The 115,343-nt window shown below is 60.7% G+C and carries 97 protein-coding genes, 1 tRNA gene and 7 pseudogenes (2 of these 105 cut by a window edge); 52 read left to right on the top strand and 53 right to left on the bottom strand.

What is annotated here, in order from left to right:
* From X744_RS151115 to X744_RS1000000176025, 6 genes and pseudogenes are all read left to right on the top strand, one after another.
* Positions 1–517 carry the 3' portion of a methyltransferase domain-containing protein gene (locus tag X744_RS151115; protein ID WP_084025512.1) on the top strand. It extends 293 nt beyond the left edge of the window, so 517 of the gene's 810 nt are visible here — the last part of the coding sequence; its start codon lies beyond the left edge, outside the window; the stop codon is at positions 515–517.
* Complete coding sequence (locus X744_RS151120; RefSeq protein ID WP_023760572.1) at positions 495–1,652, top strand: glycosyltransferase; 1,158 nt, start codon at positions 495–497, stop codon at positions 1,650–1,652. Before X744_RS151115 ends, X744_RS151120 begins: the two co-directional genes overlap by 23 nt.
* Positions 1,649–2,794 (top strand): glycosyltransferase family 4 protein, encoded by a 1,146-nt coding sequence (locus X744_RS151125; RefSeq protein ID WP_198032254.1) that lies wholly within the window; start codon positions 1,649–1,651, stop codon positions 2,792–2,794. The genes X744_RS151120 and X744_RS151125 overlap by 4 nt, the downstream gene beginning before the upstream one ends.
* A 1,067-nt stretch (positions 2,795–3,861) precedes the next feature.
* Complete coding sequence (locus tag X744_RS0137515; RefSeq protein WP_031260649.1) at positions 3,862–4,182, top strand: hypothetical protein; 321 nt, start codon at positions 3,862–3,864, stop codon at positions 4,180–4,182.
* Positions 4,163–5,200, top strand: a complete 1,038-nt coding sequence (locus X744_RS0137510; RefSeq protein ID WP_245266741.1) for a polysaccharide biosynthesis/export family protein — start codon at positions 4,163–4,165, stop codon at positions 5,198–5,200. Before X744_RS0137515 ends, X744_RS0137510 begins: the two co-directional genes overlap by 20 nt.
* Positions 5,151–5,615, top strand: a pseudogene (locus X744_RS1000000176025) (Wzz/FepE/Etk N-terminal domain-containing protein); the annotation flags it as partial. The gene X744_RS0137510 and the pseudogene X744_RS1000000176025, both read left to right, overlap by 50 nt.
* Positions 5,616–5,633: 18 nt before the next feature.
* On the opposite strand, the gene X744_RS1000000175350 reads toward X744_RS1000000176025, so the two are convergent.
* Positions 5,634–5,981: a hypothetical protein gene (locus X744_RS1000000175350; RefSeq protein WP_245266758.1), complete on the bottom strand. Its 348-nt coding sequence runs from the start codon at positions 5,979–5,981 to the stop codon at positions 5,634–5,636.
* On the opposite strand from X744_RS1000000175350, the gene X744_RS151130 reads away from it, so the two are divergent.
* The 10 genes from X744_RS151130 (at position 5,973) to X744_RS0137495 (ending at position 20,205) form a co-directional block, all read left to right on the top strand.
* On the top strand, positions 5,973–7,613 hold the full coding sequence (locus X744_RS151130; RefSeq protein ID WP_245266756.1) for a polysaccharide biosynthesis tyrosine autokinase: 1,641 nt from the start codon (positions 5,973–5,975) through the stop codon (positions 7,611–7,613). The genes X744_RS1000000175350 and X744_RS151130 overlap by 9 nt on opposite strands.
* Positions 7,501–8,760, top strand: a complete 1,260-nt coding sequence (locus tag X744_RS151135; RefSeq protein ID WP_032907711.1) for a tetratricopeptide repeat protein — start codon at positions 7,501–7,503, stop codon at positions 8,758–8,760. Before X744_RS151130 ends, X744_RS151135 begins: the two co-directional genes overlap by 113 nt.
* Positions 8,761–9,023: 263 nt before the next feature.
* Complete coding sequence (locus X744_RS151140) at positions 9,024–10,088, top strand: O-antigen ligase family protein (RefSeq protein ID WP_245266740.1); 1,065 nt, start codon at positions 9,024–9,026, stop codon at positions 10,086–10,088.
* A gap of 135 nt (positions 10,089–10,223) precedes the next feature.
* Complete coding sequence (rfbA, locus tag X744_RS151145) at positions 10,224–11,105, top strand: glucose-1-phosphate thymidylyltransferase RfbA (protein ID WP_023760564.1); 882 nt, start codon at positions 10,224–10,226, stop codon at positions 11,103–11,105.
* Complete coding sequence (gene rfbC / locus X744_RS151150; RefSeq protein ID WP_023760563.1) at positions 11,106–11,660, top strand: dTDP-4-dehydrorhamnose 3,5-epimerase; 555 nt, start codon at positions 11,106–11,108, stop codon at positions 11,658–11,660.
* Between the two features lie 27 nt (positions 11,661–11,687).
* The gene (rfbB, locus tag X744_RS151155; RefSeq protein ID WP_023760562.1) at positions 11,688–12,758 is read left to right on the top strand and encodes a dTDP-glucose 4,6-dehydratase; all 1,071 of its coding nucleotides are present in this window, start codon (positions 11,688–11,690) and stop codon (positions 12,756–12,758) included.
* A complete protein-coding gene (rfbD, locus tag X744_RS151160; RefSeq protein ID WP_023760561.1) occupies positions 12,755–13,642 on the top strand; it encodes a dTDP-4-dehydrorhamnose reductase in 888 nt (295 codons plus the stop codon). Before rfbB ends, rfbD begins: the two co-directional genes overlap by 4 nt.
* An 11-nt stretch (positions 13,643–13,653) precedes the next feature.
* Entirely contained in the window at positions 13,654–18,207 is a 4,554-nt protein-coding gene (locus X744_RS0137500) for a glycoside hydrolase family 99-like domain-containing protein (RefSeq protein WP_050589563.1), read from the top strand.
* 54 nt (positions 18,208–18,261) lie between these two features.
* Positions 18,262–19,464 carry a polysaccharide pyruvyl transferase family protein gene (locus X744_RS151165; protein ID WP_023760559.1) on the top strand — a complete coding sequence of 401 codons (1,203 nt, stop codon included), beginning with the start codon at positions 18,262–18,264 and terminating at the stop codon, positions 19,462–19,464.
* A gap of 243 nt (positions 19,465–19,707) precedes the next feature.
* Positions 19,708–20,205 carry a class I SAM-dependent methyltransferase gene (locus X744_RS0137495; RefSeq protein WP_023760558.1) on the top strand — a complete coding sequence of 166 codons (498 nt, stop codon included), beginning with the start codon at positions 19,708–19,710 and terminating at the stop codon, positions 20,203–20,205.
* 110 nt (positions 20,206–20,315) lie between these two features.
* Here the strand turns inward: X744_RS0137495 and X744_RS1000000172290 are convergent.
* From X744_RS1000000172290 to X744_RS151210, 10 genes and pseudogenes are all read right to left on the bottom strand, one after another.
* Positions 20,316–20,426: pseudogene (locus X744_RS1000000172290) on the bottom strand (IS5/IS1182 family transposase); the annotation flags it as partial.
* Between the two features lie 31 nt (positions 20,427–20,457).
* Complete coding sequence (locus tag X744_RS151170; protein ID WP_023760557.1) at positions 20,458–20,928, bottom strand: acyltransferase; 471 nt, start codon at positions 20,926–20,928, stop codon at positions 20,458–20,460.
* Positions 20,929–21,525 (bottom strand): acyltransferase family protein, encoded by a 597-nt coding sequence (locus tag X744_RS151175; RefSeq protein ID WP_198032252.1) that lies wholly within the window; start codon positions 21,523–21,525, stop codon positions 20,929–20,931.
* A gap of 122 nt (positions 21,526–21,647) precedes the next feature.
* Positions 21,648–23,159 (bottom strand): glucosyltransferase domain-containing protein, encoded by a 1,512-nt coding sequence (locus tag X744_RS151180; protein WP_023760555.1) that lies wholly within the window; start codon positions 23,157–23,159, stop codon positions 21,648–21,650.
* Positions 23,153–23,533, bottom strand: coding sequence for a GtrA family protein (locus tag X744_RS151185; RefSeq protein WP_023760554.1), 381 nt, complete (start codon positions 23,531–23,533; stop codon positions 23,153–23,155). Before X744_RS151185 ends, X744_RS151180 begins: the two co-directional genes overlap by 7 nt.
* The gene (locus X744_RS1000000176020) at positions 23,523–24,317 is read right to left on the bottom strand and encodes a WxcM-like domain-containing protein (RefSeq protein WP_280948956.1); all 795 of its coding nucleotides are present in this window, start codon (positions 24,315–24,317) and stop codon (positions 23,523–23,525) included. The genes X744_RS151185 and X744_RS1000000176020 overlap by 11 nt, the downstream gene beginning before the upstream one ends.
* Positions 24,318–24,469: 152 nt before the next feature.
* Positions 24,470–25,408: a glycosyltransferase family 2 protein gene (locus tag X744_RS151195; protein ID WP_198032250.1), complete on the bottom strand. Its 939-nt coding sequence runs from the start codon at positions 25,406–25,408 to the stop codon at positions 24,470–24,472.
* The gene (locus X744_RS151200; RefSeq protein ID WP_050589562.1) at positions 25,405–26,511 is read right to left on the bottom strand and encodes a DegT/DnrJ/EryC1/StrS family aminotransferase; all 1,107 of its coding nucleotides are present in this window, start codon (positions 26,509–26,511) and stop codon (positions 25,405–25,407) included. The genes X744_RS151195 and X744_RS151200 overlap by 4 nt, the downstream gene beginning before the upstream one ends.
* A gap of 158 nt (positions 26,512–26,669) precedes the next feature.
* The gene (locus tag X744_RS151205; protein ID WP_023760550.1) at positions 26,670–27,410 is read right to left on the bottom strand and encodes an ABC transporter ATP-binding protein; all 741 of its coding nucleotides are present in this window, start codon (positions 27,408–27,410) and stop codon (positions 26,670–26,672) included.
* Between the two features lie 7 nt (positions 27,411–27,417).
* The gene (locus tag X744_RS151210; RefSeq protein WP_023760549.1) at positions 27,418–28,209 is read right to left on the bottom strand and encodes an ABC transporter permease; all 792 of its coding nucleotides are present in this window, start codon (positions 28,207–28,209) and stop codon (positions 27,418–27,420) included.
* Positions 28,210–28,657: 448 nt separating this feature from the next.
* Here X744_RS151210 and X744_RS151215 point away from each other — a divergent pair, with 448 nt between their 5' ends.
* From X744_RS151215 to X744_RS151225, 3 genes are all read left to right on the top strand, one after another.
* Positions 28,658–30,604, top strand: coding sequence for a nucleoside-diphosphate sugar epimerase/dehydratase (locus X744_RS151215; RefSeq protein WP_023760548.1), 1,947 nt, complete (start codon positions 28,658–28,660; stop codon positions 30,602–30,604).
* A 72-nt stretch (positions 30,605–30,676) separates the two neighbouring features.
* Positions 30,677–31,609 carry a glycosyltransferase family 2 protein gene (locus tag X744_RS151220; protein ID WP_023760547.1) on the top strand — a complete coding sequence of 311 codons (933 nt, stop codon included), beginning with the start codon at positions 30,677–30,679 and terminating at the stop codon, positions 31,607–31,609.
* A gap of 121 nt (positions 31,610–31,730) precedes the next feature.
* Positions 31,731–32,270: a sugar transferase gene (locus tag X744_RS151225; RefSeq protein WP_023760546.1), complete on the top strand. Its 540-nt coding sequence runs from the start codon at positions 31,731–31,733 to the stop codon at positions 32,268–32,270.
* Between the two features lie 16 nt (positions 32,271–32,286).
* Here the strand turns inward: X744_RS151225 and X744_RS151230 are convergent, their stop codons facing one another.
* Positions 32,287–33,234 carry an NAD-dependent epimerase/dehydratase family protein gene (locus tag X744_RS151230; protein WP_023760545.1) on the bottom strand — a complete coding sequence of 316 codons (948 nt, stop codon included), beginning with the start codon at positions 33,232–33,234 and terminating at the stop codon, positions 32,287–32,289.
* Positions 33,231–34,556 (bottom strand): O-antigen ligase, encoded by a 1,326-nt coding sequence (locus X744_RS151235; protein ID WP_023760544.1) that lies wholly within the window; start codon positions 34,554–34,556, stop codon positions 33,231–33,233. The genes X744_RS151230 and X744_RS151235 overlap by 4 nt, the downstream gene beginning before the upstream one ends.
* A 486-nt stretch (positions 34,557–35,042) precedes the next feature.
* On the opposite strand from X744_RS151235, the gene cysD reads away from it, so the two are divergent.
* The 3 genes from cysD to cysQ all read left to right on the top strand — a co-directional run bounded on the left by cysD (position 35,043) and on the right by cysQ (position 37,817).
* Positions 35,043–35,948 carry a sulfate adenylyltransferase subunit CysD gene (cysD, locus tag X744_RS151240; RefSeq protein ID WP_023760543.1) on the top strand — a complete coding sequence of 302 codons (906 nt, stop codon included), beginning with the start codon at positions 35,043–35,045 and terminating at the stop codon, positions 35,946–35,948.
* Positions 35,949–36,209: 261 nt separating this feature from the next.
* Positions 36,210–36,947, top strand: coding sequence for an adenylyl-sulfate kinase (locus X744_RS01000000169970; protein ID WP_023760541.1), 738 nt, complete (start codon positions 36,210–36,212; stop codon positions 36,945–36,947).
* A gap of 81 nt (positions 36,948–37,028) precedes the next feature.
* On the top strand, positions 37,029–37,817 hold the full coding sequence (cysQ, locus tag X744_RS151245) for a 3'(2'),5'-bisphosphate nucleotidase CysQ (protein WP_031260640.1): 789 nt from the start codon (positions 37,029–37,031) through the stop codon (positions 37,815–37,817).
* Positions 37,818–37,831: 14 nt separating this feature from the next.
* Here the strand turns inward: cysQ and X744_RS151250 are convergent, their stop codons facing one another.
* From X744_RS151250 to X744_RS151265, 4 genes are all read right to left on the bottom strand, one after another.
* A complete protein-coding gene (locus X744_RS151250; protein WP_023760539.1) occupies positions 37,832–38,974 on the bottom strand; it encodes a DegT/DnrJ/EryC1/StrS aminotransferase family protein in 1,143 nt (380 codons plus the stop codon).
* A gap of 257 nt (positions 38,975–39,231) precedes the next feature.
* A complete protein-coding gene (locus X744_RS151255) occupies positions 39,232–40,155 on the bottom strand; it encodes a carbohydrate kinase (RefSeq protein ID WP_023760538.1) in 924 nt (307 codons plus the stop codon).
* On the bottom strand, positions 40,152–40,598 hold the full coding sequence (locus X744_RS151260) for an RbsD/FucU domain-containing protein (protein WP_023760537.1): 447 nt from the start codon (positions 40,596–40,598) through the stop codon (positions 40,152–40,154). The genes X744_RS151255 and X744_RS151260 overlap by 4 nt, the downstream gene beginning before the upstream one ends.
* Positions 40,598–41,824 carry an ROK family transcriptional regulator gene (locus X744_RS151265; protein ID WP_023760536.1) on the bottom strand — a complete coding sequence of 409 codons (1,227 nt, stop codon included), beginning with the start codon at positions 41,822–41,824 and terminating at the stop codon, positions 40,598–40,600. The genes X744_RS151260 and X744_RS151265 overlap by 1 nt, the downstream gene beginning before the upstream one ends.
* 230 nt (positions 41,825–42,054) lie before the next feature.
* On the opposite strand from X744_RS151265, the gene X744_RS151270 reads away from it, so the two are divergent.
* The 10 genes from X744_RS151270 (at position 42,055) to X744_RS151315 (ending at position 58,319) form a co-directional block, all read left to right on the top strand.
* Entirely contained in the window at positions 42,055–43,071 is a 1,017-nt protein-coding gene (locus X744_RS151270; RefSeq protein ID WP_023760535.1) for a sugar ABC transporter substrate-binding protein, read from the top strand.
* A 159-nt stretch (positions 43,072–43,230) separates the two neighbouring features.
* Positions 43,231–44,292: an ABC transporter permease gene (locus X744_RS151275; RefSeq protein ID WP_023760534.1), complete on the top strand. Its 1,062-nt coding sequence runs from the start codon at positions 43,231–43,233 to the stop codon at positions 44,290–44,292.
* Between the two features lie 2 nt (positions 44,293–44,294).
* Entirely contained in the window at positions 44,295–45,077 is a 783-nt protein-coding gene (locus tag X744_RS151280) for an ATP-binding cassette domain-containing protein (protein WP_023760533.1), read from the top strand.
* A gap of 229 nt (positions 45,078–45,306) precedes the next feature.
* The gene (locus tag X744_RS151285; RefSeq protein ID WP_023760532.1) at positions 45,307–47,775 is read left to right on the top strand and encodes a glycogen/starch/alpha-glucan phosphorylase; all 2,469 of its coding nucleotides are present in this window, start codon (positions 45,307–45,309) and stop codon (positions 47,773–47,775) included.
* 103 nt (positions 47,776–47,878) lie between these two features.
* Positions 47,879–50,092: a 1,4-alpha-glucan branching protein GlgB gene (gene glgB / locus X744_RS151290; protein ID WP_023760531.1), complete on the top strand. Its 2,214-nt coding sequence runs from the start codon at positions 47,879–47,881 to the stop codon at positions 50,090–50,092.
* A 50-nt stretch (positions 50,093–50,142) separates the two neighbouring features.
* A complete protein-coding gene (gene glgC, locus X744_RS151295; RefSeq protein ID WP_023760530.1) occupies positions 50,143–51,408 on the top strand; it encodes a glucose-1-phosphate adenylyltransferase in 1,266 nt (421 codons plus the stop codon).
* Between the two features lie 3 nt (positions 51,409–51,411).
* Positions 51,412–52,857: a glycogen synthase GlgA gene (gene glgA, locus X744_RS1000000173895; RefSeq protein WP_023760529.1), complete on the top strand. Its 1,446-nt coding sequence runs from the start codon at positions 51,412–51,414 to the stop codon at positions 52,855–52,857.
* Positions 52,858–52,860: 3 nt separating this feature from the next.
* On the top strand, positions 52,861–54,489 hold the full coding sequence (locus tag X744_RS1000000173890) for an alpha-D-glucose phosphate-specific phosphoglucomutase (RefSeq protein WP_023760528.1): 1,629 nt from the start codon (positions 52,861–52,863) through the stop codon (positions 54,487–54,489).
* A gap of 211 nt (positions 54,490–54,700) precedes the next feature.
* Positions 54,701–56,707, top strand: coding sequence for a glycogen debranching protein GlgX (gene glgX, locus X744_RS151310; protein WP_023760527.1), 2,007 nt, complete (start codon positions 54,701–54,703; stop codon positions 56,705–56,707).
* The gene (locus tag X744_RS151315) at positions 56,694–58,319 is read left to right on the top strand and encodes an alpha-glucosidase family protein (protein ID WP_023760526.1); all 1,626 of its coding nucleotides are present in this window, start codon (positions 56,694–56,696) and stop codon (positions 58,317–58,319) included. Before glgX ends, X744_RS151315 begins: the two co-directional genes overlap by 14 nt.
* Positions 58,320–58,328: 9 nt before the next feature.
* Here the strand turns inward: X744_RS151315 and X744_RS151320 are convergent, their stop codons facing one another.
* Positions 58,329–60,095, bottom strand: a complete 1,767-nt coding sequence (locus X744_RS151320; protein WP_023760525.1) for a TadG family pilus assembly protein — start codon at positions 60,093–60,095, stop codon at positions 58,329–58,331.
* Complete coding sequence (locus tag X744_RS01000000169965; RefSeq protein WP_023760524.1) at positions 60,096–60,542, bottom strand: TadE/TadG family type IV pilus assembly protein; 447 nt, start codon at positions 60,540–60,542, stop codon at positions 60,096–60,098. It lies immediately after the preceding gene.
* Between the two features lie 283 nt (positions 60,543–60,825).
* On the opposite strand from X744_RS01000000169965, the pseudogene X744_RS01000000169960 reads away from it, so the two are divergent.
* The 4 genes and pseudogenes from X744_RS01000000169960 to X744_RS151330 all read left to right on the top strand — a co-directional run bounded on the left by X744_RS01000000169960 (position 60,826) and on the right by X744_RS151330 (position 66,138).
* Positions 60,826–62,327: pseudogene (locus tag X744_RS01000000169960) on the top strand (peptide ABC transporter substrate-binding protein).
* Positions 62,328–62,491: 164 nt separating this feature from the next.
* Positions 62,492–63,303: pseudogene (locus X744_RS01000000169955) on the top strand (ABC transporter permease subunit); the annotation flags it as partial.
* A gap of 61 nt (positions 63,304–63,364) precedes the next feature.
* Positions 63,365–64,486, top strand: coding sequence for an ABC transporter permease subunit (locus tag X744_RS151325; RefSeq protein ID WP_023760523.1), 1,122 nt, complete (start codon positions 63,365–63,367; stop codon positions 64,484–64,486).
* A gap of 32 nt (positions 64,487–64,518) precedes the next feature.
* A complete protein-coding gene (locus X744_RS151330) occupies positions 64,519–66,138 on the top strand; it encodes an ABC transporter ATP-binding protein (RefSeq protein ID WP_023760522.1) in 1,620 nt (539 codons plus the stop codon).
* A 47-nt stretch (positions 66,139–66,185) separates the two neighbouring features.
* Here X744_RS151330 and X744_RS151335 read toward each other — a convergent pair whose 3' ends face one another.
* The 5 genes from X744_RS151335 to X744_RS151355 all read right to left on the bottom strand — a co-directional run bounded on the left by X744_RS151335 (position 66,186) and on the right by X744_RS151355 (position 69,444).
* Positions 66,186–66,530: a hypothetical protein gene (locus X744_RS151335; protein ID WP_023760521.1), complete on the bottom strand. Its 345-nt coding sequence runs from the start codon at positions 66,528–66,530 to the stop codon at positions 66,186–66,188.
* 264 nt (positions 66,531–66,794) lie between these two features.
* The gene (locus tag X744_RS1000000175330; protein ID WP_245266736.1) at positions 66,795–66,992 is read right to left on the bottom strand and encodes a hypothetical protein; all 198 of its coding nucleotides are present in this window, start codon (positions 66,990–66,992) and stop codon (positions 66,795–66,797) included.
* Positions 66,993–67,240: 248 nt separating this feature from the next.
* Positions 67,241–67,462: a hypothetical protein gene (locus X744_RS151345; protein ID WP_245266735.1), complete on the bottom strand. Its 222-nt coding sequence runs from the start codon at positions 67,460–67,462 to the stop codon at positions 67,241–67,243.
* 61 nt (positions 67,463–67,523) lie between these two features.
* Positions 67,524–67,823, bottom strand: a complete 300-nt coding sequence (locus X744_RS151350) for a DUF1236 domain-containing protein (protein WP_023760518.1) — start codon at positions 67,821–67,823, stop codon at positions 67,524–67,526.
* Positions 67,824–68,457: 634 nt separating this feature from the next.
* A complete protein-coding gene (locus X744_RS151355) occupies positions 68,458–69,444 on the bottom strand; it encodes a TerC family protein (RefSeq protein ID WP_023760516.1) in 987 nt (328 codons plus the stop codon).
* A gap of 437 nt (positions 69,445–69,881) precedes the next feature.
* Here X744_RS151355 and X744_RS1000000171075 point away from each other — a divergent pair, with 437 nt between their 5' ends.
* Complete coding sequence (locus X744_RS1000000171075) at positions 69,882–70,523, top strand: hypothetical protein (RefSeq protein WP_023760515.1); 642 nt, start codon at positions 69,882–69,884, stop codon at positions 70,521–70,523.
* 174 nt (positions 70,524–70,697) lie between these two features.
* On the opposite strand, the gene X744_RS151360 is transcribed toward X744_RS1000000171075, so the two are convergent.
* Positions 70,698–70,774: transfer RNA gene (locus tag X744_RS151360), tRNA-Pro, on the bottom strand.
* A 199-nt stretch (positions 70,775–70,973) separates the two neighbouring features.
* Here X744_RS151360 and X744_RS1000000175325 point away from each other — a divergent pair.
* Positions 70,974–71,270, top strand: a pseudogene (locus X744_RS1000000175325) (phosphomannomutase/phosphoglucomutase); the annotation flags it as partial.
* Between the two features lie 16 nt (positions 71,271–71,286).
* Positions 71,287–71,625, top strand: a pseudogene (locus tag X744_RS1000000172275) (AGE family epimerase/isomerase); the annotation flags it as partial.
* On the opposite strand, the gene betB reads toward X744_RS1000000172275, so the two are convergent.
* The 5 genes and pseudogenes from betB to betI all read right to left on the bottom strand — a co-directional run bounded on the left by betB (position 71,519) and on the right by betI (position 77,695).
* Positions 71,519–72,982 carry a betaine-aldehyde dehydrogenase gene (betB, locus tag X744_RS151365; RefSeq protein ID WP_023760512.1) on the bottom strand — a complete coding sequence of 488 codons (1,464 nt, stop codon included), beginning with the start codon at positions 72,980–72,982 and terminating at the stop codon, positions 71,519–71,521. The pseudogene X744_RS1000000172275 and the gene betB sit on opposite strands and share 107 nt — an antisense overlap.
* An 81-nt stretch (positions 72,983–73,063) precedes the next feature.
* A complete protein-coding gene (betA, locus tag X744_RS151370; RefSeq protein ID WP_023760511.1) occupies positions 73,064–74,716 on the bottom strand; it encodes a choline dehydrogenase in 1,653 nt (550 codons plus the stop codon).
* Positions 74,709–75,710 carry a threonine/serine dehydratase gene (locus X744_RS151375; protein ID WP_023760510.1) on the bottom strand — a complete coding sequence of 334 codons (1,002 nt, stop codon included), beginning with the start codon at positions 75,708–75,710 and terminating at the stop codon, positions 74,709–74,711. Before X744_RS151375 ends, betA begins: the two co-directional genes overlap by 8 nt.
* Positions 75,710–77,075 (bottom strand): annotated as a pseudogene (gene betC / locus X744_RS01000000169950) (choline-sulfatase). The gene X744_RS151375 and the pseudogene betC overlap by 1 nt, the downstream one beginning before the upstream one ends.
* Positions 77,076–77,104: 29 nt before the next feature.
* Complete coding sequence (gene betI / locus X744_RS151380) at positions 77,105–77,695, bottom strand: transcriptional regulator BetI (protein WP_023760509.1); 591 nt, start codon at positions 77,693–77,695, stop codon at positions 77,105–77,107.
* Between the two features lie 200 nt (positions 77,696–77,895).
* Between betI and X744_RS151385 the strand changes: the two genes are divergently transcribed.
* Together X744_RS151385 and X744_RS151390 are read left to right on the top strand one after the other, a co-directional pair.
* Positions 77,896–79,062: an acetyl-CoA acetyltransferase gene (locus X744_RS151385; RefSeq protein ID WP_023760508.1), complete on the top strand. Its 1,167-nt coding sequence runs from the start codon at positions 77,896–77,898 to the stop codon at positions 79,060–79,062.
* A gap of 28 nt (positions 79,063–79,090) precedes the next feature.
* Positions 79,091–80,095, top strand: a complete 1,005-nt coding sequence (locus X744_RS151390) for an asparaginase (RefSeq protein WP_023760507.1) — start codon at positions 79,091–79,093, stop codon at positions 80,093–80,095.
* A gap of 8 nt (positions 80,096–80,103) precedes the next feature.
* Here the strand turns inward: X744_RS151390 and X744_RS151395 are convergent, their stop codons facing one another.
* A complete protein-coding gene (locus tag X744_RS151395; protein ID WP_023760506.1) occupies positions 80,104–81,480 on the bottom strand; it encodes a TIGR03808 family TAT-translocated repetitive protein in 1,377 nt (458 codons plus the stop codon).
* A gap of 120 nt (positions 81,481–81,600) precedes the next feature.
* Between X744_RS151395 and greA the strand changes: the two genes are divergently transcribed.
* On the top strand, positions 81,601–82,074 hold the full coding sequence (greA, locus tag X744_RS151400; protein WP_023760505.1) for a transcription elongation factor GreA: 474 nt from the start codon (positions 81,601–81,603) through the stop codon (positions 82,072–82,074).
* Positions 82,075–82,249: 175 nt separating this feature from the next.
* Here greA and X744_RS151405 read toward each other — a convergent pair whose 3' ends face one another.
* The 4 genes from X744_RS151405 to X744_RS151420 form a co-directional block, all read right to left on the bottom strand.
* The gene (locus tag X744_RS151405; protein ID WP_023760504.1) at positions 82,250–82,636 is read right to left on the bottom strand and encodes a type II toxin-antitoxin system death-on-curing family toxin; all 387 of its coding nucleotides are present in this window, start codon (positions 82,634–82,636) and stop codon (positions 82,250–82,252) included.
* A complete protein-coding gene (locus X744_RS151410; RefSeq protein ID WP_023760503.1) occupies positions 82,633–82,863 on the bottom strand; it encodes an AbrB/MazE/SpoVT family DNA-binding domain-containing protein in 231 nt (76 codons plus the stop codon). The genes X744_RS151405 and X744_RS151410 overlap by 4 nt, the downstream gene beginning before the upstream one ends.
* Before the next feature lie 73 nt (positions 82,864–82,936).
* Positions 82,937–85,057 (bottom strand): methylmalonyl-CoA mutase, encoded by a 2,121-nt coding sequence (gene scpA / locus X744_RS151415; protein ID WP_023760502.1) that lies wholly within the window; start codon positions 85,055–85,057, stop codon positions 82,937–82,939.
* Positions 85,054–86,496 carry a methylmalonyl-CoA mutase subunit beta gene (locus X744_RS151420; RefSeq protein WP_023760501.1) on the bottom strand — a complete coding sequence of 481 codons (1,443 nt, stop codon included), beginning with the start codon at positions 86,494–86,496 and terminating at the stop codon, positions 85,054–85,056. The genes scpA and X744_RS151420 overlap by 4 nt, the downstream gene beginning before the upstream one ends.
* Positions 86,497–86,830: 334 nt before the next feature.
* Between X744_RS151420 and X744_RS151425 the strand changes: the two genes are divergently transcribed.
* A complete protein-coding gene (locus X744_RS151425) occupies positions 86,831–88,378 on the top strand; it encodes a helicase HerA-like C-terminal domain-containing protein (RefSeq protein ID WP_023760499.1) in 1,548 nt (515 codons plus the stop codon).
* Positions 88,379–88,413: 35 nt separating this feature from the next.
* Here X744_RS151425 and X744_RS151430 read toward each other — a convergent pair whose 3' ends face one another.
* Positions 88,414–89,238, bottom strand: coding sequence for a L,D-transpeptidase (locus tag X744_RS151430; RefSeq protein WP_023760498.1), 825 nt, complete (start codon positions 89,236–89,238; stop codon positions 88,414–88,416).
* Positions 89,239–89,410: 172 nt separating this feature from the next.
* Positions 89,411–90,073: a haloacid dehalogenase type II gene (locus tag X744_RS151435; protein WP_023760497.1), complete on the bottom strand. Its 663-nt coding sequence runs from the start codon at positions 90,071–90,073 to the stop codon at positions 89,411–89,413.
* 155 nt (positions 90,074–90,228) lie between these two features.
* Between X744_RS151435 and X744_RS151440 the strand changes: the two genes are divergently transcribed.
* From X744_RS151440 to X744_RS151455, 4 genes are all read left to right on the top strand, one after another.
* The gene (locus tag X744_RS151440) at positions 90,229–91,107 is read left to right on the top strand and encodes a branched-chain amino acid aminotransferase (RefSeq protein ID WP_023760496.1); all 879 of its coding nucleotides are present in this window, start codon (positions 90,229–90,231) and stop codon (positions 91,105–91,107) included.
* Positions 91,108–91,214: 107 nt separating this feature from the next.
* Entirely contained in the window at positions 91,215–91,817 is a 603-nt protein-coding gene (locus X744_RS151445; protein WP_023760495.1) for a superoxide dismutase, read from the top strand.
* A 308-nt stretch (positions 91,818–92,125) separates the two neighbouring features.
* Positions 92,126–92,563, top strand: a complete 438-nt coding sequence (locus X744_RS151450; protein WP_023760494.1) for a cytochrome c — start codon at positions 92,126–92,128, stop codon at positions 92,561–92,563.
* Positions 92,564–92,572: 9 nt separating this feature from the next.
* Complete coding sequence (locus tag X744_RS151455; RefSeq protein ID WP_023760493.1) at positions 92,573–93,523, top strand: cytochrome c; 951 nt, start codon at positions 92,573–92,575, stop codon at positions 93,521–93,523.
* A 98-nt stretch (positions 93,524–93,621) separates the two neighbouring features.
* On the opposite strand, the gene X744_RS151460 is transcribed toward X744_RS151455, so the two are convergent.
* The 3 genes from X744_RS151460 to X744_RS151470 all read right to left on the bottom strand — a co-directional run bounded on the left by X744_RS151460 (position 93,622) and on the right by X744_RS151470 (position 96,910).
* Positions 93,622–94,023 carry an SET domain-containing protein-lysine N-methyltransferase gene (locus tag X744_RS151460; protein WP_023760492.1) on the bottom strand — a complete coding sequence of 134 codons (402 nt, stop codon included), beginning with the start codon at positions 94,021–94,023 and terminating at the stop codon, positions 93,622–93,624.
* A gap of 140 nt (positions 94,024–94,163) precedes the next feature.
* On the bottom strand, positions 94,164–94,790 hold the full coding sequence (locus X744_RS151465) for a LysE family translocator (RefSeq protein WP_023760491.1): 627 nt from the start codon (positions 94,788–94,790) through the stop codon (positions 94,164–94,166).
* Positions 94,787–96,910 carry a S9 family peptidase gene (locus tag X744_RS151470; protein WP_023760490.1) on the bottom strand — a complete coding sequence of 708 codons (2,124 nt, stop codon included), beginning with the start codon at positions 96,908–96,910 and terminating at the stop codon, positions 94,787–94,789. Before X744_RS151470 ends, X744_RS151465 begins: the two co-directional genes overlap by 4 nt.
* A gap of 621 nt (positions 96,911–97,531) precedes the next feature.
* Here X744_RS151470 and X744_RS151475 point away from each other — a divergent pair.
* A complete protein-coding gene (locus X744_RS151475; protein WP_023760489.1) occupies positions 97,532–97,957 on the top strand; it encodes a MucR family transcriptional regulator in 426 nt (141 codons plus the stop codon).
* Positions 97,958–98,067: 110 nt separating this feature from the next.
* On the opposite strand, the gene X744_RS151480 is transcribed toward X744_RS151475, so the two are convergent.
* Both X744_RS151480 and X744_RS151485 read right to left on the bottom strand, forming a co-directional pair.
* Positions 98,068–98,496, bottom strand: coding sequence for a SufE family protein (locus tag X744_RS151480; protein ID WP_023760488.1), 429 nt, complete (start codon positions 98,494–98,496; stop codon positions 98,068–98,070).
* A 101-nt stretch (positions 98,497–98,597) separates the two neighbouring features.
* Complete coding sequence (locus X744_RS151485) at positions 98,598–98,951, bottom strand: DUF5330 domain-containing protein (protein ID WP_023760487.1); 354 nt, start codon at positions 98,949–98,951, stop codon at positions 98,598–98,600.
* A 536-nt stretch (positions 98,952–99,487) separates the two neighbouring features.
* Here X744_RS151485 and X744_RS151490 point away from each other — a divergent pair.
* The 3 genes from X744_RS151490 to X744_RS151500 all read left to right on the top strand — a co-directional run bounded on the left by X744_RS151490 (position 99,488) and on the right by X744_RS151500 (position 102,489).
* Entirely contained in the window at positions 99,488–101,236 is a 1,749-nt protein-coding gene (locus tag X744_RS151490; protein ID WP_023760486.1) for an ATP-binding protein, read from the top strand.
* Positions 101,211–102,023: a peptidoglycan-binding protein gene (locus X744_RS151495; protein WP_023760485.1), complete on the top strand. Its 813-nt coding sequence runs from the start codon at positions 101,211–101,213 to the stop codon at positions 102,021–102,023. The genes X744_RS151490 and X744_RS151495 overlap by 26 nt, the downstream gene beginning before the upstream one ends.
* A 118-nt stretch (positions 102,024–102,141) precedes the next feature.
* Positions 102,142–102,489 carry a DUF1491 family protein gene (locus tag X744_RS151500; RefSeq protein WP_023760484.1) on the top strand — a complete coding sequence of 116 codons (348 nt, stop codon included), beginning with the start codon at positions 102,142–102,144 and terminating at the stop codon, positions 102,487–102,489.
* On the opposite strand, the gene X744_RS151505 is transcribed toward X744_RS151500, so the two are convergent.
* On the bottom strand, positions 102,467–103,504 hold the full coding sequence (locus tag X744_RS151505) for a hypothetical protein (protein ID WP_023760483.1): 1,038 nt from the start codon (positions 103,502–103,504) through the stop codon (positions 102,467–102,469). The genes X744_RS151500 and X744_RS151505 overlap by 23 nt on opposite strands.
* A gap of 210 nt (positions 103,505–103,714) precedes the next feature.
* Between X744_RS151505 and X744_RS0137460 the strand changes: the two genes are divergently transcribed.
* Positions 103,715–103,903 carry a hypothetical protein gene (locus X744_RS0137460; protein WP_023760482.1) on the top strand — a complete coding sequence of 63 codons (189 nt, stop codon included), beginning with the start codon at positions 103,715–103,717 and terminating at the stop codon, positions 103,901–103,903.
* Between the two features lie 98 nt (positions 103,904–104,001).
* On the opposite strand, the gene X744_RS151510 is transcribed toward X744_RS0137460, so the two are convergent.
* The 10 genes from X744_RS151510 to X744_RS151560 all read right to left on the bottom strand — a co-directional run.
* Positions 104,002–104,571, bottom strand: a complete 570-nt coding sequence (locus tag X744_RS151510) for a DUF1254 domain-containing protein (RefSeq protein ID WP_023760481.1) — start codon at positions 104,569–104,571, stop codon at positions 104,002–104,004.
* Positions 104,564–105,148: a DUF1214 domain-containing protein gene (locus tag X744_RS151515; protein ID WP_023760480.1), complete on the bottom strand. Its 585-nt coding sequence runs from the start codon at positions 105,146–105,148 to the stop codon at positions 104,564–104,566. Before X744_RS151515 ends, X744_RS151510 begins: the two co-directional genes overlap by 8 nt.
* Positions 105,149–105,556: 408 nt before the next feature.
* Positions 105,557–107,710 (bottom strand): penicillin-binding protein 1A, encoded by a 2,154-nt coding sequence (locus X744_RS151520; protein WP_023760479.1) that lies wholly within the window; start codon positions 107,708–107,710, stop codon positions 105,557–105,559.
* Positions 107,711–107,959: 249 nt separating this feature from the next.
* Positions 107,960–109,204, bottom strand: coding sequence for a Zn-dependent hydrolase (locus X744_RS151525; RefSeq protein ID WP_023760478.1), 1,245 nt, complete (start codon positions 109,202–109,204; stop codon positions 107,960–107,962).
* On the bottom strand, positions 109,201–110,043 hold the full coding sequence (locus X744_RS151530; protein WP_023760477.1) for a BtpA/SgcQ family protein: 843 nt from the start codon (positions 110,041–110,043) through the stop codon (positions 109,201–109,203). The genes X744_RS151525 and X744_RS151530 overlap by 4 nt, the downstream gene beginning before the upstream one ends.
* Positions 110,040–110,951 (bottom strand): ribokinase, encoded by a 912-nt coding sequence (locus tag X744_RS151535; RefSeq protein ID WP_023760476.1) that lies wholly within the window; start codon positions 110,949–110,951, stop codon positions 110,040–110,042. Before X744_RS151535 ends, X744_RS151530 begins: the two co-directional genes overlap by 4 nt.
* Before the next feature lie 2 nt (positions 110,952–110,953).
* Positions 110,954–111,724 (bottom strand): glutamine amidotransferase, encoded by a 771-nt coding sequence (locus X744_RS151540; RefSeq protein ID WP_023760475.1) that lies wholly within the window; start codon positions 111,722–111,724, stop codon positions 110,954–110,956.
* Between the two features lie 30 nt (positions 111,725–111,754).
* Complete coding sequence (locus X744_RS151545) at positions 111,755–112,843, bottom strand: phosphotriesterase (protein ID WP_023760474.1); 1,089 nt, start codon at positions 112,841–112,843, stop codon at positions 111,755–111,757.
* Between the two features lies 1 nt (position 112,844).
* Positions 112,845–113,864: an ABC transporter permease gene (locus tag X744_RS151550; RefSeq protein WP_023760473.1), complete on the bottom strand. Its 1,020-nt coding sequence runs from the start codon at positions 113,862–113,864 to the stop codon at positions 112,845–112,847.
* Between the two features lie 896 nt (positions 113,865–114,760).
* Positions 114,761–115,343 carry the 3' portion of a substrate-binding domain-containing protein gene (locus X744_RS151560; RefSeq protein WP_023760471.1) on the bottom strand. It continues 359 nt past the right edge of the window, so 583 of the gene's 942 nt are visible here — the last part of the coding sequence; its start codon lies beyond the right edge, outside the window — the gene reads right to left on this strand; its stop codon occupies positions 114,761–114,763.

Genomic DNA, 115,343 nt, shown 5'->3' with positions numbered 1-115,343 from the left:
ATTGTCGAAAGCGCCGCGCGGAATATACGACGAGGAGATTGAAGCGGACCTTACCTCGTTTGAGGGCAGGGGCGATGCTGATGTGGTGATCTGTCAGGCGACGCTCGAACACGTCCGCGATGCTGAAGGTGCTTTGCGTGGCATTGCCAGTTGCGCGAAGCCGGGAGGCGTGGTCGCCATTTTCTCGCCCTCGCGCAACGCTGTTTTCGCAAGGTTAAATCGGGTCCTGCCAGAGGGGGTGAAGCGACGGTTGCTTTTTGCGATCTTTCCCGAAAAGGGCAAGGGTCATGACGGGTTTCCGGCTTTTTACGACAAGTGCCTGCCCAGTGAGGTCGAAACAATCGCAAAACGGAACGGCCTGGAACTCATCGAGCGTCGTCTGTTCTGGAAGAGCTCCTATTTCTATTTCTTCGTGCCGGCCTTTCTCGCCTGGCGCATCTGGTTAGGCGTTTCGGCGCTTTTTCTCGGCAAGGATGCTGCCGAAACCTACGCCTATGTCTTTCGGCGAAAACAGTGAATCCCTGCAGCTCATGAAAAGGAAGCTCGCGCTGGTCGCCATTCCGCTCGACATCAGAGGTGGAGCTGAAACCATCCTGAAACTGGTTGCGCAGGCACTTGCGCGCCGTCCCGACTGGTACGTCGAAATCGGCTTTCTGGGCGGCCAGGCGGCGGGGGATGCCGTTGGGCCACTCCAGGATGAAATTCGGCGCAGTTACGGCTTCGGCGGCGGCAAAGCGATGAGCGAGCTTTTGCTTGCCCCGCGGCTGATCCGGCATCGGTACGATTTGGTATTCTCAAGCCACACGCGGGTGAATTCGTTCCTGGCCGCTGCCCGAAGCGTCGGGGTTCTCAAGAGCCGCAGGTTGGTCGCTCGCGAATCCACGGTACTTCTGGATCGCTTCAATGGCCCTCGCGCACTGACTTACAGGGCGCTCTACGCTGCCTATGGCAGCCAGGACATGGTTGTCGCGCAAACGAGCTACATGAATGAACGCCTGCGTGACGTGTTGCCCCGGCGAGCCATCGATAAACTGTGTACGTTGCCCAACCCGGTTGACGAAGATCTCATCGTCAAAATGTCCACCGAAATGTTGGCGGAGGACGACGCGAAGATGATTTCCCGTCGTCCGCAGATTGTCTGGTGCGGCCGGCTGATCGAGGTAAAGCGGCCAACGATCGCGATTGACGTGCTCGCCGAGATCAGGCGAAGAACCGGCGAAGATTATGAGCTTAGCATGGTTGGGGCGGGACCCATGGAAGCGGAGCTAAGAGCCTACGCCGGCAAGTTCGATCTGGACTCTCGAATAAATATGCTCGGCCAGAGAGACAATCCATTTCCGCTGTTTCGTGCATCGCGCGCCGGCCTGCTCACCTCGGCGATGGAAGGATTTCCAAACGTCCTTCTGGAAATGATGGCTTGCCGGATTCCCGGCATCGTCACCACGCCCTGTGCGGGAGATCTGGACACGCTGTCCGGCCTCGAGATTTCAGCCGGATTTGGCGTGTTGGAAATCGCGGATGCACTGCTGAAGGTCATGCACGCCGGCGATCGGTCGGCCTTATATGGGGAGACCCTGTCGGAAAGGTCGCCTGGGCGATTTGCGGATATGCTGTTAGGAGCGCCTTCGCCATATCCGGGCGGGAGCCAATGATGCCGGCTGCTCGCAGCAAGATAATCATTTCGATAAACACGTCCTGGAATGTCGTCAATTTCCGCAAGGGGCTGATCGAGGGCTTGCGGAGCCATGGCTATGACATCGTCATCGCGGCGCCGAGAGACGAATACTCTTCGCTGATATCGGCCATGGGCTGCCGCTACGTCGAACTCGAAATGGACAATTCCGGCATGTCGCCTTTGCGGGACATGGCACTTCTGTGGCGCTTCTGGCTTCTCTTGCGGCATGAGAGGCCGTTGGCGTTTGTCGGGTTTACGATCAAGCCCAACGTGTTCGGCTCCATCGCCGCCAATCTGAACGGCGTTCCGGTCATAAATAACATTTCCGGACTGGGGACAGCATTCGTCCGCGGTGGCCTCCTGCTCAGAATTGCCAAGGCCTTGTATCGGGTGGCGCTGGCCCGTTCCAAAATGGTTTTCTTTCAGAATGACGATGACAGGACGCTGTTCGTCATTGGGAATTTGGTTCGCAAGGAGCAGACCGGGCTTTTGCCCGGCTCCGGCATCGACCTCGTGCGTTTTACTCCGTCGTCCGAAGCACGCACCGGGCCTGGTGCGATTGTGTTTCTTCTGGTGGCCCGGCTTCTCTGGGACAAGGGTGTCGGCGAGTTTATCGAGGCGGCCCGTCTGGTTCGCCAGAAGATGCCCGGTGTGCGTTTCCAGCTGCTCGGCTTTCTCGATGTAGAGAACCGGACCGCCGTGAGCCGGCAGCAAGTCGAGCAATGGGTCAGTGAGGGATTGATCGAATATCTTGGCACCACCGACGATGTGCGGCCTTTCCTGCGTGCCGCCGATTGTGTCGTCTTGCCTTCCTACCGGGAAGGAACGCCGCGTTCGCTGCTCGAGGCGGCCGCAATGGGCAAGCCGCTGATCACCACCGACGTGCCCGGGTGCAGGGAGGTGGTGGACCACGCCGTCAACGGCTTCCTGTGCAAGGTGAAGGACCATGATGATCTGGCAAGCAAGATGATCGAGTTTGCGATGATGGATGATGCCTCCAGGGGCCGGATGGGAGTGGAGGGCAGAAACAAGGTCGAGCGGCAATTTTCGGAGACTATCGTCATCGCGAAGTACATGCAGCAAATAGAAGAGCTGGATGGCCTCGTGGCGAAAGAATGAAAGGGCTTGACGGACAGTTGGGCTGGATGGAGGACGGCCCTCGGAGCGGCGCGCCGGGACTATCAGGGGATGGTCCTGACCTGCAAACCCGTTGCTACCGGAACGCCTTGCGATGGCAAGATCGCTTCGAAGGTTGGCGATATCCTGTTTGTGCAGTGCTCGACAGCCAAGGGGAAGACCTGGCTACCATATTTACGCAGGGTCGAATTCTCTGCGGCGAGTCGGTTCAAGCCGGTCCAATGTGCAAGTCTTGCCGAACGGCCGCGGATTGGATGCTCTTGCGGCGAAATGAATGGATCTGTCCTGACCCCGGCAGACGGTTTTCCTGCATTTGAGTATTTGTGGTCTTCTGCTGGGTAACGTCGCTTTCCGAGATTCTTGGTCGAAACTGTTCATTCGATATAGCTAAAGTACTGTGCTAGGACAGTTACGAATCAGCCTAAATTGCCGCCAACGCGAAATGTGTTGGAATTGTGATCGGAAAACTGCTACGTGCTGATCTGCTTTCTTTGAGTTGGTGCGTCCGAAGGTGGATGCAGAGGGGATCAAAGACGGATGAATCTGTGAGCAAAACTGCGCCTGCCGTATTTGCGCGTCATTGGGGATCGGCGGCTGCAATCTGGGTGTGCCGGGCAATTCGCGTCTCGAAGTCTTTCGCCTCGACGATAACGTTTGCCTCAATCTTGTTGGCTCTGAACAGACGGTCGGCCATTCAGCCGTCCGGTGGTGGGCGGTGGGGTTGACCTGCCGGATTCGATTTTGGCGGCGCGGTTCTGACCGCTGGCGTGCTCGCGGCGACGCAGTGCGACGTTAGCTACTGACGGAGATTGCCGGGGGTGAAGCAGGTGTGATTCGTCCCAAAAGGGTGAGTTGCAGGTTTGGGTGGGGTGAAAATGAGGATTCGTAGTGGGCTGGGGGCTGCTTTCGTTTTTGTTGTATTCGCCGCAGAGGGCATTCTGTTTGCAACGCCCGATGCTTTCGCCCAGGAGGCCTGTTCCTGTCTTGCGACCGTGCCGGCGTCCGCCGGTGCGATAGGTCGCCTTACACAGGTCCATGGAAACGTTCAGATGTCCCAGTCCGGCGGTTATGCTGGCGTCGGTCCCGAAGCGCCAGTGTATTCGGGCGCGCGCATCATGACCGGGGCAGAGGCGTCCGCTTTGCTGGCGGTGGGTGCCAACTGCGCATTCGATATTCCTGGCAACACCACGATCAAGGTCGATCCTGTCGAAGGTGGCATGTGCGTTTCGCTCGATACGCCAGTTGCGACGGTTGTGCCTGCCAGCTCGGAGCCTCTCATGTTGCCAGCTCTCTTGGGCGCCGCCGCGGTTGGTGGCGCCGCCGCTCTTATTACCGGGCTGCAGGACGACGATGACGCTGTCAGCCGATAGCCGAGGTCCGACACCCGCTGTTTTGCGCAATTTTGTCGAATGCGTCATTCGCCTTCGTGCGGGTGGCGCATTTGTGTTTTGTCGTGGCGAGGCTTCTGGCGGTCAACCGTCCGGACGCGATATTACGGGATCGGGCGCTCGTGCCCATTGGAAAGCGGAATGCGAAAAGGTCGGGTGCCAGCAGCGTAAGTCGTTTCGGCGGATTTGGCCGGCTGTTCAAGAGCGGGACCCACTGATCGGCATCTTCGATTCTGCAAGGCGTAATGCAGGCACCGTGACAGCGTTGCTCGCATCGCTGGCGATATCTGCTTGCGCCAGCACCCCGTCGACATCGACGTCATCCACAAATCCTGTCAGCGCCCTTCAGCCGGCTGCGTCCTCCACGGCTCTTTCAGGCGGCGGCACACTGCAGGTGGTGAAGGACCTGCCGCCGCCGCAGAATACGCAGAATGGCGGCGAGCAACCCCTATCTGCCAATGATGTGCTGGAGGTTAGCGTGTTCCAGGTCGACAATTTGAACAGGACTGTTCAGGTCGACGCAGGCGGGCAGATTTCGCTTCCGCTGATCGGAACGATGACTGCGGCCGGCAGAACCTTGCGTCAGCTCGAGAAGGAAATCGAGACTGCCTACGGTGAAAAATACCTGCAAGCGCCTGATGTGACGATTTTCGTCAAGGAATCGATTGGCCGGCGCATCACGGTCGATGGTGAAGTCAACAAGGCCGGTATCTATCCTGTGTCCAGCGGTGCTTATTTGCTGGACGCGATCGCCCTTGCCGGGGGCTTCAATCCGGTCGGTGATGCCGGCAAGGTCTTCGTCTATCGGAATATCGGCCAAAACAAGCTCGTGGCAAACTACAATGTCGAGGAAATCCGGGCCGGCAAAAATCGCAACCCACGCATCTATGGTGGCGATGTGATCGTCGTTTTTGCTTCCAAGTCGAAAATCGCGATGAACAATTTGAAGGATGCCCTGGGCCTCGCGTCCAGCGCGGCCCGCATTGCGGTCATTCCTTAGGACAGGGCACGATACGGACAACCCCAGGGTCACCTCGCACATGCTCGATCGTAACAGGCAGTCCCAACTTGCCGGATCCCGACAGGCCCTGTCTGCGGACCTCCCCTATGACGTGCCGCAAAACTACGGTCCTTATGGTCGTGACCATGGCGGTCGGGATGACGGGTTCAACCCGCTCAAGCTGTTGTTTTACATTGTCCAGTACCGTTGGTTGATCGTCATGATGGCCGCTGCCGGGCTTGTCGCCGGCGTCATCGTGACAATGATGCAGACACCAAAATATCTGGCAACGACGCAACTCGAAGTGCTGGTCCCCTCGGCGAAAGTCTTTCAGGACATCGAAGTTGTTTCCGAAAACAGCGACGTCAGGGCCTTCCTGACCGCCCGTGAAAAGCTGAAGAGCCGCGCGCTGGCTCAGCGCGTGGCCTTCCAGCTAGGGCTTGGCGAAAAGCCGGACTTCCTGTTTCCGACGCCGAGCTTTTCGCTGAGCAACATTGTCTACCGGGCGTTCGGACTTTCGAAGTCGCCTTCCATTGAGGAGAAAACGCCCGAGGAGCGCGAGGCAATCGCCATCAAGCGAATCCTGGACGACCTGACGGTCAATCTGGTCACCAATACAAGCCTGCTGTCGATCACCTTTGTCGATCAGAAGCCGAAATATGCAAGCGACGTAGCCAATCAGGTCGCACAGAGTTTTATCGATCAGCGACTGGACCAGACCAGCGAGACCTCTGATCTGGCAAGGCAATTCATCCAGGAACAGGTTCTGCAGGTGAAGCAAAAGCTGCAAAAATCCGAGGAGGAATTGGTCACCTACGCAAAAGACGCCGGCATCACGGTCACTGGCGACGACAAATCGCTGATCGACTCTAACATCGAAGCCCTGAACACCGCGCTGGCCATGGCGATCCAGGAGCGCCTGGATGCGGGGCGGGTCGTGAGTCAGATAGAAAAGGGACGCGGATCAAGCCTCGGCCCGGTTCTGGAAAGCGAAGGTCTGCAGAAGCTCAGCGAAAAGCTGGCGGATCTGTCCAGCCAGTATCAGCAGAAACTGGGCATCCTGAAGCCTGGTTATCCGGAAATGCAGCAATTGCAATCGCAGATCAAGGAACTGCAGCGGCTCTATGACAATGGCGTTCTTGCGATAACGGATTCGTTGCGACTGAAATACCAGGAAGCGCAAGGCAAGGAGGCCGACCTAAAATCCAAGCTCGCGGAAATGGAGAGACAGCAGGCCGTCTTCAACGACAAAAATATCAAATACACGATCCTGAAGCGTGAGGTCGATTCCAATCGGTCGCAGTACGACAGCCTTATCACCAAGCTGAATGAAGTTGGGGTTAGCTCGGAACTCAAGACGCAAAGCGCCGCGATCGTCGACTTCGCTTCGCTGCCCGTAGCCCCCTATTCTCCACGCCTGAGCATCAATCTTGCAATCGCGCTGGCGCTTTTCATGGCTTTGACTGCATCGATCATCTACATCATCGAGCTCTTGAACAACACCTTCACCAATCCGGAGCAGGTCGAGAAAGAGCTGGGACTGGCGATGCTCGGCATCCTGCCGCTTGTCGACGACCGCGAACTCATAGCCAGCATCGCCGATCAAAAATCCGGGCTCTCGGAGGCCTATCGTTCGTTGCGAACATCGCTGCAGTTCTCCGGTGCGGAGGGTGCGCCGCGATCGCTGCTGGTGACCAGTTCGGAACCTTCGGAAGGCAAGTCGACCACCTCGTTCAAGCTCGGCCAGGATTTCGCGGCGCTCGGCGCAAGGGTTCTGCTGGTCGATGGCGATCTTCGCAAACCGAACCTGCATCGGCTGTTCGGTCTCGACAACGCGATCGGGTTGAGCAACCTTCTGACGAATACCGTTCGCAAGGATGATCTGGCGGGCATTTTCAGGACGACGAAATACCCTAACGTGACTGTACTGACGTCCGGGACCATTCCGCCGAACCCGGCCGACCTTCTCTCTTCGCAGAAGATGGCGCTGATCTTGACGAATCTCGGCAAACGCTTCGATCTGGTCATCATCGATGCTCCACCGGTCGTCGGCCTTTCCGACGGCCCAATCCTCAGCCGGCTGGCGGAAGGCACGTTGATGGTCGTTTCCACCAACCAGGTCACGCGCAAATCAGCCAAGACGGCGCTCAGGCGTCTGCGGGCGGCCGGTGCGAATGTGATCGGAGGGGCGATGTCGAAGTTTGCAGTGAACAAGTTCGACTACAACTATGCCTACAAATATATGAACTACCAGTACTACGACTACGGCGCGAGCACCCCGAAAATCGAAGGCAAAGTCGATGATGGAGCAGGCCAGCCCGCTCACGCGAAATCTCCTGCGGTCAGGCGTTTGGTTCGTCGCCTCCGTTCTAGTGTTGGCCGCTTCGTCGATCGGGCTAAGTCGGCTCCTTGAGGCCGGGACGCCAGCCGTCTCGCTTGCGATCGATCCGCTGAACATAAATGCGTTGATAGGTGACATCACCGGTGACCTGAACGAAACAGGCAGTGGTCCTGATCTGGATGCTTTGGCTGCCAAGGCGAGGGGTGCGCTTCGCTTCAATGTCGCGGATGCCCGGCTCTACAGCCTATTGGGCGAGATCAAGTACCGGCAAGGCGAGAAGGACGAAGCCTTTGAATTCTTCGACCAGGCTCGAAAACTGTCCAAGACGGAAATCCATGCACTTCAGAGATCGATCGACCGTTCGATCGAGTTAGGTGATCTGTCACGCGCGGTCGCCGAGATCGACACATTGCTACGCCGGTGGCCGGACCGCTTTCCAATCATCGCGGCGGGCATGCCGGCGATTCTTTCAAATCCGGACGGATACCGGGCTGTCCTGGCAGCCATAAAGATAAAGGCTCCGTGGAGGTCCAATCTTTTTTCTGCCCTTGGTCAGGATCCGCAAGGCCTGCGCGCGGCAAGTCAACTGTTGCTCGACCTTACCGGATCGAGTTCACCACCGACATCGAAGGAACTGTCTGCGGTGATCAACGGCTACATCAGGCAAAAGGACTACGAGCCAGCCTATCGGCTGTTCCTTTTCAGCCTGTCCGATCAGGAGCGGACGCTGGGTGGCTATATTTTCAACGGCGGCTTTGAACCCGTCCGCAGCGGCAAGCCCTTCGATTGGCAGGTTCACGATCGCTCCGGTCTGGAAATTACCTTTGCCGGGTCGCGCGATGTCGGCGAAAGCGACAGCGGAGCCACCGTTCGATTTTTGAACACGCCGGTGAAGAACGCCGCGCTCCAGCAATATGTCGAATTGCCTCCCGGCTCCTACAGGATTTCCCTGATTGCCTCCGGGAGAAACCTGAAGTTGCCAAAGGGGCTGTTCTGGTCCATCCGCTGCGCAGATCCGGCAAGCGAAATAGCCCGATTCAACATTCCGGCAGGCACATTCAACCGGCAGTATCTGAGCCTTGATTTTGCGATCGGACCGAGCGCGTGTCCGATGCAATTGTTGCGGCTGGAAACAGCCGCCATCGCCGAAAGCTGGCGATTTCGATACGTCGGCACGTTGGTCATGCACAAGCTGAGCATCGAAAGAGTTTCATTGTGAGAGCGCGCTCGAGCCGGTCCACGGAATGGGAAAAGTATCTGCTTGGGTCGGTTCTTTTCCTGTCGATGCTGATTGGCGGCGGCACGGCGAGTGGCCTCTACACCGAAACGCTGATCGAAATTGCAGCGATCGTCTCGGCCGCGGCCATCTTTTCAAGGCCATCGGGGCAGAGCATCCCTCGTCCGGTCTTGTGGCTGCTTGCCCTGACCCTTGTCGTGTTCTGCCTTCAGATCGTGCTGCTGCCTGCGGCCCTGTTGAGCGGATTGCGGCCGGAGCCGCTGCTCGCCACTCCGTGGCTCGCCGGCGAAACCCGGCTGCGCTTCGTCAGTGTCGGCGTCGGGCGCACGATCGAGTGCTTTCTGTATTTTTCGGCGGGGGCAGCATTCTTTCTGAGCGTTATCCGCTTGCGTACGGATCAGGTCTACGGCCTTCTGCCGTTCTTTTTCATGGGTGTCATCTGTAACGGATTGGCTGCCGCGATCCAGTATTCACTCTCCGATACGGTTGCCATAGAAGGGTTGTTGCCGTTCACGATCAATGCGGGACTGTTTGCCAACCAGAACCACTTTTCGGCGTTGCTGTTCGTTTCCATCCCTTTCGTTGTCTGCCACGGCCTTTTCCGCGGGCACCTTCTGTCTGGATCGCTCGGATTGATAATGCTGTTGCTGCTGCTTCTGGCCGCCGGTTCGCGCGCCGGTATCCTGATAGGATTGGCGATCACCATAATATCGGTTGTCTTTCTGTCCGCTCGCTCCAGGCTAAGTCGGTATGGCGTCCTTGCGGTCTTCATCGGCCTTTCGCTCTACACGATAGGCGCGTGGACGAAGATCGATGCGGAGGTGGTTGATCCGGAATTTGGCCGAGCCGAATTCGCCCGCACCACGATTGCGGGGATTGAAGAGAATTGGGCGACAGGTGTGGGTTTCGGCAGCTTTCAGAAGGTCTACCAGATTTACGAAAAGGGCGAGATGATCTTCAAGCCCTACGTCAATCACGCTCATAACGACTATCTGGAGCTGGCACTCGAGGGTGGCGCGCCCGTCGTTCTTCTGATCGCGGCTTACCTGACATTGCTTTTTGCGTCGTCTGTCGGGGTTCGGCGGGAGCCGCTGCAGAAAGCCGCGTTCCTTTCGGTGTCTTTTCTTCTCGTTCATTCGCTGGTTGATTATCCCTTGCGCACAGCGGCGCTTGCGATGGTTTTTGCCTACATGAATGGCATCATCTTTCACAAAGGCTTTGCTGTGCGGTTGAGCCAAAGGGGCGGGTCGACCGAGACCCATCATGACGATTTGCTTGTTCCCGCCAGGCCGTTGACGTTGGCGAAATGAGAGCAGGTGGATTTGCCGGGATTGCCGCCGGACGCGGTCCGGTCGTTTGTCGATTGCCGAGATTGACAAGCCATTGCGTGGAACCTAAGCACAAGCAGCAAGGCCAGGGGGCTTTGGCATGTCAAGGAGAGCTTCTTGAAAGGAATTATCCTTGCCGGGGGCAGTGGAACGCGCCTTTATCCGCTAACATTAGCAATCTCTAAGCAGATTCTGCCGATATACGACAAGCCGATGATCTATTATCCGCTAAGCGTTTTGATGCTCGCGGGTATCCGAGAGATTCTGGTCATTTCAACACCGCGTGACCTGCCGGTCTTTCGCGATCTGCTTGGCGATGGATCGGAGTTCGGGCTCGATCTGTCCTATGCCGAGCAACCGCAACCCAACGGTCTGGCGGAAGCCTTCATCATCGGCCGGGATTTCATCGGCAAGGACAGCGTGTCGATGATCCTTGGCGACAACATCTATTTCGGCGATGGGCTGTCGCAGCTTTGTCGCGCCGCGGCCTCGCGCGAAAAGGGTGCTTCGGTGTTCGCCTATCATGTCGAGGATCCCCAGCGTTATGGTGTCGTATCCTTCGACAAGGCCACCGGGACGGCGCTGACGATTGAAGAAAAGCCGCAGAACCCGAAATCCAACTGGGCTGTCACCGGTCTCTATTTCTACGACAATGATGTCGTCGACATCGCCCCCTCCATAAGGCCCTCGGCGCGCGGCGAGCTTGAGATCACGGCGGTCAACAATGTTTATCTCGAGCGCGGCCAGTTGCATGTGCACCGGCTGGGGCGTGGCTATGCCTGGCTCGACACCGGTACGCAAGACAGCCTGCACGAAGCGTCTTCCTTCGTGCGCACCATCGAGCATCGCCAAGGCATCAAGGTCGCCTGTCCGGAAGAGATTGCCCTTGAACAGGATTGGCTGACGGCGGACCAGGTTCTGCGTCGCGCCGACCGCCTAGGCAAGAACGAATATGCCGCCTATCTGCGCCGGCGCGTCGTGGACCTGTCGGAGGGCTAGATGCTGGAAGTCAGGTCCCTTGGCATCGATGGCGTGCTGGAAATCGTGCCGAAGCGGCATGGCGACGCGCGCGGGTTCTTCGTCGAAACCTACAATGCCGAACGCTTTGCGCAGGCTGGGATAGATCTGCTTTTCGTGCAGGACAATCATTCCTATTCTGCCGCGGCAGGCGTTTTGCGAGGGCTTCACTACCAGCTCGCGCCGCGGGCGCAGGACAAGCTGCTGCGCGTCATCCGCGGCAGTATTCTCGACGTTGCGGTGGACATTCGCCGCGGCTCGAAAACCTTTGGAAAATGGGTCGCGCTCGAAGTGTCGGCCGAAAAGGGCAACCAGATTCTGGTGCCGAAAGGCTTCGCGCACGGCTTCGTGACGCTCGTCGCCGACACCGAGGTCCTGTATAAGGTCACCGACACCTATTCGCAGGCGCATGACCGGTCAATTCGTTTCGACGATCCCGCCATCGGCATCGAATGGCCGTCATTGTCCGGCGGGTTCCAGCTTTCGGACAAGGACCTGAAGGCGCCGCTATTGGCCGCCGCCGAGGTGTTTGCCTGATGATTGCCAAAGGATGAGGACAGTGGCATGAATTTTCTGGTGACAGGCGGTGCTGGCTTCATAGGCTCGGCGGTATGCCGGCATCTGTGCGCCAACCCGGCCTATCGCGTGACCAATCTCGACAAGCTCACCTATGCGGGCAATTTGGCCTCGCTGCGGCCGATCGAGAACGCGCACAATTACCGCTTTGCGCAGGCCGATATCTGTGACGAGAAGGCAGTGCTCGACATCCTGCGCCGGGACGATATCGACATCGTCATGAACCTCGCCGCCGAGAGCCATGTCGACCGCTCGATCGACGGGCCGGGCACGTTTATCGAGACCAACATCGTCGGCACCTACAAGATCCTCAATTCCGCGCTGGAATACTGGCGCGGCCTGCCCGAGGACAGGAAGAGCCGCTTCCGCTTCCATCATGTCTCGACCGACGAGGTGTTCGGCGATCTGCCTTTCGATGGCGGCATGTTCGTCGAGGAAACGCCTTATGCGCCGTCCTCGCCCTATTCCGCCTCCAAGGCGGCGTCGGACCATCTGGTGCGAGCCTGGCACGAAACCTATGGCCTGCCGGTCGTGCTTTCCAACTGCTCGAACAATTACGGACCCTATCACTTTCCCGAAAAGCTGATCCCGCTGGTCATCCTCAATGCGCTCGACGAAAAGCCGCTGCCGGTCTATGGCGCCGGCGCCAATGTGCGCGACTGGCTGTTCGTCGAGGATCACGCGCGCGCGTTGGAACTCGTCGCCACGAAAGGGCAGCCGGGCGAAAGCTACAATGTCGGCGGCAATTCCGAGCGGACGAACCTGGGCGTCGTCGAGACGATCTGCGATCTGCTCGACACCAGGCGTCCCCGGGCCGGTGGCAAGAGCTATCGCGACCTGATTTCCTTCGTCACCGATCGTCCCGGCCATGATCGCCGCTACGCCATCGACGCATCGAAGATCGGCCGTGATCTCGGCTGGGCGCCCAACGAGAACTTCGACAGCGGCCTGGCCAGAACCGTGGACTGGTTTCTCGACAACAAATGGTGGTGGGGGCCGATCCGCGAAAAGCACTATGCCGGTGAAAGACTGGGCGAAGCGCGCAAGGGGGCCGCGTGAGGCTCGTCGTCACCGGACGCGAGGGCCAGGTCGCGGCAAGCCTTCTGGAGGCCGGCCGGCGACGCGCCGGCGTGGAGGTCATTGCCATTGGCCGGCCGGAACTCGATTTGGCAAGACCCGACATGGTGATCGAAGCCATTGCGGCCGCCAAGCCCGACATCGTCGTGTCGGCCGCCGCCTACACGGCGGTGGATCAGGCCGAGGATGAGCCCGATCTGGCATTCGCGGTGAACGCCGTTGGCGCCGGCAAGGTGGCGGAAGCGGCAAGCCGGCTTGGCGTTCCCGTCATCCATCTTTCGACCGACTATGTCTTCGACGGTTCGAAGGACAGCGCCTATGTCGAGACCGACGCGACCGCGCCAGCCAGCGCCTATGGCGCCTCCAAGCTAGCCGGCGAGCAGGCGGTGGCGGCAGCCAGCCCGCATCACCTGATCCTGCGCACGGCATGGGTCTACAGCCCGTTCGGCAAGAATTTCGTCAAGACCATGCTGCGGCTTGCCGCCGACCGCGACGAGATCGCCGTGGTGGCCGATCAATGGGGAAATCCCACATCCGCGCTTGATGTCGCCGACGCAATCCTGCATGCAGCAGCACAGCTCAATGACGGCAAGAGCTTCGCCGGCATCTATCACCTGGCCGGAACCGGCGAAGCCAACTGGAGCGGCTTTGCCCGTCATATCCTGGACACAAGCCGCGTGTCTGGTGGCCCTTGGGCGCGGGTACGGGACATTGCTACAATAGACTATCCAACCAAGGCGCGCCGCCCCGCCAACTCCCGGCTATCGAGCGCGAAATTCGCCTCCGCGTTCGGCTGGGATGCGCCGGACTGGCGGAAGTCGACGGAGACGGTGGTGCGGCGGCTTCTCATCGATGGGACGAAATAGGCATTGATGGCATGAGCAAGCATCCGTCACTCGAAAATATGCGCGATGGTATACCGGCCGGCGAGGTGGCGCCGAAGGCGCGCGCCAAGGCGAAAGCCGCGCGGCCTGGAAAACACGACGGTTCACTTCGTGACCTGTACAACGCGCATCGTGGCAAAGTGTCGGATAAATGGTCAATCTATCTGAGCACATACGACCATATTTTTTCAGAGTATCGAAACAAGCCGGTTCGGATTCTGGAAATTGGAGTTCAGAACGGCGGTTCCTTGGAGATATGGCAAAAATATTTTCCGAATGCGGAAATTATTGTCGGTTGCGACATCAATCTGGCCTGCGGCAATCTGGTTTTTGATAACAAGAAGATTGAAATATCGGTAGGTAATGCCAATACAGATGAAGTAGAGCGCGATATCGTTGCGAGGTCGGAGAAGTATGATATTATAATTGATGACGGATCGCATTTGTCATCGGATATAATCTGCTCGTTCGCTCGATACTTCCCCCATCTTTCTGAAGGGGGGATCTACATAGCGGAAGATCTGCATTGCAGTTACTGGCAGGAATTCGACGGCGGTCTCTATGATCCTCTTTCCTCGATGTCGTTCTTCAAGCGCCTGCTTGACGTGGTCAACCATGAGCATTGGGGACTGGATCGTCGTCGGGTCGATGCCCTGGCCACTTTCGCGGGCAGGCACCAAGCCGCATTCGATGAAGCTTCTCTCGCGTCGGTTCATTCGGTTGAGTTCTTGAACTCGCTTTGCGTTGTTACGAAGCGGCCGATTCCGGAAAATATCCTGGGCGCGCGCAGCGTGCACGGCCTGGCTGCGCTCGCCGACGGGAGCGTGGTGCCTCTCGACGACACGGAGAGCAAGGCGACCGATCAAACCGGAAATCCGTGGTCGTTACGGTCGACGACTATGGAAGAGGAGATCGAAACCAACAGGCAACTGGTAAAACACCATGGAGTGCAGATCGAGGCCTTCTCTAGTGAGATAGTCGAAATGCGCGAACAGCTCCGGAATCGCGAAGACGAAATCGCGCGGGCAAGGGCGCTGGCCATCGCCAGGGCCGAAGAGATCGAAGTCCTGCGAAAAGAACTGTCGGTTGCGCACGTGGCGGCGAGCACGTTGCTTGCGGATCGCGACAATGCATACTCCGAGGAAACCCGTTTGCATGGTGTTCTCGATGCCGTCTATGCCAGTACCTCCTGGCGACTGACCAAGCCTGTGCGCGGGATTGGGAGTGGCATTCGCGCGATCGGCAATACGCCCATGATGGCTCGCCGCTTAGTGGCTCGCGGCGCTTACGCCTGCTGGCACAATCTGCCGCTGCCTATCGACGTCAAGCGAAAGATGAAGAGAGCGATGTTTTCGACCTTCCCTTCGCTGTTTGGCGTTACGAATGCCTACCGCGCCTGGAGAAACATGGAGGCGCCCGACGCGCCCGTGGGCAACAACGAGATGGTCCTGCGCGGGGCGCTCGCCAGTTCTGGCCCGATCTTTGCGCCCGAACCCGTCTATATGCCACGTCTCGAGGCACCGCCGCTGCTCCAGAGGCCGGTGCGCATCATTGCGTTCTATCTGCCGCAATTCCACCCGATCCCCGAAAACGATGAATGGTGGGGACAGGGCTTCACCGAATGGACCAATGTCAGGCCCACAGAGCCGCAATTTGCCGGCCACCAACAGCCGCACGTGCCAGATGCGCTCGGCTATTATGATCTGCGCGATACCGCCGTGCAGCACCGCCAGATCGAACTGGCAAGGCTCTATGGCGTGGAAGCCTTCTGCTTCTATTTTTATTGGTTCGCGGGCAAGCGGCTCTTGGAAAAGCCGCTTGAGAACTGGCTTGAGGACAAGAGCCTCGACATGCCGTTCTGCGTCTGCTGGGCCAATGAGAACTGGTCGCGCCGTTGGGACGGGATGGACCAGGAGATCCTCATCGCCCAGGACCATTCCCCCCAGGACGATCTCGCCTTCATCGCCGAGGTCGCGCCTTATCTTCGCGACCCTCGCTATATCCGCGTCGGTGGCAAGCCGCTGCTGCTCGTCTATCGGCCAAGCCTGCTGCCGGCGGCAATCGAGACAGCGCGGCGCTGGCGGACTTGGTGCCGGGAGAACGGCATCGGCGAGATTTTCCTGGCCTACACCCAATCGTTCGAATCTGTGCCGCCGGACCGATACGGGTTCGATGCCGCTGTGGAATTTCCGCCTAACAATTCCGCACCGCCAAACGTCACGCATACAGTGACGCCGCTGCATGAGGATTTTGCCACGACCGTCTATGACTGGTCGGTTTTCCCGCAGCGCAGCGAGACCTATTCATCCCGCAAATACAAGCTCTTCCGTTCGGTTTGCCCTGGCTGGGACAATACGGCACGCCGCAAGCGCGGCGGCACCGTGTTTATTAACAACACTCCTGCGCTCTACCGCAAATGGCTGGACAATGCCATTGAGGACACCTTGGCCCATGTCAGCGAGCCATCCGAGCGGCTGGTTTTCGTCAATGCCTGGAACGAGTGGGCGGAAGGCGCCCATCTGGAGCCCGATAGCGCCAACGGCCACGCTTACCTGCAAGCGACCCGCGACGCGTTGGAGGCGGCCAACACGAAATCCAAGTCCCGGATCGTAATCGTTTCGCACGACGCCCATCCCCATGGAGCGCAATTGCTGGCTCTCAATATGGCCAAGGGATTCAAGCTACTTGGCTTTGACACCGATCTCATTGCGCTGGGTGATGGACCGTTACTCGGCCGTTTCGCCCACGCCGCGACCGTGCACAGGATCAACTTACCTGAGCAAGGCGATGCCGATGTGTTGAAACGCTTGGCCACCATCAGAAACAACGGCGCCGAAGTGGCCGTTGTCAACACCACCGTATCGGGTAGGCTCGTGCCGCTGTTGAAGCGGGCGGGGTTCCGCACCGTTAGCCTCGTCCACGAACTGCCCGGAATATTGGCGTCCTATGGTCTTGCTGACGCAGCCGCAGCCATTGTCGAGAGCGCCGACACGGTCGTTTTCCCAGCCGAGATCGTCAAAGTCGGATTCGAAGAGTTCGTTGGCGGGCCGGTCAGCCAGTCGGTAGTCAGGCCGCAAGGACTCTATCTGCGTACGCCCTACCACATCGATGATCGCCAGGGGGTTCGCGAGGCGGTCCGCGCGAAATTACAGCTCTCGACCAACGCCAGCATCATCTTGTGCGCGGGCTATGCCGACCATCGCAAGGGCCTCGATCTTTTCGTTGATGCTTGCCTCAAGGTTATGGCATCCAGATCGGATGCGGTTGCAGTCTGGGTCGGCCATGTCGATACTGTCTTCCACGCCAAGCAAATGCGTCGGGTGAAGGAAGCGGGACTCGAGAACCGCTTCCGCTTTGTCGGATTGGTGGAAAATCCGCAGGAGTACTATTTCGCGGCAGACATCTACGCCTTGACCTCGCGTGAAGATCCGTTCCCCTCGGTGGTGCTCGAGGCGCTTGATGCCACAGTGCCGGTCGTTGCCTTCGAAGGCGCTGGCGGCTTCCAGGATCTGCTGAAGCGTGATTGCGGAATCCTTGTGCAGGCCTTCGACACTGATGAGATGGCCAAAGCTATCGGCAATCTGCTCGACAATCAGGGCGAAGCACGGCGTCTGGGGGGCGTCGGACGTGATATTGTCCGCCAGGAATTCAGCTTCAATCACTACCTGCATGACCTGCTGATTTATTCCGAAAAGCCGTCGCCGCGGGTGTCGGTCATCGTGCCGAACTACAACTACGCCCGATATCTTGGTGCGCGCCTGAGCTCGATCGTCGATCAGACGATAAGACCCTACGAGTTGATCGTGCTTGACGATGCTTCAATCGACGAAAGCGTCGATGTCATTGAGCAGTTTCTGGCCGACTGCGATATTCCGTGCAGGTTGGTCGTGAATGCCGAAAATTCGGGCTCGGTGTTCCGCCAGTGGATGCGTGGGGTCGAAATGGCGCGCGGCGATTACGTCTGGATCGCCGAAGCCGACGATCTTGCCGATCCCGATTTTTTGGCCGAGCTTTTGCCCGCCTTCGAGCGCAAGGAAGTGGTGATGAGCTATTGCCAGTCGCGCCAGATAGACGGCACCGGCCGCGTTCTGTCCGAGCACTATCTCGACTATGTGGCCGATATCGATCGGTCCCGTTGGACGAAGCCCTACATCGTGGACGGCCGCCAGGAAATCGCCGAGGCGCTCTACCTCAAGAACACCATTCCAAACGTCAGCGGCGTTTTGTTTCGGAGGGAGGCGCTCAGGAATGCGTTGGCCAGACACAGCGAAGAGATCATGTCGCTGCGCAACGCAGGGGATTGGGTGACATATTTGCGTCTACTCGAGAATGGCTCGATCGCGTTTTCGCCGCGTTCGCTCAATTCTCACCGCCGGCATCAGTCGAGCGTGACCGTAGGAAATTTCGATCTCAGGCATCTACAGGAGATTAGACAGGTACAGGCCGAGACGATACGGAGCCATGACCTTGGGCCTGTTGCGCTCAAGCGGGCAAGCATCTACGAACGTGAGCTCAGTGAACGATTTGGCATCCCAATTCATGAATGACGACGCTGGCGACCTTCGAAAATCGCATGTCCGTATAGCGTCGAGGAGTATTTAGTGAGAGTTCTTTTTCTCGGAGCGCCAATAGCTCCGCATCTCGACCCGCAGATTGCCTTTGAAAAAAAATTCGAAGTCATTGGATATAACACCGGAAACCTTCTGATAGGGCAGTCCTTATTCGAGGAGCTCCGTTTTGAAGAATTCGGGCAGGGGTTGGGCTATTCCCCACAAGAGGCAAACGAACGTTTCGATATCATCGCCATCTCCGCAGCAAATTTTATCTATAAAGATTTTGATTTATCCTACCTTGCTGATTTTATTGAACCAACAAAACTGCCATGTGTGGTCGCTGGCCTCGGTGCCCAAGCATCGTCCATTGGTAAAAAAGTCACAGATATTCCCGATGGCAGTAAGCGTTTCCTTCGTATCGTATCTGAGCGCAGCAAGACCGTGGGCGTGCGTGGCCATTTTACGGCTGAGGTCATGAATGATTTTGGGATAAAAAACGTCACAGAGGTAGGATGCCCAAGTCTGTTTCGCAAATTGCGTCGCAGCTTGAAGATAAAGAGGCCGAGACGAGGCGCTAGGCTGAGAGTTGCAGTGAACGGATCACGCAATGTATTTTTGCATTCGGCCGATCCCGAACCTGCCCGGCGCGTTGAAGCTGATCTTTTGAAGCTATCTGTCCAAAAACAATATCCGTATGTTCTTCAAAACGAAGAACCGGAAATGAAAATGTTGCTTTCCAGAGATGGGCGAGAAAATGATTTGGAGGTCGCCCAGGCAGTGCTCGGGCAGATGGGCATGGACATGGATCCATCGATCTATGTAAAGCATATCATAGAGAACGCAAAAATGTTCTTCGATTTGGCGGAGTGGGATGCGTTCATATCAAAGTTTGACTATTCGGTAGGGACGCGCTTTCACGGAAACCTGATCGCGTTAACCAACGGAGTTCCGGCGACCATAATTTCCCACGACTCAAGGACGACGGAAATGGCGGAACTTATGAGCATCCCGCACGTCCCGGTTGGGAAAGTAGGACAATTAGACGTGGAAGACCTTCTTCATGGTGGTGACTATGATGCCTTTCAGCGCATGTACACCGTCCTGTATGATCGTTTTGCCCAGTTCCTTTCCGAGAACGGGATCAGCCACAGGCTGGAGCAGCAGCACCATGAAGATGGTGCTGCTTCGCCGTTGTCCGACGTCGTAACTAGAGCTGCGTCCTTTTTGCGGCTTCGTTTTGGAAAATCCTAAGGGTGCTCTATGAATTCTGAGTCTCGTCCAGTTTACCGTCGGGCCGGTTACTGTCCGATCTGTGAAGCTAATGTCGAGTTTGCTTCCAACTATGATTGGTATCGCGATCACCTGCTCTGTTCCAGATGTGGATCGATCCCGCGTGAGCGCGCATTGGCTCTTATGCTCACGCGATATATCCCTCATTGGCGTCACCTCGCTATTCATGAATCGTCTCCCACCCCTCGGGGAATTTCTCCGAAGTTGAAGCGCCAATGTGCCGGGTATGTCGAATCACAGTACTTTCCTGGAGAACGCCTGGGCTCGTCGATCAAGGGCTTCCGAAACGAAAATCTGGAAGCGCAGACGTTTGGTGATGCGACGTTCGATCTCGTGGTAACACTTGATGTCATGGAGCATGTGAATATGCCGGAGCAGGTGACAAAGGAGATTGTCCGGACCCTGAAACCTGGCGGCGCTTATCTCTTCACCGTTCCCACCTACAAGGGCAAGACCGACAGTGAGCGCCGTGCGCTCTATGGACCGGATGGTACGATCCAGCATACCGGCGAGCCGGAATATCACGGAAATCCGGTGAGCGACGCTGGTTCGCTCGTGACATTTCACTATGGCTATGACCTTCCGGAACTGATCCACCGATGGTCTGGAATGGATGTCGAGGTGTGCCGTTTTCACGATCACGGGCACGGCATAATAGGCGAATTTACGGAAGTATATCTGGCGCGCAAGCAAGCCCTCTAGGGTGTTTTGTGTGGTGCTGCCGTGAAGAACCTGGTCCATAGTGCCTCCTTCGATTCGGAAGAAGAGGATGCACCATCAAAGCTTGAGATCCACCTAGGTCGTGCGGACATTTATCGCAGCCATAGGACGATTGCGGCGAGAATGACAACGGCTCGGTAGGTGCGAGCGGTTTTCTCGAAGCGGGTTGCGGTGCGGCGGAGCTGCTTGAGCTTGGAGGAACATGCGGTAGTGACAACCTTTATGCAAAAGCCATCAGGCTGGCCGGAGAAGGCTGAAGCGAGCACCCAAGCCCATGCCGGGCCGCTCGATATACCGATAGCTCAGTAACGACACTGGTATCAACGCCACAAAGGTTGCTATCACTGAGGCAAGGAACGGCAAGGACGCTCCATCGAAGGATGCGTAGATCGCCCGGTACAGACCCAAGCGATCCAGGATCACGATAACGACGGGATGCCAGAGGTAAATGCTGAAACTGGCGTTGCCGAGCAGCTTCGCGGCGGGGTTCACGAACCATCTTTGCGGATACAGGGAAACCCCCACGACTGCGCTTGCCAATGTTACCGCCCAAGCGGTTTTGACGCCGGAGCCGCCGCTTTGCCCCAGTATCGTTCCAAAAAATGCAGCGATCTGGCTGGCGAAACAGATCAGGCCGACAATTGTCAGAAGGCTGGCGGCAAAGACTACTCGGCCAATCTGCGGCGAAGTGAGGCGAAGCCTCAACTAAACATAATATCCCGCTATCCCCGCCGCGAAGTAGAACAGGTGAGCCATTAGAGAAAATTGAGAAAAGAGCGCTAATACCCCCTCCGTTCCTTGGAAAGCCAACGCCCAGTTGGCCGCCAAGAATACTGCTACAGCAAGAAACATCACAGAACGAGCAAGACCGGTGATGGCAAACAGCAGGAGCGGCAGGATTGCATAGAACGCCATCTCGACACCGATCGACCATGACGCCATGACGAATCCGGTGACGTGGTTCGGCACAAAGTTGAAGACGAACAGTGCCGAGCTAACGAACTGGGAAAGAGGGATCGTCGTCCCCCACATTGCCCGGCAGAAAGGGATATAGATCAGCATCATAAAGTAGAATAGCGGCGCGATGCGCAGAAAACGTCGAAGGTAAAATTCTCGCAATTCCTGCCGTCTGCCGATCCTTCCACTATACCCAACAAAGAGGCCGAATGCGCTGACTATGTAAAACAGCGGCACTCCGTTGCCAAAATGCGCTGGCACGAACCAAAGATAGCTGGGAACCTGCAGTTGTGGCAGTGCGATCAGATGAACAAGGACAATCGATATCGCCGCGTAGCAGCGCATTGCCAGGAGTCCCGGGAGCTCAACTCGCGAATAGGCATCCTTTAGTACGTGTGTCCCCCCACTCTCGGTGTTCATCCTGCCCTCGACTATCTTGCGGTCTTGCTTCCGACGCTTCGCGATACTCAACGGCTAGCCACCCCCTTAAGGGCTTGCTGATTTGCGTAGCTAGGCGTCTCACCGAGCCTTATCAGGACAATGTCATCTTTGATCTCCAGGCTACCGGGAGCCGGCCAGACAGGCATGGTCGAAAGATGAACGATCGTCTGAAGCACCTGTTCTTGGCTAGAACCACTTAAATTAGAATAGCCGAGCAATTTCATGTAGTAGGCGATTCGCCATGCGTTGCCTCCGTCCCATTCGAAGAAGGAGTAACCGACTGTCGAACCGGGAGGCTTCGGGTAGTTAGTCGCAAATGGCTGTGCGCCAAACACGCTTAAAGCATAGCGGCGCTTTGCGTCAAAACCGGGCGCTGCCGACAGCCTGTCGAAGATAGCTCCCGCCATCAGAGTGTCATGCTTGTCAACCAGGTAACTGGACGCCTGACGATAGTTTTGGACGACCTGGATCTGGAAAAGTGCCACCGCCAGCAAGATGGCCGAGGCTCCGCGGATTCTGGGGCTTCTGCTCGTCACTGCGACATAGGCAAACAGCCATACCGCAATCGGCACCCCGACGAGGCTTCTGACAGGCACGCTGCCTGCAGCAAGGAAATGAAAGGCGAAGGGAACAAGCAACGAAACGAAGGCAACTGCCGTCAGCAGTAATTTTGTGCGGGGCAATTCCTTCAGGAGTGCCCAGCCGCCCAGGAGCAACAAAAGCGGGATTGCCCACAATGCAACTCCGTATGTACGTTGGTCCAGGCCATAAATCCCGCCTATCGCCTCAAGCACGCGCCCGATAACGGTAACAGGGTGTCGAAACAGAAAGTCCGGCTGGGAAAGCGAGTCGAAATATTCGTTTCGACCAGGGACGAAGGATCTGAAAATGACGTTGCCGATGAGGTACAACAATAGGGCACCTGCGATCAGAACACCAATCCGAAGCAGGTCTTTCGGCAACGATTTGCTGCTGCCGGCCCGCTCTTGCAGAATTAAGATCGCAATGCCCAAGATCAGAATTGCCGGCGCGAAACTCTGATAGATCGAGATTGCGAAAGCTCCGACTGCTACGGCGCCGAGAAAACGTGGGCTAAGGGGCGAAACGTCCTCCTTGGCGATCAGCCAAAGCGCAAGGACGGTCGCGAACAGGCCGATACCAATTGCCGCAATGTTCGAATAGAACTCGACGATAAAGAACCAGGTCGGGAAGCTACAGAAAATCGCAAAACATGCATACTCCGCGATGGAGAATTCTTGTTTGTTGATGACGTCCATGACGAGGAGGTAGGCGGCTACGCAACCGGCGCCAAAGACGGCCGGAGCCAAGAAAGGCATGACCGGATGAGGAATAAGGAATCTCTCGATCAGATACGCGCCCCAGCGTCCTTGAATGATCCAGATCGACGCGTCCGTCCTGAAAGCTGCTACTTCTTCATCGATTGACAGCGGAAAGGAGGCCAACTCGGAGAAATACATCGCGATGAAAATCGCAAAGAGATTCATGGCACGTCGTATTGTGGTGGAGGGCGTCAGCATGATCTGCGGAGTATCCATCGAGAAATCACGAAGTTGAGGACGGTCGTGACGGCTAGGGTGACAAAGAAGGCAGCTGCAGTGTTTTGCAGCACGCTTTCGAGCGTTTTAAGAGCTGCCAGTCCGAGCACGAACACGACGGCAATCGAGACGCCGATCGCCAGCCGATCGGCGATGCCCGTGCGACCTCCGGGAAAGACGCGATCGGGATAGAACACCATCACAAGTACAAGGCCTGCCAGCCAGGCGAGCGCGTAAGACAAAGTCGAAGGGAGCACGGAGAGACCGGCGAAGTAGACAAGGCTGGTCAAGGCGGTGTTCAGGCCGCCGGCGACAAGGAACCGGACAGCGTCCCCGCCAATGCGGTCAGCGGCCATCCTGCCTGACCATATCCAGGAAATCCGCATAGTCCCTGATGTAATCGCCAGCATCGTAATTATGCGAAGCCATGACCAGCAATGCGGTATCCGGCTGGAATTTATACTGAATTCCCCAAATGCCCGGCGGCATGTAGAGGCCGATCGACGGTTCGGTCAACGAAACCTCTTTTCTATCATGGCCGTCATCGACCACAACCGAAAGGCGGCCATGGGCCGCGATGAGGAATTGATGGCACTCGCGATGCGCATGCTCACCTCTGACCTTGTCGGACGGCACGCCATAAACCAGGAAGGACCGGGCCGGTTTGAACGGCAGATTCGAACCGAATTCAAGCGGGGCGAGTTCGCCCCGCAGATCGCCAAAATGCGGCAGCCGCCAGAGTTCGCTGCCGCCGACCCCAAGCGACATTTTCTCGCCTACCGTGCCTGGGAAGGTCTGAGTAACCGCGGGCACAATCTGCGGACCTGTCTGGTAGCCGATAATGACGGCAGGATTTCCGATCACAACGGCATTGGCAGGGACATTCTTGGTCACCACGGCGCCGGCGCCGACCATCGCTTGGCGGCCGATGGCAACGCCCGGCAGGATAGTCGCGTTGGCGCCGATGGACGCGCCGTCCTCGACCGTCGTCAGCAGAAATGTCTCGGGATATTCCTTGGAGCGCGGGAAGCGATCGTTGGTGAAAGTCGCATTCGGGCCGACAAACACACGATTACCCAAGCGTACCCCGTCCCACAGCTGAACACCGCTCTTGATGGTCACGTCATCGCCGACGATCACGTCGTTCTCGATGAAGACGTGATCGCAGACGTTGCAGTTCGAGCCGATCACAGCGCCAGGCAGCACGTGGGCAAAGGCCCAGATGCGTGTTCCGATCCCGACATCGGTGCTTTCGCAAATACCACGCTCATGGATGAAAAAGGGCATGTCGGTCATTTGGCAGTTCCGTCAACGATGCGGCTGATGATCCTGAGTGGGCGCGACTTGGTGTTTTCAACAGCCCGCCAGAGATAGCAACCAAGAATCCCCTGAACCAGAAGACTGGCCGAACCGAAGCCCGTGATCAGCAGCACCAGTGTCGTATAGCCAGCAGGGTCGATATTGCCAAGCAGCCGCGCAATCACGGTAACGACTGCAAATAGAAGACTTAACACACAGCCCGCAAAACCCACCCAGAGTGTGAGCATGATCGGAAAGTCGGAGAACGAGAAAATGCTGTCCATCATATATCGGAATCGCCGTGCCATGCCCCAGGCGCTTGTTCCGTGCTCTCGTTCGCGCCGTCGATAGGGCACGAATTCCCGCCGGAACCCGACCCAGAACAGTTGCACGACAAGCGAGCTGTTCGGCTCCTCGATTGACAGGATTGCTTCCAGGACCTGGCGATTGCAGGCGAAGATATCTACCCCGCCACTCGGCATGCTGGGCAGGACGAGCCTGCGGTAGGCCGCCCAGAAAGCCCTTGATAGAAATTTGGTCAAGGGCGGATCGCTACGCCCGGTTCGCTGCCCAAACACCACGTCGGCCTCATCCTTTTCCAGCTTCGAAAAGAACTCGACGATCAGTTCAGGCGGCTCCTGCAGGTCGGCGGCCATGGCCGCGACCTGATCACCCGACGCATGTTCGAGCCCGGTTCGAATAGCGGTGAACGAACCAAAGTTCCGGCTATGGAAGATGATCTTGTAATCATAGCCCGAGCCTTTCAATTCCTTGACCAGCAGCGGGCCGGATTCATCTGGCGAGCCATCGACAACGAAAACGAACTCGATGTCGCCTTGATATCTGGACTGGAAATCGGCGACTGCCCGCAGAAGGGAAGTGATGTTCGCCTGATTTCGATAGATCGGGAAAACGATGGAGCGTGTTGTCACATTGTCTCCCATTCGCGGAGGGCCAGGCAGACCTGCTCTACCTCGTCTTCCCTCATATCGGGATAGCAGGGGACCGAGCAGAGACGGCTGACGCTGGCCCTCGAAACGGTGAGATTTTCGCTTCCCATCATCGGTAGGTCCGCCCAGCCGACCTGGTCGCAATCCAGCACAGGGTAGTGAATGTCGGTGTCGATGCCGCGCTCTTTCATGAACGTCCTGAAGGTGTCCCGGTCGTCACAAAGCACGACCGCGAGGTGCGCGACAGCGCCGTCGCCACCTTCCAGGAACTGCAATCGACGCCCGGCAACGGACTTGTATTGATTTAGGATGCCACGCCGCTGACGGTTGCGGCTATCCACATCGCCCAGCAGAACGTCCAGTATCGCGGCTTGAACTTCATCCATGCGAGAGTTGCGGCCATAGGGCACGCCGACATAGTACTTTGAACTCCAGCCATATTGCTGCAGTTGCCGTACATGCGCAGCGGTTACTGGGTCGGAGGTGAGGACGGCGCCGCCGTCCCCCATTGCTCCGAGATTCTTGGTTGGGTAAAAGCTGAAAGTGGAGATATCGCCCAGCGAACCCGCAACGTCGCTTCCGATTCTCGCCCCGTGCGCCTGTGCGCAATCCTCCACAATCGGAATGTGCGACAGGCCAGCCTGGTCAAGTCCGGCCCTGATGGCGCGGACATCGACGACGCCACCGTAGAGGTGGGTGGCGACGATCGCAGCGGTGTCTGCGCTGGCTGCTTTCATCACCGATTGAAGATCTACGAGCTGACTTGCCGGTTCGATATCGACATAGTGCGGAACGAGATCATTGTGCCAGCAGGCGCAGCTGGCATAGCCCCCCGCATTCGCGGCGACTATGACCTCGCGCCCGCGCATATCGTTGCGCTTGGTCACTGCGGCCAATGCGAGTTCGAGCGCATCCGTCCCATTGGCCACAAGAACGCATTCCGAGACACCTATGAACCTGGAAAAATTTGCCGCAAATCTTTTGCCGACCGCGCCATTGAGCCACCATCCTGAACGTAGCGTGTTCAGTACCTCACGCTCGATTTCGACGCGATAGCGCTGATACAGGCGCTTCAGATCATTCATCGGAACAAATTCTTGTCTCGTCATCGGTAACTCAACGGCTCGAGCGCAATTCATTTTAGGAACGTCCGCAGGGCGCAACGTTTGACATGCTCAACTACAGCAGGTGCGACGAATTGGGAATCTGAATTGCGAGCATGTAGTATCCGGGAAGAGTACCTTTAAGACTTAGCTCGCGCTCCAACCCTCTTTGCAGGCTTCGTCGTGAGCGATTCCACCCTTCCGTTCTTAAGCGTCATTCTCTTCGTACATACGCTTTCGAGCAGGCTTTCATTATGGCTCGCCAGGACGATGATGCCCGCCTTTTCCGCCAGCTCATCCATGCGCCGTTTGGCTTTTTCCTGAAACGTAGCGTCGCCAGCGCCGATCCACTCGTCCATCAGCAGAATTTCGGGGTCAAGCGCTGTCGCCGCTGAAAAAGCGAGACGCGCGGCCATACCCTGGCTGTAGGTTTTGAACGGGACATCAATAAAGTCGCCAAGTTCGCTGAAGGCGATGATTTCCGGCATTTTTTCTTGGATCTCGGCCTCCGTCCACCCGCTGATCAAACCTCTCAGAACAATATTTCGCCGTCCCGTCGCCTCGGGGCGAAATCCTATGTTGATGTTGAACAAGGCGTCGACTTTGCCTTCGATGGCTACCGTGCCGGCCGAAGGCTGATAGATACCGTACAATACTTTGAGCAGTGTCGTCTTGCCGGCCCCGTTTGGGCCGACCAAGCCTAACCGGTCGCCCGCTTTGAGTTCAAAACTGACATCTTCGAGCGCTTGTACGACCTGCTTGCCGCCGGAGCGTCCGATCTTGCCTCCAAGGCCACCTAGGCGCCGGTCAGGCGCCGTAAGCGTCAACTTTTCGTAGAGGCGATAGGCGAGGCCGACATTGTCCAGCTTGACGGAAATCATTTTGTACTCAGATCAGGAAAACGACGCGCTTGCGATATCTGCCCAGCAGCAGCAATGCAATCGCCCAAAAAGCCAGAGAGATGTACGCTGTCACAATAAAGGGATGCATTGGGAATTCGCCGCTCGCGATTGGCGCGCGCACGACTTCCAGGAAATATGTAAACGGATTCCAATGATAGGCATAGTTCTGTATGCCTCCTTGTCCATGATAGGCCCAAAAGACGGGCGTAAGGAACGTGCCGACCCGCATGATGTTGCCGACGATGAACTGAGCATCGGGAAAGAAAGCGCCCAGGAACGCGAAGACCGTTACGATTGCTGGTGTCGCGAGCACAATTAGCAACAGCCCTGGGATCGACAAAAGCCACTCCATGCTGATCCCCAAGCCGCTCAGCAGCAGGATGACTATGCAACCCGCCACTGAATAGGCCGCTCGGATAATACATTGCACCGTTAGCCGCATCACATATACGAAGAGCGGCAGCCTCGTGCCTTGAATGAAACTGCCTTCGCGCGAAAACAGGGGCACGCTCAAGCTGATCATTTCCATGAGGTAGAACCAGACAACGAGGCCGATCGATGCATAGGCTGTATACCCGGCCGAGTCCGTGTCTTTAGTCTTGAAAACGAAAATGAAAGTGCCGATGAATAACAGATAATTGACCAGCAGCCAAAGCGGGCCGAGCGTCGTGCGTCTATGCTGGTCGCCGATGTCCTCATGGGCAAGCGCGATCCAGACCCGGTGTAATCTCATGGCTTTTGAGATGTCTTCAAAAGCGCCGTTTAGTGCTGCAATCATAGCTGGGAATATCGCAATCCGTTGTTCTGGCGCATTGTCCGTCGCGGCAATAGCGAACCACCAAGCCCGTATCTAATTGCCATCTCGACGGGCATATGGCAACGCGTAGCGTCGTAACGAGGTCGGGAGCAGAGTCAACTGCGGCAAAACTGGATACACGCTGACGTTGCGGCGTGTGTACATCGCAAGCGCTGGATCGGCAACAGCATCCGGCTACAGGGCGTCAAGATTACTATTATGCGCGCGCTCTACCAAAAAACATCTGGCTATGCCGTCAACCCCGCAGTATGCGATACAGGACGGCGGGGGCCGGGGATAGCAATTTTGAGAAAGTGGACACGCAGCATCTTCGTGTTTGCATCTTGGCGGTGTTCGTATCCGTGAGCCTGGAGTCTAGTGCCTTCCAATGAATTCTTACCTCCAAGCAGTATTGGGACTTCGGCCACAGATGCGGCGCGCGTTCATCATGGTCCAGGACGTGGTCATGGTCCTGGTCGCCGTGGCGCTCAGCCTCGTGCTTTCGCGGTCGGATCTTTCGTTCGAACCGCTGTCCAACGAGGGTTTAGCAACCTGGGCAGCCATTGTTCTCATCAGCCATCTGCTGTTCAGATATTCTGGCCTCTACACGACCGTCTGGCGCTTTGCCTCGACGCCGGACTTTTTCAACATCCTCAAGAGCTGCGGGACTTTGACGCTCGCCCTGTATGCAGCTTCGCGTGTGGTTCGTTCTTTCCAACCGGTGCAGGGTCTCAACGAGCGCCAGTTCATCGTCTTCTTCCTCGTCTCCTTCACGATCATATCGGCGCCGCGGCTGTTCTACCGCTTCCTGCGTGACGGCGCGAGCTGGGGCATTCTGAGCCGCAAGACCGGCGAGACCGAGGTCAAGCGCGCGCTGTTCGTCGGCCGGCTCGGCGAGGCCGACCTGATCATCCGCTTCACGCGCACGGCGCAGCCGGCGGACTATTCCATCGCCGGCATCATGGCGACCGAACGCGGCGCGCCGTTGGGCACGCGCATACAGGGTGTTCCCGTCGTGGCGACCCTGCCGCGTCTGATCGACGTTTTGGAAGACTATGCGAGCGGCACCAAAAGCCTGGACCTGCTGATTTTCGGCAGCGGCGCCGAGCACGAGATCGAGGACTATTCGGAACTCGTCCGCGTCGCCCGGCACGGCGACATCAATGTGGTGCAGTTCTCCGGTCTGTCGGAGCTGGAGCGGCACGGAAAGCTGGTGCTCGACACCGTCGAGATGGAAACGATCCTGCGCCGTCCGACAGTCGCGTCCGATATCGAGCGCATCGGTGCTTTTATCGGCGGCAAGCGCGTTCTGGTCACGGGCGGTGCCGGCTCGATCGGCCGAACTCTGGTCAAACGGTCGCTGGAACTGGGAGCGGAGGCGGTGCTGGTCGCCGACAATTCCGAGTTCGGCATCTTCCAGCTGAGCCAGTATATTGACGAGAACGACCACGACCGCCTCAAGGTCCGTATCGTCGATGTCGCGGACCGGCGCCAGATAACGCGGGTCGTCACCGAATTCCGGCCTGATATCATTTTTCATGCCGCCGCGCTCAAACACGTTCCGCTGCTCGAGGAAAACTGGGAGTCGGCCATCCAGACCAATATTTTCGGAACGCTGGTCTGTGCCGAGGTCGCCGCCAAATGCGGGGTTGCGCAGTTTGTCCTGATATCGAGCGACAAGGCGGTGGATCCCTCGTCGGTGCTTGGCATGACGAAGCGGGCCGCCGAACAGATCGTCAGCGCCTTGCATGGGATGCCGGCGGCCGAGCCGGGCGGGCGTCGCTCCGCCACCAAGTTCATAGCCGTGCGGTTCGGCAATGTCTTTGGCAGCAATGGTTCGGTTGCGACCATATTCCAGGCGCAGATCGAGGCCGGGGGGCCAGTCACCATCACCGACCAGCGCATGACACGCTATTTCATGACCGTGGCCGAAGCCGTCGATCTCGTCATCATGTCGGCGGCCGATGCCGCGTCGCGGCAGAGCGGGGACGATTATGCCGTCTATATGCTCGACATGGGCAAGCCGGTGCCGATTCTTGAAGTGGCCGAAACGATGATCCGCCTGTCCGGAAAGAGTCCGTACAAGGACATCGCAATCAGGTTCACCGGTATAAGGCCTGGCGAAAAGCTCCACGAAACGCTGCATGGCGAAGACGAGGAACTCGTCGAACTCGACATTTCGAAGATTTTTGGCCTCAGCACGGACGTCGTGGAATGGTCGGATGTCCAGGTCGCGCTCACGGCGCTGCAGCAGGCAGCAAAAAATCAGGACAAGGCTGCCGCGCTCGCCGTGCTGGCAGGCCTTGACCGCGCCAAGAAGGCCAGGGGAAGCATTCATCAAGATGCGATCCCGAAAACGGTCGGGCAGGCGGGCTAAGCCGCTCTTCTTCCGACGCGACCATGATATGGGATCCGGAAATCTCTGGCATATGCAAGGTGTTTGACGTTCGTGGATAAAGCAGACCTGCGCATCGCAGTCCTGATGGGCACGAAAGATGGCGCCGCCTTCATCGATGAGCAGCTGCAGTCGCTGCTCGCCCAGTCGCACCGTCTGGTCGACCTGTGGATATCCGACGATGGTTCCATCGATGGTACGACCGCGATTATCGAGGCATGGCAATCCCGCTGGCCCAAGGGTCGAATGACCCTTGTGGAGGGGCCGCGGCAAGGATTCGCGGCCAATTTCCGGTCGATGATCCTTGATCGACGTATCGATGCGGACGGCTATGCCTTCTGCGACCAGGACGATATCTGGGAGCCCGACAGGCTGGAAAGCGCCATCCGCTGGATGCAGGCCCATGACGCAAAAACGCCGCTGATGTTTTGCTCGCGAACCGCGACCATGACGGAAACGGGAAGCCTTGTAGGCCATTCGCCGCTGTTTGACCGGCCGCCGTCCTTTCGCAACGCGCTTGTGCAAAGCATCGCCGGCGGCAACACCATCCTGCTCAACGCCGCGGCACGCAACCTGCTGGCCAGGGCCTGCGCGCGGACCGCGTTCGTCAGCCATGACTGGTGGGCCTATCTCATCGTGACCGCAGCCGGCGGCATCGTCCACTACGATCCGCGGCCACTGGTGCGCTACCGGCAGCACGCGGCAAACCTGGTTGGAGCCAATGTGTCGTGGAAGGCAAGGGCTTCCCGGCTTGGCCGCCTGTTCAAGGGCGAGTTTGCCGGCTGGACGGACCTCAACCTTGACGGTCTTGCCGTCAATCGCGACCTGCTGACCGAGGACGCGGCGGCGTGCCTCGACCTGTTCATCCGCGGGCGGGAGGGCGGTCTTTTCCGCCGCTTGGCTGGCTTGCGCAAAAGCGGTGTCTATCGGCAGACGGTTTCCGGCACCCTGGGGCTCTATCTCGCTTTCATCCTCGGACGCATCTGAGCATCGAACGGCTGCGTGATGCGCTTGGTCAAGAGATGAGCTCATGCTACGTCGACGCGATTGTCAGGCCTCGCCTGTGGCGTCGCCTCGGGACTTTGGCAGGGAGCATGATCGGTCGTTCATGAAGGCAACCAAGCACATCTTCGATCTTGCCGGTGCGGCTCTGCTGCTGGTGGTCACATCTCCCGTTTTGGCGCTTGCCGTCCTTGCCGTTCGGGTCTCGTCGCCCGGTCCTGCCATCTTTTCGCAGACGCGGGTCGGCCGCGACGGGCGGCTTTTTCGCTGTCACAAATTGCGCACCATGTATGTCGGGACGCCGTCATTGCCCTCGCATGAGGCACCACCGAATTCCGTGACATCGGTCGGAAAAGTCCTGCGGAAGTTCAAGCTCGATGAGCTGCCGCAATTCTGGAACGTTCTGAAGGGCGAGATGAGCCTGGTCGGCCCGCGCCCCTGTTTGCCGACCCAAGCGGAATTGATCGAGTGCCGCAGGCGGCTGGGGGTTCTGGCGGCGCTTCCGGGCATAACCGGCCTGGCCCAGATCAAGGGCATCGACATGTCGAACCCGAAGCTTCTGGCTGAAACGGATGCCGCCTATCTCGATGCGGCGTCCTTCTGGCTCGACCTTCGGATTCTGCTTGGAACGTTCTATCGAAGCTGACTGGCCATCATCATGGTCAAACAAGGAGTCGGGATTTACCAAGCCGCGCCAGCTCCGCCAGCCTCTCCAGCGTGTCGGTTTCAGGCGTCCACCCCTGCGATATCAGCAGAGCAGGGTCGCATATCTGTGTCGCGGTCAGACTGTCCCAAAACGCCCGCCTGCCCAGCACGGCCGCCGCCGGTCGTATCAGGCCGGCTGGTATGGCCATCACGCGCATCGGCCGCCCCAAACCTCTGCGAAACGCGGCGATGATGGCCTCGACTGCGACCGGCGGCACATCGGCGCCGACATAGATCGGGTGAAGTGACCCCGAATGGCTCAGCAGGTGCGACACCGCTCGCACTGCCGCCCCGGATGACGTCAGCGAGCGGATTCCCGTCAGGGAGCCGGTCGGCAGCGGCAGCGCCGTATCGGCAAGGCGCATCAGCGTAGCGAGATTGCCCTTCATGCCGTTTCCATAGACCGGGGGCAGGCGCAACACGGCGGCGTCGGAACGGCCTTGCGACGCATAGGCGCCCAAAACCTCGATCTCGCCTTCGCGTTTGGAGCGTCCATAGACGCATTGCGGGGCAGGAAGAGTGTTTTCGTCGATCGTTGCGCTGACGCAAGCACCGATCACGGCCCGGATCGAGGAGAGATGGATGAAGCGTCCGCTTACCTGTGCCGCCGCGGCATGCGCCAGCCGCGCGCTCAATTCCACATTGGCCGCCCAATAGTCGGCTTCGGTGGCATTGCCCCGATCATTATTGAGGCCGGCACAATGGACGACGTGGGTCACATCCCTGGTGAGTGCCAGGAAGGCCGCGGCCGGTGCATCGAAATTGGGCATCAGCACCGCGCCATCCCCCGACCCAAGCCTTTCCGGATGGCGGGAAGCGAGACGAAGCTCGGCGCCGGCTTGGCGAAGTTTTTGCACGATAAGGCGCCCGATGAAGCCCGTCGCGCCGGTGACCAGGACCTTCATTGCCTTGCCCGCAACAGCTCTTGGGTGGCTGCCGGAAGCTCCTGCTCTTCCATTACTGGTGGAGGTGCATGCTTTTCCATCAACGGAGCCTGACGGCCGGAGGCAAGATACGTTCCACACACCAGGAAGATCATCAGCACCGAGTCCAGAATGTCATGGCCGACCAGGATGCCCGTCATTCCGGCCGTGAGATAGGTTATCACCACGACGACAATCATGGTGGCGCCGAACCGTTCGACCGGATCACTGCTGTTTCGTAAGACCCGAGCAGCATTTCCAGCGGCAACGACAAAGATCGCCGCCAGCGTTGCGGCGCCCAGAATTCCTGCTTGCACCAAGGCGGTCAGGAAGCCGTTGTGAAAATGATTGAAGCCTGCGTCCATCGCGAACTGATCATGAAAGCCCTGCTTGATCAAAGACTGGGTCGCACCCACCCCATGTCCGAACAGCGGCATGTCATGGAATGCTTTGAGGCCGATCTCCCAAAGCGCCAAACGTATTCCCAGTGAGCTGTCGTAATTGCCCTGCGCGCCAAGCGCATTCCAATCGGAGTGCAGAAAGGCGACGCGCCCGGATATCGCCTGGAAGCCGAAGGCGGCGACCACGACGCCGACTGCCACCAGCAGCAGAAGCACACGAGCGGCATTCCTGCCTCTGAGCCTCTGATGGTTAATAAGCAAAACAGCGATGCCGGCAATCAGCAGTGCCAGCCAAACGATACGCGAACCGGAATAGATCATGGCGATCGTCCCGGCCAGCGCGGCGTGAAAGATAGGACTCCGGGCTCGCTCTATGCCTGACAAGGCACCGGCCACACAAACCGTTACGGCAAGGCAGAGCACGGTTGCAAAGATGATCGGATTGCCGGCCCCGCCCTCGGCCCTGACCCCAATCCAATATTGCTGGATGACAGCCATCGGCAGCGCGACAAAACAGGCGACCATGCTGCTGAGTACGATGATGCGGGCAAGCGTGGTTTTCTGCGTAATGCTCCAGGTCGAATAGGAGACGGGGAAAAACAGGAAGGTGACGAGCGGGATAAGGTGCGGCGCATCGCGGACGAACGAATTGTTGACGACGGTGGCCAGGAGATTGGCCGCGCAGTAGGCATAGATCGCGACCGTCAGCCAGATCACCGGCCGGTCTGCGTTAAAGCGCCTTTTCCCAGAGGCAATCAGTACGATGGAAGCTAGGGCCCCGCCGTTGAACACAAAGCTGACCACCGATCCCAGAACCGGTGGAAAAAAGAAGCAAAGAATGGAGAAGTAGATATTGATCCACGAAGGCGTGAATTGCTGTCTCAGGGATGAAAGCCGGTTCAATTGTCGGGCTCGCTATTTTTCGGGAAGTTCATGCGGCGGATCTTGTCTGGCGAAGTAGAATGCCTCGCCCCGAATTACCACCCTACATCATGCACTTGCCCGCTTCCCAAGGCTGGTATAGCGGCTGGGTTCGCTTTTCGAAAGTGTGTCGGACCGCTTGCCGCTGAAAAATCGGCAGCCTGCGCCGATCGATCTGGAGAATTCCTGGAAGGGCAGTCGCATGTCTATCCAAGCAATATTTTTCCCGCGGTTTCCCGGACTTCGGACCCACGAGCAGGAATTTCCGGGTTTGGCGGTATCCTTGGAAAATTCATTCCCGAACCGTGCGTCGGCGCGCCAGTCTTGCATTGTTCTTGGCAATGGCGATCTGCTAGAACGCCGGCTTGAGAGAGATTGTCCAGAAGCAGGGCTTGAACCGGGCGCAAAAAGCTCGATGATTTGAGGCGAAGTCTTCTGTTGGAAGGTACGAAAGAACGCTCACAGTCCATGACAACAGAGCTTACGCATCTTCAGCGGCTTGAAGCCGAATCCATTCACATATTCCGCGAGGTTGCGGCCGTCTTTTCCAAGCCGGTTATGCTCTATTCGGTCGGCAAGGATTCATCCGTGCTGATGCATCTGGCGATGAAGGCGTTTTATCCCGCCAAGCCGCCGTTCCCATTTCTCCACGTCGATACGACTTGGAAATTCCGTGAGATGATCGCCTTTCGCGATCTGATGGCGCAAAGACTCGGCTTCGATCTCCTGGTTCACGTCAACGAAGATGGTGTGCGCGATAACATCAATCCGTTCGATCATGGCTCGAACACGCACACCCATGTGATGAAGACAGTGGCGCTGCGCCAGGCGCTCGACAAATACGGTTTCGACGCGGCCTTTGGCGGCGCTCGTCGCGACGAGGAGAAGTCGCGCGCCAAGGAGCGCATCTTTTCCTTCCGCAACGCCCAGCATGTGTGGGATCCCAAGAACCAACGCCCCGAGATGTGGAAGATATTCAACACCCGTGTTGCATCGGGTGAATCGATCCGCGTCTTTCCGCTCTCGAACTGGACCGAACTCGACATCTGGCAGTACATCCTGCAGGAGAGTATCCCGATCGTGCCGCTCTATTTCGCCAAGGAGCGGCCGGTGGTGGAACGCGACGGCATGCTGATCCTGCGCGATGATGAGCGCATGAAACTGCGCCCCGGCGAGACGGTGGAGAACCGGCTGGTGCGTTTCCGCACGCTGGGCTGCTACCCACTGACCGGTGCCATCGAATCGGGTGCCGACACACTGGAAGCCATCGTCGGTGAGATGCTGACCGCGCGCACCTCCGAACGGCAGGGTCGCCTGATCGACCGCGACGAAGCCGGCTCGATGGAAAAGAAGAAGCGCGAGGGGTACTTTTGACCATGCGCCACATCATGGCAAAGAGCCTCGCACCCACCGACGGCGTGCGCGATTATCTGGCGGCGCAGGAGAAGAAGTCGCTGCTGCGCTTCCTGACCTGCGGTTCGGTCGATGACGGCAAGTCGACGCTGATCGGGCGCCTGCTTTCCGACACCAAGCAGATTTTCGAGGACCAGCTCGCCGCGCTCGAACGCGATTCGCGCAAGCANCTACCGGCAATTCTCGCGCGATCTCGGCTTCCAGACCATCGTGCCGATCCCGATGTCGGCTCGTTATGGCGACAATGTCAGTCGCCGCTCGGACAACATGGAGTGGCATTCCGGGCCGACGCTGATCGAGCATCTCGAAACCGTGTCGGTCGATGCAGCGGTGGTCGACCTGCCGTTCCGTTTTCCGGTCCAGTATGTCAATCGCCCCAATCTCGACTTTCGCGGTTTTGCCGGCACGATCGCCTCCGGCTCGGTCGCGTCAGGCGACGAGATCGTTGTCGCCAAGTCGGGCAAGTCTTCGCGCGTCAAGCGGATCGTCTCGCATGGCGGCGATCTTGCCCAGGCGGCTGCCGGCCAGGCCGTCACGCTGGTTCTTGACGACGAGGTCGAGATCTCGCGCGGCAACATGNGCATCTCGAATGCCACCGTCGGCGCCGGCATGATCCTGCACACGCTGCGCCGCGCCGAAAACATCCACTGGCAGTCGCTCGACGTCGGCAAGCGTGTGCGCGCCGACATGAAGAACCAGCGGCCCGCGGTGTTCTGGTTCACCGGACTGTCGGGCTCCGGCAAGTCGACCATCGCCAACCTGTTCGAAAGGAAGCTGTTCGCCACCGGCCGCCACACCTATATCCTGGACGGCGACAACGTCCGGCACGGTCTCAACCGCGATCTTGGTTTCACCGACGCCGATCGCGTNATTTCACCGGCGTCGATTCTCCCTACGAAGCGCCGCAAAACCCGGAAATCCATCTCCAGACACTCGGCAAGTCGGCCGAACAGATGGTAGACGCCCTGGAACACTGGCTGAACGAGCGCGACATTGCCGAAGACCAATACGACAGCGGCGGCGGCATCTGACGACAGCGAGGTGCTCGAAATCTTCGAGCGGCTTGCGCTGGCGGCCGGGCGCGAGGTGATGCGCGTGTTCCATGCCGGCTGTGCGGTCGACCGCAAGTCCGATTCGTCGCCAGTGACCGAGGCGGACCGTGAGAGTGAGAAGATCATTCTCGCCGGACTGCGCGCCGCATTTCCCGACATACCTTGCGTGGCCGAAGAGGAAGCATCCGCCGGCATCGTACCGCCCAACCTGGACGGGGCCTTCTTTCTCATCGATCCGCTCGACGGCACCAAGGAATTCGTCAACCGCCGCACCGATTTCACCGTCAACATCGCGCTTGTCCGTCACGGCGTGCCGGAGGTCGGCGTCGTCTTTGCCCCCTGCACGGGCCGCTTCTTTTCGGGCCTGCCGGGCAAGGCGGAATCTCTGGAAATCAATGGCGACTTCCAGATCACAGCCCGTCGGCCGATTTCGGTGAGAACAGCCGTCGCGCCGCTGGCCGTCGTTGCCAGTCGGTCGCACAACACGCCGGAAACCGAGGCCTATATTCGCGACCTCGGCGCCGCCGAAATCGTCTCGGTCGGTTCGTCCTTGAAATTCTGTCTTGTCGCCAGCGCCGAGGCGGATGTCTATCCGCGCTTTGGTCGCACCATGGAATGGGACACGGCAGCGGGCGACGCCGTGTTGCGCGCGGCCGGCGGCATGACACGCACACTGGACGGCCAACCTTTGCTCTATGGCAAGCGCAGGCAAAGCGACGACGAGGATTTTGCCAATCCGCATTTTATTGCCAGCGGGGCAGGGGCCAGCCCCGCTTGAGAAGGCCCGGCAGCTTACTCGGCTGCGGCCTGCGCTGAATTCGATCCGATGTAGTTGCGGATCGTCTCGATGATGCGGTCCTGGTCGGCTTCGCTCAGATAGGGGTGCATCGGCAGACAGAGGATTCGCTTCGGCAGGTCTTCTGACACGGCAAGGCCGGTCGGCGTGCGCGGGTAGTCGCGGTAAGCGACCTGGGCATGCAGCGGCTTCACATAGTAGATAACAGACGGAATACCCTTTTCACCAAGATGCGCCTTCAAGCCGTCGCGCTTCGGCGTCTCGATCGCGTACTGCGCCCAGGCCGAACGGCTGCCGTCCAGATTGCGGGCGGCGGTAACGATGTCGCCAAGTCCGTCCGCATAGCGCATTGCCACCACCTGGCGGGCAACCATCTCGTCTTCGAGAATGGCCAGCTTTTCGATCAGGATTGCCGCCTGTATCGTGTCGAGCCGTGAATTGATGCCGACGCGGACATTGTCGTATTGCGTCTCGCCCTTGCCGTGGAAGGCGAAGGATCTGAGCTGCTCGGCCAGCGCATCGTCATTGGTGAACATCGCGCCGCCGTCACCATAGCAGCCAAGCGGCTTTGCCGGATAGAAGCTGGTCGAGCCGACCGCGCCGAAGGAACCGCACATCTTGCCTTCGAGCGAACCGCCCATCGACTGGGCGGCATCCTCGATCACCATCAGCCCTTCGCGGTTGGCAATCGCCATGATCGCCTCGTAGTCGGCGGCAAGGCCGAACAGATCGACGGGAATGATTGCCTTCGGCTTCAGCCGGCCTTCTTTCTTGATCATGGCGATGGCCGCCTCAAGACTGGCAATGTCGATATTGTACGTATGCGGGTCGACATCGACGAACACCGGCTCGGCCTTGGCCAGCGCCACCACTTCGGCGGTGGCGGCGAAAGTGAAGCTCGGCACGAAGACCGCGTCGCCCGGACCAACCCCGGCCGCAAATAGCGGCAACAGCAATGCATCCGTGCCGTTGGCACAGGCCACGACATGCTTGGTGCCAATATAGGCGGCGAGCTTGTTTTCGAATTCGGTGACCTGGGGGCCGAGAATATAGCGGCCCTCATCGACCACGCGGTCGATCGCGGCCTTCAGCCGGTCGCGGATTCGTTCGCGCTGCGCGCCAAGATCGATGAACTGCATGTCGGCCTCAAAAAGCGGTTTAGCCAGATAACCGGCCGCTGGTACCAGAGTTGCGCCTGCCGAGAAAGCCGGACAGGCAAAACCGCGAATTGCCCAGGTGTCGCAGTCTGTTACCCGTATTTCCCGGCATGTCTTCGCGAGATGCCGGAATTCCGGCCTTCATCAGGCACGATCCTGCCCCTGTTATCCCTGGCATCGGCCCAGCGAAACATAAAGTGATCGACGGGCTCAACCAATCTTGAGCACGTTCGGGCCGCTCAGGCGATCTCGTGCCGCCAGGGTGGATTTGCACCGGCCCGCGAGACCGTGACCGCCGCCGCCTTGGCGCCAAGCGCCAGCGCCTTGCCGATGGCATCCCGGGAAAGGCTGGCGATTGCCGTCTTCGTCAGCAGGCCTTGTTCATGAAGCGAGGCGAGGATCCCTGCATTGAACGTGTCGCCGGCGCCGACCGTGTCGACCACCTCGACCCTTTCCGGCATCACCGTGACGGCGTGCTCCTTGCTGTAGCCGACGGCGCCTTCGCTGCCATGCGTGACGACGATCAGCTTGGGACCGCGGTCCAGCCAGCTGTTGATGACATCCTCATGCGAGCCAGCTTCGCCGAACCAGTTCAAATCTTCGTCCGACAGTTTCACGATATCGGCCATTGTCATCATGGCGCGGATGCGCCTGAGGTGCTTGGCCTTGTCCGGGATGAAGTTCGGCCGGATGTTGGGATCGAGCATCATGACACGGCTTCCATGCTCGCGCCGCATGAACTCTTCATAGGCACTGCCGGCGGGCTCGGAGATCAGGCTGATGGCGCCGAACAGCATGGCTTCGATCTCGCCGCCGAGCTGCGGTAGGTCGTCGACGGTGAGCATGCGGCCAGCGGTGTTCTCGTCATAGAAGGTGTAGGTCGCCTGGCCGTTGGTGAGCTTGACGAAGGCCAATGTGGTCGGTCGTGGCGAGGTGTGTGCATAGGTGGAGCTGACCTTGCTCGCCTCCAGCGCATCCCTGAACTGACCGCCGAATAGATCCGACGACAGGCCGGAAAAGAAGCCGGCCGGCGCGCCGAGCCGACCAAGTGCGATCGCCGTGTTGAACACGGCGCCGCCGACATAAGGTGCAAAAGCCGGCTCGCCCGCCGTCGTCGTGCGCGGCAGCATGTCGATCAGGGCTTCGCCGCAGCAGAGGATCATGGCTTCCTGGTCTCCGGCGGATAGATCACGCCCTTGCGGATGATGATGTTGGCATAGAGCCGCGGCTCGCTTGTCGCGACGATGGCATACGCCGATTTGACCCGTGCATAGAAGTCGGCGCCAGCCAGTGCAACCACCTTGCGGCCCGGAGCGCGTTTGGCGCAGGTTGCCTCGATCTCCCGGTGGACAGGATCGGCAAGCGAGGGATCGCCTTTGACGGAGGCACGAAACAGCGCCTCCGGCACAAGGTCATCGACAGGCAAGATGCTCAATATCGCGTCGAGCACAGGAATAAGATCGTGACCGTCGGCCCGCACCAGCCGGGTCGCCTGTTGCTCGGCCGGATAATTTCCGTCGACAAGGGCGATTTCGTCGCCATGGCCCATGCCGCGCAAGATCGCGAGAAGCTCCGGACCGAGCAGCGCCGGGATTCCGATCAACATCAGGCGCTCCTGGAAATCGTCGTCGAGCCAATCAGGAAGCGTTCGGAAAGTGGCAGGCTGGCGCCGCCGAGCGCCCTGGCATGAATGCCGACGGTTCCCTCGCGAACGGCGGGCAGCTTCAAGCCTTCGCCGTCGATCGTGGCGATGGCCGCGATGATGGCATCGACCAGCCGGCGGCGCACGGCCTTCGGCATCCATCCGTCGATGACTGCCGCTTCGAAATCGATGACCGAGGACGCGGCGACGATCGCGTAGGCGAGCGCTCGCGAAGCACTGGCGATCCAGTCCTCGAGTTCGGCGCCGATCTCGCCCCAGTCTTCCGGCGACGTCCACAGATGCGAGGCCTCGACGCCGCGCGCATTGAGCGCCTTTTCGAGCATGGCGATGGACGCCACGTCGATCAATTGTGTCGGCTTGCCGTCCGGCCCTGGTACGGGCATCGAACCGAGTGCGCCGGCATTGCCGGTCGGGCCGCCAAACAGCCGGCCATTCAGCACGATGCCGCCACCGGCAAAGGCGCCGATATAGAAGTAGACGAAGTCACGCGCAGCGCTCGCCTGACCGAAGACGAGTTCTGCGCCGCAGGCTGAAGTAGCGTCGTTCTGCAGGTAGACTGGAAAATCGCATTGCGCCTGGATGTCGCCCCTGATGTCGCGATGACGCCATTCGTCCATGACGTCGCGCGGGGCGCCGGCGGTATCGGCCCAGTTCCACAATTCGAACGGCATGGCGATGCCGAGCCCAGCGATACGCTTGTCCTGTGCGGGCGTCAGTTCGCCACGCATCTGCCGCATGCCGTTGCTCACGAAGTCCACCGTCTCGCGTGGCGCCGGGTAGCGGTATGAATGCTGCAGCATCGAGCGCACATTGCCGAGAAAGTCGATCAGCACGAGTTCGGCGCTGCGCCGCCCGATCTTCAGGCCGATGAAGAAAGCGCCTTCGGGATTGAGCGCCATCGGGATGGAGGGCTGGCCGATCTTGCCGCGCAACGGCGCCTGGCGCAGCAGAAGGTTTTCTTCCTCCAGTTCGCGCATGATGACCGAAACCGTCTGCGCCGAAAGTCCGGTCATGCGGGCGATGTCGGATTTCGCCAGGCTGCCATGCTGACGCACCAGCGAGAGCACCAACCGCTCGTTGTGGTCGCGCATGCCACTTTGGTTGGTGCCGCGGTGAATGAGGCTGTCATTCATCTCGGGCGAACCGTGCCTCGCAATGGCGGTTTCCACCCTGTTCCTCCCGTCGTTTCCCTTCAAGGCTTTTCGGGCCAGAATGGGTGAACGAAGCAAGACTGTCAATAATAAATAAGAGTGATTTAATTATTGACAGAAGCCTCGGGCTGGTGTCTGTTGAGACAGCGTCCACGCTGGGAGAATTTCGTTGGATGCGCCGCAGGTGCCGGTTGGCCGGCATCCGGAATGGTTCCACTGGGAGGAAGATCGTGACCAATACAAAACTGTTGAAATCGACCGTGTTTGCCGCCGCGGCTCTGAGCCTGATGGCGTTTGCCTCGTCCGCATCCGCGGCCGGTGTCGGTGCCTGCCTGATCACAAAGACCGACACCAATCCCTTCTTCGTCAAGATGAAGGAAGGCGCCACGGCGAAGGCCAAGGAACTCGGCGTCGACCTCAAGACCTACGCCGGCAAGATCGACGGCGACAGCGAGAGCCAGGTCGCGGCGATCGAAAGCTGCATCGCCGACGGCGCCAAGGGTATCCTGATCACGGCATCCGACACCAAGGGCATCGTGCCAACCGTGAAGAAGGCGCGTGACGCAGGTCTGCTGGTAATTGCACTCGACACGCCGCTCGATCCGATCGACGCTGCCGACGCGACTTTTGCAACGGACAATCTCGAAGCCGGTAAGCTGATCGGCGCCTGGGCCGCCGCTACACTCGGCGACAAGGCCAAGGACGCCAAGATCGGCTTCCTCGACCTGACCCCCTCGCAGCCGACCGTCGATGTGCTGCGCGACCAGGGCTTCATGATGGGCTACGGCATCGACGTGAAGGATCCCAACAAGATCGGCGATGAGGACGATGCGCGCATCGTCGGCCACGACGTCACCAACGGCAACGAGGAGGGTGGCCGCAAGGCGATGGAGAACCTTCTGCAGAAGGACAACACCATCAACGTGATCCACACCATCAACGAGCCCGCAGCTGTCGGCGCCTACCAGGCGCTCAAGGCCGTCGGCCTTGAAAGCCAGGTGCTGATCGTTTCCGTCGATGGCGGCTGCCCCGGCGTGAAGTCGGTGGCCGAAGGTGTCATCGGTGCCACGTCGCAGCAATATCCGCTGCAGATGGCGGCACTTGGCATCGAGGCGATCGCAGCTTTCGCCAAGGACGGAACCAAGCCGAAGCCGACCGAAGGCAAGAATTTCTTCGACACCGGCGTCAACCTGGTGACCGACAAGCCGGCCACCGGCGTGAAGTCCATAGACACCAAGGAAGGCCTCGCCAAGTGCTGGGGCTGATGCCGGTCTGACCGGCAACAACCGAACCTGAGCGGTCGGGGCTTGATCCCCGGCCGCTTCGGGTGGACGATGGTCGCGTGACCGCGAACAATCCCGGCAGCAGACCGGATAAGCGTGGACGGGCGTCGGCGTTTGGCTGCAGCCCCACGGGGAGGAAATATGGCTCAAGCTCAAGAATTCGAGAAAGTTCTCTCGGGCAGCGACACCAGCGTAGCCGCTTTTGACGAGCACAAATCGGCCGTCAAGCGCATCCAGCATTTCCTGCATTCGACTCCGGCCGCAGTGCCGTTGATCGTGCTGGTTCTGGCAATCATCGTCTTCGGCATCACCATCGGAGGGCGGTTCTTTTCGTCCTACACGCTGACGCTGATCCTGCAGCAGATTGCCATCGTCGGCATTCTCGGCGCCGCGCAGACGCTGGTCATCCTGACCGCCGGCATCGACCTGTCGATTGGCGTCATCATGGTGATTTCAGCGGTGATCATCGGCAATTGCGCGGTCAGTTACGGTATGCCCAGTGTGCTCGCCGTGGCGATCGGGCTTGCCGCCGGCGCGGCCTGCGGGCTGCTCAACGGGCTGCTGGTTGCCTACATGAAGCTGCCGCCCTTCATCGTGACGCTTGGCACCTGGAACATCGTCATGGCCACGAATTTCATCTATTCGGCCAATGAGACGATCCGCGACACCGACGTCGACAACCAGGCACCGCTGCTGCATCTGTTCGCCCTTAGCTTTAAGGTTGGGACCGCGGTGCTGACGCTCGGGGTCATTGCGACAGTCTTGCTTGTGATGATCCTCTGGTACGTGCTCAATCACACGGCATGGGGCCGCCATGTCTACGCCGTCGGCGACGACCAGGAAGCGGCGAAGCTGTCGGGTATCCAGACCAAGAAGGTGCTGGTGACGGTCTACACCCTTGCCGGGTTGATCGCAGCTTTCGCGGCCTGGGTCTCGATCGGCCGCAACGGGTCGATCTCGCCGTCCGCCGCCGTTACCGACTACAATCTGCAGGCGATCACCGCGACGGTGATCGGCGGTATTTCTCTGTTCGGCGGACGCGGCTCGATCCTGGGCACGCTGTTTGGCGCGATGATCGTCGGCGTCGTCTCCATGGGCCTCAACATGCTGGGCGCCGATCCGCAATGGAAAGTGCTGCTCACCGGTGTGCTGATCATCGGCGCCGTGGCTGTCGACCAATGGATCAGAAAGGTTTCGGCATGACCATGACTCAGGAACCCATCCTCACCGCTCGTGGCCTGATCAAACGCTATGGCCGCGTCACCGCTCTCGACAATGCGGACTTCGACCTCTACCCAGGCGAAATCCTCGCCGTCATAGGCGACAATGGTGCCGGCAAGTCGTCGCTCATCAAGGCGATTTCCGGCGCGGCCGTGCCCGACGAAGGGGAGATTCGGCTTGAAGGCAAACCCGTCGCCTTCAAATCGCCGATGGAGGCCCGCGAAGCCGGCATCGAGACCGTCTATCAGAATCTGGCGCTGTCGCCGGCGCTGTCGATCGCCGACAATATGTTCCTTGGCCGCGAGATCCGCAAACCGGGTTTTCTGGGCGACTGGCTTCGTATGCTCGACCGTCCGGCGATGGAAAAGCGCGCCCGCGACAAGCTCACCGAACTTGGCCTGATGACGATCCAGAACATCTCCCAGGCGGTGGAAACGCTCTCAGGCGGCCAGCGCCAAGGCGTGGCGGTGGCGCGCGCCGCCGCATTCGGCAGTCGTGTGGTGATCATGGATGAACCGACGGCAGCCCTTGGCGTCAAGGAGAGCCGCCGCGTGCTCGAACTGATCCTCGACGTCAAGAAGCGCGGCCTGCCGATCGTGCTCATCTCGCACAACATGCCGCATGTCTTCGAAGTGGCCGACCGCATTCACATCCACCGGCTTGGCCGTCGCCTCTGCGTCATCGATCCCAAGCAATATACGATGTCCGATGCCGTGGCTTTCATGACCGGTGCAAAGGTTCCGCCCGAGGCAGCGCTCGCGGCTTGAGGCATATGGGCAAAGTGCGTAGCGGTTTGGGACAACGACAGGCACGGAACAAAATTTTGAAGCGCGACGCGCAGATCGTCTGAGCGCGCCGCGCTTCAATGGCCAAATTGCCGCAGGGTAAGCCGGACCAGGCTCACCTAAATCGATTGAGTATGTAGCGGTATCGGCTAGCATGGCTGGGAGGAACGATGAAAGCCGGTATGATCATGGCAACCGCACGAGAGGCAGCATGACGAGCGCGATGACATCCGAACCCCTCCCGCCACTGCTCGAAAATCCTGATCCAGAGACGCTCGCCGCGGAAGTCTTGATGGCCCTCAAATATCGGGTCGGCAAGGACACCACGGTCGCGACCCAATACGACTGGCTGACCGCCTCGATCAAGGTCGTGCGCGACCGCATCGTCGACCGCTGGATGCAGGCGACGAAGGAGGCCTATGACCAGAAGGAAAAGCGCGTCTATTATCTGTCGCTGGAGTTCCTCATCGGTCGGCTGATGCGCGATGCCTTCTCCAATCTCGGTCTGATGGACAATATGCGCGAGGCGTTGTCGTCGCTGGGCGTCGATCTCGATCTCATCGCCGCTCTCGAGCCGGATGCGGCACTCGGCAATGGCGGCCTCGGCCGGCTTGCCGCCTGCTTCATGGAAAGCATGGCGACCGTCGACATCCCCGCGCATGGCTACGGCATTCGTTACGCCAACGGCATGTTCCGCCAGGAGATTCACGACGGCTGGCAGGTCGAATTGCCCGAAACCTGGCTCGATCACGGCAACCCGTGGGAGTTCGAACGCCGCGAACGCTCGTTCGAGGTCGGGTTCGGTGGTTCGGTGGAATCGATCACCTCGAAGGATGGCCGACTCGATCGCCATGTCTGGAAGCCGACCGAGCATGTGCTGGCCGTCGCCTATGATACGCCCGTGGTCGGCTGGCGGGCCAATCGCGTCAACACCCTGCGGCTCTGGTCGGGCATGCCGGTCGATCCGATCCTGCTCGACAAATTCAATGCCGGCGACCATATCGGCGCGCTTGCCGAAAGCAACAAGGCCGATGCCTTGTCGCGCGTTCTCTATCCCGCCGATTCCCACAAGGCCGGGCAGGAACTGCGGCTCAGACAGGAGTACTTTTTCTCCACCGCCTCGCTGCAGGACATCGTCCAGCGGCATCTCAGCCAGTATGGCGACCTGAAATCGCTGCCCGACAAGGCTGCGATCCACCTCAACGACACCCACCCGGCCATCGCTGTGCCTGAACTGATGCGCCTGTTGATGGATGTCCACGGCATGGATTTCGATCAGGCCTGGGATACCACCAAGCGCACCTTCGGCTACACCAACCACACGCTGCTGCCCGAGGCGCTGGAAAGCTGGCCGGTGCCGCTGTTCGAGCGGCTTTTGCCGCGCCACATGCAGATCGTCTACGCCATCAATGCCGAAGTGCTGCTTGAGGCGCGCGCGTCCAACCAGTTCTCGGACGAGCAGATCAGCCGCATCTCGCTGATCCAGGAAAATGGCGACCGCCGGGTGCGCATGGGCAATCTGGCCTTTGTCGGCTCGCATTCGATCAATGGCGTTTCGGCTCTGCACACCGACCTGATGAAGGAGACGGTGTTTGCCGACCTGCACAAGCTCTACCCCGATCGCATCAACAACAAGACCAACGGCATCACGCCCCGGCGCTGGCTGATCCAGTGCAACCCCGGCCTGACGTCGCTCGCCCGCGAGGCGATCGGCGATCGCTTTCTCGACGACATCGACGCCATCAAGGATCTCGATGGCTTCGCCGGCGACGCCGCGTTTCGCGACAAGTTCGCCGCCGTCAAGCGCTTCAACAAGGCGCGGCTGGCCAACCTCGTCGCCGACCGTCTCGGCATCAAGGTCGACCCCTCGGCGCTGTTCGATATCCAGATCAAGCGCATTCACGAATACAAGCGCCAGCTCCTGAACATCCTCGAGGCGATCGCGCTTTACGATCAGATCCGCTCGCATCCCGAGCGTGACTGGATGCCGCGCGTGAAATTCTTCGGCGGCAAGGCGGCGCCCAGCTATCACAATGCCAAGCTGATCATCAAACTCGCCAACGACGTCGCCAAGGTCATCAACCGCGACCCGGCGGTGCGCGGCTTGCTGAAGGTGGTGTTCGTGCCGAACTATAATGTCAGCCTGGCCGAGATCATGATGCCGGCTGCCGACTTGTCGGAGCAGATCTCGACCGCCGGCATGGAAGCGTCCGGCACTGGCAACATGAAGTTCGCCCTGAACGGCGCGTTGACCATCGGCACGCTCGACGGCGCCAATGTCGAGATCAAGGAGTGCGTCGGCGACGACAATATCTTCATCTTCGGCCTGACCACCGCCGAGGTCGCAGAGCGGCGAAACAACGGCTACAACCCGCGCGCTGTCATCGAAGGATCATCCGAGCTGGCGCAAGCAGTTGCGGCTGTTTCGTCAGGTGTCTTTTCGCCGGACGATCCAGAGCGTTACCGCGACCTTATCGACGGTCTCTACAGCAGCGACTGGTTCATGGTTGCTGCCGATTTCGATGCCTATGCCGCCGCCCAGCGCGAGGTCGATGCAGTCTGGCGCAACAGTCCCGACTGGTACGCCCGGGCAATCCGCAACGTTGCGCGTGTCGGCTGGTTCTCCTCCGATCGCACCATCCGTCAATATGCGAAAGAAATCTGGAACGTGCCTGTCTGATGTGATTGCATGAGGCTGCGAACGAGGTGGTCCTGGGGTGTGAATTCGACCGTCGAATTCACACCCCAAACGAACGCTTGGTGCCTGGGAGGGACACTGCCTAATGAAGAAGCCGCGCGCGACCGCAGCGACAAGCGGGCCGGACGGACTGGCGCCAGCCAGCGATGTTGCGGCGATTGTTGCCGGCACGCATGGTGACCCCTTCGCGGTTCTTGGCGTCCATGAGGTCGGCAAGAACCTGTTTGCCCGCTGCTTTGTGCCACATGCCGAATTCGTCACCGCCTACACGCTGACCGGCATCATCGCGGGTGAACTGTCCAGGCGCGACGATGGCGGCTTTTTCGAAGGCAAGCTCTCGATCAAGAAGCGCCAGCCCCTGCGCTATCACGCGCGCAATGACGGCGGCGACTGGTGGCTGACAGATCCCTATTCGTTCGGTCCGGTGCTTGGCCCGATGGACGATTACTACATCGCCCAAGGCTCGCACCTAAGATTGTTCGACAAGCTCGGCGCCCATGTCATCGACCACGAAGGCGCTTCCGGCGTGCATTTCGCCGTCTGGGCTCCCAATGCCCGACGCGTCTCGGTGGTCGGTGATTTCAACGAATGGGACGGTCGCCGGCACACGATGCGCGATCGACGCGACACCGGCATCTGGGAGCTGTTCGTACCCGACATCGGTGCCGGACGACCCTACAAGTACGAGATCATCGGCCCTGACGGCGTAAGGCTGCCGCTGAAGGCGGACCCGTTCGCCTTCAAATCCGAATTGCGGCCGGCCACCGCTTCGGTCGTGGCCGTGCCACCGGCGCATGAGTGGGGGGATGAGGCGCATCGCAACTTCTGGCGCAATGCCGATCACCGGCGCGAAGCGATCTCGATCTATGAGGTTCATGCCGGTTCCTGGCAGCTTCGCGACGACGGTACGTTCCTGTCATGGGACGAGTTGGCCGACCGGCTGATCCCCTATGTAGTCGAGACCGGCTTCACCCATATCGAATTCATGCCGATCTCCGAACACCCTTATGACCCATCCTGGGGCTATCAGACGACCGGCCTCTACGCACCGTCGGCCCGCTTCGGCGACCCGGACGGCTTTGCTCGTTTCGTCGATGGCGCCCACCGCGCCGGCGTCGGTGTCATCCTCGACTGGGTACCAGCGCATTTCCCGGTCGATGCGCATGGCTTGGCCAATTTCGATGGCACCGCGCTTTATGAGCATGCCGATCCGCGCAAGGGTTTTCATCCCGACTGGAACACCGCGATCTATAATTTCGGCCGCCGCGAAGTGGTGTCCTTCCTCGTCAACAACGCTTTGTTCTGGGCCGAAAAATACCATGTCGACGGTTTGCGCGTCGATGCGGTCGCCTCGATGCTCTACCTCGACTATTCGCGCAAGGCCGGCGAATGGATCCCCAACGAGAAGGGCGGCCGCGAAAACCTCGAGGCGGTCAGCTTCCTGCAGAAGATGAACAAGGAGGTCTATGGCCACCATCCCGGCGTCATGACCATCGCCGAGGAATCGACCTCATGGCCGAAGGTCTCGGCGCCGGTGCACGAGGGCGGCCTAGGCTTCGGCTTCAAGTGGAACATGGGCTTCATGCACGACACGCTGGAGTACTTCTCCAAGGAGCCGATCTTCCGCAAGCACCACCACAATGACCTCACCTTCGGCCTGACCTACGCCTTCTCGGAGAACTTCATGCTGCCGCTCTCGCATGACGAGGTCGTGCATGGCAAAGGCACGCTGCTTGCCAAGATGGCCGGCGACGACTGGCAGAAATTCGCGACTTTGCGCGCCTACTACGCCTTCATGTGGGGTTATCCCGGCAAGAAGCTGCTGTTCATGGGGCAGGAGTTCGCGCAGCGCCGCGAATGGAGCGAAGCGCGCGCGCTCGACTGGAACCTGCTCGAATTCCGGCCGCATCGCGGCGTCTGGCAGACGGTGCGCGATCTCAACTATCTTTACCGTTCGCGCCCGGCGCTGCACGGGCGCGACTGCGAACCGGAAGGGTTTTCCTGGCTGATCGTCGACGACAGCCAGAATTCGGTTTTCGCCTGGCTGCGCAGCGCACCGGGGGGCAGCCCTGTGGCCGTCATTTCCAATTTCACGCCTGTGCCGCGCGACAACTATCGCGTGCCGTTGCCGACGGCCGGCAAATGGCGCGAAATCATCAACACCGACGCTTCGGAATATGGCGGTTCCGGCAAGGGCAATGGCGGCACGGTCGAGGCCCGGGCGGAGGGCGGAAGCATCTCTGCCACGATGCTTTTGCCGCCGCTGTCGACGATCATGCTTGAACCCGTGGTCGACTGAGCCATGTCGAGGTCGAGTAAGTCGAGACTGAGTAACTTGGGAGGGTAGAAATGGCAGACTTGAAACGGACCCAGCCGCTGGCGCGCGATGCCATGGCCTATGTATTGGCCGGCGGCCGTGGCAGCCGCCTCAAGGAACTGACTGACCGGCGCGCCAAGCCGGCCGTCTATTTCGGCGGTAAGACGCGCATCATCGACTTCGCGCTTTCCAACGCGCTCAACTCCGGCATTCGCCGCCTTGGCGTCGCCACCCAGTACAAGGCGCATTCGCTGATCCGCCATCTGCAACGTGGCTGGAACTTCCTGCGGCCCGAGCGAAACGAGAGTTTCGACATCCTGCCGGCCAGCCAGCGCGTCTCGGAAACGCAGTGGTATGAGGGCACGGCCGACGCAGTCTATCAGAACATCGACATCATCGAGGCCTACGGCCCCGAATACATGGTGGTCCTGGCTGGCGACCACATCTACAAGATGGACTACGAACTGATGCTTCGCCAGCATGTCGACGCCAATGCCGATGTCACCGTCGGGTGCCTCGAAGTGCCGCGCATGGAAGCCACCGGTTTCGGCGTCATGCATGTCGACGGCAAGGACAACATCATTGCTTTCGTCGAAAAGCCCGCCGACCCGCCCGGCATTCCCGACAAGCCGGAATTCGCTCTGGCCTCGATGGGCATCTATGTCTTCAAGACCAAGTTCCTGATGGAGCAGTTGCGCCGCGACGCGGCCGAGCCGGGCTCCAGCCGCGATTTCGGCAAGGACATCATCCCCTATATCGTCCAGCACGGTAAGGCGATTGCCCACCGCTTCGCCAAGTCCTGCGTCCGCTCGACCGCCGAGAACGAGGCCTATTGGCGCGATGTCGGAACCGTCGATGCCTATTGGGAAGCCAATATCGACCTGACTGATATCACGCCGGAGCTCGATCTCTACGACCGCGACTGGCCGATCTGGACTTATGCCGAATTGAAGCCGCCGGCAAAGTTCGTGCATGATGAGGATGGCCGCCGGGGTTCGGCCGTGTCCTCGCTGGTATCGGGCGATTGCATCGTCTCGGGGGCCTCGCTGAAACGAAGCCTGATCTTCACCGGTGCGCGCATCAATTCCTATTCGACGCTGGAAGAAGTCGTCATGCTGCCTGACGTTCATGTCGGCCGGAACGCAAAGTTGAAGCGCGTGGTCATCGACCACGGTGTTAGGATACCGGAAGGGCTGGTAGTCGGCGAGGATCCCGTTCTCGATGCCAAGCGCTTTAGGGTCTCGGAAAAGGGCATTTGCCTGGTCACTCAGGACATGATCGACAAGTTAGGGCTCTAGTGCATGCAGGTTCTGTCGGTCACGCCTGAGATTTTCCCGCTGATCAAGACCGGTGGACTTGCCGACGTGACCGGCGCGCTGCCCATCGCGCTGGCGACCAAGGGCGTGACCATGCGCACGCTCATTCCCGGTTTCCCCACCGTCATGGCCGCCTTCAAGAAGAGGAAGGCGGTTCTGCAATATCCCTTGCTGCAGGGTGGCAGGGCCTCCGTCCATTCCGTCCAACTCGCCGGGCTCGAGCTGTTCGTGCTAGACGCGCCGCATCTGTTCGATCGTCCCGGCGGTCCCTATGGCAATGCGACCGGCGTCGACTGGCCCGACAATTGGCGGCGCTTCGCGGCGCTGAGCCAGGTCGGCGGCGACATCGCCAGTGGCGCCATCTCGGGCTACCAGCCCGACATCGTCCATGCCCATGACTGGCAGTCTGCGATGGCCCTGGCCTACATGCGCTACGGCAGGGCGGTCGGCGTGCCCTCGATGCTAACCGTCCACAATCTCGCCTTCCAGGGCCAGTTCGGCGCAGGCATCTTCGGCGAGCTCGGCTTGCCGGCGGCGGCGATGGCGCTCGACGGCGTCGAATATTACGGTGGCGTCGGCTTCCTCAAAGCCGGCCTGCAGGCGGCCTGGGCAATCACCACGGTCAGTCCAACCTATGCGCAGGAGATTCGCTCGGCGGAATTCGGCATGGGTCTCGACGGCCTCATCAACATGCGCTCCAGCGATCTCCATGGCATCGTCAACGGCATCGACACCGGGATATGGGATCCCGAAACCGACAAGCATCTGGTGTCCACCTATACGGCCAGTACGCTGAAGGCGCGCGCCCCCAACAGGGCGGCCGTCGAAGATCGCTTCAGCCTTGAGCGCGACGACAGTCCGATCGTCTGCGTCGTCAGCCGCCTGACCTGGCAAAAGGGCATGGACATCTTGGCGACAGCCGTCGATGGCGTCGTTGCGACTGGCGCGCGCCTGGCGATCCTGGGCTCCGGCGACGCTGGTCTTGAAGGCACCCTGCTTGCCGCGGCCGCCAGGCATCGCGGCCGTATCGGGGTCGTGGTCGGCTATGACGAGGGACTGTCGCACATCATGCAAGGCGGCTGCGACGCCATAGTCATTCCCTCGCGCTTCGAACCCTGCGGGCTGACACAGCTTTACGGACTGCGCTATGGCAGCGTTCCGGTGGTCGCCCGCACTGGCGGCCTGGCCGATACGGTCATCGACGCCAACGAGGCCGCCATTTCAGCTGGTGTGGCCACCGGCTTCCAGTTCGCGCCCAATAATGGCGGTGCCTTGCTGCACGCCATCCGCCGCCTCGTCGACGCCCATGCCAGTCCGGTGGTCTGGGAATCGTTGCAGCGCCAAGGCATGAAAGCCGATGTGTCGTGGGACAAGAGCGCGGAAAAATATTTTGAACTCTATCGCTCGCTGCTTTCGAAAAGGGTTTCTTGAAGCATGATACGGACCGTCCCCACCAAACCCTATTCCGATCAGAAGCCCGGCACGTCGGGCCTGCGCAAGAAGGTGCCGGTGTTTCAGCAGGAGCACTATGCCGAGAACTTCATCCAGTCGATCTTCGACGCGCTCGATGGTTTCAAGGGCAAGACCCTGGTGATCGGCGGCGATGGCCGCTTCTACAACCGCGAGGTCATCCAGAAGGCAATCGCCATGGCGGCGGCCAACGGCTTCGGCAAGGTGATGGTCGGGCAGGGCGGCATCCTGTCGACGCCGGCCGCTTCGCATATCATCCGCAAATACAAGACCTTCGGCGGCATCATCCTGTCGGCCAGCCACAATCCGGGCGGCCCGCACGAGGATTTCGGCATCAAGTACAATGCCGGCAATGGCGGCCCGGCGCCTGAAAAGCTGACCGACGCGATGTTCGCCAAGACCAAGGCGATCTCGAGCTTCAAAACCGCCGACATCGACCCGATCGACATCGACACGATCGGCACGGTCAAGGTCGCCGGCATGACGGTCGAGATCATCGATCCGGTCGCCGACTATGCCGAGCTGATGGAAAGCCTGTTCGATTTCGACGCATTGCGCAAACTGTTCAAGTCCGGCTTCCGCATGCGCTTCGACGCCATGCATGCCGTGACCGGTCCCTATGCCAAGGAAATCCTGGAAAACCGGCTGGGTGCGCCCAACGGCACCTGCCGCAACTTCAAGCCGTTGCCGGATTTCGGCGGCCATCACCCGGACCCGAACCTCGTCCATGCCAAACACCTCTATGACGAGATGATGGGGCCGGACGCACCGGATTTCGGCGCCGCCTCGGACGGCGACGGCGACCGCAATCTGATCATCGGCAAGGGCATTTTCGTCACCCCGTCGGATTCCGTCGCCATGCTCGCCGCCAACGCCCGCCTGGCGCCTGGCTACAAGGCTGGTTTGAAAGGCATTGCCCGCTCGATGCCGACCAGTGGTGCTGCCGACCGCGTTGCTGAAAAACTCGGCATCGGCATCTACGAGACGCCGACCGGCTGGAAGTTCTTCGGCAATCTGCTCGACGCAGACATGGCGACGATTTGCGGCGAGGAAAGTGCTGGCACCGGCTCCAACCATGTTCGCGAAAAGGATGGCCTGTGGGCGGTGCTGCTGTGGCTCAACATCCTTGCCGCGCGCGGCGAAAGCTGCAAGCAGATCGTCACCGAGCACTGGGCAACCTACGGCCGCAATTACTATTCGCGGCATGACTATGAAGAGGTCGAGAGCGACCGTGCCAACGCGCTGGTCGACGAACTCCGCGCCAGGCTCGGCGCGTTGCCGGGCACCAGCGTGCGAGGCATGACAGTCGCCAGTGCCGACGATTTTGCCTATCACGATCCGGTCGATGGTTCGACCAGCGAGCATCAGGGCATCAGGGTTATGTTCGAAGGCGGTTCGCGCGTCGTCTTCCGGTTGTCCGGCACCGGCACGTCGGGCGCGACGTTGCGCGTTTATATCGAGCGCTATGAGCCGGACAAGTCGAGACACGATCTCGACACGCAGGCCGCACTTGCCGATCTGATTGCCGCGGCCGATGATATTGCCGGGATCAAGAGTCACACCGGTCGCAACAAGCCGAGCGTGATCACTTGACGGTGGCGGTGGCTTCACCCTCCCCCTTGTGGGGAGGGTCGATCCGCGTTGCGCATCGGGGTGGGGGTGCTCATAAAGCGCTTTTCCTGCGCCGCCCCCCACCCCGCTCACTTCGTTCGCGACCCTCCCCACAAGGGGGAGGGTGGAGGACGCGCCTGTGAGCCAGCTCGGCGNGACCCTCCCCACAAGGGGGAGGGTGGAGGACGCGCTTGTGAGCCAGCTCGGCGCTACCGTCACCCGCGACGGCATCCGCTTTGCCGCCTGGTCGCAGGCCGCCAGACGGCTCTGGGTCTCGATCTTCAACGAGCAGGGCAACCGGGAACTCGAACGGCTCGAGCTTCGGCCGGAAGGCGAGGGCGTCCATGCGCTGTTTGTTGCGGGTCTTGGCCCCGGCACCCGCTACGGCTTTCGCGCCGATGGCGACTACGCGCCGGAGCGCGGGCTGTGGTTCGACCCCGCCAAGCTCCTGACCGACCCTTACGCCGTCGAGATCGACAGGTCTTACGCCTATGACTGGCGGCTGGCCCAGCGTCGCGGCGAGGGCGCCGATACCGCGCCGCTGATGCCGAAGGCGATTGCGGTTGCCTTGCCGAAGTCGGTGCAGGCTGCGCCGCCACTCTTTGAGCCCGGTGATCTGATCTACGAAGTGCCGGTGCGCGCCTTCACGATGCTGCACCCAGACGTTCCGGAAAAATTGCGCGGTACGGTCGCGGCGTTGGCTCACCCCGCGATAATCGAGCACCTAAAAAAACTCGGCGTTGGCGCGGTCGAACTGATGCCGGTGACGGCATCGATCGATGAGCGGCATTTGCCGTCGCTCGGGCTGCGCAACGCCTGGGGCTACAATCCCGTCACGTTCATGGCGCTCGATCCACGCCTGGCGCCGGGCGGCATCATGGAATTGCGAAACACCGTCGCCGTGCTGCGCCGGGCTGGCATCGGCGTCATCCTTGATCTCGTCTTCAACCATACCGGCGAGAGCGACAGGCTCGGGCCCACGCTGTCGCTGCGCGGTCTCGATAACCAGGCCTATTATCGGCATACATCTGACGGCAGGCTGGCCAACGATACCGGCACCGGCAACACCGTCGCTTGCGATCATCCGGTCGTCAGGGAAATGGTCCTCGACACGCTTCGCCACTTTGTCCGGGATACCGGCGTCGATGGTTTCCGCTTCGACCTGGCGCCCATTCTGGGCCGTGTCGAAGGAACATTCGATGCCGAGGCGCCGCTGCTGAAGGCGATGCGCGAAGATGTGCTCCTAGCCGAGCGCGTATTGATCGCCGAGCCCTGGGATATCGGCCTGGATGGCTATCAGCTCGGCAATTTTCCGCCTTCCTTCCTTGAATGGAACGATAAGTACCGCGACGATATCAGGCGCTTCTGGCGCGGCGACGCCGGCATGGTCGGCGCCCTGGCTACCCGGCTGGCCGGTTCGTCCGATGTGTTTGTCGCGAAGGGACGAAACGGCAGCCGCTCGGTCAATTTCATCGCCGCCCATGACGGCATGACGCTCGCCGACATCGTGCGCTACGAGCGCAAGCACAACGAGGCCAATGGCGAGCAGAATCGCGACGGCCACAACGAGAACTTGTCCTGGAACAACGGCGTCGAAGGGGATGCGGACGACCCGGCTGTGGCAGCGGCTCGCCTGAACGACCAGCGCGCGCTGCTCGCCACACTGTTTGCCTCGCGCGGCACCATCTTGCTGACGGCTGGCGACGAATTCGGCCGCACCCAGCAGGGCAACAACAACGCTTATGCGCAGGATAACGAGATCACCTGGCTCGACTGGGCCGGCCGCGACCAGGCTCTGGATCGCTACACGGCGCTGCTCTCGACGTTGCGCCGCGCGACATCAGTGCTTTCCGACACAGCCTTCCTCACTGGCGAGCCACCGGCAGGCTCGAAGATGCCGGACGTCGCTTGGCTGACCGAGACGGGCGTGCCGCTCGATGAACAGAGCTGGCAGGATCCGCAGCGGCACCGTCTTGTCATGATCCTGGGTGGCGCCAGCGATGGCGAGGGTCGCCTTGCCGTCATCATCAACGGCGATCGCCGGGCCTGCATGGTCACGCTGCCTGAGCGTGAAGGGTTTTTCTGGACCGCCGCAGTCGAGGCAGCTGACATCTCGCGGCCGGTATCGGGGCGGACGGTGATCTTCATGATCGAACAAGCGCAGGCCGGCACAAGGGAGAAGCGCAATGGCGTCAGCTGACAAGGCCGGATGGTGGCGCGGCTGCGTCATCTACCAGATCTATCCGCGCTCGTTCCAGGACACGACCGGCGACGGCAGCGGCGATCTCGCAGGCATTACGTCGAGGCTCGCTCATGTCGCCTCGCTTGGTGTCGATGCTGTCTGGCTGTCGCCCTTCTTCAAGTCGCCGATGGCCGATATGGGCTACGACGTGTCGAACTACTGCGATGTCGATCCGATGTTCGGCACGCTTGAGGATTTCGGTGCGCTGGTTGCCGAGGCGCATCGTCTCGGCCTGAAGATCGTCATCGACCAGGTGCTGTCGCATTCATCCGACAAACACGACTGGTTCGTCGAAAGCCGCGCCAGCCGCGATAATCCCAAGGCCGACTGGTATGTCTGGGCCGACGCCAAGCCTGATGGCGGCGCGCCCAACAACTGGCTCTCTGTTTTCGGTGGCCCGGCCTGGGAATGGGATTCGACCCGCCGGCAATATTACATGCACAATTTCCTCGCCTCGCAGCCGGACCTGAATTTCCACAATCCGGAGGTTCAGGATGCGCTTCTGGAAACGGTGCGGTTCTGGCTGGAGCGCGACGTCGACGGCTTCCGGTTGGATACGGTCAACTACTATGTCCATGACCGCTGGCTGCGCAGCAATCCACCCCTGGCGTCGAGCGTCGCCGGCACCAACAGCGAGACCAACACCTACCTCTACCAGGAGCACCTGTTCGACAAGACGCAGCCGGAAAACCTGGCATTTCTCCAGCGCTTCAGGGCGCTGCTCGACGAATATGACGACCGTACCGCAGTCGGCGAAATCGGCGATGAAGGCCGCTCCCTGCAGACGCTCGCCGCCTACACCTCAGGCGGCGACAAGCTGCATATGTGCTACACTTTCGACCTGCTGGGGCCGCAGTTCTCGGCGGCGCATGTACGCGGCTGCGTCGAAGCCTTCGAGGCAAGCGTTTCCGATGGCTGGGTCTGCTGGGCGTTCTCAAACCATGACGTAGTGCGCCATGTCAGCCGCTGGACGAGGCCGGGAAGTGATCCCGACGCGGTCGCAAGATTCTCGATCATGCTGCTGTCCTGCCTGCGCGGATCGATCTGCCTCTACCAGGGCGAGGAACTTGGCCTGGAGGAGGCGGAGCTTGCTTATGGGGATCTGCGCGATCCCGTCGGCATCCGCTTCTGGCCGGGCGTCAAGGGCAGGGATGGATGTCGTACGCCGATGGTCTGGGAGGCTGGCGCCGACAATGCGGGCTTCTCGACGGCCAAGCCGTGGCTGCCCATACCGGCCAGCCATCGCGCCCGAGCGGTCGACGTGCAGAATGCAGACGCCACATCGGTGCTCACGTCCTATCGGGCCGCCCTGGCGTTGCGCAGGGAGCATGAGGCGCTGGTAACAGGCTCGATCCTCTTTATTGACGCTGAGGGTGACGTGCTCGCCTTCATCCGCGAAGGCGGCGGCGAGAGACTGCTCTGTGTCTTCAATTTCACAGGGGAGCCGGCGAATTGGCCCTTGCCTCCTGATATCGGAGCGGTCGCAAAGCTTGCCGGCGATGCAGCTGCCGTCGAGGAGACCGGGCTCTCGTTGCCTGCGCTCGGATATTTTCTTGGCCGCCTCGATTGACGTCCGTCCTTACTGGACGAGTACCGAGCGTCCGCAGGTCGCGCCGGTAACCCGTACATCGGCCTCGCCGACGCCGACACCCAGCGCTGAGAGCACATTGTAGAGCAAGTCGTCGACGGGCGCTGTTACACCGTTCAGCGCCGTCACCACCGCCGGCTTGACCGCTCCGGTCAGGGCTGTCAGGTCGATCCCCAGGCCAAGCGCATTGACCGAAAGTGACAGGTTGCTGACCAGAGACGTGGTGAGCGATTGTGTAATGTTGCGCGTCGAAACGGTCTTGATCGTCTTGTTGGCGATGTCGGCCGCATCGAAGGTCAGTGTTGTCGGGTTGTTGTTGGTGATCGCGGTGGCGGCGGAGCCCATCATCTGTATCAGCGGAATGTTGGTCAGCAGCAGCTTGAGGTTCGCATCCGCGATTTCCGCGTCGGTGAATGTCTGCGGTTGGCTGAAGTCGCCAAAGCCTGAAGTGTTGCTGTTGGCCAGGTGCAGCGCGGCAATGCCTGGGTGCGCCGCGATGGAAACCTTGATGCTGGAAGGCCCTGTCGGACAAGTGATGTCGGTCAGTTTGGCTTCGGCATAGGCGACTTCCACATTGAGCGGCAGGTTCACGGCCAGCAGACTGACGCCGCCGCCGAGACCAGGTGTGCCGACCCCGACGCTGGCCACCAGCTTGATACGTGTCTGTGCCGTGCGCACCGTGGTACCGATTCCACCGACCGCGAGCCATGGCGAAAATTGTGCCGGCTCGCCGATCGCAATGGTAAGCTTGGTGGAAACAAGCCCCGGTACGGTGGCTCCGAGATTGACCTGAGCCTGGTTGGTGCCGTTAGCCAGCACTGCGGCGGCAGTCAGCATTCCCATGGCGCTTGCATCGACCCCTAGGCCTGTCGGGGTTTGTCCCAACCCTACGCTGCCCACGGAGCCGAGGTCGACAAGGCTGCTGAGCGGGATCTTGACCGTGCTGGTCGACTTGGACGCGATTGTCTGCAGGGCGACCTTGGCCGTATTGCCAACTCCAGGCACATTGGCCATGGCGGTAGCGATCTGGCCGACGGTCGCCTTGGAGGCCAGCACATCCGAATAGGTACCGCCGGTCACGTTCGCTTGCGTGGCAAGGGCACTTATGAAGGAGAGGACGCTGACATCAGCCGAGATCAACCCGTTGTAGTCCATGACGCTGAGCGTAATGTTGCCGCCGAGAAGTCCGCTCAGAAGCGCGTTGAGGATACCGCCATTGACGCTGGCCAGCCTCGACCCTACCGAGAACGTTGCCAGCGGTGTCATGCTGGCCGTCGCCTCGGTGCCGATGACCGGAGTGGGGATCAGCGAACTCGCGAAATAGCGGGCCGGGATCTTCTTCAGAGTTACGCGGACGGCATTGTAGGGTGTCAAGTTGGCCTGGAAGCGCTGGCTTACGTTAGTACCGGATGCCGCGTATCGTCCCGGTGTGACCGAAACGACAGTTTTGCCGACGGCCGGTGCGATCGTCTGTCCCAAGCCTTGAACGACAACCCCCGGCATGCCGTTGTCGGTCAGCGTGGTCACGACTGCGGTGTCGATCTTTGTGATGTTCGAGGCGGCGGTGATCGCGGCCAAGTCCACCATTGCCTGTGCTTCGCGACGCTCGGTGTAGATCGAGGCTTCGTCGATGGCGACGGCAGCCAGCGCAAGCCCGACCGGCGCCATAAGCGCGGTCATCACGGCAAAATTCGCCTTTCTATCACTCAGCATCAACCGCGCCAGCCGGCCGATCTCCTTGCGCGCATGCGGCAACACTTAGATACCTCCGACCCGTATGGTTGACTGGCGCGTGATCGTGGTCCCTGGCATCGCGATGCCAGGGAAGAGATTCCATATCGGCAGGTTGCGTGCATCGTATTGGATGGAAACCACGAACTGGCTGCCATCGGCTGTGCTGTCATTGGCCTGATAGGTTAGCTTGTTCGCATCCACGAACGGATATCCACCTGCATTGTTGGTGACGAAGCTGGCCACGAGCGTTTGCCGTTCGGTCTGGTTCATCCCAGCAATGGCTGTCCGTGCGGCGTCCGCCGCGATTTGCTGGATCGAGTTGGCCGCACCGAAATATATGCCGTACGCAACCATTCCAAGCAGGATGAGGATGAAGATCGGTGAGAGCAGGGCGAACTCAACCGCCGAAGTTCCCGAAGCACTTATCCGGAATCGGCGGCTTCTGGCCATAAGAATGAGACGGCGAACCATGTCGCTGAACATGCCAAAGTTCGCATGCAAAAAGCGGAAACCCCAGGTGCAACCTGGCGGTGTGAGCGATTGAAGGCATGTTCTAATTTAGCGATGGCCTCTTTCTTCTCATTGTTGACTTAGGGTCAATCAGTACTCAGTTGAAAAGAGCTTACCTCCTGTCTAGTCTCCTGCCACCAGCCATCGGAGGGAACCGGTGGCGCGCTCGAAGGAGTCAGATATCGGCTCCGGGGCGTCAACACGTAAAGGCGCGCCGACGGGCAGCGCCGACAGGGAGAACTTCATGCTGAAAAACATGCTGAGGGCGACTGTGTTCGCCACGACCATGGCGGTGGCAGCCGGCACGTTCTACACGCCCGCTTTCGCCGAGACCNCAGACGTGTGCTCTTCCGATCTCAGAAGACGAACCTCATTCCTGGCGCCGCCGAAAGCTGGACGGTGTCCGACGACGGCACAGTCTACACCTTCAAGCTGCGCAAGAACGGCCTCTGGTCGGACGGCAGCCCGGTGACGGCCGACGACTTCGTCTATTCGTTCCATCGGCTGGAAGATCCAGCCACCGCTGCCGAATATGCTTCCATGCTCTATCCCGTGAAGAACGCCGAGGAGGTAAACACCAAGAAGGCCAAGCCGGAGGACATGGGCGTCAAGGCGCTTGACGCAAATACCCTCGAAGTCACGCTGAAGGCGCCGACGCCTTACTTCCTGGAGATGCTGACCCACCAGGCAACCTATCCGGTTAACAAGGCGTCTATCGAAAAGCTTGGCGCCGACTGGATCAAGGCAGGCAAGCTGGTCTCCAACGGGGCTTATACAGCGGCGGAGTGGATTCCCAACGACCATCTGAAGCTGGTCAAGAATCCGAAATTCTGGGACGCCGCAACCGTCAAGTTCGACGTGGTCAACTACATCCCGACCGAGGATCGCTCGTCGGCGATGAAGCGCTTCGAGGCCGGTGAACTCGATAGTTACGGTGACCTGCCGACCGAACAGCTCGCCGACCTCAAGACCAAATTCGGCGACCAGGTCCGTGTCGGTCCATATCTCGGCACCTACTATTATGCGATCAAGACCGACAAGGCGCCGTGGGATAATGTCGAACTGCGCAATGCCATCTCGATGGCGATCGATCGCGACTTTCTCGCCGAAAAAGTCTGGCAGAACTCGATGCTGCCCGGCTATTCGATGGTACCTCCGGGCATCGAAGGCTACACGCCGGCACTGGCCAAATATGCCGACATGCCGCAGATCGACCGCGAAGACGCTGCCAAGAAGATCCTCGAGAAGCTCGGCTATACACCCGAGCATCCGTTGAAGATGGAGATCCGCTACAACACCTCGGAAAACCACAAGAACACCGCTGTCGCCATCCAGGAACAATTGAAGCCGCTTGGCGTCGAGATCACGCTGCTCAACACCGACACCAAGACCCACTACTCGTTCCTCGAGCAGAAGGGCGACTACGATGTGGCGCGTGCCGCCTGGATCGCAGATTACAAGGACCCGGAAACCTTCCTCGGCATCTCGCGCAAGGCCAGCGGCAACAACTATTCGAACTATAACAGCCCGAAATACGAAGCGGCGATGGACAAGGCGGCCGCCGCCGGCGGCAAACCCGAACTGCGCATGAAGGAACTCGCCGAGGCCGAGCGCATCCTCATCGATGATGTCGGCGAGATCCCGCTTCTCTACTACAGCTACCATGACATCGTTTCTTCGAAGCTGCATGGTTTCGACGACAATGTGATGGACATCCATCCGTCCCGCTTCATCAGCAAGGACTGATCCCTTGGCTGGGCCGCCGCGCAACTCATGCGCGGCGGTGCTGGTTTGCCATCGCATCGGCCCGGGAACCGGATCGATTTTCGACAATGTCGGTGCGAAGATTTGAACGCTAGAGCATAATCGTCCAGTTGGACGCATACTGCTCTGGATCAAGCGGGGCACCGATGCTGCGATATGTATTAAGGCGGCTTCTGACCGCCATTCCGACGCTGTTCGTCATCGTGACAATGGCGTTTTTCCTGATGCGCGTCGCGCCAGGCGGCCCGTTCAACCAGGAGCGGGGGCTGAGCCCTGAGATCAGAGCCAATCTCGAAGCTCAGTTCGGTCTCAACGACCCGCTCTGGCTGCAATTTGTCCACTATCTCGGCAATCTTTTGCGCGGCAATTTCGGGCCGAGCTACAACATGCCGGATTTCACCGTCACCGAACTCTTCGCCAAGGGACTGCCTATTTCGGTCCAGCTCGGCGCGTCGGCACTCGTCCTGGCGCTTCTGCTCGGTTCCGTGCTCGGCACCATTGCCGCGCTCAACCAGAACAAGCTTGGCGACTACACGGTGATCGCGCTGGCGACCGCCGGCAGCACGATTCCCACCTTCGTCATCGCGCCGGTGATCCAGCTTCTGTTCGGGCTGACCTGGAAACTGCTGCCGATCGGTGGATGGGGTGATGGCGCTTTCATCAACAAGGTCGGCCCGGTGCTGACGCTCGCTCTGCCGCAGATCGCCATCGTCGCCCGACTGATGCGTGGCTCGATGATCGAATCGCTGCGATCCCATCATATCCGCACGGCACGCGCGCTCGGCCTCTCCGATTGGTCGGTGGTGGTCAAGCACGCGCTGCGTGGCGCCATCCTGCCGATCGTCTCCTTCACCGGCCCGGCGGCCGCGGCTCTGCTGACCGGTTCGGTCATCGTCGAGACGATCTNAACCGCGATTATACGCTGGTGATGGGAACGGTGGTGGTGATCGCCATCTTCACCATCGTTTTCAACCTTATCGTCGACGTCATGTACGCGGTCGTCGACCCGAGGGTGCGCTATGACTGACATCGCAGCCACGGCTCCCGCCGTCATCGGCCGCTCGCTCTGGGGGGATGCCTGGGCGCGCCTCAAGGCCAATCGCGCCGCCATGTTCAGCCTCTATTATCTCGCTTTGATCGCGGTCGTCAGCGTGGTCGGCCCCTCGCTCGTGTCGCATCAATACACGACCATCTATGGTGATTATGTGCGCACGCCGCCAAGCCTTTCGGCCTATCCGAAGGCCGACACGATCGAGACGGCGCTCACCGAAGCGATCAAGCGCATGCGGGTCGACCTCAAGGAGTGGCGGCAGGAGGGCAACCAGGTCTTCGTTACCGTCAAGTCGACCAAGCCGATCGACGACCGCAACATCCGCTATCTCGATCGCTCCGATGCCTTTGACGGCACCAAGATCGAAAGCAAGTCGCCTGACGGCCTCGAAGTGACGATGAGCGCCTCGATCAAGCAGCAATACTTCCTGTTCGGTACCGACAACACCGGCCGCGATCTGTTGTCCCGCACGCTGATGGCCGGGCGCATATCTCTGGCCATCGGCCTGCTCGCCGGCATCGTGGCGGTGGTCATCGGCGTGGTCTACGGCGCCGCTGCCGGCTTTGCCGGCGGCAAGGTCGACGAGGTGATGATGCGCATCGTCGACGTGCTCTATTCCTTGCCCTTCATCTTCTTCGTCATCATGCTGGTGGTGTTCTTCGGCCGCAATTTCGTGCTGATGTTCCTGGCGGTCGGCGCAGTGCTGTGGCTCGACATGGCGCGCATCGTGCGCGGCCAGGCACTGTCGATCCGCCGGCAGGAATATGTCCAGGCGGCGGAGGCCATGGGTGTCGGCCAGCGCGGCATCCTCCTGCGCCACGTCATCCCCAACCTGCTCGGGCCCGTCGTGATCTACATGACGCTGCTGGTGCCGCAGGTCATCATCCTGGAGAGCTTCCTGTCGTTCCTGGGGCTCGGTGTGCAGGAGCCGATGACCAGCTGGGGCGTACTGATCTCGGTCGGCGCCAAGAACATCGGCACCGCCAACTGGCTGCTCCTGTTTCCCGCCTTCTTCCTCGTCTCGACGCTGTTCGCCTTGAACTTCGTCGGCGACGGCCTTCGCGACGCGCTCGACCCAAGGGATCGCTAAGATGGGGATCGATAGAGATGGGGATCACTGAGATGGCTGCTTCCGAAACGATCCTCAGCGTCAAGGACCTTCGCGTCCGCTTCCGCACGCTCGACGGCGCGGTCGAGGCGGTCAAGGGCATCAACATACATGTCAACGCGGGCGAAACCGTTGCCGTCGTCGGTGAGTCCGGCTCCGGCAAGAGCCAGACGATGATGGCGGCGATGAGCCTGCTGGCATCGAATGGCGAAGCGACAGGCAGCGTCGACTATCGCGGCCGCAACCTTCTGGCTCTGAGCAAATCCGAGCTCAACAAGGTCCGTGGCCGGAAGATCAGCATGATCTTTCAGGAGCCGATGACGTCGCTCGATCCTCTCTATTCGATCGGCAATCAGCTGATCGAGCCGATCCGCCGGCATCGCGGCTTGAATGTCGCCGAGGCGCGCGAAGAGGCGCTCAAGCTGCTGCGGCTGGTGCATATTCCCGATCCCGAGCGGCGGATGAAGTCCTATCCGCACGAAATGTCTGGCGGCCAGCGCCAGCGCGTGATGATCGCCATGGCGCTCGCCAACGATCCCGACATCCTGATCGCCGACGAGCCGACGACGGCGCTCGACGTAACCATCCAGGCGCAAATCCTGATGCTCTTGGCCGAATTGCAGCGCAAGCTCGGCATGGCGATCGTCTTCATCACCCATGATCTTGGCATTGTCCGTCGCTTTGCCGACCGTGTCTATGTCATGCGCCAGGGCGAGGTTGTGGAGGAGGGGGAGGCTGAAGCCATCTTCGTCAACCCGCAGCATGCCTATACGAAAATGCTGCTGGCAGCCGAGCCGACCGGCCACAAGGCGCCGCCGCCCGCCAACGCCCCGGTGCTGCTCGAAGGCAGGAATGTCGAAGTGACCTTCAGGATCGGCGGCGGGTTTCTTGCTGGCGAGCCGTTGATGCTGCGTGCCGTCGACCACATCTCGATCCGACTGCAGCGCAACCAGACCATCGGCATCGTCGGTGAATCCGGCTCGGGCAAATCGACGCTCGGCCGCGCCTTGCTGCGACTGTTGCCGAGCGACGGCCTCATCCGTTTCGGCGATCACGACATTTCCACTGCCGACCGACAAGCGATGAGGCCGCTGCGGCGCCAGATGCAGCTCGTCTTCCAGGATCCGTTCGGTTCACTATCGCCACGCATGACCGTCGGCCAGGTCGTCACCGAAGGGCTTCTGGTGCATGAGCCGAACCTTTCGGGCAAGCAACGCGACCAGCGCGCGGTCGAGGCCTTGCGCGAGGTCGGCCTCGATCCAAATGCCCGCAACCGCTACCCGCACGAATTCTCAGGCGGCCAGCGGCAGCGCATCGCCATTGCCCGCGCCATGATCCTGAAGCCCAAGCTGGTGGTTCTGGACGAACCAACCTCGGCACTCGACCGCTCGGTGCAAAAACAGATCGTCGAACTGCTGCGCAAGCTGCAGGCCGACCACGAGCTGTCCTACCTCTTCATCAGCCACGATCTGTCAGTCGTGCGCGCCATGGCCGACTACATCATCGTCATGAAACAGGGCAAGATCGTCGAGGAAGGGCCGACCGAGGCGATTTTCAGCAATCCGCAGCACGTCTACACCCAGACGCTGATGGCCGCGGCGATCGACGTCACACGGTTTCGGTTGAGCGCCTGAGGACCGTAGCCACCAAAAGGCGCAAAACACCAGACACGGCTGTTCACTCAGTCCGTTGACCTCGGGCACTTGTTTGCCCGAACCGCGACTAGGGCGTCTTGCTGCTGTTTCAGCCGGGCGATCCTAGCCGTTTCACGGTTGGCGACCGCGGTTTTTACACGCGAGCCGCCCGGCAGCCAGCGCGGAACGTTGGTATTCGCGATTTTGCCGCGGGTAATTGCGGTTCGCGAGATGTCGCGGGCGATGCCTCCCAGCGCACTGTTGAGCTCAGGGCACGACATCGCATCGTATTTCGCCGGATCGACAGTTCTGCCGATCGATGAACAGCCGACGACAAGAAACAGCGCAATCGTCAGGGCCGGTGGCGAGGCTGTCGTTGAATTCGAATTCATGTCGCATCCGGCTTGCCGTTACATCGAGCCCGTCATACCGCATCGAAGTACCTAGCGCTGACGGCCATTTTCGTCAAAGTTTCGCCGCGGCGCGCTTTCGCATTTTGGTTGTCTCCGACCTGGAAAGGGATGTTCAGCGGCTTCGTTCGGATCGCCTGGTCGACGTGCAAACTTCGGCGGCACGAGTTGAAAGCGGTAAGCCAGCCGCCGCACCGTTCCCGCCTCCGAAACGTCGGGCCATTCGTTCAATTTCCCCACAAATTCTCAGGCTGCTTTGGCAACGAACTTCGCCGGTTCGTCCCCGAGCACTGCCTGGGCGGCATCGATCTCGTTTTCATCGACATGCGCCGTCACCAAAATGATGCCCTCTGCAATGCTCGGATCATTCGTCTTTGCGGAACTCGTGGTGAATAGTGTGCCGAGCAGGCCGCCGGCAACGCCGCCAAGGACAGCGCCTGCCATCGCTGTTGCCGACAGTCCCGCGGCAAGAGGATTGATGGCGTGAACGGCAACTCCGCTCAACCAGGCCAACCCGCCAGCGCCAGCGCCAGCGATTGATCCCAGAGCGAGCGCCCATAGAAATCCCGCTTCGTCCCGGTAAGGCCCAATGATGGCGATCTCCACCCGAGGAATTCCAGCTCCCATAAGGTCGCCTGCGACCCGGGCAGCTTCGGCAGGCGAATCAAAAAGTCTGCTGATTGTCGCCATGGCTACTCGGGGTTTTGGCTGTTCAGATCGGAGACGAAAGACGCGGCGATCAGGTCGTCGCCCTGAATTCGCCCCTCGCGGTCCTCCATCATGGCCGCGACTTTCTGGAAGGTCTTCATTTCGCCCTTGGTGATGCGGGCCTCTTGCATCTTGGCCTTGAGGTCAGCCACGCGCATCCCCAGCGCTTGGGATATTTCAGTCTCACGGTTCATGGCGATCTGCATCCGTTTTTGCTGCGAAGCCCGTGGCCCAAAGGGCGGCGGGCTTCAGCCGACAGCGGCTGGTTCAGTCGATGATCTTGATGATCTTGTGGGTACCCGGATCCACGACAACTGTTCGGTTGTCGATCACTGTGTAGCGGTATTTGACGTTGGGGACTTCGTGAAGCTCGACCGTGTCGGGCAGCGCTGTTCCAATATTGAGTTCCACACCGGGAAGCTTCACCGAAGCGAGGGGCTGCTTCTTCACATATTCACGGATGACTGTTTCCTGCTCGGGCTGGAGGATGATGTCCTCGGCTGCGGCTGCTCCGATACCTGCAAGTAACAGAAGCGCCGCCGCCGCGGTGGTAAGATGCATTTTCATGAATTCCTCCTTTGCAAACCGACGCAGCACAACATCGTCTGCGCCAATCACTCGAACTTGGGGCAGGTGCAATCGTTCCCGGGGCTGGGCTTCGGTCGGGCGGAGCAGGGGACTTAAGTCTGATCGCAAAAGGCAATGGTCTTACCAAGGGCGTAGCCCGGAACGGCCGCTGTTTGCGGTCGTTGTCCGCTGCAAGTTGTGGGAGGAAACCGATGGAGAAGAGCGTTGGCCAGGCGCGCTGGTTGCTCGCACCAGTCTTCGCGATGGCCATCACCTTGATGGCTATTGGACTAGCCCTTGGCTGATCGTCCCGGAGATGACCCATGAAGATTTGCACATCGGCGCAGCTACGTCCCTTCCTGCGCCGATAGGGTTCGCTCGCCGGGTGGTAATCCTGGTGAGCGAACTCTCATTTCCATATGCGCCGCGACCGAGCATTTTGGCTCCTTTCGAGTGAAGGAGGCCAAGGGCCGTCGTCGGCGTCGCCGACATGATCCAACCAGTCCACGACCTTGCCGTCCTTTGATCTCCTGGAGGGTGGGTCATGGCGGTCAGCCGCATCCGGAGCAGGAACGGCGCCGGTCTGTACCTCCTCGCCGTTGCGTCGACCGGCGGACAGGGTCGACTCCCCCGTTCACGCAGACTGCCGCTGCTGTTCCCTGGTCTTGAGGAGACTCCAGACCACGCCGGCGGCGATGATCGCAAAGGTAATGCCGAGCGAGAAGGCGGCCGGGAACTTTTCAAGGCCAAGGAGATCGGCGACGAAGATCTTCGAGCCGATGAAGATCAGGACGATAGCGAGCGCGGGCTTCAGATAACGGAAGCGGTGGATCATCGCCGCAAGCGCGAAATAGAGGGCGCGAAGGCCGAGGATCGCAAAGACGTTCGAGGTGTAGACGATGAATGGGTCTGTCGTGATCGCGAAAATCGCAGGGACGGAATCCACGGCGAAGATGACGTCGGCCACCTCGACCATCACCAGCGCCATGAAAAGCGGCGTGATGAACCAGCTCGCCTGGCCTGTTCCGGGATTTGTCTTTTTGACGAAAAACCGCTGTCCGTGGTGCTCTTCGGTGACCCTAAAGCGATTGTGCATGAAGCGGAAGAGGACGTTCTTGGACAGGTCGGGTTCTGCCTCCTTGACGATCAGCATCTTGATGCCGGTGATGATCAGGAACGCGGCGAAGATATAAAGAACCCAAGCGAACTCGGCGACCAGCATCGCGCCGACACCGATCATAATGGCACGCAGCACCATGACGCCGAGGACGCCCCAGAAGAGCACCCGGTGTTGGTAGATGCGCGGCACAGCAAAGAATGAGAATATCAGGGCAATTACGAAGATGTTGTCGAGCGCCAGCGTCTTTTCGACGACGAAGCCTGTCAGATAGGCGAGGCCGGCGTCGGCGCCGAGATACCACCATACCCAGCCACCGAAGGCGAGCCCGAGCGCGACATAGAGGGCAGAAAGCATCACGCTTTCGCGGACGCCAATTTCCTTGTCCTGCCTGTGAAGAATTCCAAGGTCGAATGACAGAATAGCGATAACGAGGACAAAAAAGCTCGACCACATCCAGAGCGGTGTCCCGAGCCATTCGATGAACAAGAATGAGAAACTCAAGGGCAATCCCCTGTCAGCACGGCTGTCAGAAAATCGGTCCGACATCGTAAGAGTGCCGAGGCTCTCACCAGAGGGGCCCGGACCAGCGGGTTGGTAACCCACTTGGGAACTCATTTCTGGCGGTCAAGGGCCCGGCGGGACTTTTGCTGGGGCCGGAAGAGTACGGCCTGGAGTTCAACTGGGGTTTTGCCATGAGGCTGGTCCGACGGGCTAAAGCCTTGCGTCGGAGCAAGATGCGCGTTTTTCATCTGACCAGATCCCGTAGGTGGCGCTGGCAAAAGGGAATCCGATTTGGTGAGCTGACCTGCATTTCGGAAAGAAAGGCTTGCCCAAACAATGGGTAGAGCTCCATCCAATTCCTGGATCAGGGAACTTGCTTCTTCCCGTGAAATACCGGAAGAAAGATGATCGACTGAGGATTGATTCGGAGCTTGCGAATGCGCGGGGTGCGAGCGGCTGTGGCTGCACTGGTCCTGACCTGTTCCATCACTTCCGCTCTCGCCGACAATTCTCCCTTCATCTATATTGCTACCGAAGATCCTTTCACCGTCGGTCAACCGGCGAAGAACGACGTGTATTTTTTTGGCGGCGTTTTTGCGGCCGGATCATTTGGGAACACAATCAACGTATTCGGCGCCGACTATACGAACAACTACATAATCGGCGCTGCCTATGGTCGCGATTTCGTCGATATGGGCGCTGGTTTCGTTCTTGACGGTGTGACCGGGGCTGCCGTAAGATTTGGCGAGGACGACGACACGTCAGGAGAAGTTTGGGCCGGGGTTAGGGTTCGTCACCAGGGCCTTGTCATCGGCGATCTGGCGATTGCGCCCGCAGTGACGGCCGGTTTGAGTGCGGTTACGGGCACCACCGAGATCGAACGCGAACGCGAAATCTATTACGATGGCGACGCGTCTTTGCTTGGTTTCATCGGCGCGGAGCTTTCCTTCAGGCTAAGGCAAGCTCCCAATGTCGAGCTTGTCTATCAACTCCACCACCGATCCGGCGCCGGTGGTACGTTTGGAAATATGGGAGAGGGTTCCAACGCGAATACTGTTGGGCTTCGTTATCGCTTCTAGCTGACGCCTCAACGCCCCCCGACACTCTGGACCGGCGCACCTTCACAGCCTTCGTTGGCGAAGCACGACCCCGATCGGGTGGCACACGTCGCCAGGCCGGCAGAACTCAGAGCGCCGGCAGGTCTCGCGCTGTGGGGTATCGGGAGAAACAAATACCTAAGTATCTGTTTTTTCTGGTCGGAGTGGCAGGATTTGAACCTGCGACCCCCTCGTCCCGAACGAGGTGCGCTACCAGACTGCGCTACACTCCGTGACCAGACCGCGGGCTTATAGCCGCCACACCTCGTTCCTGCAAGCGGCAATGGCAGCACTTCTGTCGCATTTCATCCCTTTCGTCGGGCATTTCCGCAAAGCTCGGATTTCGGTCCGCGATAAACGTGGCTTAAAGCCTTGCGTCCTAAGCCGCGGGCCTCGATATCAGTACTTTTCCGCCTCTTGGAGTTTCCGGTCTTGCCCTTGAGGATCGTTGGCGAGGCTTGGCCAACAGTTTCGAATTCGAGACCGAAGCGCTGATCAAGGCGCCCGGCTTTCGCGAATATATTGCGCGCTGGCGGTTCGGCCATCCCCGCTCCAAGCTACCACCGGAGCTCAATCTAATCGGGTCCGGCCACTCGGCATGGGGCTTGGCACGCTGATTCGCCGTCCCGCGCCGGACCGATATCGTCACCGGGCATGACCTCCGCTCCAACTTGCTGTCGTTCAAGCGGGCGCTGGTGTCGGGCTGGGGCTGCCGGCGCGCGGATCCGTCGCAATGGTCACGGCCGCGCTAGACGGTTCGGGTGGCGCCGACCTCAAGCCGGAAATCGAGGCACGCGTTGGTCGCCTGTTCCGCTGGCACATAGACCCGGCGCCGCTCGGCCCGTGGATCGACCGCATCGACGAGCGTGGCCGCTCGCTGGCGATGGATGGGCCGGCGGCCAGCATCTTCTATCATCTGGTCTGTGCGGAGACGCAGTATCTCGAGAGCAGAGCTGAAAAAAGCCGCGTAGATCGGCTCAATACGGGCTCGCCACGTCGCCGGTCTCGACATAGATCGACTTCAGCTGCGAATAGAGCGCCAGCGCCGCCAGCGAATTCTCGCGACCGATGCCGGACTGCTTGAAGCCTCCGAACGGGATTTCCACCGGTGTCAGATTGTAGGCGTTGATCCAGCAGGTACCGGCCTGCAGCTCGGCAATGACGCGGTGGGCGCACTGCAGGTCGCGGGTGAAGACACCGGCGGCGAGGCCGAATTCGGTGTCGTTGGCGCGGTCGACCACTTCGTCCTCGCCGTCGAATTTCAGCACGCTCATCACCGGCCCGAATATCTCCTCGCGGGCGATGCGCATCGTGTCGGTGACGCCGGTGAACACGGTCGGCTCGACGAAGAAGCCGCCCTGGAAACCCTGCAAAGAAGGCACGTTGCCGCCGCAAGCGAGTGTCGCGCCGTCCTGCTTGCCGATTTCGATATAGCCGACCACCTTGTCGTGCTGCGCCTTGGAGACCAGCGGCCCCATCTGGGTTTCGGGATCGAGTGGGTCGCCGATGCGGATTTTCTTCGTCCGCTCGACAAGGCGTTCGACGAAGCGGTCGTGGATGCCGCTTTGCACGAAAACCCGCGTACCGTTGGAGCAGATCTGCCCGGTCGAATAGAAATTGCCGAGCATGGCGCCGCCAATGGCATTCTCGATATCGGCATCGTCGAAGACGATCAGCGGTGACTTGCCGCCGAGCTCCATCGTCGCATGCTTCATCTTCGAGCCGGCGAGCGACAGCACCTTGCGGCCGGTCGGCACCGAGCCGGTCACCGAAACCTTGGCGACGACATCGTGGCCGACGAGCCCGGCGCCGACATCGCCATAGCCCTGCACGACGTTGAACAAACCGTCGGGCAGGCCGGCCTCGCTGTAGATCTCGGCCAGCGCCAGTGCCGACAGCGGGGTGTTTTCCGACGGCTTGAACACCATCGCGTTGCCCATGGCGAGCGCCGGTGCCGATTTCCAGCCGGCGATCTGGATCGGGTAGTTCCAGGCGCCGATGCCGACGCAGACACCCAGCGCCTCGCGCCTTGTGTAGGCGAAGGGCCCGCCGAGATCGACCGACTCGCCATTGTAGGCGGCAACCGCACCGCCGAAATATTCGAGGCAGTCGGCCGCCGACGGGGCGTCCGCCACCAGCGTCTCCTGGATTGCCTTGCCGGTGTCCAGGGTCTCGATGCGGGCGAGGTCGGCATTGCGGGCGCGCAAGATGTCTGCGGCGCGGCGCAGGATGCGCCCGCGCTCGACCGGCTTCAGCCGCGCCCAAGCGGGCTGCGCTGCCCGCGCTGCCTCGACGGCGAGTTCCAGCACGTTCGGCGTCGCCGAGCGCAGCATGGCGATGGTCTCACCGGTTGCCGGATAGATGACCGGCAGCGGCGCGCCGCCTTCGTCCTCGATGTAGCGTCCGTTGACATAGTGCGATGCCGTGGGCTGGGCGCGCATGGGAGGTCTCCAATTGGTCTGCGCCCCCCAAATGGGTGGCTCGCTCTATCGGGCAGCTCGATCTGTCTGGTGGATCATGCTCTATCTGTCCGACGCCTGCCAGCGTGGATTGATCCATGGTTCCTGGTTGGACGGCGCCAGCGGCGTGCGGCCAAGGATGTGGTCGGAAGCCTTCTCGCCGGTCATGATCGATGGCGCATTGAGGTTGCCGTTGGTGACACGCGGGAAGATCGAGGAATCGGCGACCCGCAAGCCATCGACACCGATGACCCGGCACTCCGGATCGACCACGCTCATCATGTCGTCGGCGCGGCCCATCTTGCAGGTGCCGCAGGGATGATAGGCGCTCTCGGCGTGGTCGCGAATGAAGACGTCGAGATCATCGTCCGATTGCACTTGGCTGCCCGGCGAGATTTCTTGGCCACGATAGGGATCGAAAGCCGACTGGCCGAAGATTTCGCGCGTCAGCCGGATGCAGTGGCGGAACTCCGTCCAGTCGTCTGGATGCGACATGTAGTTGAAGCGGATCACCGGCTTCGATTTCGGGTCCGGCGAGCGCAGCGTCACCGAGCCGCGCGACTTCGATCGCATCGGCCCGACATGTGCCTGGAAGCCATGCGATTTGGCCGCTGCCTTGCCGTCATAGCGGACCGCGGCCGGAATGAAGTGGTACTGGATATCAGGGTAGTCGACGCCGGCGCGCGAGCGCACGAAGGCGGCCGCCTCGAAATGGTTGGTTGCGCCAAGCCCGGTCTTGAAAAACAGCCATTGCGCGCCGATGCGCGCCTTGGAGAACGGGTTGAGCACCGAATTAAGCGTGATCGGCAGCAAGGATTGCTGCTGGATATAAAGCTCCATGTGGTCCTGCAAATTGCGGCCGACGCCAGGCCGGTCGGCCAGCACTGGAATGCCGTTCTCGCGCAAATGCTCGGCCGGGCCGATGCCCGAAAGCATCAGGATCTTGGGTGAGTTGATCGACGATGCGGCGACGATCACCTCGCGTCGCGCCTTAACGACCTGAACCTGTTTGTGAGCTTCGATCTCGACGCCGATGGCGCGTTGATTCTCGATGATCACCCGCCGCGCAAAGCCTTTGACCAGACTCACATTTTTGCGCGCGAGTGCCGGCTTCAGATAGGCCGATGCCGCCGACCAGCGGCGGCCGCCGCTGATGGTTTGCTCCATCGGCCCAAAACCTTCTTGCTTGGAACCGTTGTAGTCGTCGGTCAGTTCGAACCCGGCCTGGCGGCCGGCCTCGACAAAGGCACCGTAGAGCGGATTGCGGCGCGAGCCGCGCTGCACATGCAGCGGCCCGCCGTGACCGCGCCAGCCATCCTCGCCGCCGTCGGAGTCCTCCATGCGCTTGAAATAGGGGAGCACATCGGCAAAGCCCCAGCCGGCCGCACCCTCTTCGGCCCAATGGTCGAAGTCGCGCGCATGGCCGCGCACATAGACCATGCCGTTGATCGAGGACGAGCCGCCGATGACCTTGCCGCGCGGCGTCGCCAGCACGCGGCCGCCGAGATGCGGTTCCGGCTCGCTGGCAAAGCCCCAGTCGTAGAGACTCATGTTGAGCGGTATCGACAGGGCCGACGGCATCTGGATCAGCGGCCCGATATCGCTGCCGCCGAATTCGATGACGATGACCGAATACTTGCCGTCCTCCGACAGGCGATAGGCCATGGCCGAGCCGGCGGAGCCGGAGCCGATGATGACGAAATCTGCTTCAAGCATGGTTCATATGCGCCATAAAATCGGCGAGCGAGACATTGCCGCCGGTAGCCACAACAAGGACGGTCTTGTCCTTCACATCCACCTTGCCGCCGAGCAGTGCCGCCAGCGACGCCGCGCCCGACGGTTCGAGCACCAGCTTCATGCGCTCGAAGGCGATCCGCATGGCGCGCCGTACCGATTGATCATCGACGGTGACGCCGCGAACACCGGCGGTCTTGACCGCCGCGAACGGCGCGTCGCCCGGCCGTCGCGACATCAGCCCATCGCAGATCGACTTCGGCCCGATCGGCATGGTCTCGATGCTGCCATGCGCCAGCGACGCGCCCATGCCATTGAAACCTTCCGGCTCGACGCCGATGATTTCAGTGGCGGGCGACAGATAGTGGAAGGCGAGTGAAACGCCGCCGATCAACCCGCCGCCACCGACCGAGCATGACAAGACGTCGGCGCTGGCACCCTTGGCCTCAAGCTGGTCGAGCGCTTCGAGGCCGGCGCCCGCCTGGCCGGCGACAATCTCCGGATCGTCGAACGGATGCAGCAGGGCCAGACCTTCGGTCTCGGCGATCTCGCGCGCCTTAGCGGCGGCAACCTCTTCTCGCGCGCGCTCGCCATGGTCGGTCAGCACGACGCGGGCGCCATAGCCCGCCGTTGCGTCGCGCTTGGCGGCTGGTGCGTCGATCGGCATGACGATGGTGACGGGAATGCCAAGCGCCTGGCCGGCAGCCGCCAGCCCTTGCGCGAAGTTGCCGGAGGAGTAGGCGACGACGCCCTTTTTGGCTTCATCGGCCGAAAGCTGCTTCAGACGCCAGTAGGCGCCACGCACCTTGAACGAGCCTGCCCACTGCAGCGATTCCGGCTTGATGAAAACACGAGCGGCACCGGTTTCTCTGGCCAGTGCCGCGGATTCCAGCAGCGGCGTGATCTGCGTCGCCTGGGAGGTAACGGCATAGGCCTGTCTAAGGTGATCGAGGGAGGGGACGAGCGCTGTTGTCATCATTCGCCCCGCGGATACCTTTTGCTCTCTTCGAGATTGTCGAGGTTCATGTGGTTTCGCATGAACCGCTCCGAAGCCTTCTGCAGGGGCTGGAAATCCCAGGGGTAATAAGCGCCGTTGCGCAGCGCCGGATAGACCACCCAGCGACGCGCCTGGCTTTCGCGCACGGCGGCGTCGAAGCCGGCCATGTCCCAGCGCGCCCGGATCTTGTCCATGAACGCCACCACCAGGCCGGCATGGACGGGATCGTCGGCCAGATTGTTTCGCTCGAGCGGATCGGCTTCGAGATCGAACAGTTGAGGCGGATCGAGCTCGCAATGGACGAATTTGTATCTGCCTTCACGGATTGCAACGAGTGGCGCGGAAGAACCTTCGGCGGCATACTCCATCAAGACAGGTGCGGTGCGCTGCCCGCCATTGGCGAGCGGCAGCAGCGACTGGCCGTCGGTCCACGGCGCGATCGCGGCGATGTCGATGCCGGCGAGGTCGCAAAGCGTCGGTGTCACGTCAAGATTGGAAACCGGCGCCTCGATCAACCCGGCCGGTACGCCCTTGCCGGCAATCATCAGCGGCACCCGCGCCGAACCCTCGAAGAAGCTCATCTTGAACCACAGGCCCCGCTCGCCGAGCATGTCGCCATGGTCCGAGCAGAACAGGATGATTGTGTCGTCGGCCATGCGGGTGCGCTCGAGGACGTCCAGGAGCTCGCCGAGCTTGTCGTCGACATAGGAGATGTTGGCGAAATAGCCGCGCCGCGAACGACGCACCTGCTCCGGCGTGATCTCGAATGAGGGATAGTCGCTGGCGTGGTACAGCCGCCGGGAATGCGCGTCCTGTTCGTCAGGAGCGATGAACCCGGTTTCCGGATCCAGCGCCCGGCAATGCTCATAGAGATCCCAATACTGCTTGCGCGCGACATAGGGATCGTGCGGGTGCGACAACGAGACGGTGAGGCACCAGGGCCGATGGTTCGCATCGTCCTGTTCGCGCGCAAGCTGGTAGAGCTTTTGCGTGGCGAGGAACACGACCTCGTCGTCATATTCCATCTGGTTGGTCGTCTCGGCGNAGCTGATCCGGCCCGACGAAATGCATCTTGCCCGACAGGCAGGTGTAGTAGCCGGCTGCGCGCAGATGATGGGCGAAGGTCGGGATCGATGAGGCGAATTCAGCCGCATTGTCATAGACACCCGTGCGCGACGGCAATTGCCCGCTCATGAACGAGGCACGGCCCGGCGCGCAGAGCGGCGATGCCGTGTAGTTGTTGGCAAAGCGCGCCGAACGTGCGGCCAAGGCTTTCAGGTGCGGTACATGCAGAAACTCTGCCGGGCCGTCCGGAAACAGGGTCCCGTTGAGCTGATCGACCATGACGATCAGGAAATTGGATCGCTTCGTTGTCACTGTTTGCGCCGATCGCCAAGTTTGGTTTCGAGATAGTCCTCGACCAGCGCGATGGCGGTCGCGGCATCAGGCACGCCGTCCTTCAACGCCCGCCTGATGTAGAGCCCATCGATCATCGCCGCCGTCGCCTCGGCGACGCGGTCGGCTTCGGCCCTGGGCAAGATGCCGGTCAGACCGCTCATCAGGTTCGAATGGAGCCGCCGCGCGTAGACCCTGAGCAGCCGGCGCAAGGCGGATGACTTCTGGGCCTCGACATAGAAGGCAAGCCAGGAGGCGATGGTTTGCGGCTGGAACTGAATGTCGGAGAAGTTGACGGCGACTACCGCCGAGACGCGTTCGCGCGCGGTGCCGGCCGAACCAAGGGCGCGCAACGTGTCGGCGGTCAGTTCGGCCAGGATATGGCGCATCGTCGCCAGCAGCAGCTCATCCTTGGCGCCGAAATAGTGATGGGCAAGGGCCGATGAAACGCCGGCGCGCCCGGCAATCTCAGACATGGTCACGTCGAGCGAGCCACGCTCGCCGATCGCCGAGATCGTCGCGTTGATCAGCGCCTTGCGGCGCAGCGGTTCCATTCCGACTTTCGGCATTTCGCTATGTTCCTTTAAAACAGGATTATTTTTTATTGACGGGTCAATCAACAAAAAAATCGACGCTGGTTTCGTTTGTACCAAGCGATTATCGGCTTGCAGCCCTTCACGAAGCGAGCAGGACTGTTTATCTTTGAACAATAAATGCGAGGTGCGCCAGCCAGCCACGTGCTAGGCTGGCGCCAAGGATGGAGACCGCCATGACCGCATGTATCGTTGGCTGGGCGCATTCGCGCTTTGGTAAGCTCGAGGGCGAAACGCTCGAGAATTTGATCGTCAAAGTGGCAACGGACGCGCTCGACCATGCCGGCATCGGTCCTGACGAAGTCGACGAGATCGTGCTCGGCCATTTCAACGCCGGTTTTTCGGCGCAGGATTTCACCGCCAGCCTGGTGCTTCAGACCGACGACCGGCTGCGCTTCAAGCCGGCGACGCGCGTCGAAAACGCTTGCGCCACCGGTTCGGCGGCGGTCCGGCAAGGCATCCGCGCCATCGACGCCAGTGCTGCCCGCATCGTGCTGGTAGTTGGCGCCGAGCAGATGACGACGACGCCCGGGCCGGAGATCGGCAAGAACCTGCTCAAGGCGTCCTATCTGCCCGAGGATGGCGACACGCCTGCGGGTTTCGCCGGCGTCTTCGGCAAGATCGCGCAGGCCTATTTCCAGCGCTATGGCGACCAGTCGGACGCGCTCGCCATGATCGCCGCCAAGAACCACAAGAACGGTGTCGACAATCCCTATGCGCAGATGCGCAAGGATTTCGGCTATGAGTTCTGCCGCCAGGAAAGCGAAAAGAACCCTTTCGTTGCCGGTCCCCTAAAGCGCACCGACTGCTCGCTGGTCTCCGACGGCGCCGCCGCCCTTATCCTCGCCGACACCGCGACGGCACTGAAGATGCGCCGCGCCGTTGCCTTCCGCGCCAACGAACATGTGCAGGATTTCCTGCCGATGTCGAAGCGCGACATCCTTGCGTTCGAAGGCTGCGAACAGGCTTGGAACCAGGCGCTGAAATCGGCCGGTGTGACGCTCGACGATCTCTCCTTCGTCGAAACGCATGACTGCTTCACCATTGCCGAACTGATCGAATACGAGGCGATGGGTCTGGCCAAGCCGGGAGAGGGCGCCAGACTGGCGCTGGACGGCACAACGGCCAAGGATGGCCGCCTGCCGGTCAATCCGTCCGGCGGGTTGAAGGCCAAGGGCCACCCGATCGGCGCCACAGGCGTGTCCATGCATGTCTTGACCGCCATGCAGCTTGTCGGCGAGGCCGGCGGTATCCAGGTGCCCGGTGCAAAACTCGGCGGCATCTTCAATATGGGCGGTGCGGCGGTCGCCAACTACGTTTCAATATTGGACCGGATCAGGTAGAAGCAGCCCGTATTTTTGCGGGGTAGCCATGACAAATCCGGTTCTGATCGAAGTGTTGCGCGGCGCGCTCGTCGAGAGCGCGCATCGTGGCGCGGTCGCCGTCTTCGATGCCGATGGCAAACCGGTTTGGGAGATTGGCGACACGGCCAAGCCGGTGTTTCCGCGCTCCGCGGTCAAGGCGATCCAGGCATTGCCGCTGGTCGAAAGCGGCGCGGCCGACGCCTATGGCTTCGGCAACCGCGAACTGGCGCTCGCCTGCGCGTCCCATTCGGGCGAGCCGGCGCATGTCGAACTGGCGCGATCGATGCTGGCCAAGGCCGGGCTGGACGGCTCGGCACTCGAATGCGGCACGCATTGGCCGTCCAATCATGACGCCGAGATTGCACTCGCCCGCGCCGGCGGCTCGCCGAACGCATTGCATAACAATTGCTCCGGCAAGCATTCCGGGTTCCTCTGCACATGCGTCCACGCCGGCATTGCGCACCGCGGCTATGTCAAGCCGGGGCACGGCCTGCAGGAGATGGTGCGAGACGCCATGCACGCGGTGACGGGCGCTGTCCATGGCGCGGACGAGCGGGCGACCGATGGCTGCTCGATCCCGACCTATGCGGTGCCGCTCCGGAGCTTCGCGCTTGGCTTTGCCCGCATGGCAACGACAAATGGTTTTGGTCCCGAGCGAGCCAAGGCCGCGAAGCGTCTGCTGGCTGCCTGCATGGCCGAGCCGTTCTTCGTTGCCGGCACCGGCCGCGAAGACGTCGCGCTGATGGAGGCCGCACCAGGGCGGATTTTTACGAAAGGCGGCGCCGAAGGCGTCTATTGTGCCGCAATTCCGGAACTTGGTCTCGGCATTGCACTCAAATGCGATGATGGCGCCGGCCGCGCCGGCGAAGCCATGGTTGCCGCCGTTCTTGCCAAACTGCTGCGCGCCGACGAGGCCCTGGCGTCAAAGCTAAGCGCACTGGCAAAGGTGCCCATCAAAAGCCGGAACGGTGCCAAGGTCGGGGCGCTGAGGCCCACCGGCGCCTTGCATTAAACCGGCCGTCAACTGACGTGATTGCGCTCGACGGTCAGATGCGCATATCCGCTATCGTTTGACGAGGTGAGATCGCCTGTCGCCGGCTTGGCCCAGCGCTGGCCAACAACGGCGCCGTTCAGCGCGCTGTCAATGACATTGTCTGAAATGACCGCTGTGCCGGCGCCCTCGACCACCGACACGACGATGCCGGTTCCAACCTTGCGGATGATGTTACCGGTGGCGACGACATTGCGCAGATACGGCCCCCAGCCGATCTGCATGCCGTAGAGCGGCGCGTTCTCGATGACATTGTTGGAAACGGTCGTGTCGGCCTCGACGCCAATGCCGACGCCGAATCCAGGCGAGTCGGCGGGGTAGGGGCCGTTGGTCGACAGATTGCGTACGATGTTGCCCGAACAGACGCCCATCCGCCCGCCTTCGTTGAAATTCACGATCGAGATGCCGTTGGCGGCCCCATCGACGATGTTGTTGCTGATGATGGCGCCTTCGAACGAGAACTCGGAGTAAACGGCTGTTTCGCCGGAACGCGAGCAGGTATTGCCCGATATCTGCAGATTGCTGGCGCTGTTGGCGCGGATCGCCGAGAAGGCGCAGTCGGACACGATATTGCCTGAAATGACTACATTGCCGGCCCGGAAGGCATTGATGCCATTGCCGTTCTGACCGGTCCCGCCGCTGCGCGCCTGGATCCGTTCGACGCGGTTGCCAGTCACTATGGTGCCATCTTCCGCCGCCTGCCAGCGGTGCACGAGAATGCCGCCATTGGCGCAGTCGGAGACGGTGTTGCCCGTGATCGCCAGCCCGCCGGCCTCGACCGAATAGATGCCGGCATCGGCAGCCCCCGATATCTCCGAGCGTTCTACACGCCCCGTCGCGTGCTCCAGCGCCAGTCCGTTCTTGCCGCTGCCGGTGATCTGGCAATTGTCGATGACCAGATGCGCGACCCGGCGCAGATCGAGCAGCCCTTGCGCATGATCGCCCATCGAGCGGTTTGCGCCGTCGAAGACCAGCCCGCCAAGTTCGATATGGTCGGCCTGCTCGGCCATGAACAGGTGACCGTCGCCGCCATAGACGATGCGCGTTGCGCCCGGCACGCCGGAAAGACGCACGCGACTGGGCAGCGAGATGTTGGATATGACATAGGTGCCCGGCGGCAGGAACACCGGTATGTCGCGATCGTTTGCGTCGCGCAGCAGCTTGGCGAAGGCCTTGCTCTGATCGTCGAGGATGCCGGGCTGCACGCCAAGTTCCGTGGCATTGATCGAGCCGCGCATAGAGGCCTTCTCGATACCGGTCAGGCTCGCGGCCACCGCCTTGCCAAGCGAGAGGCCGACGACGGCAAAGCCGGCGGTTCCGATCAGCAGCGTTCGTCTGTTCAACATCGGCACAGGTCCTGGTTTTTGACCCTTGCACCGCAGGAATCGTGCCAGCCGGTCCGCCTCTCCGGTCGAGGGCAACGACAATCGCTTGTCGAGTAGCCTTTCCGCGCCTAAGTTCAGGGAATGAGCAGAGCTTTCACTCGCGAGGAAGACAGCGAAAACGCCATTGCCGGCGTCGGTGAGCGACCGATCAGTCACCACCGCAATCTGGTGACGGAGCGCGGCTTGGCGCAGATCGAGGACAATCTTTCCGATTTGCGCGATATACTGGCGAAAGCCGAAAGGAAGGCAGACCGCGAGCGCATCGCGTTGGTCTCACGCGACCTACGCTACTGGACCGCCCGACGTGAAAGCGCCGAACTCTCCGTGCCGGAACCGGGCAGCGACCTTGTTCGCTTCGGCATGGGCGTCACGCTTGAGGGCGATGATGGCAGGAAGGTGCACTGGAAAATCGTCGGCGAGGATGAGGCGGATCCGGCAAAGGGCACGATTTCGCACGTATCCCCAATGGCGGTCGCTCTGTTCGGCAAGAAGGTCGGCGACGTAGCCGTGGTCAACGGCAAGGAATGGGAAATCGTCAAGCTTTCCGACAGCTAGTGCATGTCGCTCAAAAGTGGCCCCGGTTTTGAGACAACGACATGCATGGAAACAAAGACCTAAAGCGCGGTGCATGAATCCATTTCGACGCGACGCGCTTTANTTTGAGACAACGACATGCATGGAAACAAAGACCTAAAGCGCGGTGCATGAATCCATTTCGACGCGACGCGCTTTAGTCTTCGAGCTTGACGACATGGTCCCGGAAGAAGGCTGCAGCTCCGGCCTCATCGATTTCGCCAGCGGCAACCATCAAGACCAGCTGAATGACGTCCTGCTGGTCGGCCTCGATGCTTAATCCGTTGAAATAGAGAAACAGATCGGCTGCGGCAAAGGCGGTGCGCTTGTTGCCGTCAACGAACGGGTGGTTCTTGGCAATACCGAACAGGTAAGCGGCCGCCAGTTCGCACAAATCCGGATCGCCATAAATCTCCCGCTGCTGAGGACGGGAGAGCGCCGATTCCAGCATACCCTCATCTCGTATACCTGCCGCTCCGCCGTGCAGCCGCAACTGCTCGGCGTGAAGTGACTCCACGAACTCCCGCGAATGATGCTCAGTCATTTCGCGAGCGCGCGGTAGGCAACCTCGTACTTTTTCATCCGCTCACGCGCGATCTTCATCTTGCGCTCGAATTCCTCGGCGCTGTCTTCGGTGCGACGCAAACGAAGCTCTTCGCCTTCCTGAACGATGACGATGCTGTCGCCTGCCTTCATGTTCAGACGATCGAGCAACTCCTTGGGCAGGATCACGCCTTCGGAATTACCGATCTTGCGAATTGTGGTGTTCATGATGGATTATCCTGTTGCAACGTCGATTATAACGCAATCGCCGTGCGTTGCAACAATTATTATAACAAGCCTGTCAATCGGAAAGCAGCCGGTCCAGCAAGCGATCCGCTGCTTCCGGAATGACCGTGCCCGGCGGGAATATCTCAGCCGCGCCTGCTTTCAGCACCGCGTCATAGTCCTGTGGAGGGATGACACCGCCCGCGACGATCAGCATGTCGCCGCGGCCGAGCTTCTTCAGCGAGTCGCGTAACTCGGGGATCAGCGTCAGATGCCCTGCAGCCAGCGACGAGGCGCCGACGATGTGGACGTCTTGTGCGACCGCCAGCCTGGCGATCTCATCGGGTGTCTGGAACATCGCTCCGACGGTGACGTCGAAGCCGAGATCGGCGAAGGCCGTGGCGATAACCTTCTGCCCACGATCATGGCCGTCCTGTCCCATCTTGGCGACGAGTATACGCGGCTTGCCTCCGGTCTTCTTCTCGAAGGCGTCAAGCTTCTCCTGCAGCCCGTCGACAACGGGATGATCGCCAAGGGCTTTGCGATAGACGCCGGAAATGGTCTGCACCGTAGCGACATGGCGCCCAAAGGCTCTTTCCAACGCCAATGAAATCTCGCCTACCGTGGCACTGGCTCGCGCGGCCCGGATGGCGAACTCCAGCAGGTTTTCGTTACCCCGTGCGGCACGGGTCAGTGCATCGAGTGCGGTTTCGACGGCGGCGACGTCGCGCGTGCCCTTCAGCAGTTGCAACTTCGACAATTGCCTGGCCCTGACCTCGGCATTGTCGATCTTCAGCACGTCGACCTCCATGTCCTTCTCCGGACGATAGGCATTGACGCCAACCAGCATCTGTTCGCCGGAATCGATGCGTGCCTGCGTACGCGCTGCCGCTTCTTCTATGCGCAGCTTGGGAATGCCCTGTTCGGTCGCGGCGGCCATGCCGCCGAGCGCCTCGACCTCCTCGATGTGGGCAAGCGCGCGGGCCGCCAGGTCATGCGTCAGCCGTTCGAGATACGCCGAGCCGCCCCACGGATCGATGACGCGTGTCGTGCCGGATTCCTTTTGCAGAATGAGCTGCGTGTTGCGGGCGATCCGTGCCGAGTGGTCGGTCGGCAGCGCCATCGCCTCGTCGAAGGAATTGGTGTGCAGCGACTGCGTATGTCCCTGCGTCGCCGCCATCGCCTCGATCATGGTGCGTATGATGTTGTTGTAGGGATCCTGCGCCGTCAGCGACCAGCCCGAAGTCTGGCAATGGGTGCGCAGCGATAGCGAGCGCTCGTCCTTGGGCAAGAAGTTCTTCTTCATCAGGGTCGCCCACAGCAGGCGCGCGGCCCGCAGTTTGGCGACTTCCATAAAGAAGTTCATGCCGATCGCCCAGAAGAAGGACAGACGCGGCGCGAAGCGGTCGATATCGAGGCCCGCAGCAACGCCGGCGCGGGCATATTCGATGCCGTCGGCGATCGTATAGGCGAGCTCCAGGTCGGCGGTCGCGCCGGCCTCCTGCATGTGATAGCCGGAGATCGATATCGAATTGAACTTCGGCATGTTCTTCGACGTGTAGGAGAAGATGTCCGAAACGATCCGCATCGAGGGTTTCGGCGGATAGATATAGGTGTTGCGGACCATGAACTCCTTCAGGATGTCGTTCTGAATGGTTCCGGCAAGATCCTTCTGCGCAACGCCCTGTTCTTCCGCCGCGACGATGTAGAGCGCCATGATCGGCAGCACCGCGCCGTTCATCGTCATCGACACCGTCATCTCGCCGAGCGGAATGCCGTCGAACAGTTGCCGCATGTCGAGGATGGAATCGATGGCTACCCCCGCCATGCCGACGTCACCGGCGACGCGTGGATGGTCGCTGTCATAGCCGCGATGCGTGGCAAGATCGAAGGCGACCGACAGCCCCTTCTGGCCGGCGGCAAGATTGCGCCGGTAAAACGCATTGGACTCTTCGGCCGTCGAGAAGCCGGCATATTGCCGGATGGTCCAGGGCTGCTGGATATACATGGTCGGGTAGGGGCCGCGCACGAAAGGCGGCAGCCCCGGATAGGTGTCGAGATGCGGCAACCCCTTGAGATCGCTTTGATTGTACAGATGCTTGGCGACAAGTCCTTCCGGCGTCGTCCGCTGGCCTTTGACCTCGACGGGTGCGCGGGGTGGCGGGACCCAACCGATCTGGCTGAAATCGGGTATCAAGAGGCGGCTCCGATGGATTGGTCGATGCGGACCGGAAACAGCGGCTCACAGATGGCAACGCCTTCGGTGAAGGCAGGCCGCCGTTCCGCCGCCAGCGTCTCGACCGGACTTTCGCCTTTCAGCGGGTAGAGCGTGGTGCCGATGATGACCCGCTCGCCTGCCTGGTAGGCTGCATTGCGCTGCGCTGCCGCAGCGTGAACACGCTTCTGGATAAGCCCCTCCTGAAGGCTGGACAAGACGCCGCCCTCGGCCTCGATTGTTTGCAATTGCGCCCAGGCCATCTCGCAGAGTTCGTTGGTCAGCGCTTCGACCGCGCCGGAACCATAGGCAGGATCGGCGACGTGATCGATATGGCTTTCATTCGCCATGATCAGCTGCGTGTTGCGGGCGACACGACGGGCAAAACCCGCCGGCAAGCCATGCGCGATCGTGTGCGGCAGGATCGAGATCGAATCGGCGCCTCCGGACGCCGCGGCAAAGCAGGCAATTGTGGTGCGCAGGATGTTGGTCTCCGGATCCATCGCTGTCATCATCCGAAACGACGTCTCGGCATGGATGTTGGCCGTGGAACTGGGGATCGAGCAGGTCTCCTGCACCCGCGCCCAGAGCCTGCGCAGCGCCCGCACCTTGGCCATAGACAGCAACTGGTCCTGGTCGACGCTCAGTGCAAAGCCGATATGCGGCGCGGCATAGACAAGCGGCTGCCGTGCCGTCTCGAACATTCTGAGATAGGATATCGCCGAAGCCAGCATGATGCCAAGCTCCTGCGCTTCCGTCGCACCGGCATTGTGGAACACACGTCCGTCCGCTTCCAGCAGCACGCCCGGAACGCCCATCGAGAAGAAATGCGCCAGCGACTGCGGCATCGAAGCCTGCAACGCCTCGATCGACATGCGCAGCCGGCCGGTTCCGGCGAAGATCGCCGCCGGATCGATGCCAAAGGAGAGGTTGAGTTTTGCCGGGTCTGACCGGCGCTTGCTCAGGAACGCCACCAGCCAGTCGGCCACGGCGCGGCTCCAGGGATGGGCGTCGATGCGAACCTGGACGCGGTTGAGCGGTACGCCGTCCAATACCGTCTCCAGTGCTTCCGCCGTTCTCGGCAGGCCGTAGCCGAACGCGTTCGGCGCCCCTTCGAAGACAAGTGACAATCCCGTGGCGCCTTGCGCTACGTCGTCTAGAGCCTGGGTTCTGGCGCGCTCGATATCCGGATCGTCGATGCGCTGGCTGACGATCCACGGCGATTTCGGGTTTGCGCGCACGGTCGGTTCTGCCGCTGTGCTGCGGTCGTAGAGCGGTTCGATGCGGATGTTGTCGTCGGTATGCGAGACCAGCTTCTCTTCGAAGGATGCGCCGGCGAGTGCCTTTTCCGCCAAGGCTCGCCATCGCTGGCGCTCGGCGTTCTCTGGTTCGACATCCCTGGTCAGGGCTTCGGCGGCCATCCGTCTTCCTCGCTTTATGCGCCCGCACCAGCCTGGAGCGGTTCAGTCTACGGTCCTCGGTTCGATATCGCAATCCAATGCGTTTTCAGCGGCCGAATTCGATCCAAAAGATATAGGTCGGCCCACGTGCACGAACCATGAACGATTGCCAAACACCGGCAAAATCCGCAAGCTTCAAAAAATCGATTGGAGGGTTGCCCCTGATTGAACGATTGCCACGACTTGGACGAATGGTTCCGACTTGAACGAATGGCATTGTCGCTGTGCAACGGCCTCACTATACCTGCGGCAAGGCCACTGGCTTTAAACACATCAGTTTGCGGAGACCGGACATATGGCTGACGACACCAGTATTTTCATCGGCGCCAGACGCAAGCCCGACGACAGCTATCAGCGTGCCGAGCAGTTGTTGCTGCAATATGGCAATCGTCATGGCCTGGTGACCGGCGCCACCGGTACCGGCAAGACCGTCACCTTGCAGATCCTGGCCGAAGGTTTTTCCAACGCCGGCGTGCCGGTGTTCTGCGCCGACATCAAGGGTGACCTGTCCGGCATCGCGATGATGGGTACGGCGCAGGATTTTCTCGTCAAGCGGGCCGAACAGGTCAAGCTCGACCCCTATGACTTCCAGGAATTCCCCGTCATTTTCTGGGATCTATTCGGCGAACAGGGTCATCCTATCCGCGCCACGGTTTCGGAAATGGGGCCGTTGCTTCTGTCGCGCCTGATGAACCTGACCGAGGCGCAGGAAGGGATCATGAACATCGCCTTCCGCCTGGCGGACGAGGAAGGCCTGCTGCTGCTCGATATGAAGGATCTGCAGGCGCTTTTGGCCAACATCGCCGAGCGCGCCGAGGAGATCGGCTCGCGTTACGGCAATGTGACGAAGCCATCGGTCGGGGCTATCCAGCGAACGCTGCTGGTCCTGGAGCAGCAGGGCGCGGCAAACTTCTTCGGCGAGCCGGCACTGCGCATCGCCGACATCATGCGCACCACCCGCGACGGGCGCGGCGCCATCAGCGTGCTTGCCGCCGACAAGCTGATGATGAATCCACGGCTTTACGCGACCTTCCTGTTGTGGCTGATGTCGGAACTGTTCGAGGTGCTGCCGGAAGTCGGCGATCCGGACAAGCCGAAGCTGGTGTTCTTCTTCGACGAGGCGCATCTTCTGTTCGACGAAGCACCCAAAGTGCTGGTCGATCGCGTCGAGCAAGTGGTCCGGCTGATCCGCTCGAAAGGCGTCGGCGTCTATTTCGTCACGCAAAACCCTTTGGATATCCCTGAAAAGGTTCTCGCCCAGCTCGGCAATCGCGTACAGCACGCGCTGCGCGCCTATACGCCGCGCGAGCAGCAGGCGGTGAAGACGGCGGCCGAGACGTTCCGGCCTAATCCAGATTTCGATTGCATGACCGCCATCACTCAACTCGCCACAGGCGAGGCGCTGGTCTCGACGCTGGAAGCCAAGGGGGTTCCGTCGATGGTGCAGCGGACACTGATACGCCCGCCATCGTCGCGGCTTGGGCCCATCACGGTGGCCGAGCGCCAGAAGCTGATCCAGGAAAGCCCGGTCGCCGGCCAGTACGATCAGGTCATCGATCGCGAATCGGCCTTCGAGATGCTGCAAAAAAAGGCCAAGGATGCGCAGGATGCCGAGGAGCAGGCGCAGCAGGCCGGCAGCGGTCGCTCGCGCTGGACGATTCCGGGCTTCGGCAACGACGAGTCCGCGCCGCAATCCGATGGCAGGCGCTCGCCTGCACCGCGCCCGTCCAACCGCCAGACGGTGGCCGAGGCGGCGATCAAGTCGGTGGTTCGATCCGTCGGCTCGTCAGTCGGTCGGGCAATCGTTCGCGGCATCCTGGGCAGCCTGTCGCGGGGGCGTTAGGACCGGAGGCAGCGGCGTTGCCGCCGCCCGTCGGATCAGAAGATCGAGTTGGTGATCTCTTTCAGAGGCCCGAGCAGGATCGATCCTTCCGGCACGCCGGCGTCGATCGGGATTGCCCGGCGATTCGCAGTCGCCACCACTGGCTGGCTGGCATCGCTGGTGACGACAACTGGTGTCTTCGAGGGCACGCGATCATAGAGATCGATGATATCCTGGTTCATCAGGCGTACGCAGCCTGACGAGACGGACTTGCCGATCGACCGCCATTCTGGCGAGCCGTGCAGGCGGTAAAGCGTGTCCACGTTGCCCTGGAAGAGATAGAGCGCGCGTGCGCCGAGCGGGTTCTTCAACCCGCCGGGCATGCCGCCATTTTCGGCGCTGTATGGTTTCAATTCCGGCTGCCGGGCAATCATTTCATCCGGCGGCGTCCATTTCGGCCACTTCTGCTTCCACTGGACGACGGCATCGCCGGACCATTCGAAACCGGCGCGGCCTAGGCCGACACCATAACGGATTGCCTGGCCCCCCGGGCGAACCAGGTAGAGGAAATGGCCAGTGGTATCGACGACGATCGTTCCCGGCTTCTGCCCGGTCGGATCGGGAACGATCTGGCGCAGGAACTGCGGATCGATCCTGTCGAACGGGATCGCCGGCAAATCGAAGCCGCCATCACTGATCGCGCCGTACATCGTCACATAGTCGGTCAGCGGCGGCTCGATATAGGCTGGCGGCGGTGGCTCGACCGGCCCCGGTCCGGTGGTCGCGCATGCGGAAACCGCGATCGAAGCAGCGCCTAAGGCTGCGGCGTTGAGAAAGCCGCGACGGCTCAGGCGATAGGATTCGATTTCGATTTTGGACATGGTTGCCTTCTTTAAGTCTCAAATCGCAACAAAGCGTCAATGCGCCGATCGCTGCGCGGGTGCCTGACAACACCTGGGGCGATAGGCGGTTCCGATTCTGGCCGGAAGGTGGACAAACCAAGGCGAAGCTGTGACTGCGTTGCCACTGTGGCACCAGGGACACACGCGCGTCTCAGCTGCCTGGCACCAAAGCTTCGAGCGACGGCAGGATCAGGGCCGGCGGGAAGTCCCGGTATTCTTCGGGCTGGTTGGAACGGTTGATCCACACCGTGCGAAAACCGAATTTGGTGGCGCCTGCGATATCCCAGCGATTGGAGGACTGGAAGGAAACCGCGCCCGGGTAGAGGCGCCAGCCGGTGGCGACCATGTCATAGACCGCCGGATCGGTCTTGAAGCGCTGAACCGCATCGACGGAATAGATGTCGTCCAGAACCTGATCGAGCGCAGCGGACTTGACCGCTGCCTGGAGCATTTCGGGTGAGCCATTGGACAGGATCGCCAGCCTCGCTCCCGAAGCCTTGAGCGCCTTGAGCACGGCCGGCACTTCCGGATAGCAATCCAGCCGCCAGTAGGCATCCAGCAAGATCGCCTTGAGGCTGGGATCGGCCGAGGGAACCTTGCGCAGGGCGAAATCGAGCGCCTGTTCAGTCAACTGCCAGAAATCGGCATAGGCACCCATAAGCGTACGAACCCAGGAATATTCGAGTTGCTTGGCGCGCCAGATCTCGGACAATAATTGACCGTCCGGACCGATCCGATCGGCATGACGGCGTACGGCGGCATGCACGTCGAACAGCGTGCCATAGGCGTCGAAGACATAGGCGGCGTATTGCATGAAGACAGTTTTGAGGGCAGGCGCGACAAGGTGCAAGCTTTGATTGCACGGCGCCCCGTCGCTGGCCTCAACAAAACTATTCAATGCCGGTTGACGGCGCCCGCCAAAGCATCTTCCAATGGCTCCCACGAGACCGATTGAGGCGGGACAACACGATGACACTGGCGGCTGCGGCGCAATCCACGACATGGACTTTCGTCGATGGTGATTGGCACGAGGGCAATGTCGCCATTCTGGGGCCGCGAAGCCACGCGATGTGGCTCGGCACCAGCGTGTTCGACGGAGGCCGCTGGTTCGAAGGCGTCGCCCCGGACCTCGAGCTTCATGCCGCCAGGGTGAATTCTTCGGCGATTGCACTCGGCCTCAAGCCGTCGATGAGCGCCGACAAGATCGTCGGGCTGACATGGGATGGGTTGAAGAAGTTCGACGGCAGGACGGCGGTCTACATCAGGCCGATGTACTGGGCCGAGCATGGCGGCTACATGGGCGTGCCGGCCGATCCCGCCTCGACCCGCTTCTGCCTTTGCCTCTATGAGTCGCCCATGATCCCGCCGACCGGCTTTTCGGTGACCGTGTCGCCGTTCCGGCGCCCGACCATCGAAACCATGCCGACCAATGCCAAGGCCGGCTGCCTCTACCCCAACAACGGCCGTGCCATTCTCGAGGCCAAGATGCGCGGCTTCGACAACGCAATGGTGCTCGACATGCTGGGCAACGTCGCCGAAACCGGAACATCGAACATCTTCCTGGTCAAGGACGGCCACGTGCTGACGCCGGCACCGAATGGCACCTTCCTGTCCGGCATCACCCGCTCGCGCACGATGACTCTGCTTGGCGAATATGGCTTCAAGACCACCGAAAAGACGCTGTCGGTGCGCGACTTCCTCGAAGCGGACGAGATCTTCTCGACCGGAAATCATTCCAAGGTGGTGCCGATCACGCGTATCGAGGATCGCAATCTGCAGCCCGGGCCGGTGGCCAAGAAGGCGCGCGAACTCTATTGGGAATGGGCGCATTCGACTTCCGCCGTCTGAGCGGATAAAAAGGCGATCGGCGCTCCATTCCGGAGTTGCCCCAACCCATTCCAGACCTATCTTAGTCCGGTATCGACACCGGATTTTTCCACGAGGGAGTACTGTCCATGGCTTTTGAACTGCCCGCTCTGCCCTACGACTACGAGGCCTTGCAGCCTTACATGTCGAAAGAGACGCTGGAATATCACCACGATAAGCACCACAAGGCGTATGTCGACAACGGCAACAAACTCGCTGTCGAGGCCGGCCTGGGCGATCTGTCGGTCGAAGAGGTGGTCAAGCAGTCGTTCGGCAAGAATGCCGGTCTCTTCAACAATGCCGCTCAGCACTACAACCACATCCATTTCTGGAAGTGGATGAAGAAGGGCGGCGGCGGCAGCAAGCTGCCGGGCGCCCTGCAGAACGCGTTCGATAGCGACCTCGGTGGCTACGACAAGTTCAAGGCCGACTTCATTGCCGCCGGCACGACGCAGTTCGGCTCGGGCTGGGCCTGGGTTTCAGTCAAGGACGGCAAGCTGGCGATCTCAAAGACGCCGAATGGCGAGAACCCGCTCGTCCATGGCGCGTCTCCGATCCTCGGCGTCGATGTCTGGGAACACTCCTATTACATCGATTATCGCAACGCCCGGCCGAAATATCTCGAGGCGTTCGTCGACAGCCTGATCAACTGGGATCACGTGCTGGAATTGTACGAAAAGGCTCGCGCATAACCCCGAAAATCGGATTCGATTTTCAAAAAAGGATCATGCGCAAAATCAAAGTGTTGCAGCGTCCTTTGCACGCCTGAGAAGGCGCGCGGATGGCCTGATCGATCCCCAGAAAGACCCGGCAATCTGAACTGACCCCCGAAAGTTGGAGATCAACCTTCGGGGGTTTTCACATCCCGAGGGCCCTTCTTTACGGGGTCGCGGCCCCTGGCGATCAGGTTCGGCAAAAACGTCCGCGACGAGGGGAATATTCCACTCGCCGCATCCGTTAACGTCCTGTCCTGAAATGCCTTCATCACGGAGCCAAATGAATGAGAAAGCTTGTTATCGCCATCTCTATGCTTGCACTCGCGGCATCGGCGGCGTTTGCCGACCCGATACTTGATCGCCAGGGTTTGATGAAGGAGCGTGGAAAGATCGCCGGCGGCCTCGCGAAAGTGGTCAAGGGCGAGGAGCCGTTTGATGCGGCGGCCGTGCTGACACAACTTCAGGCGCTGCAGGCGAATGCCGAGAAATTCGATGCCGATGTGCTGTTCCCGGCAGGCAGCGATACTGGCGACACGACAGCGGCGCCGAAGATCTGGGAAGACATGGCCGGTTTCAAGTCGACCGAGGACAAATATCTCGCCGACATCAAGGCAGCGACCGCCACCGCTCCCGCCGACATCGATACGCTGAAGACGCAGTTTGACGCGATCACTTCCAATTGCGGCACCTGCCACAAGACCTATCGGGTGAAAAAGAGCTGATAGCGGGCGATGCCCTGGCTGAGAAAACTCGTCGGCGCCCTGGTCATTCTGGGAGCAGTCGGCGCGGTCGCCGGGTGGCTGCTGTCGGCGCCGGTGAGGCTCGACGGTGAGACGCTGGCCAAGCTGGGGCCCGGCGACGCGGTCAAGGGCAAGCGCATCTTTTATGCCGGCGGTTGTACTTCCTGCCACGCAAAACCGGGCTCGCAAGGGGATGCCCGGCTTCAACTCGTGGGTGGTCTCGCACTCAAGACGCCGTTCGGAACCTTCGTACCGCCCAACATTTCGCAAGATCCCAAGGACGGCATCGGCGCCTGGTCGGTCGAGGACCTCGCCAACGCCATGCTGAAGGGCGTCTCGCCCTCGGGCGAGCATTTCTATCCGGCATTTCCGTATGCATCCTACACGCGCATGAACCCGGCCGACATTGCCGACCTCTACGCCTTCCTGAAGACGTTGCCTGCCGCCGCCGGCAAGGCGCCCGCGAATTCGCTCGGTTTCCCCTTCAACATTCGTCGCGGTATCGGCCTGTGGAAACTGCTCTACCTCCGTGACCAGCTGGTCGTTGCATTTCCCGACGGTACGGCTGGCCCGGTGATGGCCGGCCGTTACTTGGTCGAGGGGCCAGGCCACTGCGGCGAATGTCACACGCCGCGCGACTTTGCCGGCGGCACGAAAAAGAGCGAGTGGCTGGCCGGCGCCGTGGCTGCCGAAGGCAAGGGCGTCGTGCCCAACATCACATCGGGCGAGGGCGGCATTGGCGATTGGTCGGGAGCCGACATCGCCAACTATCTTGAAACCGGCTTCACGCCGGACTTCGATTCCGTTGGCGGCGCTATGGTCGACGTGCAGCGCAACATTGCCCAACTAACGCCGGAGGACCGCGCTGCGATCGCCGCCTATCTCAAGGCAATCCCGCCGCATCCAAACGGCTATCCGGCGCGCAAGAAGACGGCGAAGTGAACTGATGCATGTCGCTCAACGTGCACAGCGGTCTTGACCGACATGCACAAAAGCCAAGAACCAATGCGCGTCGTTTGACTCCGTACAAACGATACGCGTCAGTCTTCGTATGTCGGGTGACGGTCGCCCAGAAAATCAAATCCCGTCTCGAAGAAATGATTGTAGTTGCAGGTCAGTTCCTCGCCCGGCGCGATGTCGCGAAGCGCAAAGCTTTCCTCGGGCGAGGAGACGTCGCAATTCGGCTCGTCGGCGTGGTTCATGTAGCGCGCGTCGTCGGCTTCGAAGACGATATAGTTCGGGTCACGCCGGTCGGGATAGGAATAGCGGTCGAGATAACTCTTCACCGGTCCGTCCTCGCGCTCATAAGTCTCGACCTCAATGATCCGGTCGAATCTTGGGTCCAGCTTCCAGATCAGCGTGCCGCGGGGAATGTAATTCTTGGCAAAGACGCCGATGCCCTGGATGGGCGATTTGTCGAGATAGACGTTGACGAGCAGCATGGTGGACCTTTGCGCGATTGGGGGCTGTCGGGCTTGGAAAAAGCCGCGCACTGGGTAGCGCGTGGTCATCGCAATTGCGAGTGAAATGAGCAAGGCGGAACTCAAAAAGTCATGATCGCCAGGGTGCTCGGCGCTCGCCGTCAGCGCTGCTGCAGCGCGAGCCGAACGCCCAGAGCGCAGTAGATGCCGCCAACAACCTTGCCTTGCCACCTCAGCACCGTCGGATTCCGGCGCAGGAAGGTGCCGAGCCGGCCGGCGCTTACCGCAAAGACAACCGTGCTGAAAAGGCCAAGCACGACGAAGATGGTTCCCAATGTCGTCAACTGAAGCATCACCGATCCGTTTTCAGGCCGCACGAACTGAGGCAGGAAAGCAAGGAAGAAAAGTGCGGTCTTGGGGTTGAGCACTTCGGTCAGGACAGCCTGTCGAAACGCATTGCCGGCCGAAATCGCGAGCGCACCGGCAGCCGGGTTGCCCGGCGTTTTCTCGATGATCGCGCGAATGCCGAGATAAACCAGGTAGGCCGCGCCAATGTATTTTATGAGGCTGAACAGAGTCGCCGACGTGGCGATAATCGCTGAAATGCCGACCATTGCCATGATGGTGTGAAACACATCGCCGGCCGCGATCCCTGCGCCGGTCGCGATGCCAACCTTGGTTCCCGAACTCGTTGCCCGGGCGATCGTCAGCAGGGTGGCGGGGCCCGGAATGAAGACAAAGCCGAGTACGACCGCGATGTAAGCGATCAAGGTGGTGAGATCGATCATTTGTGGGTTTCTCCTGCAACATGGGCTTTGCCCATCACCTTCAGTGTAAAGGAATAGGTGTAGGCGATCTCCTCCAGCCGCGAAAACCGGCCGGAAGCACCGGCATGTCCGGAATCCATGTTGATCTTGAACAGCACCGGATTGTCGCCGCTCTTTCGATCGCGCAGTCGCGCCACCCATTTGGCCGGCTCCCAATAGGTGACGCGCGGATCGGTGAGACCGGCCAGCGCCAGAATCGGCGGATAGTCGAGCGCTGCGACATTGTCATAGGGCGAGTAGGCGGCGATGGTCCGATAATCGTCGGCGGATGCAATCGGATTGCCCCATTCCGGCCATTCCGGCGGCGTCAGCGGCAGGCTGGCGTCGAGCATTGTGGTCAGCACGTCGACGAACGGAACCTCGGCGACGATGCCGCCGAAACAGTCCGGCGCCATGTTGGCGACGGCGCCCACCAGCATGCCGCCGGCCGAACCGCCTTGCGCGACGATCCGCTCATGCGCCGTGTAGCGCTCGGCAACAAGGTGGCGCGCACAGGCTATAAAGTCCGTGAATGTATTCATCTTGTGCGCCCGCTTGCCGTCGTCGTACCAGCCATAGCCCTTGTCCTTGCCGCCACGGACGTGGGCGATGGCGAAGACGAAGCCGCGGTCGACCAGCGAGAACCAGTTGGTGTTGAAGGCGGCCGGCACGGTGATGCCATAGGAACCGTAGCCGTAAAGCAGGCACGGTGCGGATCCATCCAGCGGCGTGTCGCGATGATGCAAAAGCGAGATCGGCACCAGTTCGCCATCGCTGGCCGGCGCCATCAGCCGCCGCGTCACATAATGGTCCGCGTCATGGCCGGACGGTACTTCCTGGGTCTTCAGCAGGACCCGCTCGCGGGTGCGCATATTGTAATCGAACACCTGGGCCGGGGTCGTCATCGACGAGTACGAAAAGCGCATGATCTCGGTGTCGTACTCATAGGAACCCGACAGGCCGAGCGAGAAAGCCTCCTCGTCGAGGGATAGAAGATGCTCCTCGCCGCTGGTGCGGTCGCGCACGATGATGCGCGGCAGACCTTCCTTGCGTTCAAGCCGGACCATGTGGTCCTTGAAGCCGATCACCGACAGGATCAGCCGGCCGGGCTCGTGCGGCACCAGTTCCTGCCAGTTGGCGCGGACCGGATCGCTCGCCGGCGCCGTCATGATCTTGAAATCCTTGGCGCCGTCGGCATTGGTCAGGATGAAGAAGATGTCGCCGCCTTCTTCCAGATCGTACTGAAGGCCGATCTCGCGCGCCGAGACCAGTTTTGGTTCGGCAAACGGATCGCTGGCGCTTAAGAGGCGGTACTCCGACGTCTCGTGATCGTTGATGCCGATCATGATCCATTCGTTGCTGCGGGTGCCGTCGACATCCATGAAGAAGCCGGGGTCGGTTTCCTCATAGATCAGCCGGTCGCTCTGTGGGCTGTCGCCCAGCGCATGGAACAGCACCTTGGACGGACGGTGATTGGGATCGAGACGAGTGTAGAAGAAGCCGTCATTGCCGGCGCTCCAGACGCCAGAACCACCGGTGTCGGGGATCTGGTCAGCCAATTCCTTGCCATCGGCAAGGTCGCGCACGCGAAGCGTGTAGAATTCGGAGCCCTTGTCGTCGAATGCCCATAAGAGCTTGGCGTGGTCGGCCGAGTGATCGACGCCCCCAAGACGGAAATAGGCCTTGCCCGCGGCCTCCGCGTCGCCGTCGAGCAGGATATGCTCGGCGCCCCCGTCACGCGCCATGCGGAAATAGCGCGGCTGTTCGCCACCAAGCTTGAAGGACGAACCATAGGCATAGGGTCCGTCCTTCATCGGCACGGAAGAATCGTCTTCCTTGATGCGGCCCTTCATCTCCTTGAAAAGCTTCTTTTGCAGTTCGACCGTGTCGGCCATCAGGCTTGAACTGTAGGCGTTCTCTGCCTCAAGTTCGGCGCGGATCCCCGCATCGAGCAATGACGGATCCCGGAACATCTCCTGCCAATTGTCGGCTCGCAGCCAGGCATAGTCGTCGGTTCGCGTGATGCCGTGATGCGTGTCGATAACCGGCCGCTTCTCGGGCGTTGGCGGGCTGACGTTCGGAAATGCGGATGTCTTGGTCATTGCGTCTCGCATTGGAAGTATCTTGCTAGGGAAGTACCCTGACTCGACATCGTCAACCAGCCGGCGTGGAGACAGGAACAGAAGTTTGCTATCGCTGGTGCGAGGTCTGGCATGACCCTATGCAGAACGGCAAGTTCGTCACCGGGTTGGCCTGTGGCAAATACATCACCCGCATTGATTGACGCGGCAGCGGTTAGCTGATCCGGCCGGACTCAGCCGTGTCGCCCGATTTCTTGCGCGACGGCGGCAACCTCTGGTTTTGTGATCAAATCTGAACAACCAAGCTTGCGCCCTGCAATTAGCCAAGAAAAATCAAGCATTGAAACCTGCCTCGTGAGTTGCCGGGAATGTAACGGAAGGCTGACGTTGCGTCAGGCGTTGCTGGTTGGCGCGAGAAATATCGACAAATTATACGATACACGAAAGATTGAAGCTGATCGGGGGACAATTGATCAACATCGTTCAATATAGCGGGAAGGGCGAATTGACTTACTTGGTTCGCAGGCTCATTGATGTGCCCGCGACACGAATCGCAGAAGCTCTGTCTGCGTCAAATTCGTGCGATGCCCTGGCTGTTAAAAGGGCGCCGATCGAAGTAACTCTTGTTGGGGCCTGAAGACCATGGATATTGTCGAAACACCTTCCAGAAACAGCGATGCGCTGATCGAGTTGACCGCCGATGTGGTGGCCGCCTATGTCAGCAACAATCCGGTGCCGGTCGGCGAATTGCCGAACCTGATATCCGATGTCCATACCGCCCTCGGGCGTGTGGGCGGAACCGGCGAACAGCCGCCTGCCGACAAGCAAAAGCCGGCGGTCAACCCGAAGCGCTCGGTTCACGACGACTACATCGTCTGCCTTGAAGACGGCAAGAAGTTCAAGTCGCTGAAGCGCCATCTGATGACCCACTATGACCTGACGCCAGATCAGTATCGCGAAAAGTGGAATCTCGATCCGACCTATCCGATGGTTGCACCCAACTATGCCGCTGCCCGGTCCCAGCTCGCCAAGAAAATGGGTCTCGGCCGCAAGCGCAAGGCGCGGTAATCGCTGCCAGCAGATGTATCGACCCAAACGGCGCCTTCGGGCGCCGTTTGGCTTTGCTGGGCGGTAGCGCCGATCGAGGAGAGCAATTCCAGGGAGAGTGTGAAACGCGTTCAGGCGGTCTGCTTGAGCGCCGCCTCGGCGTCGCGCTTGATGCGCTTGACCATCGAACGAAGGCCATTGGCGCGCTGCGGCGACAGATGCTCGTCGAGGCCGAGTTCTTTCAATGTCGCTTCCGCATCGGTCTTCTGGATCTCGCTGGCGGTCCTGCCGGAAAACAGCGCCAGCATGATGGCGACCAGGCCACGCACGATATGAGCGTCCGAATCGCCGGTGAAGGTGACGACCGGATCGGCTCCAGGCCCCTGTTCGGTGGTCAGCCAGACCTGGCTGACGCAGCCCGGCACCTTGTTGGCGGGGTTGCGCTGCTCGTCCGGAAACGGCGGTAGGGCCTCGCCAAGTTCGATGACGTAGCGATAGCGGTCTTCCCATTCCTCAAGGAAGGAAAAATCGTCGCGGATAATCTGGATCGTGGTGGTCATAATGCCGGATATAGTTACGCGGCGGCGCCGCGTCACGGAAAAAACAAGGACACCGCGGGCATCGAGAGGTCGGACGGCCCGCGGTGCGCCGTCGAAACGGCTCAATTCCGTGTCGGCAGGTTGACTGTCTCGGGCAAGACGACGTCCTCCTGCACGCTGCCGGTCAAAGTCGATGTGTCAGGGCCGGCGGCGGACTTGTCGTCCAGCATCGCTGCCGCGATCTTGGCGGTCTCCTTGGCGCGGGCGGTGATGGTGTGCATCGCCGACTTGCCGGTCTCGCAGACATCGGGCTTGCGTTCGCAAATGCCGGCGATGTCGCCAACAGCTTCGCGTGCGGCAAACAGGGCCTGGATCGGCCCGACGCTTTCACGGCCCGATTCATCGGGTCCAACAGTCAGCGGCAGCGCCAGCAGCACCAGCGAAAACCAGAAAGCCATTCTTATCAGGAAGACCATGCCCTTGCCCTCTCGTCGTGACCGGATCATGCATCCATATGGCATGACCTCTTTTGTGGGCAGGATGTTGGCACACAGGCGCAAAGGACGGCTTGCAGGCAAAGTGAGAATTTTCCTCAAATTTTAGGCAAATTCGAAACGCGCCATTGTGAAATCGATTTGTCTCAAATCCGAATGATTTTTCTTAACGCGGGATAACCATCTATCTGTCTGCTTTTTTTGCTTTTTTGCCAAAACCCGAGAGTCCGGACGCCGCGTGCACTCATCCGACGGGGACCGTCGCCGAATAACCCTCCGTTTACTATGGCTGCATTTGCGCGGGCTTTCGGCTGCCGGCATCCCGATATTTGCCGCAGGCCGGGGGCCTGGTCGGCTCTGCCTTATCCATTCCTTAAACGCTGGATGCGAGTTTCGGAGCCAACCAGAACGATCTGCAAAGCAGAGTTGTCCACGACGATTACGGGTGCGTTGAGTTGAGTTCAATCAAGGCCAGATACGTCGAATTGCCTGGCGCGATTGCCGCCGGTTGCGAACGTATGGTCCATCCGTCCATTCTTGGGCAGAGCGACCGCGAGCGCCAGCGCCGCTTCATCGGCGTCATGCTCGCCGCTCCTTTCTTTGCTGCTGGCGCCGCGGTCACGCTGGTCACTTCAGGCATGGGCGTCGCCGTCACCATGGCCGCCATCTTCGCGGCCTTTGGCCTGTGCTGGTTCATCGCCTTGCTGGTGGCGGCAACCGGCAAGATGGCGATAGCAAGTCAGGTTGCCCTGGCAGCGGCGGGCGTTTCTCTCGGCAGTCTGATTGCCGCCGCGGGCGGGCTGAGTTCGCCTGTCGCCATGCTTGTCGTGGCGCTGCCATTCGAAGCCTGGTGGATCGGCGCCTCGCGGCGTGCGGCACTTTGGGGAGCCGTGTCGACCGCTGCCGCCATCCTGGTTCAGCCTCTGGCTGCAACCGTGTTACCGTTCGCGGGAGCGCAGATTGCTGCATGGCACTGGCTGGTGCCGTTGGCCTGGGCGCTCACGCTGATCCCGCGTGCGTCGGTGCTTCGCGACACGACCGATGCATCCGATCTCGTGAAGACTGCCGATAGGCTAGAAGACATTATCGATGCGGTGGTCTTGCGGGTCGCCCGTCATGGCGAGGTTATCGAGGCTTCGCCAAAGGCGCGCACGCTTTTGAAACTGCCGGCCGAACTGCTGTCGGGACACGGCTTCTTCGATCGCATTCACCTGTCGGATCGCGTCTCCTATCTCAGCGCCCTGGCCGACATGCGCGATGGCGCGCTGTCGCGCCGGCTCGAATTGCGCATCAGACTGCCTCAAAACGGCAACGGCCAAAATGACAACCGCTTGGCGGCCGACAATTACCGGCCGTTTTCGCTCGATCTGGTGCGGGGTGAGGAACAGGGCGACGTCTTCACGCTTGTCCTGCGCGAGAATGACGAGATAGCCCGGCTGCGCGAGGAACTCGCGGCGGCCAATGAGGCGGCCGCGTCCGCCGAGGTGGCGAAGGGGCGCTTCCTGGCGGTGGTGAGCCATGAATTGCGCACGCCCTTGAATGCCATCATCGGCTTCTCGGACATGCTGTTGCATGAGATGTTCGGCGCATTCAAGGATCCGCGGCAGAAGGAATATGTCGGTTTGGTGAGGGATTCGGGCCAGCATCTGCTTGCCGTCGTGACCTCGATACTCGACGTGTCCAAGATAGAATCGGGCGTCTATGCGACCGAACCGGAGCCGTTCCGGTTCGCGGAAGCGGTCGACATGTGCCAGTCCATGATGCAGGTGCAGGCGCGGGCCAAGAACATCGATCTGCAGGCGCAGATCGCGCCGGACGCTGGCGACATCAATGCCGATCGGCGTGCCGTGCAGCAGATGCTCATCAACCTGGTCTCCAATGCGATCAAGTTCACCCCCGATGGAGGCGATGTTGTCGTCGGCGCCAAGCGGATCGGTTCGCGTCTGCATTTTTGGGTCAGGGACACCGGCATCGGTATCGCCGAGGAGGATTTTGCCAATCTCGGCAAGCCTTTCATGCAGATCCAGAACGACTATACCCGCCGTTTCGAAGGGACAGGTCTTGGCCTTTCGCTGGTCAAGGGCCTGGTGGCCTTGCACGATGGCACGATGTCCATCGAAAGCATGCCGGGCGAGGGCACCACGGTGACCATCAGCCTGCCGGTGAACGGACCGAAGGGACGTCAGGCGGAGAAGGCCGGCGTGCTGACCATGCCTGTGGCTATGGCGAAAGGGGACAGAAATGGCTCGCTCCGCAAGACAGCCTAAGAAGGCGGTCAAGCGCCGCAGCAATGCCTTTCAGGATGGTGCCGTCGCCGTCGGCGGCATGATTTCGCGCAATCCCGTCCTGGTGGGTGGCTCGACGGCATTCCTGGTGACGCTGTTCTACGTTTCCGCGAATGCCTTGTGGTATCAGCCTTTCCCGCATGCCGGCGCGTTCTTTGCGACCCGCAGCATCGCGGGCTTTCCGCGCGCAACGTCGGACGAACCGGAGACGACATTCAACATCGTGCGGCCATCCGGCGCGCCGGCACCGATCAAGGGCGATCCGGTGGTCGAGCAGGTGCAAGGCATTCTCAAGGATCTCGATTTCTATTCCGGAACGGTCGACGGCATTTCCGGGCCCAACACGCGTAAGGCCATCCAGGCTTATCAGCAGAAGGTCGGGCTCAACACGTCCGGCGAGATCGACGCACTGCTGCTGGATCAATTGGGCGCGACGCCGAAAACCGCCTCCGTCGTACCCAGACCGCAGCCGCGCCCGGATACGCCGGTCGCCGTTCCGGTGTCTTTACAGACGAATTCCGGGCAGACGAATGCCGAGCAGACGAATGCCGGCCAAACGAATGCCGCGCAGGCGCCCGATGCCCGCATCGTCAAGATCCAGGCCGGGCTCAAGGCGTTCGGCAACGACGATATGCAGTTGGACGGCGTCGTCGGCGCGCGCACCAAATCTGCGATCAAGGAATTCCAGTCGTTGTTCGGGCTGCCGCAGACAGGCGAGCCCGATGAGATCGTCTACGTCAAGATGCGCGAGATCGGCCTCACCAACTGACGGCTGAAACGACGGCTCGCCGAGCGGCTGAAATATCGATAGAGCCCCTTGTTACCATGCATGTCGTTGTCCCAAAACCGCGGCACATTTAGGCGACATGCATTAGCGGAGTTCTCTCATGCGCGTCACATCGGATCTATGGGTCTCGGCCCTGTTGCGCCGGGTTTTCAGTGCTGGCGGATTTGCGGCCGTGGTCAAGCGCGGTGCGACCGAGGCCGGCGCTGTGTTCGTCGTGACGCGGGGCAGGCTGGGCGAGGTTGCCCTGTTCGGCCCGGCGCCGCAGACGAGCTACGATTCGGCCAAGCCCGACGAGCGGTTTTTCACTCTGCTCGGGGCCGGCGACGATGCCGCCTTGCTCGATGCCAGGCTGGAAAGGGAGAAAAAATTCGATCCCGACATCTGGGTGGTCGAGATCGAGGCCGGCACAGTGCCGGTCGAGGAGCTCATTTCCGTGAAGACGCCCTGAAGCCGGAGGAAGCCGCCGCATCCTCAGTGTTCGATGCCGTGTGGGTGTCGCTGTTTGCGGGTGCTGCGCCGCGACCCACCTTTGAAAGAGTTTCCGATTTCCAGAGCCGCACCTTGTCGGCGGCCGCCTCGCGGTGCAGGAGCCGGTAGCGGTCGAGAAAGGTGCGGATAGCCTGCGGGTGCGGGAACTGGCTGGGATAGACCGCGACCGTGATCAGGAATGCCCTATCCTCGCTGAGGTCGAGCGAGCGCAGTGCGGCAAGCAGCGACGCGTAGTTCTGGCTGGCGGTGAGCGCGCGCGCGATCGAGAAATCGGTGTCGAGCGCATCGGCGAGTGCGGTCTGGAAGAACGCGGCGTTTCCCGTCAGCGCCGTCTCGCGCAATTTCACATAGGTATCGGCGCCTGTGAGAGAATCGGCGCTCATTGCCGTCGCCTCGTCGCCGGTGCGCATCATGGAACGCAGCCTGCGCCGCGCGCTTTCGGAGGCAATGCCGGCCACCTGTCCTCTTCCGGGCTGTTCGGGGGCAGGCTCGGTGCTGGCAGGCGCGATCTTGTCTGCCGCGATGGCGTCCGCTTCCGGCTCCCGCCTTCGCACCAGAGTTGGCCTCTCGAGCGCCCGGATCAGATCGGCAATGGTCGGGTTCAGGTCCTTGCGGCGCGCGATGGCACGTGCATGCGGCAGTCCGTGCCGCCCGATCAGCGCGATGAGATCGATGTTGCTAACGGCGCGTGAACGGATGAGCAAGGGAGCGGCAATGTCGACCGGCTCCTCGCAGAGGCGGCGCACCAAAGCGGGCGGGGCATATTCGCATTCGGAGAGGGCAGCCGCCACGTAACGGCGAGATTCGACGGATACATCGTTGAACAGCGGCAGCGTCAGGTCTTCGAGCTGGCCGATCTCACGGCGTGAAGGGCGGGTGAGCGAGCAGAATGCCGACACCGCGGCGCGGAACAGCCTTTCGGCCTTTCCCGAATCTTTTCGTACCGCGATTTGCCTGAAGTCCGAAGATGACACGAAGGATACGCCCGATGACAGACACAATCTCGGCCACGCTCGACCGGGACGGTGCCGGTTTCGCGAGTGCCCCGGCCAGAACGTCCTGACCTCTAGACAAAGATCAAGTTAGCGACGATCCGTTAGCGCTCCGTTAACCCTCTGCCGGCCTTAATGATATTTGGAGGCGTTGCGTTGTGCTCCGGGGAAACCGAGAGGAATGCGCGAACCATGGGCATGGTACTGTCTTTCGTGCCGCGTACGGCACCAAACAATCGAGCAAAGCAAGCCGCCGAAATGCCGGCGGCGGTGATCATCTTTCCCGGCATCCGCTACGAGCGGTCTCATGCCGGCGAGGTGCGGCCGGTCGACCCCGACAAGCCGGGATCGCCAGGGAGCAAGCCGGTTCCGCACCACTAGAGCAGTTCGCCGTTTCACGGAAACGGCGAGCCGCTCTAACCCTTTGTTTTGACGCAATTCCGGACGGAAAACCGTTTCACACTTTTCCTGGAATTGCTCTAGAAGTCCTGCAACTCGCAGGAACTCTGCTCGAAGAAGCGTGACACGCTCGGCTTCCAGCTGTCATCGGGCACGAAGGCACGGATGACGAAGATGCCTTCCTCGATCGGCGCTTCGACAAAGATCGCTCCCTGAAGCTCCTCGGGAAGCTCTTTGCGCACATCGATCATCTGCGCCGGCGTCAGCACGACGGCATCCAGCACGCCGCCGGTCGCGGTGTGGTCGTTGAAGGAATAGATGTTGTGGCCGCTGCGGTCATAGACCGACACCGACCAGAACGGAACATGTCCAGGCGCCTTGATCCGGACCATGCCTTCGCCCAGGTCGAACCGGCATGCCGTTGCGTAAAACAGCGGATCGACGGATTTCACCACGGGTGCGCCACCAGCTTCGGCATCGAGCCGCGTCATCTTGTAGAGATCCGACGCCATGGACAGACGCGACCAGGCATCGCGTTCGGAAAATTCAGGCACCAGAAACAGCACGACGATGTGCACGATGCCGGCGCCGAGCAGGCCGAGCAGGACCGCATGAAAAACCCTACGCATCGCCGCATACAAACTACGCATCGCAGCCGACCTTTACGATCCGCGGCAGCGAAACGTCCGAGAGGCCGGTGCTGCTGGCGATCGGCGTGTCGTAGAAGGTCAGCACGAAATACATCCTGCCGAAACCGTCGGTCAGCAGCCAGTTGCCCGGCATCGGGCGATGGCCGGCGGAAATGATGACCGAATTGTCGGGCTGCCGCACAACCCCGTAGGATTGCAGCGCCGCAAGTCGGGGTCTGCTGGTTTCGACCACGCCGAGCGACTGGTCGGCGGCATAGAGCGTCCAGAACCGTGCCGTCGGAAAACCACCCTCGATCGTGTAGGTGCATTCGCGCTTGAGCTCGGCGCCGCCCGCGTCGCGCTCGGCCACGAAGGACAAGCCTTCGGCGCGGCCGAGCGCAAGCACGCCCTCGCGCGCCACGCGGGCCTTGGAATAAGGATCGGCGGACGGCGTGCCGATGTCGGGAAAGGCCCTCCATTGGCCGATCCGGATGGCGCCGACACCATCCTGGACCTTGAGCGCATACCAGACGCTGCCGCCGCCGCCGACGATGGCTATGGCAAGCGAAAGCAGCGTCAGGAAGGCATTCTTGAGCATGAGGGGCCGGGGATAAGAAGAGTTGCCGCTCGGAGATATCGCGGCGTGGGGGCTTGTGGCAAGCGGCGGGCGTGGGATTACAGGGCAACGAACCAGGGGTGACGGGTTCCTTCGCAGCCTTCGCCGGCGCATTGGCCGACGGAGCATCAAACGAAAAACCCGCCTGCGCGGCGGGTCACTGGCGCAAATCAGCACCATAGATAAATATATACCGTAGCTGAGGTCACGAAGTCAAGAAAAAATTCCTATCGTGAAAAGCTGCCGGCACAAAAGCTGCCGACACCGCCGAACTGGCTGTCGTCAGGTCTCTAACCTGAGTTCGGAGCCCTACGTGGGATTGCCGACAAGCGTTGTGGTTAGGCGCTGCTTTCGCTTCTCCCACCGGGGCAGAGGGAAGAGGCGCGCCAATCACAGTGCCGACAGCGTCTCCGGCGGTTGGGGCGCATTGAGGACAGGCGCCGACTGGAACAGCCTGGACATATCTCGCAACGTCTGCGTGGTCCGGCTGGACAGCACCGCCGGCCGTTCGGCCGCGGCGTCGGCCGCCGCCTGCGCGTCGCTCTTCTTCTGCGCTTCCTCCGCCTTGGCAGCGACCTCCTCATCGACAAAGGGTTTGTCGATGCCGGGAATCGGCTTGAGGTCGATGTTCTGGTGCGCGTAGACCATCAGTCGCTGCCACACCATCGCCGGCAGCGAGCCGCCCGTCATGTTTTTCGTCGGCGTGAAGTCGTCGTTGCCCATCCACACCGCTGCCGTGTAGTTGCCGGTGAAGCCGACAAACCAGGCATCGCGGTAGGATTGCGTCGTGCCGGTCTTGCCGGCGACGACGATGTTCGGGAGTTGGGCCCGCCGTGCCGTGCCCATCACCGGTACCGCCGCCAGCATGGTGTTCATCGATTTCAGCGCTTGCTCGGACAGAACCCGATGTGGCGGCGGCGCATCCTTGGCGAAATCATAGACCACGTCGCCGGTGCGGGTCACCAACTGGGTGATGCCGTGCCGCGAGCCTACGAAGCCGTTGTCGGCGAACACGCTGTAGCCCGTCGCCTGGTCCATCACCGTCATGCCGGAAGTGCCGAGCACCATCGTCTTGTGCGATTCGAGCGGCGATTCCACACCCATCGCCTCGGCCATGGCCTTGATCGGGCCGATGCCGAGATAGTCCTTGGCCAGGCGCACCGGCACGGTGTTGATCGACTTCGCCATTGCCACGATCAGCGTGACATTGCCCGCCGAGCCGCCGCTGTAATTGTGCGGCGACCAGCTGCCCCAACTGATCGGGCCGCCGGAAATGATGGAATTGGGCGTGAAACCGTGTTCCATCGCTGTTGCATAGACATAGGGCTTGAACGATGAGCCGGTCTGGCGAAGCGCCTTGGTGGCGCGGTTGAACTGGCTGGCGCCATAGTCGCGGCCGCCGACGATGGCTCTCACGGCGCCGTTGGTTTCGATGACGACCACCGCGCCCTCGGTGACGTTATATTCCTTGCCGAACTGGCGCAGGTGGAATTCCACAGATTCTTCCGCCGCCTTCTGGATGTTAGCGTCGAAGGTGGTGTGGGCAACGAGCGAATGCTGTCCCGGTTTTGCGATCTTCTTGACCTCGTCGAACGCCCAATCGAGGTAATAGTCAGGGCTCTTCTGTTCGCCACGATCGACGACGTCGGCCGGGTGCAGTCTTGCCTGCAAAACCTGGCCCTCGGTCATGAAACCGGAATCGACAAGGTTGGACAGCACCACATTGGCGCGCGCACGCGCCGCCGGCAGGTTGATGTGCGGCGCATATTTGGTCGGTGCCTTGAACAGACCGGCCAGCATCGCCGCCTCGGCGAGGTTCAGGTCCTTGACGCCTTTGCCGAAATAGAAGTCCGCGGCCGCCTCGATGCCGAACGTGCCGCCACCCATATAAGCGCGGTCGAGATAGAGTTGCAGGATTTCCTTCTTCGACAGATTGGCCTCGAGCCACAGCGACAGGAAAGCTTCCTTGATCTTGCGCTCCAATGTGCGCTCATTGGTGAGGAACAGGTTCTTGGCGAGCTGCTGGGTGATGCTTGAGCCGCCCTGGACGACGGAATTTGCCCGCACATTCTCGAAGATCGCGCGCGAAAGGCCCAGCACATCGATGCCGTAGTGATCGAAGAAGCGGCGGTCCTCCGTGGCGAGAACCGCCTTGATCACATGATCGGGCATCTCGTCGACCGGTACTGAATCGCGCTGGATGATGCCGCGCTGGCCGATCTCGTTGCCGTAGCGGTCAAGGAAGGTGACCGCGAAGTCGCCCTGGGCGCGCCAGTCGCCGGCTGTGTCCTGGAAAGCTGGAATGGCCAGCGCCAGCATCACCACAATGCCGCCGGCGCCGAGCGTGAAACCTTCGCTCAACAGTTCGATGATGCCGCGGCGCCAGCCGCTGAAGCGGAAGCGCCGCGAAAAGATCGTCGCGGATTCCCAGAATTGGCGCGCCTTGAAACCGATCTCGTAGAGCGAGGAATCGATCCACGCGTCGAGCGCCAGCAGCCGGGTGGCGATCGGACCTCTTCTCTTGCGTGGTTCAGGACTGGCCATTCGGAAATCCGGCTCGCGATTGCACGACCTGAGGACTGCAAACCGGCAATTTCAGGGCGATGTGGCGTCCCGACTATTCATCCATTTTCCGACACCCACAAGGGCGGTGAGGACACAGCTGCAAGGTTTGTTGGTGCAAGGGCAGGGGCAGGCATGAATGGCGACCGCCGCCGCCTCGAAACCGGGCGCCTCGAGCTCGCCGGCCCCGAGGTTAGCGCAATCAGCCTGCCAGAGCAGTGCCTTGAACGATCATCGCCGCGAGGCTGCCGCGATAGCCGCCTGGAGCAGAACCCGCGCGCCGGTAATCGCGTAGGCGGGCTCCACATATTCTGCCTCGTTGTGGCTCAGCCCGTCACGGCACGGCACAAAAATCATCGCGGCAGGCGCCACCCGGGCGAGGAACAGCGCATCATGGAATGCCCCCGATATCATCTGCTTGTGCGGCAGCCGCAGGGAATTGACGGCCTCCTCGACGGTTTTGACCATATCGGGAGAGAATGCCGCCCCGGGCATGTCGAACGACCGCCTGATCATTGCCGTGCAATGCTGAGCCTCTGCCTCCGCCGCGCAGACCTGGCGCAGTTCGGCTTCGATGGCATCGAGCCGCTCTACCTGCGGGTGTCTGATGTCGACGGCGAAGACCACCGACTGCGGTATGGCATTGATCGATCCCGGCTTGGCGGTGACCCGTCCTACTGTCAGCCTTGCGCTGCTGTCGAACGGCATGACCGTCGTCTGCAGCCTGTGCATCGCGGCAACGGCCGCGACCATCGGATCCCTGCGGTAGGCAAGGTCGGTTGTACCGGCGTGACCGGCAGCGCCCTCAATGGAGACTTCCAGCCACCGCGTGCCTTGCACGGCGGTGACGATACCGATCGGCAGCCCTTCCTTTTCCAGCGATGGTCCCTGTTCGATATGGAGCTCGATAAAGCCGGAGACCGGCATGCCGAGGGGGCGAAGGGTTGCCTCTGGCAAGGCGGAGATGGTTGCCGCGAGTTCCTCCGCGAGGGACGCACCGTCGCTGCCGACTATGGATTGCCATGCTGAAATATCGGCCCCGGTGAAGGCCATGGAGCCCATGACGCCGGGCGCGAACCGGCTACCTTCTTCATTGGCCCAGGCGACGACCTCGATCGGCATTCGAGTTTCGGCCTTCGCGTCCTCCACTGCTTCGAGCGTCTCGAAGGCGGAAAGCGTGCCGAGCGCTCCATCGAAGCGCCCGCCGGTCGGCTGGCTGTCGAGGTGGCTGCCGATCAGCAGCGGCGGCAGCGTGGCATCCGTACCCTCGCGGCGGATGAAGAGGTTCGCCATGGCGTCCTGAAAAACCGCGAAACCACGCTCGAGCGCCAATTCCGCCAGCAGGCGCCTGGCGCTGCGATCCTCAATGCTGAACGCCTGACGGTTTACGCCGCCGGCTCGCGTCGCGCCGATCCGGGCGAAGGCATCGAGGCGGCCCAGCAGCCGCTCGCCGTCGATCTCCGGCACCAAAGTCACCGCTTGAGGCCTCGGATAAAGCCGTTCACCCGTTGAGGGTCGACCTGGTTCCACCATACGCCATCGTGCTTAAGCGAACTGGCGACAATGACGCCGTCGACGATGTCGAGGATGTCGTTGGCGTTGTCGGTCGTCACCCCGCTGCCGACAAGCGTCGGCCGTCCGGCGGCGTCCTTGATCATCCTGATGTAGCCGAGATCAGCGGCGTGGCCGGTGCGCTGGCCAGTGGCGATCACCGCGTCGGCATCGAAGAACACCAGATCCTTGACCTGTTCCTCGACCGGCCGGTCGCCGACGATGGCGTGGGCGCCATGCTTGACATGGGCATCGGCGAAGATGCGGATGCCGTTGGCCCTAAGCCTGGCGCGGAAGCGCATGGCGCGCGCGGCCTCACCTTCGATAAAGCCTTCATTGGCGACATAGGCGTTGGCCCACTGATTGACGCGGACGAAGGAAGCGCCGGAGGCACTGGCGATCGACAGCGCGGGAATGGAAGCATTGGCAAGCACGTTGATACCGATCGGCCGGCCGAGTTCCCTGCGGATCCGGTCTGAGACGACGGACATATAGGCGGAAGTTTCCGGCCCGATATCATCAGGCTTGGCAAACGGAACGTCGCCGTGGTTCTCGACGATCACGCCATCGCAACCGCCATGCAAATAGGCTTTGGCGTCGTCGAGGCCACGTTGATAGATGGCCTCGACCGCTTCGCCATTGTAACGCGGCGCACCTGGCAGAGGTGCCAGATGAACAACGCCGATCACTACCTTGGTTCTGCCGAAGATCGACTGCAGCGCATCATTCGTGACCTGGCCGACCGGTTTGGAGGATTTTGTCATGCGGTTTCCGCTTCCGTCGTTTCCATGAGCAGTTTCATCTCCCGCCTGTCGGGGCAGGAGCCGAGCGTGCCGGCGCGTCCGACCGAGATCGCTGCGGCGCGGACCGCGATCCGCGCTGCCACGGCGAGGTCCATGCCGGCTGCAAGACAGCCGGCGAGGCAACCGCAGAAGACATCGCCTGCGCCGCTGGTGTCTACCACAGCCACCCTTGGCGCCACGAACCGGTCGATCCGTCCTTCGCCATCGGCGACCAGGCAGCCGAGCGCGCCAAGCGTCACGATAGCGGTTCCTGCGCCTAGGCGGATTAGTTCGCGGGCTGCCGCGTCGGGATTGCTCATTCCGGTCAGTTGCGCCGCTTCGCCGGCATTGGCAATGGCGACCCTGACGTCGCTCAAACCCGGTGTATTGCCGGCCGCAAGCGGGCTTGGATTGAAGATCGTCATTGCCTCCGCACCCCGCGCCACCTTTAGGCAAGCGGTCGTTATGTCCGGATCCAGGTTACCCTGCACCACGACGATGTCGCCGCGTTCGACCGATCGGATAAAATCGCCGTCAGCCAGGGGATCGAAGGCCGCGGCGCAACTGGCGCCGGTGACGATGAGGTTCTCGCCCCGCGCATCGACCATGACGGTCGACCGGTCGCTGGGCAGCTGCAGCGTCGTCAGATGGCTGGCATCGAGATCGCGGCTCAACTGCTCTGTGATCCAGGCTCCGGCGGCATCGTTGCCGATCGCCGCACGGAAGCGGACATCGGCTCCGGTGCGTGCCGCGGCCACCGCCTGGTTCGCACCCTTGCCGCCAAGTCCGTCGGCATGTTCCGACGCGTTCAGCGTCTCGCCTGGCGCCGGAAAACGGTCCAGGCGAAACGTCGTATCGACGCAAACATTGCCTAAGACATGGACGCGCATGGCTAGTCCCTGGTCGTCGCCCAGCCCAGCATCTGTTCGAACAGTGTCCTGTAGCCATTCCAGGCGATGAAGCCGGGCGGCAGCCAGTGCGGGCCGACATCCGAGGTCCAGGCGACGGTGCGGCCCTGGCCATATTTGCCGGTCACCAGAAGTGGCAGCGAACGGTAGTCGGAGGAAACGGTGGCGAGAACTTCCGCACCGTCCTTGACCGCGACTTCGTTGAAGCCGAGCAGGATCGGCCAATCCTTGCCGAGACCCTTAAGGATCGGATGGCTCTGCGGGCCGACAACGACCGGCGCATAGCCTTCCGGAACCTCGACGCGGTCGTCCACCGGCAGGCAGGTGACCGGCAGAACGTCCTCGACAGGCGTCTTGTGATAGCGCGCGCCCCCATTGATGCCCTGGAAGCTGTAATAGCCGCCGAACATCAACAGGCCGCCGCCATTGCCGACATAGTCGCGCAACAGGCGCAGCCGGTTCGGAGTTGGTTTGGAGTGGACCCAGGTGTCCGGGTGGAGCAACAGCGTGTTGGCACCAAGATCGGAAAGCACGACCGCGTCGTAGGCCGAAAGCGTTTCCAAGGTCTGCGGAAAGTTCCGCTGTGCCTCATGCGCCGGCATGAAGGTGACGTCGAACGGACCGTCCTTCAGCGCGGCCAGCAGTTCGTCGGCACCGGTGTGATAGGTCACGGTCGGAAACTGGTCGAAGCCTTTGATGTGGGTCGCGGTCGAGACCCAGGACTCGCCTGCGAGAAGAACCTTCTTCCTGGACATGTAGACTCCTGCCTTGTTTGGAGCCGCGGCTCAGAGGCCCTCGGCGAACACAGTCTTTGGATTGTCGATGAGCATCGTATCGATTGCCGATTGTTCGAGACCATGGCGCTTCAGTCTCGGCACGAAATGCTTGAGGATGAAGCCGTAGCCGAAACCGCCGAAGCGGGTCAGCATGATCTTGAGAAAAACGTCCTGCGACAGCAGAATCCGGTCGAGCAGCCCCATGTCGATCAGCGAGCGGATCGCCCGTGCATTCTGCTCGTCGGACGGCGACTGCGCATCCTGGTCGGCATAATAGAAATCCATGCCGATCATGTCGTATTCCAGGAAGGCGCCGCGCGCGGCGAGGCTTTGCTGGTAGGCAAGATCGTTGTGGCTCGGGTTCATGTGGCAAAGCACCGTATGCCGGAGATCGGCGCCTTCCGCCTCGACCACGTCGAGCACGTCGTGCGCCAGCCGCTCCCAGCCGGGCAGATGAATGGTCAGTGGTACGCCGGTGATCTTGGCCGCGCGGGCCGAAGCGCGCAGCGACTTGCGTTCCTCGTCGGTGAAATCCTTGCTGACGCCGACCTCGCCGATGATGCCGGCCATGATTTCGGGTTGCGTCGACCCGCCGCCGACGTCGTTGACGAGGAATTCGGTGACGTCGTCGACGTCCATCGCTTTCAGCCACTCGGGGTGGGTGTGCTGCAGGTAAAAACCTGTCCCCATGACGATCCGCAACCCCGACGCGCGGGCGATGCGTGCCAGCTTCACCGGATCGCGGCCAATGCCGATGTTGGTCGCATCGACCAACGTGTGGCCGCCGAGCGCCCGGTATTTCGCCAGCTCCGAAAGCGCCAGATCGCTATCGTCGAGCGAGACGTTGTCGCGGTTCATGTAAGGGTTCATCCGCAACTCGCCGATGATGTCCATGCTGACCGGCTGCTCGGCGATCTTCTTCTCGTCGGGATGGCAGGGGCATTTCCACGATTTCGCGCCATCGATCAGGATATGCTCGTGCATCAGCGTCACGCCCATGTCGGCGATCGCGACGGGGCCGGTAACGGTCATCACGGTGCCGGAGCGGATACCGATGGGCGCCCGTTCCCTTGGTTTGTCGTCGAACAGATGATCCATGTCAGCGGCTCCGCGTTGCGCCCTTGAACAGCCGGAAATTCAGCCAGATGGCAACGAGGATGATTGTGCCGGTGACGATCGGCGTCAGGAAGGGCGACATGTGCGCCAGGATCAGGCCGTTGCCGATAACGGCTACGGTCAACGCGCCGAGCACGGTGCCGATGATCGTGCCGCGCCCGCCGAACAGGCTGGTGCCGCCAAGCACCACGGCGGCGATGACATCGAGCTCGAAACCCTGGCCGGAATTCGACGAGCCGGAACCGAGCCGGGCGGCAAGAACAATGCCGGCCACCGCCGCCGCCATGCCTGACAGGACATAGACGAACAGGGTCATGAAGCGCGTATCGACACCGGCGCGGCGCACGGCTTCGGCATTGGCCCCGATGCCGGTGACATAGCGCCCGAATGGCGTCTGGTTGAATGCGAGATAGGCGACGATCAGGACGACAAGGGCGAGCAGTGCCGGTACCGGCACGCCGAGAAACCAGGCCCTGCCGATGTTGACGAAGAAACTGGTCGGCTCAACCGGGATGGAATAGCCGCCGGTGATCAGCAACGCCACGCCGCGGATGATCGAGAGTCCGGCAAGTGTGACGATAAAGGCCGGTATCCGCTCATAGGCGATGAAGAAGCCCTGCAAAACCCCGATCGCCGCGCCGAGTGCCAGCATGGCGACGACGACGAGCGGCCACGGCAGGCCGAACTGCAGCAAGACAGCCGACAACGTCGCCGTCAGCGCCAGCACGGACCCGACCGAAAGGTCGATGCCGCCGGTGGTGATGACGAAGGTCATGGCTGCCGCAACGATCAGCAGCGGCGCCGACTGGCGCACGATGTTGAGCAGATTGGGCGCCGTCAGGAAGGAGCCGGTGGCCAGCGAGAAGACCACGCAGACGACGAGGAAGAACAGCGCTATCGAGACGACGCTGCCATTGGCTATCGCCATGTCCTTCCAGGTGGTGTTGTGGACGCGTTTGGGCGGCGAGGCGCTGATATCCCCAGGTGATGACGTGACATTCATGGCTGCGCTGCCTCATCACGGCTGGCGCGGGCCGAACGCGCCGTGAATTTGCGGCCGACGATGAGGTTGACGACCTCTTCGATGCTGGTGTCGCCGATNAGTTCAGACGTGTGCTCTTCCGATCTACCCTCATACATGACCTGGATGCGATCGCAGACCAGGAACAGATCCTGCAGCCGGTGGGTGATGAGGATGACACTGACGCCGCGGGCACTGACGGCGCGGATGAGCTCCAGAACCGCTTCGACTTCCGCCACCGCAAGGGCTGCCGTCGGTTCGTCCATGATCAGCACCGATGGATCGAAGGAGGCGGCGCGGCCGATGGCAATCGACTGGCGCTGCCCACCGGACAGGTTTTCGACCTTGAGCCTGGTATCGGCGATGACGATGCCGAGCCGGTCGAGCATCTCACGCGTCTGATCATGCATGCGCTTGTTGTCGAGAAAGGGGACGCCGAGAACGCGGCGGCGCGGCTCGCGGCCGAGGAAGAGATTGCCCGCCACATCAATCGTGTCGCAGAGTGAAAGGTCCTGATAGACCATCTCCACCCGTGCGGCGCGGGCATCGGCTGGTGAGGAGAAGGAGACAGCCTTGCCGTCGATCTCGATGGTGCCGGAATCCGGAATGACCGCACCGGACAGAACCTTGCTCAAGGTGGATTTGCCGGCTCCATTGTCGCCGACCAGGCCAAGCACCTCGCCAGGCTTCAGGTCCAGCGAAACGTCGTCCAGCGTCTGGATGGGGCCGTATCGTTTGGAAATACCGGTCATCCTGACGCGGTAGGATTCGCCATCGCTCATCACGGTTCCAGTTCTCAAGCCAACGAGTTCAATCGGTCGCCGGACCGCGCAGGCAACCCTCAGGTCATTGCGCGGCCCGGCGGTCCGGGGAGGATACTACTTGAACATGCCCTTGAACTGGCCGACATTTTCCTTGGTCACGATGGTGATCGGAACATTGATGATCGGATCGATCTTCTCACCCCTCTTGAGCTTGCCGAAGGCTTCAACCGCTGCCTTGCCTTCACCAGCCGGATCCTGCTGGACGACGGCGACCACCCAGCCCTCTTCGAGACCTTGCACCGCCGACTTGGTCAGGTCCCAGCCGAACACCTTGACATCGCCGGTACGGCCCTGGCTGGTGACGGCGGAAACCGCACCGAGCAGAGCCGGCTCGCCGGTTGCATAAAGAGTCGTCATGTCGGGATTGGCGGTCATAAGGTTCTCGGCGGCGGACAGGGCTACGTCCTGTACGTTCTGGCCGTCGACCGTGTCGAGGAAGGTTACCTTCTGGCCGCTGTCGGTGACGGCCTTCTTGAAGCCGTCGAGCCGCTGGTTCTGGATGAACGAATTGAGCGCGCCGACAACGCCGATCTTGGCGGTTCCGTTCAGCTTGGTCTTGACGTATTCGGCGTAGAACTTGCCTATATCCTGGCCGGCCTTGGTGTTGTCGACGCCGACAAAGGCGACGTTGTCGCCA

This window comes from Mesorhizobium sp. LNHC252B00 (assembly GCF_000502955.1).
Lineage (GTDB): Bacteria > Pseudomonadota > Alphaproteobacteria > Rhizobiales > Rhizobiaceae > Mesorhizobium.
Note: the sequence above shows the minus strand (reverse complement) of the source record. Positions and strands in the feature narration are given on the sequence as shown.

Excerpts from the sequence above, each read along its gene's own strand:
- X744_RS151120 (WP_023760572.1), top strand. The coding sequence starts at position 495 with ATGTCTTTCGGCGAAAACAGTGAATCCCTGCAGCTCATGAAAAGGAAG.
- X744_RS151125 (WP_198032254.1), top strand. The coding sequence starts at position 1,649 with ATGATGCCGGCTGCTCGCAGCAAGATAATCATTTCGATAAACACGTCC.
- X744_RS0137515 (WP_031260649.1), top strand. The coding sequence starts at position 3,862 with ATGTCCCAGTCCGGCGGTTATGCTGGCGTCGGTCCCGAAGCGCCAGTG.
- X744_RS0137510 (WP_245266741.1), top strand. The coding sequence starts at position 4,163 with ATGACGCTGTCAGCCGATAGCCGAGGTCCGACACCCGCTGTTTTGCGC.
- X744_RS151135 (WP_032907711.1), top strand. The coding sequence starts at position 7,501 with ATGATGGAGCAGGCCAGCCCGCTCACGCGAAATCTCCTGCGGTCAGGC.
- rfbC (WP_023760563.1), top strand. The coding sequence starts at position 11,106 with ATGCTGGAAGTCAGGTCCCTTGGCATCGATGGCGTGCTGGAAATCGTG.
- rfbB (WP_023760562.1), top strand. The coding sequence starts at position 11,688 with ATGAATTTTCTGGTGACAGGCGGTGCTGGCTTCATAGGCTCGGCGGTA.
- X744_RS0137500 (WP_050589563.1), top strand. The coding sequence starts at position 13,654 with ATGAGCAAGCATCCGTCACTCGAAAATATGCGCGATGGTATACCGGCC.
- X744_RS151175 (WP_198032252.1), bottom strand. The coding sequence starts at position 21,525 with ATGCGCTGCTACGCGGCGATATCGATTGTCCTTGTTCATCTGATCGCA.
- X744_RS151180 (WP_023760555.1), bottom strand. The coding sequence starts at position 23,159 with ATGCTGACGCCCTCCACCACAATACGACGTGCCATGAATCTCTTTGCG.
- X744_RS151185 (WP_023760554.1), bottom strand. The coding sequence starts at position 23,533 with ATGGCCGCTGACCGCATTGGCGGGGACGCTGTCCGGTTCCTTGTCGCC.
- X744_RS151200 (WP_050589562.1), bottom strand. The coding sequence starts at position 26,511 with ATGAATGATCTGAAGCGCCTGTATCAGCGCTATCGCGTCGAAATCGAG.
- X744_RS151205 (WP_023760550.1), bottom strand. The coding sequence starts at position 27,410 with ATGATTTCCGTCAAGCTGGACAATGTCGGCCTCGCCTATCGCCTCTAC.
- X744_RS151210 (WP_023760549.1), bottom strand. The coding sequence starts at position 28,209 with ATGATTGCAGCACTAAACGGCGCTTTTGAAGACATCTCAAAAGCCATG.
- X744_RS151215 (WP_023760548.1), top strand. The coding sequence starts at position 28,658 with ATGCGGCGCGCGTTCATCATGGTCCAGGACGTGGTCATGGTCCTGGTC.
- X744_RS151225 (WP_023760546.1), top strand. The coding sequence starts at position 31,731 with ATGAAGGCAACCAAGCACATCTTCGATCTTGCCGGTGCGGCTCTGCTG.
- X744_RS151230 (WP_023760545.1), bottom strand. The coding sequence starts at position 33,234 with ATGAAGGTCCTGGTCACCGGCGCGACGGGCTTCATCGGGCGCCTTATC.
- cysD (WP_023760543.1), top strand. The coding sequence starts at position 35,043 with ATGACAACAGAGCTTACGCATCTTCAGCGGCTTGAAGCCGAATCCATT.
- X744_RS151250 (WP_023760539.1), bottom strand. The coding sequence starts at position 38,974 with ATGCAGTTCATCGATCTTGGCGCGCAGCGCGAACGAATCCGCGACCGG.
- X744_RS151255 (WP_023760538.1), bottom strand. The coding sequence starts at position 40,155 with ATGATCCTCTGCTGCGGCGAAGCCCTGATCGACATGCTGCCGCGCACG.
- X744_RS151260 (WP_023760537.1), bottom strand. The coding sequence starts at position 40,598 with ATGTTGATCGGAATCCCGGCGCTGCTCGGTCCGGAGCTTCTCGCGATC.
- X744_RS151275 (WP_023760534.1), top strand. The coding sequence starts at position 43,231 with ATGGCTCAAGCTCAAGAATTCGAGAAAGTTCTCTCGGGCAGCGACACC.
- X744_RS151280 (WP_023760533.1), top strand. The coding sequence starts at position 44,295 with ATGACTCAGGAACCCATCCTCACCGCTCGTGGCCTGATCAAACGCTAT.
- X744_RS151285 (WP_023760532.1), top strand. The coding sequence starts at position 45,307 with ATGACGAGCGCGATGACATCCGAACCCCTCCCGCCACTGCTCGAAAAT.
- glgB (WP_023760531.1), top strand. The coding sequence starts at position 47,879 with ATGAAGAAGCCGCGCGCGACCGCAGCGACAAGCGGGCCGGACGGACTG.
- glgC (WP_023760530.1), top strand. The coding sequence starts at position 50,143 with ATGGCAGACTTGAAACGGACCCAGCCGCTGGCGCGCGATGCCATGGCC.
- glgA (WP_023760529.1), top strand. The coding sequence starts at position 51,412 with ATGCAGGTTCTGTCGGTCACGCCTGAGATTTTCCCGCTGATCAAGACC.
- X744_RS1000000173890 (WP_023760528.1), top strand. The coding sequence starts at position 52,861 with ATGATACGGACCGTCCCCACCAAACCCTATTCCGATCAGAAGCCCGGC.
- X744_RS151315 (WP_023760526.1), top strand. The coding sequence starts at position 56,694 with ATGGCGTCAGCTGACAAGGCCGGATGGTGGCGCGGCTGCGTCATCTAC.
- X744_RS01000000169965 (WP_023760524.1), bottom strand. The coding sequence starts at position 60,542 with ATGGTTCGCCGTCTCATTCTTATGGCCAGAAGCCGCCGATTCCGGATA.
- X744_RS151325 (WP_023760523.1), top strand. The coding sequence starts at position 63,365 with ATGACTGACATCGCAGCCACGGCTCCCGCCGTCATCGGCCGCTCGCTC.
- X744_RS151330 (WP_023760522.1), top strand. The coding sequence starts at position 64,519 with ATGGCTGCTTCCGAAACGATCCTCAGCGTCAAGGACCTTCGCGTCCGC.
- X744_RS151335 (WP_023760521.1), bottom strand. The coding sequence starts at position 66,530 with ATGAATTCGAATTCAACGACAGCCTCGCCACCGGCCCTGACGATTGCG.
- X744_RS1000000175330 (WP_245266736.1), bottom strand. The coding sequence starts at position 66,992 with ATGGCAGGCGCTGTCCTTGGCGGCGTTGCCGGCGGCCTGCTCGGCACA.
- X744_RS151345 (WP_245266735.1), bottom strand. The coding sequence starts at position 67,462 with ATGCAGATCGCCATGAACCGTGAGACTGAAATATCCCAAGCGCTGGGG.
- X744_RS151350 (WP_023760518.1), bottom strand. The coding sequence starts at position 67,823 with ATGAAAATGCATCTTACCACCGCGGCGGCGGCGCTTCTGTTACTTGCA.
- X744_RS1000000171075 (WP_023760515.1), top strand. The coding sequence starts at position 69,882 with ATGCGCGGGGTGCGAGCGGCTGTGGCTGCACTGGTCCTGACCTGTTCC.
- betB (WP_023760512.1), bottom strand. The coding sequence starts at position 72,982 with ATGCGCGCCCAGCCCACGGCATCGCACTATGTCAACGGACGCTACATC.
- betA (WP_023760511.1), bottom strand. The coding sequence starts at position 74,716 with ATGCTTGAAGCAGATTTCGTCATCATCGGCTCCGGCTCCGCCGGCTCG.
- X744_RS151375 (WP_023760510.1), bottom strand. The coding sequence starts at position 75,710 with ATGACAACAGCGCTCGTCCCCTCCCTCGATCACCTTAGACAGGCCTAT.
- betI (WP_023760509.1), bottom strand. The coding sequence starts at position 77,695 with ATGCCGAAAGTCGGAATGGAACCGCTGCGCCGCAAGGCGCTGATCAAC.
- X744_RS151385 (WP_023760508.1), top strand. The coding sequence starts at position 77,896 with ATGACCGCATGTATCGTTGGCTGGGCGCATTCGCGCTTTGGTAAGCTC.
- X744_RS151390 (WP_023760507.1), top strand. The coding sequence starts at position 79,091 with ATGACAAATCCGGTTCTGATCGAAGTGTTGCGCGGCGCGCTCGTCGAG.
- X744_RS151395 (WP_023760506.1), bottom strand. The coding sequence starts at position 81,480 with ATGTTGAACAGACGAACGCTGCTGATCGGAACCGCCGGCTTTGCCGTC.
- greA (WP_023760505.1), top strand. The coding sequence starts at position 81,601 with ATGAGCAGAGCTTTCACTCGCGAGGAAGACAGCGAAAACGCCATTGCC.
- X744_RS151405 (WP_023760504.1), bottom strand. The coding sequence starts at position 82,636 with ATGACTGAGCATCATTCGCGGGAGTTCGTGGAGTCACTTCACGCCGAG.
- X744_RS151410 (WP_023760503.1), bottom strand. The coding sequence starts at position 82,863 with ATGAACACCACAATTCGCAAGATCGGTAATTCCGAAGGCGTGATCCTG.
- X744_RS151420 (WP_023760501.1), bottom strand. The coding sequence starts at position 86,496 with ATGGCCGCCGAAGCCCTGACCAGGGATGTCGAACCAGAGAACGCCGAG.
- X744_RS151425 (WP_023760499.1), top strand. The coding sequence starts at position 86,831 with ATGGCTGACGACACCAGTATTTTCATCGGCGCCAGACGCAAGCCCGAC.
- X744_RS151430 (WP_023760498.1), bottom strand. The coding sequence starts at position 89,238 with ATGTCCAAAATCGAAATCGAATCCTATCGCCTGAGCCGTCGCGGCTTT.
- X744_RS151435 (WP_023760497.1), bottom strand. The coding sequence starts at position 90,073 with ATGCAATACGCCGCCTATGTCTTCGACGCCTATGGCACGCTGTTCGAC.
- X744_RS151440 (WP_023760496.1), top strand. The coding sequence starts at position 90,229 with ATGACACTGGCGGCTGCGGCGCAATCCACGACATGGACTTTCGTCGAT.
- X744_RS151445 (WP_023760495.1), top strand. The coding sequence starts at position 91,215 with ATGGCTTTTGAACTGCCCGCTCTGCCCTACGACTACGAGGCCTTGCAG.
- X744_RS151450 (WP_023760494.1), top strand. The coding sequence starts at position 92,126 with ATGAGAAAGCTTGTTATCGCCATCTCTATGCTTGCACTCGCGGCATCG.
- X744_RS151455 (WP_023760493.1), top strand. The coding sequence starts at position 92,573 with ATGCCCTGGCTGAGAAAACTCGTCGGCGCCCTGGTCATTCTGGGAGCA.
- X744_RS151460 (WP_023760492.1), bottom strand. The coding sequence starts at position 94,023 with ATGCTGCTCGTCAACGTCTATCTCGACAAATCGCCCATCCAGGGCATC.
- X744_RS151465 (WP_023760491.1), bottom strand. The coding sequence starts at position 94,790 with ATGATCGATCTCACCACCTTGATCGCTTACATCGCGGTCGTACTCGGC.
- X744_RS151470 (WP_023760490.1), bottom strand. The coding sequence starts at position 96,910 with ATGACCAAGACATCCGCATTTCCGAACGTCAGCCCGCCAACGCCCGAG.
- X744_RS151475 (WP_023760489.1), top strand. The coding sequence starts at position 97,532 with ATGGATATTGTCGAAACACCTTCCAGAAACAGCGATGCGCTGATCGAG.
- X744_RS151480 (WP_023760488.1), bottom strand. The coding sequence starts at position 98,496 with ATGACCACCACGATCCAGATTATCCGCGACGATTTTTCCTTCCTTGAG.
- X744_RS151485 (WP_023760487.1), bottom strand. The coding sequence starts at position 98,951 with ATGGTCTTCCTGATAAGAATGGCTTTCTGGTTTTCGCTGGTGCTGCTG.
- X744_RS151490 (WP_023760486.1), top strand. The coding sequence starts at position 99,488 with ATGGTCCATCCGTCCATTCTTGGGCAGAGCGACCGCGAGCGCCAGCGC.
- X744_RS151495 (WP_023760485.1), top strand. The coding sequence starts at position 101,211 with ATGGCTCGCTCCGCAAGACAGCCTAAGAAGGCGGTCAAGCGCCGCAGC.
- X744_RS151500 (WP_023760484.1), top strand. The coding sequence starts at position 102,142 with ATGCGCGTCACATCGGATCTATGGGTCTCGGCCCTGTTGCGCCGGGTT.
- X744_RS0137460 (WP_023760482.1), top strand. The coding sequence starts at position 103,715 with ATGGGCATGGTACTGTCTTTCGTGCCGCGTACGGCACCAAACAATCGA.
- X744_RS151510 (WP_023760481.1), bottom strand. The coding sequence starts at position 104,571 with ATGCGTAGTTTGTATGCGGCGATGCGTAGGGTTTTTCATGCGGTCCTG.
- X744_RS151515 (WP_023760480.1), bottom strand. The coding sequence starts at position 105,148 with ATGCTCAAGAATGCCTTCCTGACGCTGCTTTCGCTTGCCATAGCCATC.
- X744_RS151520 (WP_023760479.1), bottom strand. The coding sequence starts at position 107,710 with ATGGCCAGTCCTGAACCACGCAAGAGAAGAGGTCCGATCGCCACCCGG.
- X744_RS151530 (WP_023760477.1), bottom strand. The coding sequence starts at position 110,043 with ATGACAAAATCCTCCAAACCGGTCGGCCAGGTCACGAATGATGCGCTG.
- X744_RS151535 (WP_023760476.1), bottom strand. The coding sequence starts at position 110,951 with ATGCGCGTCCATGTCTTAGGCAATGTTTGCGTCGATACGACGTTTCGC.
- X744_RS151540 (WP_023760475.1), bottom strand. The coding sequence starts at position 111,724 with ATGTCCAGGAAGAAGGTTCTTCTCGCAGGCGAGTCCTGGGTCTCGACC.
- X744_RS151545 (WP_023760474.1), bottom strand. The coding sequence starts at position 112,843 with ATGGATCATCTGTTCGACGACAAACCAAGGGAACGGGCGCCCATCGGT.
- X744_RS151550 (WP_023760473.1), bottom strand. The coding sequence starts at position 113,864 with ATGAATGTCACGTCATCACCTGGGGATATCAGCGCCTCGCCGCCCAAA.